The sequence below is a fragment of the Thalassospira australica genome (assembly GCF_044790785.1).
Lineage (GTDB): Bacteria > Pseudomonadota > Alphaproteobacteria > Rhodospirillales > Thalassospiraceae > Thalassospira > Thalassospira australica_A.
Genome location: NZ_CP085258.1, coordinates 4,288,429 through 4,403,771 on the forward strand (window position 1 = coordinate 4,288,429; position 115,343 = coordinate 4,403,771).

General features: G+C 53.0%; 108 protein-coding genes, 1 tRNA gene and 2 pseudogenes (2 of these 111 only partly in view). 51 read left to right on the forward strand and 60 right to left on the reverse strand.

All coding sequences use genetic code 11. The features are described from left to right. The 5 genes from LG297_RS19910 to LG297_RS19930 all read left to right on the forward strand — a co-directional run. Positions 1-376, forward strand: partial view of a BON domain-containing protein gene (locus tag LG297_RS19910; RefSeq protein WP_404423402.1) — the 3' portion only. The gene continues 281 nt to the left of window position 1, outside the view; the window shows 376 of its 657 coding nt (coding positions 282-657); its start codon lies off the left edge, out of view; its stop codon occupies positions 374-376. Positions 377-534: 158 nt separating this feature from the next. Then, positions 535-1,413, forward strand: a complete 879-nt coding sequence (locus LG297_RS19915; protein ID WP_404423404.1) for a SirB1 family protein — start codon at positions 535-537, stop codon at positions 1,411-1,413. 615 nt (positions 1,414-2,028) lie between these two features. Continuing rightward, positions 2,029-3,018, forward strand: coding sequence for an adenosine kinase (locus LG297_RS19920; RefSeq protein WP_404423406.1), 990 nt, complete (start codon positions 2,029-2,031; stop codon positions 3,016-3,018). Positions 3,019-3,442: 424 nt separating this feature from the next. Beyond that, the gene (gene typA, locus LG297_RS19925; RefSeq protein WP_404423408.1) at positions 3,443-5,263 is read left to right on the forward strand and encodes a translational GTPase TypA; all 1,821 of its coding nucleotides are present in this window, start codon (positions 3,443-3,445) and stop codon (positions 5,261-5,263) included. Between the two features lie 148 nt (positions 5,264-5,411). Continuing rightward, entirely contained in the window at positions 5,412-6,998 is a 1,587-nt protein-coding gene (locus tag LG297_RS19930) for an AmpG family muropeptide MFS transporter (protein WP_404423410.1), read from the forward strand. 103 nt (positions 6,999-7,101) lie between these two features. On the opposite strand, the gene LG297_RS19935 is transcribed toward LG297_RS19930, so the two are convergent. The 10 genes from LG297_RS19935 to LG297_RS19980 all read right to left on the reverse strand — a co-directional run bounded on the left by LG297_RS19935 (position 7,102) and on the right by LG297_RS19980 (position 16,501). Continuing rightward, complete coding sequence (locus LG297_RS19935; protein WP_404423412.1) at positions 7,102-7,566, reverse strand: PTS sugar transporter subunit IIA; 465 nt, start codon at positions 7,564-7,566, stop codon at positions 7,102-7,104. A gap of 41 nt (positions 7,567-7,607) precedes the next feature. Further along, positions 7,608-8,207 carry a ribosome hibernation-promoting factor, HPF/YfiA family gene (gene hpf / locus LG297_RS19940; RefSeq protein WP_404423414.1) on the reverse strand — a complete coding sequence of 200 codons (600 nt, stop codon included), beginning with the start codon at positions 8,205-8,207 and terminating at the stop codon, positions 7,608-7,610. Positions 8,208-8,369: 162 nt separating this feature from the next. After that, positions 8,370-9,938, reverse strand: a complete 1,569-nt coding sequence (gene rpoN / locus LG297_RS19945; RefSeq protein ID WP_404423416.1) for an RNA polymerase factor sigma-54 — start codon at positions 9,936-9,938, stop codon at positions 8,370-8,372. Between the two features lie 49 nt (positions 9,939-9,987). Then, positions 9,988-10,722: an LPS export ABC transporter ATP-binding protein gene (gene lptB / locus LG297_RS19950; protein ID WP_223305226.1), complete on the reverse strand. Its 735-nt coding sequence runs from the start codon at positions 10,720-10,722 to the stop codon at positions 9,988-9,990. 108 nt (positions 10,723-10,830) lie between these two features. Next, positions 10,831-11,694, reverse strand: coding sequence for an LptA/OstA family protein (locus LG297_RS19955; RefSeq protein WP_404423418.1), 864 nt, complete (start codon positions 11,692-11,694; stop codon positions 10,831-10,833). Next, positions 11,691-12,398: an LPS export ABC transporter periplasmic protein LptC gene (lptC, locus tag LG297_RS19960; protein WP_404423420.1), complete on the reverse strand. Its 708-nt coding sequence runs from the start codon at positions 12,396-12,398 to the stop codon at positions 11,691-11,693. The genes LG297_RS19955 and lptC overlap by 4 nt, the downstream gene beginning before the upstream one ends. A 3-nt stretch (positions 12,399-12,401) precedes the next feature. Continuing rightward, on the reverse strand, positions 12,402-13,400 hold the full coding sequence (locus LG297_RS19965; protein WP_404423422.1) for an SIS domain-containing protein: 999 nt from the start codon (positions 13,398-13,400) through the stop codon (positions 12,402-12,404). Between the two features lie 214 nt (positions 13,401-13,614). Then, positions 13,615-14,226, reverse strand: coding sequence for a ribonuclease D (locus LG297_RS19970; RefSeq protein ID WP_404423424.1), 612 nt, complete (start codon positions 14,224-14,226; stop codon positions 13,615-13,617). A gap of 100 nt (positions 14,227-14,326) precedes the next feature. Continuing rightward, on the reverse strand, positions 14,327-15,562 hold the full coding sequence (locus LG297_RS19975) for an O-antigen ligase family protein (RefSeq protein ID WP_404423426.1): 1,236 nt from the start codon (positions 15,560-15,562) through the stop codon (positions 14,327-14,329). A gap of 12 nt (positions 15,563-15,574) precedes the next feature. After that, positions 15,575-16,501, reverse strand: coding sequence for a glycosyltransferase family 2 protein (locus LG297_RS19980; protein ID WP_404426971.1), 927 nt, complete (start codon positions 16,499-16,501; stop codon positions 15,575-15,577). Positions 16,502-16,773: 272 nt separating this feature from the next. Between LG297_RS19980 and LG297_RS19985 the strand changes: the two genes are divergently transcribed. Next, entirely contained in the window at positions 16,774-18,222 is a 1,449-nt protein-coding gene (locus LG297_RS19985; protein WP_404423428.1) for a tyrosine-type recombinase/integrase, read from the forward strand. Here LG297_RS19985 and LG297_RS19990 read toward each other — a convergent pair. Both LG297_RS19990 and LG297_RS19995 read right to left on the reverse strand, forming a co-directional pair. Next, entirely contained in the window at positions 18,194-18,889 is a 696-nt protein-coding gene (locus LG297_RS19990) for a hypothetical protein (protein ID WP_404423430.1), read from the reverse strand. The genes LG297_RS19985 and LG297_RS19990 overlap by 29 nt on opposite strands. Next, positions 18,886-20,076 carry an AAA family ATPase gene (locus tag LG297_RS19995; RefSeq protein WP_404423432.1) on the reverse strand — a complete coding sequence of 397 codons (1,191 nt, stop codon included), beginning with the start codon at positions 20,074-20,076 and terminating at the stop codon, positions 18,886-18,888. The genes LG297_RS19990 and LG297_RS19995 overlap by 4 nt, the downstream gene beginning before the upstream one ends. Before the next feature lie 621 nt (positions 20,077-20,697). Between LG297_RS19995 and LG297_RS20000 the strand changes: the two genes are divergently transcribed. From LG297_RS20000 to LG297_RS20015, 4 genes are all read left to right on the forward strand, one after another. Beyond that, entirely contained in the window at positions 20,698-21,357 is a 660-nt protein-coding gene (locus LG297_RS20000) for a recombinase family protein (protein WP_404423434.1), read from the forward strand. 674 nt (positions 21,358-22,031) lie between these two features. Continuing rightward, on the forward strand, positions 22,032-22,481 hold the full coding sequence (gene rnhA, locus LG297_RS20005; protein ID WP_404423436.1) for a ribonuclease HI: 450 nt from the start codon (positions 22,032-22,034) through the stop codon (positions 22,479-22,481). A 134-nt stretch (positions 22,482-22,615) separates the two neighbouring features. Next, entirely contained in the window at positions 22,616-23,230 is a 615-nt protein-coding gene (locus LG297_RS20010) for a hypothetical protein (protein ID WP_404423438.1), read from the forward strand. 4 nt (positions 23,231-23,234) lie between these two features. After that, a complete protein-coding gene (locus LG297_RS20015; RefSeq protein ID WP_404423440.1) occupies positions 23,235-23,795 on the forward strand; it encodes a hypothetical protein in 561 nt (186 codons plus the stop codon). Positions 23,796-23,906: 111 nt separating this feature from the next. Here LG297_RS20015 and LG297_RS20020 read toward each other — a convergent pair whose 3' ends face one another. The 7 genes from LG297_RS20020 to rph form a co-directional block, all read right to left on the reverse strand. Then, positions 23,907-25,115 (reverse strand): restriction endonuclease subunit S, encoded by a 1,209-nt coding sequence (locus LG297_RS20020; RefSeq protein WP_404423442.1) that lies wholly within the window; start codon positions 25,113-25,115, stop codon positions 23,907-23,909. Next, the gene (locus tag LG297_RS20025) at positions 25,112-26,623 is read right to left on the reverse strand and encodes an N-6 DNA methylase (protein ID WP_404423444.1); all 1,512 of its coding nucleotides are present in this window, start codon (positions 26,621-26,623) and stop codon (positions 25,112-25,114) included. Before LG297_RS20025 ends, LG297_RS20020 begins: the two co-directional genes overlap by 4 nt. Continuing rightward, on the reverse strand, positions 26,623-29,967 hold the full coding sequence (locus LG297_RS20030; protein ID WP_404423446.1) for a DEAD/DEAH box helicase family protein: 3,345 nt from the start codon (positions 29,965-29,967) through the stop codon (positions 26,623-26,625). Before LG297_RS20030 ends, LG297_RS20025 begins: the two co-directional genes overlap by 1 nt. Positions 29,968-30,274: 307 nt before the next feature. Beyond that, a tRNA-Leu gene (locus LG297_RS20035) sits at positions 30,275-30,361 on the reverse strand. Positions 30,362-30,531: 170 nt separating this feature from the next. Then, the gene (gene hemW, locus LG297_RS20040; RefSeq protein ID WP_404423448.1) at positions 30,532-31,725 is read right to left on the reverse strand and encodes a radical SAM family heme chaperone HemW; all 1,194 of its coding nucleotides are present in this window, start codon (positions 31,723-31,725) and stop codon (positions 30,532-30,534) included. Between the two features lie 112 nt (positions 31,726-31,837). Continuing rightward, positions 31,838-32,434 carry an RdgB/HAM1 family non-canonical purine NTP pyrophosphatase gene (gene rdgB, locus LG297_RS20045; RefSeq protein ID WP_404423450.1) on the reverse strand — a complete coding sequence of 199 codons (597 nt, stop codon included), beginning with the start codon at positions 32,432-32,434 and terminating at the stop codon, positions 31,838-31,840. Positions 32,435-32,533: 99 nt separating this feature from the next. After that, positions 32,534-33,250, reverse strand: coding sequence for a ribonuclease PH (rph, locus tag LG297_RS20050; RefSeq protein WP_404423452.1), 717 nt, complete (start codon positions 33,248-33,250; stop codon positions 32,534-32,536). Positions 33,251-33,585: 335 nt separating this feature from the next. Here rph and hrcA point away from each other — a divergent pair, with 335 nt between their 5' ends. The 4 genes from hrcA (at position 33,586) to LG297_RS20070 (ending at position 36,740) form a co-directional block, all read left to right on the forward strand. After that, on the forward strand, positions 33,586-34,644 hold the full coding sequence (gene hrcA / locus LG297_RS20055) for a heat-inducible transcriptional repressor HrcA (RefSeq protein ID WP_404423454.1): 1,059 nt from the start codon (positions 33,586-33,588) through the stop codon (positions 34,642-34,644). 49 nt (positions 34,645-34,693) lie between these two features. Then, positions 34,694-35,344: a nucleotide exchange factor GrpE gene (grpE, locus tag LG297_RS20060; protein ID WP_404423456.1), complete on the forward strand. Its 651-nt coding sequence runs from the start codon at positions 34,694-34,696 to the stop codon at positions 35,342-35,344. Between the two features lie 148 nt (positions 35,345-35,492). Further along, on the forward strand, positions 35,493-36,236 hold the full coding sequence (locus tag LG297_RS20065; protein ID WP_404423458.1) for an NAD-dependent deacylase: 744 nt from the start codon (positions 35,493-35,495) through the stop codon (positions 36,234-36,236). Between the two features lie 36 nt (positions 36,237-36,272). After that, on the forward strand, positions 36,273-36,740 hold the full coding sequence (locus LG297_RS20070) for an SRPBCC family protein (RefSeq protein WP_404423460.1): 468 nt from the start codon (positions 36,273-36,275) through the stop codon (positions 36,738-36,740). A 32-nt stretch (positions 36,741-36,772) separates the two neighbouring features. Here LG297_RS20070 and LG297_RS20075 read toward each other — a convergent pair whose 3' ends face one another. Continuing rightward, entirely contained in the window at positions 36,773-37,468 is a 696-nt protein-coding gene (locus tag LG297_RS20075; RefSeq protein ID WP_404423462.1) for an ArsR/SmtB family transcription factor, read from the reverse strand. Positions 37,469-37,543: 75 nt separating this feature from the next. On the opposite strand from LG297_RS20075, the gene LG297_RS20080 reads away from it, so the two are divergent. The 3 genes from LG297_RS20080 to LG297_RS20090 are packed head-to-tail and all read left to right on the forward strand — an operon-like array spanning position 37,544 to position 39,187. Next, positions 37,544-38,467, forward strand: a complete 924-nt coding sequence (locus LG297_RS20080; protein ID WP_404423464.1) for a DMT family transporter — start codon at positions 37,544-37,546, stop codon at positions 38,465-38,467. A 28-nt stretch (positions 38,468-38,495) separates the two neighbouring features. Continuing rightward, on the forward strand, positions 38,496-38,825 hold the full coding sequence (locus LG297_RS20085) for an NIPSNAP family protein (protein WP_114120745.1): 330 nt from the start codon (positions 38,496-38,498) through the stop codon (positions 38,823-38,825). Beyond that, positions 38,822-39,187 carry an antibiotic biosynthesis monooxygenase family protein gene (locus tag LG297_RS20090; protein WP_404423467.1) on the forward strand — a complete coding sequence of 122 codons (366 nt, stop codon included), beginning with the start codon at positions 38,822-38,824 and terminating at the stop codon, positions 39,185-39,187. The genes LG297_RS20085 and LG297_RS20090 overlap by 4 nt, the downstream gene beginning before the upstream one ends. A 41-nt stretch (positions 39,188-39,228) precedes the next feature. Here the strand turns inward: LG297_RS20090 and LG297_RS20095 are convergent, their stop codons facing one another. After that, positions 39,229-40,173: a DMT family transporter gene (locus tag LG297_RS20095; protein ID WP_404423469.1), complete on the reverse strand. Its 945-nt coding sequence runs from the start codon at positions 40,171-40,173 to the stop codon at positions 39,229-39,231. Between the two features lie 245 nt (positions 40,174-40,418). Here LG297_RS20095 and LG297_RS20100 point away from each other — a divergent pair, with 245 nt between their 5' ends. The 9 genes and pseudogenes from LG297_RS20100 (at position 40,419) to LG297_RS20140 (ending at position 48,306) form a co-directional block, all read left to right on the forward strand. Further along, positions 40,419-41,360 carry a LysR family transcriptional regulator gene (locus LG297_RS20100; RefSeq protein WP_404423471.1) on the forward strand — a complete coding sequence of 314 codons (942 nt, stop codon included), beginning with the start codon at positions 40,419-40,421 and terminating at the stop codon, positions 41,358-41,360. 79 nt (positions 41,361-41,439) lie between these two features. Next, a complete protein-coding gene (galE, locus tag LG297_RS20105) occupies positions 41,440-42,432 on the forward strand; it encodes a UDP-glucose 4-epimerase GalE (protein WP_404423473.1) in 993 nt (330 codons plus the stop codon). 150 nt (positions 42,433-42,582) lie between these two features. Continuing rightward, positions 42,583-43,422 carry a glycosyltransferase family 2 protein gene (locus LG297_RS20110; protein WP_404423475.1) on the forward strand — a complete coding sequence of 280 codons (840 nt, stop codon included), beginning with the start codon at positions 42,583-42,585 and terminating at the stop codon, positions 43,420-43,422. A 154-nt stretch (positions 43,423-43,576) separates the two neighbouring features. Next, positions 43,577-44,101, forward strand: a complete 525-nt coding sequence (gene ppa, locus LG297_RS20115) for an inorganic diphosphatase (RefSeq protein WP_404423477.1) — start codon at positions 43,577-43,579, stop codon at positions 44,099-44,101. Between the two features lie 140 nt (positions 44,102-44,241). Then, positions 44,242-44,774 (forward strand): annotated as a pseudogene (locus LG297_RS20120) (macro domain-containing protein). Positions 44,775-44,802: 28 nt separating this feature from the next. Further along, on the forward strand, positions 44,803-45,345 hold the full coding sequence (locus tag LG297_RS20125) for a L,D-transpeptidase (protein WP_404423479.1): 543 nt from the start codon (positions 44,803-44,805) through the stop codon (positions 45,343-45,345). Between the two features lie 69 nt (positions 45,346-45,414). Beyond that, positions 45,415-46,389 carry a DUF2333 family protein gene (locus LG297_RS20130; RefSeq protein ID WP_404423481.1) on the forward strand — a complete coding sequence of 325 codons (975 nt, stop codon included), beginning with the start codon at positions 45,415-45,417 and terminating at the stop codon, positions 46,387-46,389. A gap of 164 nt (positions 46,390-46,553) precedes the next feature. Next, positions 46,554-47,123 carry a NifU family protein gene (locus LG297_RS20135; RefSeq protein WP_404423483.1) on the forward strand — a complete coding sequence of 190 codons (570 nt, stop codon included), beginning with the start codon at positions 46,554-46,556 and terminating at the stop codon, positions 47,121-47,123. A gap of 196 nt (positions 47,124-47,319) precedes the next feature. Beyond that, the gene (locus LG297_RS20140; RefSeq protein WP_404423485.1) at positions 47,320-48,306 is read left to right on the forward strand and encodes a glucosaminidase domain-containing protein; all 987 of its coding nucleotides are present in this window, start codon (positions 47,320-47,322) and stop codon (positions 48,304-48,306) included. A 78-nt stretch (positions 48,307-48,384) separates the two neighbouring features. On the opposite strand, the gene LG297_RS20145 is transcribed toward LG297_RS20140, so the two are convergent. The 4 genes from LG297_RS20145 to LG297_RS20160 form a co-directional block, all read right to left on the reverse strand. Continuing rightward, a complete protein-coding gene (locus LG297_RS20145) occupies positions 48,385-48,846 on the reverse strand; it encodes a hypothetical protein (RefSeq protein ID WP_404423487.1) in 462 nt (153 codons plus the stop codon). 114 nt (positions 48,847-48,960) lie between these two features. Beyond that, complete coding sequence (locus tag LG297_RS20150) at positions 48,961-49,410, reverse strand: hypothetical protein (protein WP_404423489.1); 450 nt, start codon at positions 49,408-49,410, stop codon at positions 48,961-48,963. Between the two features lie 113 nt (positions 49,411-49,523). Further along, positions 49,524-51,791, reverse strand: a complete 2,268-nt coding sequence (locus LG297_RS20155; RefSeq protein ID WP_404423491.1) for an NADP-dependent malic enzyme — start codon at positions 51,789-51,791, stop codon at positions 49,524-49,526. 295 nt (positions 51,792-52,086) lie between these two features. Then, on the reverse strand, positions 52,087-52,584 hold the full coding sequence (locus tag LG297_RS20160; RefSeq protein ID WP_404423493.1) for a hypothetical protein: 498 nt from the start codon (positions 52,582-52,584) through the stop codon (positions 52,087-52,089). Between the two features lie 182 nt (positions 52,585-52,766). Between LG297_RS20160 and mutS the strand changes: the two genes are divergently transcribed. The 4 genes from mutS to trpS all read left to right on the forward strand — a co-directional run bounded on the left by mutS (position 52,767) and on the right by trpS (position 61,748). Continuing rightward, complete coding sequence (gene mutS / locus LG297_RS20165) at positions 52,767-55,490, forward strand: DNA mismatch repair protein MutS (RefSeq protein ID WP_404423495.1); 2,724 nt, start codon at positions 52,767-52,769, stop codon at positions 55,488-55,490. A 211-nt stretch (positions 55,491-55,701) separates the two neighbouring features. Next, complete coding sequence (locus LG297_RS20170) at positions 55,702-58,455, forward strand: [protein-PII] uridylyltransferase (protein ID WP_404423497.1); 2,754 nt, start codon at positions 55,702-55,704, stop codon at positions 58,453-58,455. 572 nt (positions 58,456-59,027) lie between these two features. Further along, positions 59,028-60,578: a murein biosynthesis integral membrane protein MurJ gene (gene murJ, locus LG297_RS20175; RefSeq protein ID WP_404423499.1), complete on the forward strand. Its 1,551-nt coding sequence runs from the start codon at positions 59,028-59,030 to the stop codon at positions 60,576-60,578. A gap of 171 nt (positions 60,579-60,749) precedes the next feature. Next, complete coding sequence (gene trpS, locus LG297_RS20180) at positions 60,750-61,748, forward strand: tryptophan--tRNA ligase (RefSeq protein ID WP_404423501.1); 999 nt, start codon at positions 60,750-60,752, stop codon at positions 61,746-61,748. 78 nt (positions 61,749-61,826) lie between these two features. Here the strand turns inward: trpS and LG297_RS20185 are convergent, their stop codons facing one another. Beyond that, a complete protein-coding gene (locus tag LG297_RS20185; RefSeq protein WP_404423503.1) occupies positions 61,827-63,389 on the reverse strand; it encodes a hypothetical protein in 1,563 nt (520 codons plus the stop codon). Between the two features lie 173 nt (positions 63,390-63,562). Continuing rightward, positions 63,563-64,711, reverse strand: a complete 1,149-nt coding sequence (gene ribA, locus LG297_RS20190; protein ID WP_404423505.1) for a GTP cyclohydrolase II — start codon at positions 64,709-64,711, stop codon at positions 63,563-63,565. A gap of 244 nt (positions 64,712-64,955) precedes the next feature. Here ribA and LG297_RS20195 point away from each other — a divergent pair, with 244 nt between their 5' ends. Next, positions 64,956-65,645 (forward strand): response regulator transcription factor, encoded by a 690-nt coding sequence (locus LG297_RS20195; RefSeq protein ID WP_404423507.1) that lies wholly within the window; start codon positions 64,956-64,958, stop codon positions 65,643-65,645. Between the two features lie 278 nt (positions 65,646-65,923). Here LG297_RS20195 and LG297_RS20200 read toward each other — a convergent pair whose 3' ends face one another. Then, positions 65,924-66,619, reverse strand: a complete 696-nt coding sequence (locus LG297_RS20200) for a YggS family pyridoxal phosphate-dependent enzyme (RefSeq protein WP_404423509.1) — start codon at positions 66,617-66,619, stop codon at positions 65,924-65,926. Positions 66,620-66,673: 54 nt separating this feature from the next. Here LG297_RS20200 and LG297_RS20205 point away from each other — a divergent pair, with 54 nt between their 5' ends. Beyond that, complete coding sequence (locus LG297_RS20205) at positions 66,674-67,312, forward strand: thiamine phosphate synthase (protein WP_404423511.1); 639 nt, start codon at positions 66,674-66,676, stop codon at positions 67,310-67,312. A gap of 33 nt (positions 67,313-67,345) precedes the next feature. Next, positions 67,346-68,566 (forward strand): glycosyltransferase family 9 protein, encoded by a 1,221-nt coding sequence (locus LG297_RS20210; RefSeq protein WP_404423513.1) that lies wholly within the window; start codon positions 67,346-67,348, stop codon positions 68,564-68,566. Positions 68,567-68,644: 78 nt separating this feature from the next. Here LG297_RS20210 and LG297_RS20215 read toward each other — a convergent pair whose 3' ends face one another. The 4 genes and pseudogenes from LG297_RS20215 to LG297_RS20230 form a co-directional block, all read right to left on the reverse strand. Beyond that, positions 68,645-69,667 carry a porin gene (locus LG297_RS20215; protein ID WP_404423515.1) on the reverse strand — a complete coding sequence of 341 codons (1,023 nt, stop codon included), beginning with the start codon at positions 69,665-69,667 and terminating at the stop codon, positions 68,645-68,647. A 592-nt stretch (positions 69,668-70,259) separates the two neighbouring features. Further along, positions 70,260-71,294 carry a porin gene (locus LG297_RS20220; protein ID WP_404423517.1) on the reverse strand — a complete coding sequence of 345 codons (1,035 nt, stop codon included), beginning with the start codon at positions 71,292-71,294 and terminating at the stop codon, positions 70,260-70,262. Between the two features lie 366 nt (positions 71,295-71,660). Beyond that, a pseudogene (locus LG297_RS20225) lies at positions 71,661-72,271 on the reverse strand (IS630 family transposase); the annotation flags it as partial. 64 nt (positions 72,272-72,335) lie between these two features. Continuing rightward, a complete protein-coding gene (locus tag LG297_RS20230; RefSeq protein WP_404423519.1) occupies positions 72,336-73,397 on the reverse strand; it encodes a porin in 1,062 nt (353 codons plus the stop codon). Positions 73,398-73,640: 243 nt separating this feature from the next. Here LG297_RS20230 and LG297_RS20235 point away from each other — a divergent pair, with 243 nt between their 5' ends. The 4 genes from LG297_RS20235 to holA all read left to right on the forward strand — a co-directional run bounded on the left by LG297_RS20235 (position 73,641) and on the right by holA (position 76,459). Next, the gene (locus LG297_RS20235; RefSeq protein WP_404423521.1) at positions 73,641-74,204 is read left to right on the forward strand and encodes a DUF3576 domain-containing protein; all 564 of its coding nucleotides are present in this window, start codon (positions 73,641-73,643) and stop codon (positions 74,202-74,204) included. Between the two features lie 96 nt (positions 74,205-74,300). After that, on the forward strand, positions 74,301-74,909 hold the full coding sequence (locus LG297_RS20240; protein ID WP_404423523.1) for a hypothetical protein: 609 nt from the start codon (positions 74,301-74,303) through the stop codon (positions 74,907-74,909). Then, the gene (gene lptE, locus LG297_RS20245; RefSeq protein ID WP_404423525.1) at positions 74,906-75,415 is read left to right on the forward strand and encodes an LPS assembly lipoprotein LptE; all 510 of its coding nucleotides are present in this window, start codon (positions 74,906-74,908) and stop codon (positions 75,413-75,415) included. Before LG297_RS20240 ends, lptE begins: the two co-directional genes overlap by 4 nt. 12 nt (positions 75,416-75,427) lie before the next feature. Beyond that, complete coding sequence (gene holA, locus LG297_RS20250) at positions 75,428-76,459, forward strand: DNA polymerase III subunit delta (protein ID WP_404423527.1); 1,032 nt, start codon at positions 75,428-75,430, stop codon at positions 76,457-76,459. A 126-nt stretch (positions 76,460-76,585) separates the two neighbouring features. On the opposite strand, the gene LG297_RS20255 is transcribed toward holA, so the two are convergent. The 7 genes from LG297_RS20255 to LG297_RS20285 form a co-directional block, all read right to left on the reverse strand. Next, positions 76,586-77,848 (reverse strand): ParB/RepB/Spo0J family partition protein, encoded by a 1,263-nt coding sequence (locus LG297_RS20255; protein WP_404423529.1) that lies wholly within the window; start codon positions 77,846-77,848, stop codon positions 76,586-76,588. Beyond that, a complete protein-coding gene (locus LG297_RS20260; RefSeq protein WP_404426972.1) occupies positions 77,845-78,651 on the reverse strand; it encodes a ParA family protein in 807 nt (268 codons plus the stop codon). The genes LG297_RS20255 and LG297_RS20260 overlap by 4 nt, the downstream gene beginning before the upstream one ends. Positions 78,652-78,665: 14 nt before the next feature. Continuing rightward, positions 78,666-79,412: a 16S rRNA (guanine(527)-N(7))-methyltransferase RsmG gene (gene rsmG, locus LG297_RS20265; protein WP_404423531.1), complete on the reverse strand. Its 747-nt coding sequence runs from the start codon at positions 79,410-79,412 to the stop codon at positions 78,666-78,668. A gap of 287 nt (positions 79,413-79,699) precedes the next feature. Further along, on the reverse strand, positions 79,700-81,598 hold the full coding sequence (mnmG, locus tag LG297_RS20270) for a tRNA uridine-5-carboxymethylaminomethyl(34) synthesis enzyme MnmG (RefSeq protein ID WP_404423533.1): 1,899 nt from the start codon (positions 81,596-81,598) through the stop codon (positions 79,700-79,702). Between the two features lie 146 nt (positions 81,599-81,744). Beyond that, the gene (mnmE, locus tag LG297_RS20275) at positions 81,745-83,148 is read right to left on the reverse strand and encodes a tRNA uridine-5-carboxymethylaminomethyl(34) synthesis GTPase MnmE (RefSeq protein WP_404423535.1); all 1,404 of its coding nucleotides are present in this window, start codon (positions 83,146-83,148) and stop codon (positions 81,745-81,747) included. 238 nt (positions 83,149-83,386) lie between these two features. Further along, positions 83,387-83,716: a (2Fe-2S) ferredoxin domain-containing protein gene (locus LG297_RS20280; protein WP_404423537.1), complete on the reverse strand. Its 330-nt coding sequence runs from the start codon at positions 83,714-83,716 to the stop codon at positions 83,387-83,389. 5 nt (positions 83,717-83,721) lie between these two features. Continuing rightward, positions 83,722-83,970 carry a DUF6489 family protein gene (locus LG297_RS20285; RefSeq protein ID WP_404423539.1) on the reverse strand — a complete coding sequence of 83 codons (249 nt, stop codon included), beginning with the start codon at positions 83,968-83,970 and terminating at the stop codon, positions 83,722-83,724. A 288-nt stretch (positions 83,971-84,258) separates the two neighbouring features. On the opposite strand from LG297_RS20285, the gene LG297_RS20290 reads away from it, so the two are divergent. From LG297_RS20290 to LG297_RS20300, 3 genes are all read left to right on the forward strand, one after another. Then, positions 84,259-86,337: a thioredoxin domain-containing protein gene (locus LG297_RS20290; protein ID WP_404423541.1), complete on the forward strand. Its 2,079-nt coding sequence runs from the start codon at positions 84,259-84,261 to the stop codon at positions 86,335-86,337. A 99-nt stretch (positions 86,338-86,436) separates the two neighbouring features. After that, complete coding sequence (locus LG297_RS20295; protein ID WP_404423543.1) at positions 86,437-86,922, forward strand: methylated-DNA--[protein]-cysteine S-methyltransferase; 486 nt, start codon at positions 86,437-86,439, stop codon at positions 86,920-86,922. A 174-nt stretch (positions 86,923-87,096) separates the two neighbouring features. Further along, complete coding sequence (locus LG297_RS20300) at positions 87,097-88,071, forward strand: quinone oxidoreductase family protein (protein ID WP_404423545.1); 975 nt, start codon at positions 87,097-87,099, stop codon at positions 88,069-88,071. Positions 88,072-88,140: 69 nt separating this feature from the next. On the opposite strand, the gene LG297_RS20305 is transcribed toward LG297_RS20300, so the two are convergent. Next, positions 88,141-88,692, reverse strand: a complete 552-nt coding sequence (locus LG297_RS20305; protein WP_404423547.1) for an HD domain-containing protein — start codon at positions 88,690-88,692, stop codon at positions 88,141-88,143. 139 nt (positions 88,693-88,831) lie between these two features. Between LG297_RS20305 and LG297_RS20310 the strand changes: the two genes are divergently transcribed. Then, complete coding sequence (locus LG297_RS20310) at positions 88,832-89,134, forward strand: hypothetical protein (protein ID WP_404423549.1); 303 nt, start codon at positions 88,832-88,834, stop codon at positions 89,132-89,134. Positions 89,135-89,152: 18 nt separating this feature from the next. Here the strand turns inward: LG297_RS20310 and LG297_RS20315 are convergent, their stop codons facing one another. The 11 genes from LG297_RS20315 to LG297_RS20365 form a co-directional block, all read right to left on the reverse strand. Continuing rightward, positions 89,153-89,389 (reverse strand): hypothetical protein, encoded by a 237-nt coding sequence (locus LG297_RS20315; RefSeq protein WP_404423551.1) that lies wholly within the window; start codon positions 89,387-89,389, stop codon positions 89,153-89,155. 247 nt (positions 89,390-89,636) lie between these two features. Continuing rightward, positions 89,637-90,899 carry a transcription termination factor Rho gene (rho, locus tag LG297_RS20320; protein WP_404423553.1) on the reverse strand — a complete coding sequence of 421 codons (1,263 nt, stop codon included), beginning with the start codon at positions 90,897-90,899 and terminating at the stop codon, positions 89,637-89,639. A gap of 315 nt (positions 90,900-91,214) precedes the next feature. Next, on the reverse strand, positions 91,215-91,574 hold the full coding sequence (locus LG297_RS20325; RefSeq protein ID WP_404423555.1) for a helix-turn-helix domain-containing protein: 360 nt from the start codon (positions 91,572-91,574) through the stop codon (positions 91,215-91,217). Then, positions 91,571-92,218, reverse strand: a complete 648-nt coding sequence (locus LG297_RS20330; protein ID WP_404423557.1) for a Smr/MutS family protein — start codon at positions 92,216-92,218, stop codon at positions 91,571-91,573. The genes LG297_RS20325 and LG297_RS20330 overlap by 4 nt, the downstream gene beginning before the upstream one ends. Then, the gene (locus LG297_RS20335) at positions 92,196-92,468 is read right to left on the reverse strand and encodes a lactate utilization protein C (RefSeq protein ID WP_404423559.1); all 273 of its coding nucleotides are present in this window, start codon (positions 92,466-92,468) and stop codon (positions 92,196-92,198) included. The genes LG297_RS20330 and LG297_RS20335 overlap by 23 nt, the downstream gene beginning before the upstream one ends. Positions 92,469-92,718: 250 nt before the next feature. Then, on the reverse strand, positions 92,719-93,660 hold the full coding sequence (locus LG297_RS20340) for a substrate-binding periplasmic protein (RefSeq protein WP_404426973.1): 942 nt from the start codon (positions 93,658-93,660) through the stop codon (positions 92,719-92,721). A gap of 10 nt (positions 93,661-93,670) precedes the next feature. Next, positions 93,671-94,384, reverse strand: coding sequence for a DNA polymerase III subunit epsilon (gene dnaQ / locus LG297_RS20345; protein ID WP_404423561.1), 714 nt, complete (start codon positions 94,382-94,384; stop codon positions 93,671-93,673). A gap of 1 nt (position 94,385) precedes the next feature. Next, positions 94,386-94,979, reverse strand: coding sequence for a dephospho-CoA kinase (gene coaE, locus LG297_RS20350; RefSeq protein WP_404423563.1), 594 nt, complete (start codon positions 94,977-94,979; stop codon positions 94,386-94,388). Positions 94,980-95,010: 31 nt separating this feature from the next. Continuing rightward, on the reverse strand, positions 95,011-95,877 hold the full coding sequence (locus tag LG297_RS20355; RefSeq protein WP_404423565.1) for a shikimate dehydrogenase: 867 nt from the start codon (positions 95,875-95,877) through the stop codon (positions 95,011-95,013). Between the two features lie 31 nt (positions 95,878-95,908). Further along, complete coding sequence (locus LG297_RS20360) at positions 95,909-96,505, reverse strand: Maf family protein (RefSeq protein ID WP_404423567.1); 597 nt, start codon at positions 96,503-96,505, stop codon at positions 95,909-95,911. A gap of 44 nt (positions 96,506-96,549) precedes the next feature. Further along, complete coding sequence (locus LG297_RS20365) at positions 96,550-97,374, reverse strand: pyruvate, water dikinase regulatory protein (RefSeq protein ID WP_404423569.1); 825 nt, start codon at positions 97,372-97,374, stop codon at positions 96,550-96,552. A gap of 661 nt (positions 97,375-98,035) precedes the next feature. On the opposite strand from LG297_RS20365, the gene hemE reads away from it, so the two are divergent. The 3 genes from hemE to hemJ all read left to right on the forward strand — a co-directional run bounded on the left by hemE (position 98,036) and on the right by hemJ (position 100,914). Further along, positions 98,036-99,073 (forward strand): uroporphyrinogen decarboxylase, encoded by a 1,038-nt coding sequence (gene hemE / locus LG297_RS20370; RefSeq protein ID WP_404423571.1) that lies wholly within the window; start codon positions 98,036-98,038, stop codon positions 99,071-99,073. Positions 99,074-99,251: 178 nt separating this feature from the next. Next, on the forward strand, positions 99,252-100,364 hold the full coding sequence (gene hemH, locus LG297_RS20375) for a ferrochelatase (RefSeq protein WP_404423573.1): 1,113 nt from the start codon (positions 99,252-99,254) through the stop codon (positions 100,362-100,364). Positions 100,365-100,485: 121 nt separating this feature from the next. After that, entirely contained in the window at positions 100,486-100,914 is a 429-nt protein-coding gene (gene hemJ / locus LG297_RS20380) for a protoporphyrinogen oxidase HemJ (protein WP_404423575.1), read from the forward strand. Positions 100,915-101,026: 112 nt separating this feature from the next. Here hemJ and secB read toward each other — a convergent pair whose 3' ends face one another. Both secB and LG297_RS20390 read right to left on the reverse strand, forming a co-directional pair. Beyond that, positions 101,027-101,521, reverse strand: a complete 495-nt coding sequence (gene secB, locus LG297_RS20385; RefSeq protein ID WP_404423577.1) for a protein-export chaperone SecB — start codon at positions 101,519-101,521, stop codon at positions 101,027-101,029. A gap of 265 nt (positions 101,522-101,786) precedes the next feature. Beyond that, positions 101,787-102,368 (reverse strand): FxsA family protein, encoded by a 582-nt coding sequence (locus LG297_RS20390; RefSeq protein WP_404423579.1) that lies wholly within the window; start codon positions 102,366-102,368, stop codon positions 101,787-101,789. Positions 102,369-102,764: 396 nt separating this feature from the next. Here LG297_RS20390 and LG297_RS20395 point away from each other — a divergent pair, with 396 nt between their 5' ends. From LG297_RS20395 to LG297_RS20405, 3 genes are all read left to right on the forward strand, one after another. Beyond that, on the forward strand, positions 102,765-103,466 hold the full coding sequence (locus LG297_RS20395; RefSeq protein WP_404423581.1) for a Tim44/TimA family putative adaptor protein: 702 nt from the start codon (positions 102,765-102,767) through the stop codon (positions 103,464-103,466). A 221-nt stretch (positions 103,467-103,687) separates the two neighbouring features. Beyond that, complete coding sequence (locus LG297_RS20400; RefSeq protein WP_404423583.1) at positions 103,688-104,959, forward strand: murein transglycosylase A; 1,272 nt, start codon at positions 103,688-103,690, stop codon at positions 104,957-104,959. Beyond that, positions 104,959-105,324 carry a Dabb family protein gene (locus LG297_RS20405; RefSeq protein WP_404423585.1) on the forward strand — a complete coding sequence of 122 codons (366 nt, stop codon included), beginning with the start codon at positions 104,959-104,961 and terminating at the stop codon, positions 105,322-105,324. The genes LG297_RS20400 and LG297_RS20405 overlap by 1 nt, the downstream gene beginning before the upstream one ends. 266 nt (positions 105,325-105,590) lie before the next feature. On the opposite strand, the gene rlmN is transcribed toward LG297_RS20405, so the two are convergent. The 6 genes from rlmN to LG297_RS20435 form a co-directional block, all read right to left on the reverse strand. Continuing rightward, positions 105,591-106,835 (reverse strand): 23S rRNA (adenine(2503)-C(2))-methyltransferase RlmN, encoded by a 1,245-nt coding sequence (gene rlmN / locus LG297_RS20410; RefSeq protein ID WP_404423587.1) that lies wholly within the window; start codon positions 106,833-106,835, stop codon positions 105,591-105,593. 254 nt (positions 106,836-107,089) lie between these two features. Continuing rightward, positions 107,090-107,638, reverse strand: a complete 549-nt coding sequence (locus LG297_RS20415; RefSeq protein ID WP_404423589.1) for an invasion associated locus B family protein — start codon at positions 107,636-107,638, stop codon at positions 107,090-107,092. A 186-nt stretch (positions 107,639-107,824) separates the two neighbouring features. Beyond that, positions 107,825-108,310 (reverse strand): hypothetical protein, encoded by a 486-nt coding sequence (locus LG297_RS20420; protein ID WP_404423591.1) that lies wholly within the window; start codon positions 108,308-108,310, stop codon positions 107,825-107,827. 108 nt (positions 108,311-108,418) lie between these two features. Then, positions 108,419-108,916 (reverse strand): polymer-forming cytoskeletal protein, encoded by a 498-nt coding sequence (locus LG297_RS20425; RefSeq protein WP_404423593.1) that lies wholly within the window; start codon positions 108,914-108,916, stop codon positions 108,419-108,421. 316 nt (positions 108,917-109,232) lie between these two features. Beyond that, positions 109,233-109,913: an EI24 domain-containing protein gene (locus LG297_RS20430; protein ID WP_404423595.1), complete on the reverse strand. Its 681-nt coding sequence runs from the start codon at positions 109,911-109,913 to the stop codon at positions 109,233-109,235. Between the two features lie 484 nt (positions 109,914-110,397). Beyond that, positions 110,398-111,093 (reverse strand): outer membrane lipoprotein carrier protein LolA, encoded by a 696-nt coding sequence (locus LG297_RS20435; protein WP_404423597.1) that lies wholly within the window; start codon positions 111,091-111,093, stop codon positions 110,398-110,400. Positions 111,094-111,325: 232 nt separating this feature from the next. Between LG297_RS20435 and gshB the strand changes: the two genes are divergently transcribed. The 4 genes from gshB to LG297_RS20455 all read left to right on the forward strand — a co-directional run bounded on the left by gshB (position 111,326) and on the right by LG297_RS20455 (position 115,005). Next, positions 111,326-112,270: a glutathione synthase gene (gshB, locus tag LG297_RS20440; protein ID WP_404423599.1), complete on the forward strand. Its 945-nt coding sequence runs from the start codon at positions 111,326-111,328 to the stop codon at positions 112,268-112,270. Between the two features lie 256 nt (positions 112,271-112,526). Then, positions 112,527-113,984 (forward strand): alkaline phosphatase D family protein, encoded by a 1,458-nt coding sequence (locus LG297_RS20445; protein ID WP_404423601.1) that lies wholly within the window; start codon positions 112,527-112,529, stop codon positions 113,982-113,984. Between the two features lie 10 nt (positions 113,985-113,994). Beyond that, positions 113,995-114,627 (forward strand): glutathione S-transferase family protein, encoded by a 633-nt coding sequence (locus tag LG297_RS20450; protein WP_404423603.1) that lies wholly within the window; start codon positions 113,995-113,997, stop codon positions 114,625-114,627. Positions 114,628-114,744: 117 nt separating this feature from the next. Beyond that, entirely contained in the window at positions 114,745-115,005 is a 261-nt protein-coding gene (locus LG297_RS20455; RefSeq protein WP_404423605.1) for a hypothetical protein, read from the forward strand. Positions 115,006-115,030: 25 nt separating this feature from the next. Here the strand turns inward: LG297_RS20455 and LG297_RS20460 are convergent, their stop codons facing one another. Next, on the reverse strand, positions 115,031-115,343 hold the 3' portion of the coding sequence (locus tag LG297_RS20460) for a MarR family winged helix-turn-helix transcriptional regulator (RefSeq protein WP_404423607.1). 164 nt of this gene lie beyond the right edge of the window; the window shows 313 of its 477 coding nt (coding positions 165-477); its start codon lies off the right edge, out of view; the stop codon is at positions 115,031-115,033.

The window sequence follows — 115,343 nt, forward strand, 5'->3', positions numbered from 1 at the left end:
TGAAGGCGAAGTCCTGCTGGCTGGAACGGTAGACAATACCGATAGCGAACTCAAAGCAGTTGAACTGGCCTGGCAGGTCAATGGTGTCGAGCGTGTTATCAACGAAATCAATGTCGGGGCTGGCAGCAGTCTGATGGATAATGCCAGCGATCTTCTGATCACGACCCGTATCAAAACCGCCCTGATGTTTGACACGGACGTTTATGCGATTAACTACAGTATCGAAACCATCAATGGTACGGTGCATATCATGGGCATTGCGCAAAGCGAACATGAACGCAACCTTGTCATCGCCCATGCACGTGGTACCAGCTATGTCAGACGCGTCGTCAGCCATGTACGCCTGAAAGACGACCCGAAACGTCAGAGGACCTGAGCATTATTATTGATCGGGAAAAGGACATCACTGCAAATGATCGTCAATGGCTTGCCGATTACGGCAACGGTCAATATCCCGATGCAACTGCGGCCGAGGCCGCCCTGCGTTTTGCCCGCCTGAACGATCCGGCCCGCGATATCTCGGCTTATCTGCATTTGCTCGATACCATTTCTGACGATGTCAGAAACCGAATTGATGCACTTGCCGATAAATCCGGCCATCAAGACCGTAACCATCCAACGGTCGATATCATTGTCCAGGCTTTGCAGGACATCATTCCCGGGGCCTATCAATTTCAGGGTGATGCAGAAAATTACGACGATATCGCCAATGCCGATCTGATGTCGGTCATTGATCGAAAACGCGGTTTACCGGTCGCATTGGCCCTGCTTTATGTGCATGCGGCAAAGCGATGTCAGATCGCAATTACCGGCATTGATTTTCCCGGTCACTTTCTGCTGCGCCTTCAATCGGGTGGCGCGCGAAAAATGATCGATCCGTTCCATGGTGGCATCACACTAGGATCTGCCGAGTTACGTGAATTACTAAAAGCGTTTCAGGGTCTGGATGCCGAATTGCAACCTGACCATTACCGCGAAGCCTCTGATATTGCGATATTGTTACGACTTCAAAACAATATAAAAGTTCGTGCCCTTCGGCAAGGCGAACTGGCCTTGGCCGCGCGTGTTATCGATAACAGTTTGCTGATTGCGCCGGACCATGACGGACTTTGGCATCAGCTCGGCGCTCTTTACGCCCGACTGCATGAAGACGAAAAGGCACTTCATGCCTTCACGCGGTTCGTTGAACTATGCAAGGACCCGATGCATCGGGTCCGGATCAGTGCGGTTATTGAAGAATTACGGGAACGTCTGGGTCATCCGGTACCGAACCGTAAAAATGATTCGACGGATGGGCATCATCACTCTGCCAACACGACGAATACGGATGCCCCGGTGCAACTTTACCCGATCCGTTCACAGAACCCGGGACCCAAGCAGCCCCCCGAAAACCCGGACCCCAACCATTCCTGAGCTTCGCTATCGCCCCTAAGGCCTGTCGGGGCGATTGTTACGACAAAAGCACTTTTCCCAAATCAGGATCATATAAAAAATTCTATTTTCCAAAAATAGGATATTATTTGCATTCCTAAATGGATACATACCAGTTTGATTGAAACCTAACCCCTCTTGGAATCAGTGAAATCCTCAATTCAGGACTTCTTTATTAACCTTGAATGACGATTTTTGCTGTCAAAAGAGCGCAAGCAAGCTTGTGATCCATACCACTTATCGACGGTCGTCCACTTTGCACTATGACAGTCCAAAAGCCCGGTTTTCCGGGCATTACTGAATCAGGATCCCAAATCGGGTCGATCATTTTTTAGAAGCAGTTTGTAATTTCAGTTCATAAGGGTCAAAATTGTTTCCCCTCGCAACCCTCAAAACTACATTCGCAGTTTTCTGCATTCCTGACGTCCGGTTAAAAGACCGGACACGAAACGGTCGCGATGCTTGCGCCGTAATTTTCATTCTCTATACTCCCGCGCCAGACCATCTGGCCCCACCCCGGAAAAGACCGTAGCACATTTAATGTATGCCTCTTGTCTGAAGGGCCATTTCCAAAAAGAGCGCAGGAAATTCAAGTCAATGAGCAACACCAAATTCGACGTCGTCGGGATCGGCAATGCCATCGTCGACGTTCTTTCTCATTGCAAGGAAGAAGACCTTGACCGTTTGAACCTTGTAAAGAACGCCATGACCCTGATTGACGCCGATACCGCCGACAGCCTCTATACCCAGATGGGCCCGGGTATGGAAATGTCGGGCGGATCTGCCGGGAACACCATGGCGGGCATTGCAGCCCTTGGCGGCAAGGGTGCCTATATTGGCAAGGTGCGCGACGATCAGCTTGGTGAGGTTTTCCGTCACGATATCCGCGCCATCGGGGTTTCCTTTAACTCCACACCTGCCACCAGCGGTTCACCGACGGCACGTTGTCTGATCTTTGTTACCCCGGACGGGCATCGCACCATGAACACCTTCCTCGGTGCGTGCACAGAACTTGGCCCGGATGATATTGATGCCGAACTGATTGCATCGGCCAAGGTTACCTACATGGAAGGTTATCTGTGGGATCGTCCAGAAGCCAAAGAAGCCTTTATCAAGGCCGCCAAGGTCGCGCACGAAGCCGGTCGACAGGTTTCGATCAGCCTGTCTGATTCCTTCTGCGTTGATCGTCATCGCGACTCATTCCGCGAGCTGGTTCACAATCATATCGACGTGCTGTTTGCCAACGAAGACGAGATCAAATCGCTTTACGAAGTCGATACCTTTGAAGAGGCTCTTGCCGAAGTTCGCACCCATTGCAAGGTCGCAGCCCTGACCCGCAGCGAAAAAGGCTCCGTCATCGTCTCGGATAACGAAATCATCGAAGTTGATGCCGAACCGGTTGCCCATGTGGTCGATACAACTGGTGCAGGTGACCTTTTTGCATCTGGCTTTCTTTATGGCTACACCCGGGGAGATGATCTTGCGACCTGTGGTCGCCTTGGCTCGATCTGCGCTGCCGAGGTAATTTCACACATGGGCGCACGCCCGGATGCGGACCTTAAGGAACTGGTCGCGAAGACTCTTTGATCGTTGATCCGCCTGGACCAATAAAATTCACGGGACGGCAACATTTATTTGCCGTCCCGTTTCTTTTGCACCAAATCCCCGCATTCTGCGGTTTTGCAACGCACACAAAGATTGACTTTATCCAGTTAATGGCGCAAGAACCCGGCATTGCATAAAAATCAACCCCGCATGGCATGCACAAGGCTGGTCATTCGCCTCGACATTGGCTATGACAGGGCGGCTTTCGAGCCAAGCTGCAATTTGTCTTTGGGCCAGTAAACATTCAGCATGTGCAGTGCTGCGCAAATTGCGCGGGTTTGACCTTGCCGACCGGGCGACACCGGTGCTGCGGCGGCTGAATATCTACTGGCCTTGAAACTTTTACTGACCGATGCGCAAGGGAGATATCCCGGCGCGCGGCATTTTTATTCTGGAGTCCGCGCCAATGAACTTGCGCAATATAGCCATCATCGCCCACGTCGACCATGGCAAAACCACCCTTGTTGACGCGATGTTCCGTCAGTCCGGTGTTTATCGTGACAACCAGCGTGTTGATGAACGCGCCATGGACAGTAACGATCTGGAACGCGAACGCGGCATTACCATTATGGCCAAACCGACTGCCATTCAATGGGGTGACACCCGCATTAACATCGTCGATACCCCGGGCCACGCCGATTTCGGCGGTGAAGTCGAACGTATCCTGTCGATGGTTGATGGTGTTGTTCTGCTGGTTGACTCGGCCGAAGGCCCGATGCCACAGACCAAATTCGTTCTGGGTAAAGCCCTGAAACTCGGCCTGAAGCCGATCGTGATCATCAACAAGATCGACCGCCCGGACCAGCGCGCAGAAGAAGTTCTCGACGAGATATTTGATCTGTTCGTGTCGCTCGAAGCCAATGACGAACAGCTTGATTTCCCGGTTCTGTATGCCTCCGGTCGTGATGGCTGGGCTGCCGAGGCACCGGAAGGCCCGAAAGAAAACCTGACGCCGTTGATGAATCTGGTTCTGAACTATGTTCCGGCGCCGAAGGCAGAAGTTGACGCACCGTTCGCAATGATTGCCACCATGCTGCATGCTGACAACTTCCTTGGTCGTATTCTGACCGGTCGTGTCGCGCAGGGTCGTGCGAAACTCAACATGCCGGTCAAGGTTCTGCGTGGTGACGGTACGGTTGAAACCGGTCGCCTGTCCAAACTGATGGGCTTCCGCGGTCTTGATCGTGTTCCGCAGGAAGAGGCCGTTGCCGGTGACATCATCGCGATTGCCGGCCTGACAGATGCAACTGTTGCCGACACCATCTGCGCACCGGAAGTCACAAGCGCGATTTCCAGCCAGCCAATCGACCCACCGACCCTTGCCATGACCTTCTCGGTCAACAACTCGCCGCTTGCCGGTCAGGAAGGCGACAAGGTCACTTCGCGCATGATCCGTGCACGTCTGGAACGCGAAGTCGAAGGCAACATTGCTATTCAGCTGTCGGAAACCGCTGACAAGGATGCCTTCGAAGTTGCTGGCCGTGGTGAACTTCAGTTGGGTGTTCTGATCGAAACCATGCGCCGCGAAGGCTATGAACTGTCGATCTCGCGTCCGCGCGTTCTGATCAAGGAAATCGACGGCGTCATGTCCGAACCGTTCGAAGAAGTCCAGGTTGACGTTGACGAAGAATTCGCCGGTTCCGTTGTGGAAAAGATGAGCCTGCGCAAAGCCGAAATGACCGACATGCGGTCTTCTGGTGGCGGCAAAACCCGTATTCTATTCCTCGCACCGTCGCGTGGCCTGATCGGTTATCATGGCGAGTTCCTGACCGATACCCGTGGTACCGGCGTCATGAACCGCGTCTTCCATTCCTATGGCCCGGTCAAGGGTGCGATTGCCGGTCGTCGTAACGGCGTTCTGATCTCCAACGATCAGGGCGATGCGGTTGCCTACGCCCTTTGGGGCCTCGAAGATCGCGGCGCAATGTTCATCAATCCGGGTGATCGTGTCTATGAAGGCATGATCATCGGCGAACATAACCGTAACAACGATCTTGAGGTCAACATCCTCAAGGGCAAAAAACTGACCAACGTTCGTGCATCGGGTAAGGATGACGCCATCACCCTGACCCCGCCGCGCCGTATGTCGCTTGAAGAAGCACTGGCCTATATCCAGAATGACGAACTGGTAGAAGTAACGCCGAAAAGCATCCGCATTCGCAAGCTGCACCTTGATCCAAACGTGCGCAAACGCGAAAGCCGCAAATCGGAATCCGAAACCGTTTAAACGGTTTCGAGCCGGATCTGAAAGGCCGACCCCACACGGGTCGGCCTTTTTTGGTTTCAGGGCCTTAATCGTGCATTATTTCGTTTCGGCATTCTTTAACCTGTTTCCCCTACCTTCGGGCACGGTCGCATTCAATCGGGGAAAATCCATGCACAACACCGCTACCGCCGTGCGCAGTTGGGGTGAATCATTTCGTGCCTTTATCCATCCACGCGTAATCACCATGCTGTTTATGGGTTTATCGGCCGGGATTCCGATCTTGCTGATCTTTTCCACCCTGTCGATCTGGTTGCGTGAGGCCGGTGTGGAGAGGTCAACCGTGACCTATTTCAGTTGGGCAGCCCTCGGATATTCTTTCAAATTTGTCTGGGCACCGCTGATTGACCGGTTGCCCTTCCCGGTTTTACATGGCGTGCTTGGCCGCCGCAGAAGCTGGCTGATCATCGCCCAATGCGGCATCATCGGTGCAATCCTGTGGATGGGCTTTACCGATCCCGCCCAAAACCTGACCATGATGGCCTTTGCTGCCGTTGCGCTTGGCTTTGCTTCAGCCACCCAGGATATCGTAATTGATGCCTATCGTATTGAAGCCGCCGATCCCGACCTGCAGGCGATGATGAGTTCGTCCTATATCAGTGGCTATCGCATCGGAATGATTGTTGCCGGTGCAGGTGCATTGACGATTGCCGGTCTGTTCGAGGCCGAAGGCACGTATGAACCGCTGGCCTGGACGATTGCCTATGGTTGTATGGCACTGGCGATGGGAATTGGCGTGATTACCACCCTGATCATCCGGGAGCCGGTTGTAAACCGTATCGACAGCAAATATTTTCATAAAACGTCGGATTACGGTCGTTTCCTTTTGATGTTTGCGCTAACCGTGATCGCCTTCATTATCGCCAATATCTATACCAGCACCCTGACCGATCCATTGAGAACCGGCCTGACCGAAGGCGGCATGATTGGTGAACTTGCGGCCTTCATTGCCGGGACCATCAAACTGGCAATTTCGGTTGCCGCGGCAATTCTTGTTGCATGGCTGACAACCCGCGTTGGGGTTACGCCAACCGGTATGGTGCAGGAAACCTATATCGCCCCGGTGAAGGATTTCATTGATCGTTATGGCAAGGCCGCCATCGTCGTACTGGCCCTGATTGGTGTCTATCGTATTGCCGATATCGTCATGGGGGTCATGGCCAATGTTTTCTATACCGATCTCGGCTTTTCCAAAGAAGAAATTGCGGCGGTTTCCAAGACATTTGGTCTATTCATGACCATTGCGGGCAGTTTCTTGGGCGGACTTTTGTCAGTTCGCTATGGCGTGGTGCGCATCCTGTTTCTCGGTGCGCTTCTGTCGGCCATCACCAATATTCTTTTTGCCGTCATGGCTCATCTGGGGCCGAATACGGTAATGTTTGCTGGCGTGATTATGGCTGACAACCTTTCGGGCGGCCTGGCAACAGCAGCCTTCATCGCCTACCTGTCGGGCCTGACCAATATTTCCTTTACCGCCATGCAATATGCGATTTTCAGTTCGATCATGACGCTGTTTCCCAAAATCCTGGCCGGATTCTCGGGTACAGCGGTCGATGCCGTTGGTTATAGCTGGTTCTTTATCGGCACCGCTCTGATCGGTATCCCGGTCCTGTATCTGGTGGCCCTGGCCGGTCGAATGACGACATTGAACGCTGCCGAAAAGGCCGGTACCAAGGCCACCGAAAACGACGAAGGCTGAGTTCCGCCTTTCTTCAGGCAAAAGAAAACCGGACGCCGTGTTAACGGCATCCGGTTTTTTTATATTTGCTGCTTGCCGGACTTGTACCCGGTCAATTGCGCGTTCAGGCGGCCTGTTCGGCCTCATCCTGGGTCAGCAATGCATAGATCGCATCGGCTGAACCGGCACCGCGCAACTTGTCGCACATGCCCTGATTACGCAACAGGCGGGAAATCCGCGCCAGTGCTTTCAGATGATCGGCACCGGCTTCTTCCGGCGCGATCAGCATGCAGAACAAATCGACAGGATGTTCGTCCACGGCATCGAACTCGATCGGGTTCTGGGCACGCGCAAAGATCATGTGCAACCGGTCAAGATCAGCCAGCTTGCCATGCGGAATCGCGACACCACCACCTACGCCGGTGCTGCCAAGTTTCTCGCGATCAAGCAGAACGGAAAAAATCTCGCCTGCTTCACGCCCGGTGACAATGGCAGCCTTTTCGGCAAGTTCCTCAAGGACAGCCTTTTTAGCACCGGACCGCAAGGCCGGAATTACCCCCGAAGGGGAAAGAATCGATGATATGTCCATTTTTCGCGTTGCGTTGTTTGGCTCGGAAGAATCTGTATCCGTCACGCTGCACCAGCCTCCTTATCAGATGGGTCCAGCCATCCGATATTGCCGTCAGCACGACGATACACAACATTCAATCCGCCATGTTTGCCATTCCGGAACATAAGCGCCGGAATGTCCCCCAAGTCGAGCCGCATGACAGCCTCTCCGACAGAGAGCGTATCAATGCGATCCGGTGTTTCAGCGACGATCACCGGCTCAAAGCCGTTGACATGTTCGTCATCTGAATGGTCTTCGTCTTCCTGTGCGATCACATAATGTGTCGCATCAATTCTTGCCTGCTCATACTGATCACGGTTGGTATTGTGGTGATCGCGCAATCGCCGCTTGTAACGTCGCAATTGCTTGGCAACACGATCACAGGCGGAATCGAAGGCAGGATACACTTCATTCGCCGATGCCTTCGCCTGAACCAACATGCCCTTGCCGACATGGACCGATATCTGCGTGATATAGAGATGCGCCTGTTTGGTGATGGTCACCGTGGCCTCGATCGCATGATCGAAATATTTCTCTACCGCAGGGTCCAACGTCTCGACGACGTGTTGACGGAGTGCGTTACCAACGTCGAGTTGCTTACCAATAACCGTAATTTGCATGGATCGCCTATCCCCAGTTGAGTGACTTCCCAGTACATATGGACCTTCAGTGCCCCTCAATCAGGAGGCCGCACCATATTCCCTCGTTAATGCCAAGTCAACATTTGGGTATTATTACTTTAACTACAATACCTTACGGTATATTTTGCAGTGTTTGACCGGCTAGGAAACACGCGACTTTTTTTCGCGCCGTCGCTGAACCGACGAGGGAATTCTCATCGCTTCCCTGTATTTTGCCACTGTTCGGCGGGCAATGTCGATCCCTTCCTTTTGAAGCAGCTCGACAAGTTTGTCATCGGACAAAATCTTTTTCGGATCTTCCCCGTCTATCAATGACTTGATGCGATGTCGTACAGATTCCGAAGAATGCGAATCCCCTCCGACAGCCGAAGAAATTGCCGTCGTGAAAAAGTATTTCAGTTCAAAAACACCACGCGGTGTCGCCATGAACTTGCCATTTGTCACGCGCGACACCGTACTTTCATGCATGCCGATGGCTTCGGCAATGTCACGCAGAATAAGCGGACGCAAATGCGATACGCCGTGATTGAAGAATCCGTCCTGCTGACGCACAATCTCGCTTGCGACCTTCATGATCGTTGTCGCGCGTTGATGCAGGGCCTTCACCAGCCAATTGGCCGTTTGCAATCTCTCGCTCAGAAAGCTGCGCTCCTCGCGATTGCGCAAGCCTTTCCCAATCTGAATGGCGTAATCCTCGTTCACAAGAACACGCGGCAATGCCTCGCTGTTCAGCTCCAAATGCCAATTGCCGTTTCCAGCCGCACGCATCAGAACATCGGGGATTACCGGCGTTGCAGGTTCTCCGTCAGCCGTACGGCCCGGACGCGGGTCAAGGGTGCGGATTTCGGCAATCATGTCCGAAAGGTCGTCGGCATCGACCCCGCAAACCCGGCGCAGGCGATCAAATTCACGCCGAGCAAGCAGATCCAGATTGGCAAGCAAAGCTGCCATTGCCGGATCGAACCGGTTGCGTTCACGCAGTTGCAGTTCAAGACATTCAGCAAGATTGCGGGCAAAAATGCCAACCGGCTCGAATCCCTGCATCGCTGCAAGCACGCGCAGCACATCACCCATATCGCATTCAAGCGCTTCGGCGACTTCCTCCAGCGGCCCTGCCACATAGCCGCTTTCATCAAGCATATCGATCAGATAACTGCCGATCATACGTGAAACGGTATCAGCAAAAGCAATGTTGAGCTGGTCATCAAGCGACTGTCGCAGGGTCGGCTGATCGGCAAGGGTCTGTTCAAGTCCCGGCAAATCCTCGCCGCTGCCACGACCGGCTGCTCCACCGCTGTAGGGTGACGAATAATCATGATTCCCGGCAACAGGGCCACCATCGGAACTGATTTCACCTTCACCGTTGTAAAGGGCGTCCGGTGTACAATCGAGCGGACCGGAATCGCCGGTACTCATAGTTTCGCTGGATGTCAGACGGTCGGTACCGAAACGGTCCTCGCGGTCCAAAAAATCGTCGTTTGTGCGGGAATCGATCCCCTGATCACCATTGCCGATGGCACCATCCCCGGGTTCGGCAAAGGTCTGGCCGGGATCGGCACGCTCCAGCAGCGGATTTTCCAGAAGCTCGCTGTCAATGAAATTGGAAAGTTCGATGTTGTTAAATTGCAGCAGTTTGATCGCCTGCTGCAACTGAGGCGTCATGACAAGAGACTGGGACTGACGAAGATCAAGCCGCGCCTTCAGGGCCATTATGAACTACCCCGTGTCAATCCGAACCCCCTAAAAACCAGGTGCATGATCAAAGGCTGAAACGATCACCCAGATAAACCCTTCTGACATCGTCATTCCTGACGATTTCATCGGGACCACCTTCCATCAAAACCCGACCGTCATGCAAGATATATGCCCGGTCAATGATGTCCAGAGTCTCGCGCACATTGTGGTCGGTAATCAAGACCCCAATGCCACGATCTTTCAGATGACGTACAAGATCGCGAATATCACCGACTGCAATCGGGTCGATACCGGCCAGCGGTTCGTCGAGCAGAACGAAATTCGGGTGTGCTGCAAGGGCACGTGCAATCTCGCAACGCCGGCGTTCCCCGCCCGACAGGGCAAGGGCCGGTGTCCGACGCAAATGCTCAATGGCAAATTCAGCCAGAAGATCTTCAAGGTTCTGTTCACGTTTGATCCGGTCGTCTTCGACAACCTCAAGCACGGCCATGATGTTCTGTTCGACGGTCATGCCGCGGAAAATAGAGGCTTCTTGGGGCAAATAGCCGATTCCCATACGTGCCCGCTGATACATCGGCATCATTGTGATATCGCGCCCATCAAGCGAAATATTACCCCGATCCGGGGAAATCAGGCCGGTAATGATATAGAAACTTGTGGTCTTCCCCGCCCCGTTCGGCCCCAGAAGGCCGACAGCCTCACCGCGCTGTACCGACATCGATACGTCTTTAAGCACCGGGCGTTTCTTGAAACTTTTGCCAAGATTGTGCGCCACTAACCCCTTGTTGGCTGTTACCAGTCGCGGACCAGTACCGGAAGACTCATTACTGCCACTGCCTGTCTTGTGTGCATGTGTACCGTCGGATTTTCCGCTTTTGCGCGACCAGAACAAATTCCCGACCCTTCGTCAGTTGCCATTCCCGGATTGACCCGGGCTGTTTTCTTCGTCTTTTTCCGGCACAAGCAGGCCGCGAACGCGGCTTTTGCCATCGCCATTTTCGTTGGCGGTCAATCGGCTGACACCTGTATTCAGATCAACAACAGCACGATCCCCATTCAACTGGTTTTCGCCGCGGGTGATCTTAACCGATCCGACAAGGGTTGCGATACCCGTTTTCGCATCGTAAACACCTTGATTGCCAACCACAAAATCCGTCGGCGTGCGGATGGTCACATTCCCATCGCCGTCAATGCGGCTGAGTTCATTTTCACCATTATCGCCAGCCTCAAACCGTGCAGTCAAAATGTCGGCGCGAAGGGTACGATCCTCGGCAACAGCCACCGCGTCACCGCGCGCCACTGCCATACGCTCGGTTTCCCAGTATTCCAGGCTTTCCTCGGCCGTCAGTGTCTCGGTCGGGGTTTTGTACTGCAAATTATCCCCCGTCAGGACGACCACAGCATCGTCAATATCATAGACAGCCTGATCACCTGTTGCGACGTCGGTCTCCGATGACAGTTTGACATTACCAGTCGCGATAATACGGTAAATCTCGCTTTGACCGTCACGATCACGATAAAGCGCACGCAACTCGTCGGCATCAACACGCGAATTGCCGCGTTTGGCAACCGCATTCCCCCGAGCAATCAGAACCTGCTCGTTGCGACGCCATTCGATGCCGTTATCAGACTCGACTTCAAGCCCGCCACCACCACTCTGGGCAAGCCCAAGCGGATCGGCATGAACCGGCACAAACGGGGCCAGCACCATGCCACCCAGTATTGTTGCGGCCATATAACGGCGCATCGCAAAACGCGCAATTGCGATCATGATTTCCCTTTCAACGCACTATCGAAGACCACCAGACGGGCATTGCCCAAAAAGCGGATTACCGCCCCCTTGTCTTCAAGCTCGAACCCGGTATCCGATTTGATCGTTCCAAACGGTCCCTGCCCGTCAACAGGCTCGTTGCCTTTGGCGCTTCCGTTATTTAATGCAATCTCGGCCTGCTCGGTATGAATTTCGAACCCCTGATCGTGATACATATTAACGGTTCCGACCAGATCGAGGAGCTCATCGCTTTCGGTGTAGAATCCTTCATCCGCGGTCAGTGCAATCCAGGAGCCATCCTCAAGCGTGATATCGGCTTGCGGTGCATCAAGACGCACATGTGCGAGACGGTCTTCGTTTTCGGGTTGCTCGACGGCTTCATTGGCCGTCACCGTGAAGGGCTGCCGGTTACTGTCCACGCCAAAAAAGCGTGGATTGCTCATGGTGACATTTTCCATCAGATCATCGGGCGTGGTTGAAAAGCCGAGGCGAAAACCGCTTTCCTGGACCTTTTCGATCTGCGGCCACAACACAACAAGCGCGATCAGCGTTGCCGCAATCAGCGGCAGAACCAACTTGAGCATATTGACGATTGTGCGGCGGAACGGATTGATCCGCACATCGCGCCGTCCGGACGGCAGGCGATCGTTCATGCGCGCCGTGCGCGCTGCCCGTTCGACCTCTGCCTTCCGATCCTCGCTCATGGATTACGCAACCCCCAAACGCAGAAGGTCATGGATATGAACAAGTCCTACCGGCTTACCGATATCGTCGACAACAAACAGGGCGGTGATGCTGCGATCATTCATAACGGCAAGTGCCTCAACCGCCAAAAGATCAGCCTTGGTAGCCTTGGGATTGCGCGTCATCACGTCGGCAACACGCATCGCCACCAGATTATCCGCCATATGTCGGCGCAAATCACCATCGGTCACAATACCGGTCATCTTGCCATCATTATCAAGCACACCGACACAGCCAAACGATTTGCCGGTCATGATCACCAATGCTTCTGACATCAAGGCCTCTTCGCCGACCAACGGAATATCGGCAACACCATGCATGACGTCGCTTACATGCAGCAACCGCTGCCCCAGCTTCCCGCCGGGATGGAAGGTCCGGAAATCATCAGCGCTAAAGCCGCGGCGTTCCATCAGCGTCACGGCAAGTGCATCGGCAAAGGCCAGCATCGCTGTGGTTGATGTCGTCGGTGCCTGCTTGTTGGGGCATGCTTCCGGACTGTTGGGCAGGATCAGCGGATAGTCGGATTGCACCGCCAATGAGCTTTCCGGGCGGCGGGTCATCCCGATCAGCGGGACATTGAAGCGTCTGGTATAGGCAATGATGTCAGACAGTTCCGGTGTTTCGCCGGAATTCGACAGGGCAAGCACCGCATCGTTCTTGCCAATCATGCCCAGATCACCGTGGCTGGCCTCAGCTGGATGAACAAAAAAGGACGGTGTCCCGGTCGAGGCAAAGGTCGCGGCAATTTTCTTGGCGATATGGCCACTTTTGCCCATACCAGTCACAACCAGACGACCGGTCAGGCTTTCGATCAGATCAATCGCCTTGCAAAAATCGCCATTCAGCGATTCAGAGAGATCACGCAGCGCATCCGCCTCAATCGCTAGAACCCGGCGGGCGACCTCAATATCTTTTTCAGATGCCGGTTCGGGTGTATTTTGCAGTTTCGGGGTTACTGTCATCGGTTTCTTTTTCATTTCCCCGCAAAAACATTCCAAAATGTTCACAGGAAAGAGATGGGCGGGAACATCTGCTCTGGCAAGCCGCAAAAGCCAATATGTACCTACGCTTCAACATGGTCAATTCCCATACCCCAAGCCGGTTGATACAGGATTAACATCACAGGCCTGCAACGTAAAAATTTGACGGACAAAATCGACCGGCAAAGGGACGGGTTTAGTGCGCGAAAATATCCGTCTCTTCCCAGCCCGACAGATCCAGCGTCGCCCGTGTCGGCAGGAACTCAAAGCAGGCCTGCGCCAGTTCGGTGCGGCCTTCCCGCGCCAAACGACGATCAAGCTCTTCCTTGGCCTTGTGCAGATACAGCACATCGGATGCGGCATAGGCGATCTGTTCGTCTGAAAGATCAGCCGAACCCCAGTCAGAACTTTGCTGCTGCTTGTCCAGATTAACGCCAACCAGTTCACGCACCAGATCCTTCAGTCCGTGACGGTCAGTATAGGTACGCACCAGTTTCGATGCGATCTTGGTGCAATAGACCGGCGCGCACCGCACACCAAGATATTTGTCCATCACCGCAATATCGAAGCGCCCAAAGTGAAACAGCTTCAGAACCGACGGATCAGCCAGAAGCTTCTTAAGGTTGGGCGCCTCGTAATTTTCCCCGTCGAACTTCACCAGATGGGCATCACCATCGCCAGCCGAGAGCTGAACAACGCACAGACGATCTCGGTGCGGATTAAGGCCCATGGTTTCACTGTCAATGGCAACGATTTTGCCAAGATCAAGCCCGCCGGGCAAATCTCCGTGATGGAGGAAATTGGTCATCGCAATTCTCCGGAATGCTGGTTTGGCCCTGTCTTAACACAGCATTCCCGGGGTCGCGATGCAAAAAGCCCTAAATCCAGAAGAAAACAGGGCTTTTTCATCAAGCAGATTTCGATCCAAAAAACCGAATCGCGGCAACCCCACTTGCGATCGACGTCCAAGCCAATATAGCAGGCCAGTTCGAAAACAGACTTTGTGTTACAGAGAACGGGAACAAGGACATAACAAGAACACCAAGATACAAGCCGCCCAGCAAGCGGCTTTCTCGTGGCCCAAATAAAGTTTGAAGCCCCATCCAATAAAGAACCGTCATGAAAATAGTAAATGGCACGGTCCCGATCAGCCCGGTATCAGACAACCATTCAACATAGAAATTATGAGGATGAGGATGGCACGGTACGTTTGTCAAAGCAGCTGCTGTATAATCCTTACAAACCAACGGATAGTTTCCCATACCGCTCCCTGTTAGCGGATTTTCGGAAAAGAATCGCAACCCCAGCAAAACAAGCTGACCATATATTGAGTCGGTATAATCCGAGACAACATTCGCCAATGCTTCCACTCGCCCCCAAATACGGTCACTCGTAACAAGTAACAGGGCTAATGCAGATCCACCAAGAATTGCTAATCCCGCAGCAATTTTGCGCGCTGTGCCGCCTGCAAGAAACAAGCTGAAAAGCGCCAACACAATTGCAAGCAAAGTCAGCACGCTTGCCGCTCGCTCGCCACTGAGAAACACAACGAACAAGAGCAGTGGCGACAAGCAACATCCAACAACGAAGAGTTTCCTGGACATCTTGTTGGTATAGAGCATGAAGGCCATCGCCAGTGCGGCAAGCCCAAGCTTGGAGAGATACATGCCAATATTCGGGCGATCTAACGGACCGGTCAGACGACCACTCATCGCTTGACCGGTCAATAACGAGGCTCCTGTGAAAAACTGATAAATAGCATCAAGAGCAGCGATGCCAAGCGTAATGAAAAGAACTATTACGAACTGCTTGATAGTACGCGCATCGGTCAGAACCCACCGGGTCACCGCAGCATAAAAGACAACAAATCGCAGCCAGCTTAGCGAACGTTCGAAACTTTTGCCCACATGTTCTGCAAAGGGTGAAACCACTACATTCATTAGGGCGAAGAGGAGCAAAAGGATAAAAATGTCCTTTTCACGGACCCATGACCAATCTTTTGCCATGGCCGAACGTGCTAAAAAAATCAGGGCGATTAAAACGACCGCGATATCAGCCACCGCCCTCGTAAATAAAAGAAATACAGGCACGCAACACAGCAAAAAACTGGTAACAATATGCAGCCTTTTATCAAGCGAATTCATTGCCTTACTAACTCACTTCTCTTCAATGCGACGAATTTTCGACAATTTCTGAAAAATATTCCTATAGGACATCAGATATTCCGGATCGGGATCCACAAGACCAAGTTTTCCAATTATGTAACGCGTCAAAATCGGAATTGCCGCGAAAGGCGCTCCGTCCCTCCGTGCCTTTTTAATGGCAGATATGCATTTCTGATAAAGCTTTAAACGTACGCCCGAAGGCAATTCCGGATGCTCCAACAAGAAGTTCAAGTGTACCAGAAACCGATCATGGTTCAGTTGCAATGTGTTTTGCGAAATGTGACTACCCATATCAGGGACCATCGTTACGATCATGTCAGCCTCGACAACAGACCGCGCTTTTAATGCCAACCGCAACGCTAACGATTCATCCTGAACAAAAACCGCCTCGTCACACCCTCCGGCCTTATGAAATAACTCACGCGTTACCAGCCAGGTCATCCGCACCATCCCGCGTCCCAGTATTCGTGCAAGAGGATCGTTATGGATGGTGAAATTGAAATTTTCGCCAATTGGCTCGGCCACGACCTCTTCAATCGGTGCGGCCGTCTTTCTGCCACGTCCATGCACCATATCCGCCCCATACCTTTTCGCGAGTGACAGCATGGTTTCAATCGCGTTCGGCGCAAGAATCTCATCGCAGTCAAACAGCGCCAGATATGTGCCCTGTGCTTTCTGAACACCCTGATTGAGCCGAATGGATGGGCCCGCATTGACCTTGTTACCAATCACACGAACAAAGTCATGCGCTGCGGCAAATTCGTTTAGGATTTCCAACGAATTGTCGGTTGACACATCGTCGATAAAAACAACCTCGAAGGAAATGTTGCCAGTTTGAGCCAAAAGGGAAGCAAAGAAATAAGGAAGAGCTGCAGCCTTGTTATAAACCGGTAGAACGAAACTGACGTCGGGTTGCATGATATCCAAGGCTCTATTTTCTGAGGTGATTTCCGCTTGTAACCAGTAACTCAGGTTACAGAAAGACAAAGTGCCGTAAAATGCAATCCAAAACGACAATACCCCAGTACACTGTCGGGTGTACTGGGGTATGGTGCCCAGGAGAAGACCGTCTACGCATTGCACCATGTAAGTGTTGATTTGCAAGGATTCTAGAGTTTCCAAGGGCTTGACAGCTCGAATCAGGTAGTACATTTCGGTAGTACAGAGCATCAATACCTGAGTATCGACGAATGGGCAAACCCGTTAAGCGACCCGGCAAAAACAACTACGAAATTCAATATCCGCTTCCCCAGAAACTCCGCCAAGTCATGCGCACATCTGCCATATATCGCAGTTTGGGCACAGCAGACCTATCCACCGCTAAAAAGCTCTATCCCGTGCGTCTGGCAGAAGTTCAAGCAGAGGTCACCCGCCTACTTGCAAAGCACTTCCCAGACGATCAGAACGTTCTGCAAGAGCTTCAAGAGCTTATTGCCGCTTACAAAAACGCGGACGACCACGCGGAGCCCGACAACTTTTCCGAAAAAGACATTTTGCTGGACTTGGTTTCCGAATGGGGCACCAAACAGCGCCTTAAGCGTATTGAAGCCTTCAAAGCATCACCTCAGCACAAGGCTGGGGAACCCATCCCAGTCGCGATTCGGCAAGCCGCCAACGAAATACAGGTTCAGGCAGAGAACTTTGCCAACGATGCGTTAAACCCACGCACCAAAATTGACACGATCACCGAAAGCTGGCGCAAAGCAAATGGCCCGAAGCTTTCCGTGAGTACCAGAGATGAATACGAACGGGCTATAAAGCGCTTCTCCGATTGGTGTGCTCGGCAGCAGATCGAGTACTACGATCAAATCACCCGCAGAAAAGTCCGTGAGTTTGTTGAAGAAACCTATCATGGCAAGATGGGGAAGACCGCCAATCTGGCTCTTAGCGGGCTCCGTGGCGTTTGGAAGCACGCTATGACGGGTGGCTTTGTCGAGGAAAAGAGTAGTGTTTGGGATGACCACGAATACCCAGACCACATCCGTATCGGAACGGGTGAAGTAAAGGCGGAGGCCGACGAAGAAGCACCGTTCTCGTTCGAAGACATTGAAACGCTCCTAACCAAGCTCGACCCACCGCTATTCGCTGATGTTCTTCGCCTCTCACTTGTAACTGGGGGCCGGAGTGCCGAAATCACGGCTCTCGAATGGAAGCACATTACAAAAGAAGAGGATGGCTATTGGGTCAGTTTGCCTGGCACAAAAACCAAAAGCGCTCGGCGTCGTGTTCCTATCCCACAAGCATTCGCGCCCCTGATGGAGCGCTTAACAAACGAACAAATTGGCCGTTGGGTATTCCCGTTTTATCCAAAGCTTGTCTTCGATACTGACAAAAAGCGCCACAGCTACATCAACAAAGAATTCAATAGGAAACGTCGAAACCTGAATATGCCAAACGGAAAGCGACAGGGGTTACATTCGGCGCGTCGCACCTATATTGAACTCCTTGAAGGCGCAGACGTTGCTGTCGGAACAATTAAGTTGTTGGTTGGCCACAAAAGGCATGACATTACCATTGGACGCTACACAAAAGGACAATACGTTGACTTGCGAGGCGCCATTGAAAAACTCAAATATCCAGAAACAGTCACTTACATGATAAATAGTCGAACTAAATGTTCTTCCACACTTCTTCCCTAGCACGACCCATAATTGAACTCACTTTTTCTGCAGTAGAATTAGGGTCATCTTTCCAATTCAGCATGCATTCTAACACTTCATCAAAAACACTATCGACCTCAGCGTTTTTTCGTTCCTCGATTTCACTAATCACGATCAAACGGCATTCATCTATTAAATTTTTTGCCGCGGCTGCCGCGGGAGCCTGGTGCTTAATCGAATACACCCAACCCTTATCTATCTGAATATTTTCAAAATAATCATCATAGCATGGGTGCAACCAGTGATACTGCCCGCATTGAGTTGGCGGTATTGAATTTTCATCAATGTCCGCTAACAGCATATCCTTAGTTTTTTTTTGAATATTGCATGAGTTACAGGAAATTGAGAGATTAAATGGAGAAACAATGAATCTTTTATACTTTTCTTTTGATTTATCGAGAAAATGTTCAACATGTTCAGATGCATTGGTACGCGGGTCAACGACAGGAATTCTTCGGCAATAAACACATCTTTCTTCTGATGCTTGTCGTAAAGCGACTCTCAGTTCATCTTTTAGAGGTTTTGCCGCCTCTGCGTACCAATTCACGCTACCGTCCAAAAGACCACTAACAACATCCTTGTGCTTTTCGTCTTCCAGAATTTCCTGTGCAAAACTTACATCAAGCTTTCCAGAGCCAAAACTCATTGTTTTAACTCCTCGCGTGCATTCATCAACGTCTGGTATGGAAGGTAAAGCGCATCCTCCTCGTGAAAAGTAACATGCAGATTTGCCAGCCTGTCGGCCTTCTCCATGAACTCTTCCGGTTTAGACGTCCTCACTACGTAAGCATCTAGGCACTCCTGAAATACTAACAAAAAAGCCCTTGATCGCGGCGAATCAACACCGAACTGTTCTTTGAGAATTGCTCCAGGCGTGTTGCCGTACATTTCTGAAGGACGCCACTCGCCATCCGATTTCATATCTAGGACATGAGTATATGAGTTCCTGGAACCCGATATTATCAACGGAGAATGAGTGGCCACAATCAGCTTACTATTTTCTGAATATTTGGATATCAATTTCCACATCCGAGCAACTATCTCCAATTGCCATTCAGGATGGAGAGAGTTTTCTGGCTCATCATAGAGAACAATACAATCGCCGCGGACCGAGAACGCTAGCGACAGCATACTAATAATTGACGACCTTTCTCCTGAACTTAGATTTCTGAATCCTATTTTTTTTCCGCGCTTGGAAACGTAGAAATCAGATAATCTTGCAAGACCTTTACGAAATAAATCCAGCCAGTCTAACGAATCAGCTTGTCTTAAATGCATATCTAGAAGATGCATTCTTATACTTCCAAATCTCTCCTCGAATTGATGTACGGATTCTTTGAATGCGACCTTGAATTCAATAACAGGGTCCAATCCGATATAATTGAAGAAATCTGCAACTTCCGGAACTTCATATTCTTGAGACTCATTCATGTCATGAATATAAAACATAAGTCTCTGAAATGGAGCTAACTCGGTAAAGTTTGTTTTATTTCTCTGTTTACCGAAGTATGCATAATCTCTAATTTTATCATTCTCTTTGTAATCAAAATATTCATATTCAGAAATATAATTACTATAATCAGATGACGATTTACTATATTTTCGAAACATATCTTGCGGAAATTTATCGGACACTGAGCCGGACAAGCAAATTAATCTATTATACTCTTTATCCCCATTCTTTATTTTTTCGAGAATAGAGCTCGAAATATGAGATAGAAATCTCGATTTTCCACAACCGTTGGGACCAGTTACTATATAAACACCACTTTCATTTGGCATTTTTTCGTATAGTTCATTGAAGTCCGAGTCATTAAAGAAGAAAAAGAACACGAAAATACCTCACTTTGCGGCCTTTAAAAATCATTGCCGAATACCATTTAAATTGAATATTTCACTTATAGCAACAATCAAAAATTGCCTGATTCAATCAGAGATCTCGGAATAATTGTTGGCACAAACTCTTTACGTAATGATGCATCCAACCTTTCCAATCCCCCCCCCCCCATCCCGGCCCCCTTTCACTTCTCCAGATTGACTTTACTGCCCCCAAAACTCCGAATTTAAGCAATTCGTCCTAATACCAAAACCTTTGTAACACTCACAACGAACGTTGACATTTGTAACGATGCATCTTAACAAGCGGAGTCATATTCACCGTGGGCACCAAAACATGCACTTCAGCTATCGCAAACTCTGCCTATTGGCACTAGCTATCGCTGGCGTTCTCGCCTTTGTCACAGGCAAATACATGGCACCTAGCGGCTATCAGATTGGGCCAATAATCTCCTCCAACACAGTTATCCAGCAGCGAGACAGTGACGCTTCTTTGCGGATATGCGTCATATCTCCAGTCCAAGGAACGAAAGTGGAAGGTGTGCCTGACGCGCTCTTTTCAAATGCCTATAAGTGCGGACCTTGGTCACAGTGATCTGTATTTGAGACTCAAAAATCATGCAGCGTTACGTCATCTATAAGCGCGTTAGTACGGTTGATCAGGGCAAGAGCGGCCTGGGTCTGGAAGCCCAGTCACGCGACATCGCCATTTACCTGGTCACCTACAGCCCAGAGCCATTCGAGGTAGTGGGTGAATATGTTGATGTGCTGTCTGGCAAGAATGACGACCGCCCAGAACTCATCAAGGCGATTGACCAGGCAAAGCGAGATAAGGCCACTTTGTTGGTGGCGAAGCTGGACCGCTTAAGCCGCAAGGTCTCCTTTATTTCCCACCTGATAGATGACCCTAAGCTGGCCTTGCGTGTCGCTTCCATGCCCCATGCGGACAAGTTCCAACTCCACATTTATGCAGCACTCGCTGAACAAGAACGCGAATTCATATCCCAGCGCACGAAAGCCGCCCTGCGACAAGCAAAGGAGCGCGGGCAGAAGCTGGGCGGACTACGGGACAAGACAATGAAGCGTAATATCGCAATCCAGGAACAGGCTCAGAAACGCGCCAGCAATCTGGAAAACATCGTTGTCCCGTTGCGTGATCGCGGCGACAGTCTGAGAGATATCGCCGCAGCACTGAATAAGGCCGGTATCAAGACCGCACGCGGGGCAGAGTGGCAAGCCCCCCAGGTGAAGCGGGTGCTCGATAGGTTGGCATCCTAGGAAGCTGTTTTGCGGACTCTGGGAAGTCATTGGGTCTCTGATGGCTGGGGTTGTAGCCAAACACCCTCAAGGACTCTCCAGCCGCCCAAAACCCCCTCTATAATTACACCGCACCCTTGGATAAATCAGCCGAACCAACTTCCCTGCGCATCTTCCGATTGGCTCGCGTGAGTGTGGGGTTGGGGTGTCAACCTGGCTACAAACATCACCTACAACACCCACTAAAAACCTGATGGTTTCTGCGGGTTTGGGAATTACACCGCACCCTTGGATAAGTCGATGATATTCAATTCCCTTAATCAGTTCATTTTATGTGTTTCACCCTTAAGCACATACGAACACTTAAATTGACTGAGTGTCTGAGATAGCGACCGAGGTCGAGGATGTGATGCGCGCTTGATCATCCTCCCTCGGGCGCTTGCATCCCTGCCCCCCTCATCACCATAACCGACATCTTTCAGCCGTTTGTGCGTAGGGGTGTATCTGTCTTTTTGGGGCGTCGGCTTGCAACCAGCGTCACCTCAATGCAAACCCATACAGCCCTTAACACTACTCGATCACATCACCCCAAGAACCGCAGAAAACCTCTAGCAATCGATTACAACGCACCCTTGGCAAGGGCAGCCGCCCTTTGTGCTGCTTGCCATTTCATCAACACCTTGGAGAACGACTAAGTGACCAATGAAAATCATCCTGTCACGATTCATACCGGTGCAGCATGTCGGGGAAACCCCGGGCCTGGTGGCTGGTCCGCAATCCTTCGCAAAGGGGCACGAGAGAAAATCTTCACCGGCTTTGAAAGCATCACCACAAACCAACGCATGGAACTCACCGCCGCGATCTCTGGCCTAAAGGCCCTAAAGAGACCAACGCACGTTGTGATTATCACGGACAGCAAATCCCTGGCCGATGGCATCACCCAATGGATTGAAACCTGGCAAAGGAACGATTGGCAGAATTCATCGGGTAATCCAGTCGCCAATACGGACCTTTGGAAGAACTTGCTGGTACTCAACCAAACCCATCAAACCATCTGGGAATGGGTTTCCGCCCGCAGCGGTGACACAGAAAACAACCGCGCCGACCAACATGCACGTCAAGCTCTTCTGAAAAACATTCGCTAACCGCGCCTTACCGTTCAGCCCCCCAAGCACCCCCAGCATCCAAACAACCGCAACAGCACTCAAATAGGCTTCAACCGAACTTGGTTAGAAGCCTTTTGTCGTTTGGGCATCCATACACATAGGAAACAACCATCATGAACCACACTTACCAAGAAGCCCTTAGCAAAGCCGCACACGACCTCATGGCCATGACCAAAGACTGTCAGTGCGGAGAACTTACAGCCTACGAATTTGTCACGTCTGCCGACTTCTATAATGTCGAAGATGACAAGGAACTCTTGCACGCTAAGGCTAAGTTGTTCTCAATGATGGTGTGGAGCGAGATCACCGCAGGCGTAGTGCTTGACCTCTACGAAGACGTGGACAGCACTGAAGCAACTGCCGACGAGCTGCGCTTTGAACTTGCATGCGCATTGGACGCCCTTCGCTCCTTCAATAGTCCGGTAATGCCCAGCGCTTTGCTACCATACCTGCTTGAGGAGGAGGATGAAGAGTTCTTCGAAGAGGTCTTGAAGGGCATTTACCCTGCCGGAATGAAACAACAGGAAATGGACAAGCTAAAGCAATACGCAGAAGAATATTGCGAGGCCAACAAACTCTCCTTCGAAATGCTTCAGGGCATAATCAGGTCTGTTCGTTCTTTCATCGAAGACAACCCGTCCTTTATCACGTTCTCACATGTCATGGCCATGGAACACATCCGAAACTGGCATGAAATGCGTCTGGAGTTCGGGGAAAACCTGAGCTAAGCGATTGGAGTATTTCCGCAAGGTTACCGATCTTGAAACCGGGAACGTCTACAAGATCAGTATTGGCGAACATCGTACCTTTACCGAGACCGCCGCTCACTTCCAGGTCGCCCGGTCATCCCTGATCAAAGTCCTGCTTGAACTTGGTATATGCCAGAAAGAGTATGATGCCGTTATCAGGGAATACCGCCACCGCCTTCATCCAGATGCTGCGAAGAAGGGCCTTGGATACCGTCTTATGGGCCCCAAAGGCCCGTTTGACGTTCTATCCCCAACCGCCATCGAATGGATTGGGGAAGAACTCCAAGACCTTCTTAAAACCACCAGCATCAGCCCTGAGACAAGGCACGCACTCAGCAAACTCCAGCTATATGATGCCCAATACCGTGAGCGGATGAACTTGGAAGGGAGGGTTCGTTGGCTGTTCTATCATTTTCCTGACCTCAATCGGACTGAGGTTGCCAAAGCCCTATGCGTTAGCAGGGCAATTGTTCAGCGTTACATCAAGATACAGCAAGACCAATTACGGAGAGCCCACCAAGCAAAGGCACAAGCACTGTCGTAAGGAAAAATCATAAGCAGGGTATCGATCAGGGTACCCTGCAGTTCAGAACCAAACCTACCTTGCTGATCTGTAGCTATTACAGTCGGTGTAAACTGAAGAAATTATCAAACGTCAAAGTTCCCCCCGAAATGCACGCTGGGATAAACTAGCCAGCATTTCCTCTGCCTTAAGCAGGGCATTTTCAGTTTTGCTGTGCATTTGACGAAGCATTCCAAGGCTTCTCGTGAATTCTCGCTGAACCTCAATTGGTGGCATAGGCACCTCCAACTCTTTGATGATGCCAAGATTGAGGCCCGCCATGATTGCCCCTTTATTCTGGGAACGAATCTGAGAGAGCAGTGCCGGGTGGCGATGTATCGCGTTTGATATGAATTCTGGTTCAGCTTTATCCAGATCAAGAGAAATAGTGGCTAAGTGCTTTGTCGTAATCGCCGTTGGAATATCTTTTGGGACGACTGAAGAACGCCCTGTTGTACCCATAATCGTAATAATCACATCACCAGGAAAGACCTGATAACGCTTCAACTTTAGATATTTTTCTTCTGTGATGAAACGCCGTTCATCCCATGCAAACCGATTTTTGACAGCGTTATCAATTCCCAGGACAGCAATACCGTCATCAACAAATTCAGAATGCTTGAGGTCACTACCAAACGGCCCTGTACGCATCGCTCCTTTTTTGGATAAAGCGAGGTCACGAATTGGCTTCTTTTCCCAACGGGCATAGCCGTTAGCATTGGGACCAACACTATGAACAAAGAGACTTTTGATTTGCCTTTCTTGCAGCTCCAATGCATCGCACTGCTTCCGGTGTATTGCATCCGCCTTGTCCAAGATCGCGGCTATGCGACGCTGTTCTTCGATAGGCGGCAGAGTAATTAACTGATCAGCTACATCCTTTGGATAAAGGTGAATACCCTTCACGATCTTCTTGAGTTTGAAACGGGTCTGAGACGATTGAAACCAATGCCATAAATATCTTTGATTAAGGTCCTCAGATTTACTGCGCGCTATCAGCCACTCGCCAGTCGCTAATGAGCCTTCAACTGAGCGCTCAGCTAAGTATTGTTTACTGCCAACATAGTCAGCATTGTGAGCAGCGTTTAGAACGAGAATATCGTCAGTTCGCAAACACTTCGCTTTGTGCCTTTGGGCAAACTGATCATCGACGAAAGATTCAAATTCACCAGAGAATTGGCCTCGGGCGTTAACATCTTTGATCTTGAGGACAGGAAAGCCTGATACTCTCTGATCTGCTTTGGCAGGTGTTTTTCCATTGAAAACATCCGCTATATCACCGACCCGGCGCGTAACAGTCACCCCAACATCTCCTCGAGTTCGGAGATATCCTTGGCAATGTCATCGTGCAGGTTTTGCATCTGCTTCAGGATAACTTTAGGAGACTCATAGGCCTCTTCTTCATATGTCGTTTCTTTATAGCGGCTGAGAGACAGGTCGTACTTGTTCGCCTTAATCTCTTTGGCTGACACAAAGAAAGCCTTTCCAGACTTGTCTGTATCCTTTTTGGGGTCGCGTTCTTGCCAGCGCTTTAACACATCCGGCAGATCGTTAGTGTCGATCTTCGTGCGTTTATCGTCCAGCGAGAAGCCATCCGCCTCGACATCGTAAAAGAAAACGTTTTCCGTGCCCCCGCCTTTGGTGAAGAGCAGGATAGCGGTCGATACACCTGCATACGGCTTGAATACACCTGACGGCAGCGAGATAACTGCCTCAAGCTGGTTTTCCTCGATCAATAGCTTTCGCAGCGCCTGGTGCGCCTTTGACGAACCAAAGAGAACCCCATCGGGCACAACCGTTGCCGACTGGCCACCAAGCTTCAGCATCTTCAAAATCAGAACGATGAACAGAAGCTCTGTCTTTTTCGTTTTAACGTTAGACACCAGACTTGGATGCACGTCTTCAAAATCCAAGCTGCCCTTAAACGGCGGGTTTGCAAGTATGATATCAAGGCTGTCGCTGGCATGCCCCGGATAGTTTTCTGGGAAGCTGTTTGCCAGCGTATCCTGATAATGAACATCCGGGGAATCAACCCCGTGCAACAACAGGTTCATCGCCGCGATGCGCAACATCGTCGAATCAAAATCAAAGCCGTGGAACATGCCTTTACTGATGTGATCACGATACGGCTCCAGCAGATCACCAGAATAGGTTTTCTGACCCGTTTCTTCATCCACCCAAACGCCTTCGGGCGACGTATATTTCTGCTGCAAATATTCAGCAACGCTCACCAGAAAGCCAGCGGTCCCGCAGGCCGGGTCACCCACGGTCATGTCTGGCTTCGGATCAAGCAATTCGACCATCAGCCGGATGATATGGCGGGGCGTTCTGAACTGACCATTGATGCCTGCTGTGGTCAGCTTGCTGAGAAGGTATTCATACAGATCACCCTTGGTATCGGCGTCGCCCAAAGGCAAATCATCGATCATCTCCACCGCCGAGACCAGAAGGCTCGGCTTCTGAATCATCAGTTGGGCATCTTTCATGTATTCGCCGAAAGCAGCCCCGTCGCCGGATACCTTCTTGAAGTGCGGAAAGACCTTGTCGCGGACCAAGGGCAGCATTTCAGCCGCACCCAAGTTGCGATATTGCGACCAACGCAGCTCTTGCTCATCCGGCCCAAAAAGCGGCTTAAAGTCCTTGCCTGACAATCCCGCCTTTCTCTCATTCTTCGTCTCTGTCATATCCAGAAGACGCGAGAACATCAGGAAAGTGATCTGCTCGATCACAGTCAGCGGATTGGCGATACCGCCCGTCCAGAACTCGGTCCAGAGGGTATCAACCCGGTTACGCAACGCGCCGGTCAGCATTATGGTTTGGCCTCATTGGTGGTTTTCTCGAAGCGATCAGTATTGAAGCTTCGAATGATCGTCAACAGGTCATCCTGCAGGTCGGAATCAGGGAAAACACCGTAAATCCCGTCCTGATCGATCTTGGTGAAGGGGGCATCAACCAGACGCTCAAGCTCAATACCACCAGTTTGAGCGATAAGGCTTTGAAGCAGGCGCAAGAAATGCGTTTGTTTGGCTGTCAGCGATGGGTGGCGTGTGACGAATTCCCGGAAACGGCCCCGAACCGCTTCTTCGTCCATCCCCACGATATTGCGCAAGATATCATCTAGGTGTTCGGCAAGGTCTGGATAGAATTCCCGCAACAGGTTCAGGTCAACATCGGGGTTCTCTGTCAGCACCAAGGACGTGAGTGCATCCAAATCATCCTGACTGACCGGTTCACCGCGCCTGATTTTGGCCAGTATCGGGTTCTTATCAAACAGGTCACGCAGGGCTGCTTCCACACGTTTACGGTATGCTGCCAAGTCAATCGAAACGATACCTGACTTTCGATGCCCGTATTCAATCTCTGCAGCATCTTCTTCGATATCAACCACTGGAATGGTGATTTCCGGACCGCGACCGCCGCCTTCAACATATTGCATAATGCTGCGGAGCTCGTGACGCACCCTTTCAAGGGACGCGAAGTCAACATTCGCCCAAAAGGCGGCTGATCTCACTTCTTTGATCGTCTCTGCCTTTGCCTTTACCTGATTGAGGTTGGGACGAAGCCTATTGACCGCATTAAGAAGATCACCTTTGAGGTCCTCGAATTGCCCAGACTGTTTAAACAGCGCAAGCTGCAACTGAGTTATCAGCAAGTCAAATGCATAGGCATCGCTGTGCCAACGAATATTAATCCATTGGGTAAGCGGACTAATTTCGTTTTTGAGCAGCGTGACTGTCGCGGGTGTGAATTCTTCAATCACGCCAACAGCCCGGACAGTTTGGATTTCAAGCCACTTTTCTTTGACCGAAATACTGTCATCCGGCAGGGAAGCCACATCCAGGGAAATCAGGTTAGTAACGGTGTTGAAGGTCTCTAGATCAAGTGCTTGCAAGGCCGTTGCAGCAAGGTCGAGACGGGCATTAAAGACACGTTGCATAAGTGAAGTCGGCGGGCTTGGTTCGGCCTCGGGCTTATTTTGTTCAAAGAACTCAAAGTTCGACCAGTGATCGAAAATCCGAAAGACTGCTTTGTCACGACCAGGGCCAAACAAACCAGGGCAGAGGCGTGTGCCACGTCCAATCATTTGCCAGAACTTAACCTTGGATTTCACCGGCTTTGCAAAGACAAGATTGACGATCTCAGGCACATCAATACCAGTATCAAGCATGTCGACTGATATCGCGATGGTTAGATCATCGTTGGTTCCCTGCCCCTTAAAATCATCAATCAACTGTTCCGCACGCGGGTCGTGGTTATCGATGATCTGACAAAACTTGCCGCCATATTGCGGATACATCTCATCAAACAGCTTTTGCAATACGACCGCGTGCTTGTGGCTGCGCGCAAAGATGATGGATTTACCTGGAAGCTGCCCACTCGCCTCCTTGATGCCGTTCTCCATCAAATTACGGATAATCCGCCGATTGGTATCCTTGTTGAAAATCTGCTTATCAATCTGCTCAGCTTCGTGATTGAGCTGCTCCGGGTCTTTACCATCCTCTTCAAGCTGCCGCTTCTGTTCCTCGCTAAGGTTCTCGTATTTAATCCCCTCGCGCAGGAACTTGGTGGTGTGACTATAGACCTCATAAGGTACCAGGAAGCCATCCTTGACCCCGTCCTCGATTGAATAGAACGCTGTAGGGTCCTGGTTACTGCATTCGAACAAGCCATATGTGTTGCGAGAAATGAACTCGACCGGCGTCGCTGTGAGCCCGACCTGCAGACTGTCAAAGTACCGGAACAGATCGCGATAGCGGTTATAGATACTGCGGTGGCTTTCATCGGCAATGATCAGGTCAAAGAACCCGGTATCAAAAGCCTGGAAAACAGACATCATCGACGGATAGGTAGAAACGAAAATACGGCTTTTATTGTCATTCACCGTGTGCCGCGAAACAACCGTAAGCGGTTCGCTCATATGGTCGTTAAAGGCGTTTTTGGCCTGCTTAACCAACTCGCGCCGATCACACAGGAACAGCACACGTTTCGCCCAATTCGCCCGAACAAGAAGCTCTGTCAGCGAAATGGCGACGCGGGTTTTCCCGGTCCCTGTGGCCTGAACAATAAGGGCCTTTCGCCGGTTGTTCGAGAACGCCTCACACACACGCTTGATCGTCTCAACCTGATAAATGCGCCCCGCGATTTCAGATTTCGGCGCAACGCTGTTAAGGGCCTTTTTATTGACCCTCTGGAACGTTACCAGGTTTTGCAGGCTGCGCTTTGAATAGAACCCGAACAGCCTCCGTGGCGGGTAATTCTGGGCGTCATCCCATATCCATGTGTTGTAGCCGTTCGTGTAGAAGATGACCGGGCGCTGCCCATGTTTCTTTTCAAGGCCATCTGCATACAGTTGCGCTTGCTTACGCCCACGCTCTTCGGACTGTGCTGTGCGCTTGGCTTCGATCACGGCCAATGGCTTACCGTTATCATCCCACAAGACATAATCGGCATATCCGATGCCCGAGTCAGTCGGTTGATATCCAACTTCTTCCTCAAGTGTTACGTCGTCAGGCTTGTTTACATCCCAACCAACCTCGGCAAGCGCAACGTCAATCAGTCTTTTTCGAGTTGTGGCTTCGTTAAACGATAGCGCGTCGGCAACCTGCTGCCCCTTTGCCTGCTTCTCCGGTGTTACAGTTTCAGCGGCATAGGTGGCTTTGACCTTGGCAAGCTGATCAAGCGCCGTATCAAGTTGCTTCTCAAGTTTGTCTTTGGCGGCTTCAAGCTCAGCTTCCCTGCCTTCATTTGGTGAAGGCTTCTGAAACTCTGCGATATCGGACGGAGTAGCGGTCAAACAGCGGACAGCGAACCAAGCCGACACCGCATATGCCTCTTCGAGTATCCAAAGGGCAGTCTTGATCTCGACACTTCCGCCATGAGCAGCACGGTTGCCCTCTTTGCGGATTGCATGAAATTTGGTGCGGATGACCTCGGGGACGGCCGCGGCGAATGCAGGAGCGTTCAACAGCTTGAAGAATTCGGTATCTTCCGGCTTCTCAAGGCGAAGCTCCCAATAGACCGCTTTGGTCAGCTGTTCCCCAAGATTGCGGAGCTTCACCAGTGCACTAGAAGGGTCTGAATAGGCGTACTGCTCTGCAAACCCGCCATGGTCTGCCAGAATAGGCCGCTCGTTTCGGAGCATTTCAAAGTTCACCGATTCCAGCGATCAATCCCCCGCACTATCTGACGTTTCACATCAGTCTTTTTTCACAACTTCCCAACGTTAGCAGCGCGTTGAAGTCAAAGAAAGACGAAATAGCCGCGTTTTCACATTTGCGAGAATCGAATGAGCGCAGCACCAACAGCCTGCGATCTTAGGGACCGAGCACTGGGTATTTGCGAAACAGTCATTGAATTTTTTTGGGGGGAGTTTTGAGGGGCTGCTGAGGTAGTACAACCCGGTAGTACAAAGACAATAGCCCTGCAAGCTAAGTCTTTGAAAACATTAACTTGCAGGGCTATGGTGCCCAGGAGAAGACTCGAACTTCCACGACCTTGCGGCCACTGGCACCTGAAGCCAGCGCGTCTACCAATTCCGCCACCTGGGCATAGGGGCTTGTGGTATTCGTCCCGGTTTTGTCGGCCGGAACGGGGCGCAATATACGCTGCCAAACTCCAGTGTCAATAACCTTTTTGACGGTTTTGCGAAACGGATCGGCGAAAGCCGGTTACAGCACCAAAACAGAGGGAAATTCTTGAAATTCCGCGCGATCCGGCATCACACCGAATTGCCGAACAAGTATCCCAAGACCCCGTTCAAGCGGTTCCGGCCCTGATCGGTGGTGCGCAGGCCGGTCTGATCGCAAATCAGATCGCCCGACGCCAAAAGGGTTTCAAGTCGTTCCGAATCCAGTGCATCGCGTGGCCCCTTGCCAATGATCCGTTCGAACCGGGCGGTTGGAATCGTTTCATTGAGGCGCAAGCCCATCATCACCATTTCGATCAACCGTTCATCGGCCACCAAAGCGGTTTCTTCCTGCGTGCCATGGCCCTGCTTTTCCACCCGGTCCAGCCAGATTTCCGGCGCACGATGACGGCGTACCGCCATCGGCTTTGTGCTACCATCAGGCTGGATAACCGCTTCGCGGCCATGTGCCCCCGGCCCAATACCAAGATAATCACCATAGCGCCAGTATACCAGATTATGGCGACTCTCCTGCCCCGGGCGAGCATGGTTGGAAACCTCGTAACAGCCATAACCAGCAGCGCTGGTTTCTTCCTGGGTGATTTCATAAAGATCGGTCGCAAGGTCTTCGTCGGGCACAACGAGATCACCGCGCTGATGCAAGGTATAGAACTGCGTGCCCGGCTCGATCGTCAGCTGATAAAGCGAAATATGACCGCGCGCGATATCAAGTGCCTCGCGCAGTTCCCGACGCCAAGCTTTCGGATCATGTTCAGGCCGGGCATAAATCAGATCGAACGAAAACCGGTCAAACACATTGGCCGCAACATCAAGGGCCCGCATGGCTTCCGCCGCATTATGGACACGACCCAAAAATTTGAGGTCTCGATCATTCAGCGCCTGAATACCAATCGATACCCGGTTGATGCCATTGGCAGCAAAGGCCGAAAACCGGTTGATTTCAACCGTTCCCGGATTGGCTTCCAGCGTGATTTCGATGTCATCGGTTACCGGCCAGAAAGCTTTGATATCGGCAATCAATGCACCTGCCGTTTCCGGCTCCATCAACGACGGTGTGCCACCACCGAAAAACACCGATCCGACAGTGCGACCCGGATGGCGTGCCGCCCCCACCGCCAGTTCGGCTCGAAGAGCTGCCCGCCAACGCACATGATCAACCTTGTCCGCAACGTGACTGTTGAAATCGCAATAGGGACATTTCGACAGGCAAAACGGCCAATGAATATAGATACCAAACGGGACGGCTTCTGCGTTTGCTTGGGACACGCGGTTCTCGATCTTCGACTGCGGAAAAGACGCATAAAGTAACACGCACCGACAATGGTTACATCAGCGATGCGTGCATAGGTTCGATGCAGGCAGCTTGACCGCTAAATTCTTACTCGAAACAAGCCCTGACCAACTGGCGAAATGCATCAGCCCGGTGGCTCATTTCATGTTTCTTTGTCGGGTCCATTTCGCCAAATGTCTGATCATAACCCTTCGGCTGGAAAATCGGATCATAGCCAAAACCATGTTCCCCGCGTTTCGGCCAGACAATTTCGCCGTCGACCCGACCTTCGAAATTCTCGACATGCCCGTCCGGCCAAGCAAGCGACAACGCACAGATAAAGGCCGCCCGGCGATCTGGATGGCTGCCGATGCCGTTCTGAACCTTTTCCATTGCCATGTCGAAATCCTTGTCCGGACCGGCCCAGCGCGCCGAATAAATACCCGGTGCCCCGTCAAGGGCTGAAACAGCCATGCCGCTATCATCCGACAGGGCTGGCAAGTTGGAGACTCTGGTTGCGGCAAGCGATTTTAACTGTGCGTTGCCGATGAAGCTGTTTTCGGTCTCTTCGGGTTCGGGAAGGTTCAAATCACCGGCTGAAATCACTTCGATCCCGAACGGATCGAGCAATTCGGCAATTTCCTTGATCTTGCCTTTGTTGTGGCTGGCGATAACGAGTTTTTTTTCCGTAAAGCGACGGGCCATGATGCTGCCTGAGATAAGTCGGGTCGAGAAGACGGGGACGAGTGGGTAACGCAAAAACAAATATCGGACGGCCATATCCCTTCCCGTCCGATGAAATTCTTAAACGCCAATCGCTGCACGCTGTTTGGCAAACAGTTCCTTGCAGCCTTTTTCCGCCAGTTCAAACATCTTGTCATAAGCAGAACGATCAAACGGCACATCTTCTGCCGTCGCCTGAACCTCAACAATACCGCCATTGCCTGCCAGAACAAAGTTCGCATCGGCACCGGCATTACTGTCTTCGGCATAATCAAGATCAAGAACCGCTTCACCCTGATAAATACCACAGGAAATGGCCGCAACCGGCTGGGTCAACGGGATTTCCTTGATCAGGCCAAGACGGCGCACACCCTGAAATGCGATATGGGCGGCAATATAGGCCCCTGTGATCGATGCAGTACGCGTCCCACCGTCGGCCTGAATGACGTCGCAATCAAGGCGCATCTGCATTTCGCCCATGCCCTTGAGGTCGGCGACCGCACGGATCGAACGGCCAATCAAGCGCTGGATTTCCTGGGTCCGGCCCGACTGACCGCCCCGAGCGGCTTCGCGCTGCATGCGGCTGTCGGTTGCGCGCGGCAGCATGCCGTATTCGGCTGTGATCCAGCCCTTACCGGAATTGCGCATCCAGCCAGGTACCTTATCCTCGACCGTCGCGGTACAAATCACATGGGTATCGCCAAATTTGATCAGGCAGGAGCCCTCGGCATATTTGGAAACACCAGTTTCAATGGAAACATCGCGAAGCTGATCGAAATTACGGCCGGAAGGACGCATGGGGTCTGAACCTCTTTGTTCTGGATCGAATCTGCCTTGATGGCTGGTCGACGATAACTGAAATTGCGGCCAAAGCTACTGAGCATCGCCGCAAAGGTCCAGCAGTTTCCCGGAAAATAACGGCAAAACCCGGCAGGATCATCTCTCGCCTGTGATCGAAAAAAACGTGATCAAATCCGATTCGCGACGAATTCAACGGGATACCGAAACCAGATTCCTGATCTGCGCCCAATTTCGGCATCTGTCGGCAGCAACCCCAATCCGCCAGCTTCATTGACGCCTGCCCCCCGCCTCACTAAATTCCACGCAGCGCATTTGGATTTATCGGATTAGGCATGACGCAGTTCGACGACACATTACTGGGCGATATGAATGCACGATCCCGCGAGGTATTTCGCCAGATCGTCGATGCCTATGTCGAAACCGGTGAACCGATCGGATCGCGGTCGATTGCACGCCGCATGTCGGAAAATCTTTCGGCAGCCACCATCCGCAATGTGATGTCCGATCTTGAGGAAATGGGTCTTCTGGTTGCCCCCCATATTTCGGCCGGTCGTTTACCCAGCGAAAAAGGCCTGCGTCTTTTCGTCAATGCCCTGATGGAAGTCGGCGATCTGCCAAATGCCGAACGCGATCAATTGACCAAAAATTGTGAACAGGCGGGCTATTCGCTTGATCAGATGCTGGGCGAAGCCACAAGCATGCTATCAGGCCTGTCACGATGTGCCGGCCTTGTCGTTGCACCGAAAACCGACGGCATCCGTTTAAAGCAGATTGAATTTGTTGCTCTATCACCTGGCAAGGTTCTTGCGGTTCTGGTATCGCAGACCGGCAATGTTGAAAATCGTATCCTTGATGTTCCGCCCGATTTGCCGACCTCGGCATTGACAGAGGCGTCGAACTATCTAAATACCCGGTTGGCCGGAAAGACACTTGATGACGCCCGGCAATTGATGAGTCTCGAACGCGACCGCATCAAACAGGAACTTGACGAATTGTCGGCAGGTCTGATTGATGCCGGGCTTGCGACATGGGCCGGCGGGGTCAAGGGTTCGTCCCTGATCGTCAAGGGCCAGTCGCAATTGCTTGAAAATATCGACACGATCGAACAGCTCGAAACTGTGAGACGGTTGTTTAACGTGCTCGAAGCACGCGATCAGATGATTGAATTGCTTGATGTCACCACGATTGCCCAAGGTGTGCAGATTTTCATCGGGTCCGAGAATAAATTGTTCGGCGGATCGGGGCTTTCGATGGTGATTTCGCCCTATCAGAATGCCGAAGGCAGCATTGTGGGCGCAATCGGGGTTGTCGGACCGACCCGGATCAATTATGCCCGGATCATTCCGCTGGTCGATTACACCGCCAAGCTGGTCGGGCGACTGATTGGATAAACGTTGGCGCTGCGTGTCAGGCCACACAAATTGAAGGTACAGGTTAGCCATGTCGGAAACCGCAAAGAACAACCCGGAAGATCTGCACGATGCTGCTCCCGCAGACGAAGCTGTCGTCAAAGATGTCGCAGCAGAGGCGACAGATGCCGAAGCAGAAGGCGGCGAAGCTGCGAATGCTGATCCCGTTGCCGCACTCGAAGCAGAAGTTGCCGAATTGAAAGACCGCCTGCTGCGTGCTGCCGCCGAGGTGGAAAACACCCGTCGCCGCGCCAAAAAAGACGTCGAAGACGCCAGCAACTATGCCGTCACAAAATTCGCCCGTGATCTTCTTGATGTTGGCGACAACCTTCGCCGTGCTCTTGAAGCCGCAGGCAACGATGCCAATGCCGATCCGGCAATGAAGACCCTGATTGACGGTGTCGAAATGACCGAAAAGTCCCTGCTCAAGGCGTTCGAGCAGAATGGCATCGAAAAGCTGGAGCCGCTCGGTGAAAAGCTTGATCCCAACCAGCATCAGGCCGTGTTTGAAATGCCAAACCCTGCCTATCCCGATGGCCATGTCGCCCAGGTGATGCAGGCGGGTTATGTGCTCAAAGGGCGCCTTCTGCGTCCGGCAATGGTCGGGGTTACCAAAAACCCGGCTGGTCAGGAAGCTGCAAAAAGCGATGAACCGGGCAGCAACGTCGATACATCCGCCTGATCGGCTGACGGATTAAAAATCAGAATACAAACCGGTTTTAGCGGATCGGGTTTTACAAATGGCCCTGCCACAGATGTGACGGGGCCGTTTTATTTTGTGCGGTCTGGCGCTAGGCTGAACCAATTGCAACATTGCAAATGGAAACACTATGCCGCTTCGCTCCGACATTATTGATATCCTGCGCGCTGATGCTGCCCCGATTGTCATTCTGACCGGGGCCGGGATATCAAAGGAAAGCGGCCTGCATACCTTTCGCGATCCCGATGGCATCTGGGCACGGTATGACATTTCCGAAGTCGCAACACCCGAGGCGTTCATCAATAATCCCGATCTGGTGCATCATTTCTATAATGACCGGCGCGCCAGCTTGCTTGATCCGGCCGTTCAACCCAATACGGCTCATTTGGCTCTTGCCCGGCTCGAAGCAGAATGGCCGGGCGATGTGCTTCTGGTAACCCAGAATATTGACGATCTGCATGATCGGGCAGGTTCAAAAAACCTGATCCATATGCATGGCGAGTTACTGAAAATCCGCTGCAATCATTGTGATCTTTTGACCAACTGGTCCGAGCCGCTTGATCAGGGCATCCCCTGTCCGTCATGCACTAAGCCGGGCGGGCTGCGCCCGCATGTTGTCTGGTTCGGGGAAATGCCGCTGGAAATGGAACGCATTTATACGGCCTTGGCTAATTGTGGCCTGTTCATCTCGATCGGGACATCAGGCAATGTTTATCCTGCAGCCGGTTTTGTGCAGATGGCCCGCGAGGAAGCGGGTGCCGAAACCGTAGAGCTCAATCTGGAGCCAAGCAACGGTGCGACATCGTTTGAATACAGCCACTATGGTGCTGCGAGTGAAATCGTTCCATCATTTGTCTCATCACTGATCGGCTGATAAATTACCTTCCTCAATCATAAGAGGAGCGCCGCCATGAATTTTAAACCGAAAACACATGAACTGAGCCTGACCCGCCTGCTTGATGCTCCGCGCGAAAAACTTTTCCGCTGCTGGACGGATGCCGAATTGCTCAAACAATGGTTTGTCCCCAACCCTTGGACCATTGCCCGGGCTGAATTGGACGTTCGCCCCGGTGGATCAACCCTGATTGTCATGAAAAACCCCGAAGGCGATGAATTCCCCAATCCGGGTATCTATCTTGAAATCGTTGAAAATGAAAAGATCGTCCTGACCGACGCCTATACAAGTGCGTGGGTCCCGTCGGCAAAGCCATTCATGACCGCGATCATCACCTTTACCGATGAAGGCGATAAAACCCGTTACACCGCAATCGCCCGTCATTGGTCAGAAGAAGACCGAAAGGCGCACAAGGAAATGGGCTTTCATGAAGGCTGGGGCATTTGTGCCGACCAGCTTGAAAAACTCGCCCAAAGCCTTTGAAGCAAGGTTCCGGGATCATCTCACCTGATTCCTCATGCCCCGGGGACCCGACCGTCACAAAGCGTGTGGAACTGCTTTTCGCCTTCCGGGCTGAAACGGACCACACGCGAGTCCCGGCTGCGTTGCGCCCAACCCAGTTCATAAAACCGGTTCAATAATGCCGCCCCGAACGCCCCGGCCAGATGTGATTGCCGTGCGCTCCAATCCAGACATTCCCGGCATAGCGGTCGGCGCGTGTTACGCAACGCCATAAGATCAATACCAAATCCGGTAGCAAAATCCACCCCTGCATCGGTCAGTATCACACCGTTATGATCGCTTGCAATCAGCGCACGGTTTTCAAGTGCCGCAAAAAGGGCGACTCCCATTTCGCCAGCCAGATGATCGTAACAGACTCGCGCCTTGCGCAATTCCGGGTCCTTAGGGCCGGTTCGCACCCGGTTATGGCCAACCCGGCTGGCAATCCCCATCAGGACTTCCAGTACCTCGACAATATCAGGGCCTGAAAGCGTAAAGTAACGATGCCGCCCCTGCTTGCGCGGGGTAACGATCTGGCCGGCTTCAAGCTTTGACAGATGCGAGCTTGCCGTTTGCGGCGTCACACCAGCTTCTTGTGCAAGTTCGGCCGCGGTCAGGGCGCGGCCACTCATCAGGGCGGTCAACATGTTCGCGCGCGCCGGATCGCCAAGCAATGCAGCCACACGGGCAATATCGGGTCCTTCTTTCATAGTTCGATGTTAATCGAAGCATCGACCACCAGCAATCGGTTATCTGTTCGGAATTGTCCCTGCCCGGAGATCCGAATGACACCGTCCAAAATATCGCTACCCCTTGAAATCGGTTTGCTGGCTGTGCTCGCCCTGCTTTGGGGGTCGTCGTATCTGTTTATCAAAATCGCGCTGACCGATATCCCACCAATTACCCTGATCGCAATCAGGGTAGGCATCGCATCACTGTTTCTTTTTGCCGTCATGTTCTGGCGTGGCGAACGTTTTCCACGTGATGGCAAGATTATCTGCATGTTGCTGATACAGTCGGTTTTCAACAGCCTCGGTGCATGGACCGTCCTTGCCTGGGGACAGCAACATGTCGAAAGCGGCCTTGCCAGTGTGCTGAATTCGACGTCACCGGTCTTTGTATTCCTGATCACGGCCCTTCTGACACGGCATGAACGGATTGACCGGTTTCGTCTTGCCGGTGCGTGTCTTGGCATTGCGGGCGTGGTGCTGATTGTCGGCCCCGGTGCACTTACCGGGCTTGGGCAACATCTCGGCGGGCAACTCGCTATTATTACCGGGGCGATCCTTTATGCCGGGGCTGCGATCTATGGCAAACGCTTTAACACCCTGCCAGCGACGGTGACCGCCGCAGCAACCATGATCTGGGCCAGCATCTTTCTGATCCCGGCAAGTCTGGTACTGGATCAGCCTTGGACCATGACACCGTCAACACCCGCCATTCTGGCAACACTGGCCCTGTCGGTCTTTTGCACAGCAATTGCCTTGCTGATCTATTTCCGGCTGTTACGCACGCTCGGATCAATGGGGGTTGCCAGCCAAAGCTATCTGCGTGCCGGGATCGGCGTCTTGCTGGGCGTTCTTTTGCTTGGTGAAAGCATAAGCCCGCCGGTTACTGGCGGTATCCTCTGCACGCTCGTCGGCGTCGCCATCATCAATCTGCCGCCCACCTTCTGGCAAGGATCCACATCACCCTCTTCGAAATCGTGAAACAATCAACCATCCAGGGAAATTGAAAATGATCACCTGTTTCATCCGCTACGAAATCGATCCTTACAAAAAGGATGCCTTTGTCGAATATTCTCGCAACTGGGGCGAGGCAATCCCGCGTTGCGGAGCCGATCTGGTCGGCTATTTCACCCCGCATGAAGGATCGATCTCGACCGCTTATGCTGTCTATCATTTGCCCGATCTGGCATCTTATGAAGCTTATCGTACACGCCTGTCGCAAGACCCACTGGGTCGCGAAAACTATCAGTTCGCCCAACGCGAAAAGTTCATCCTGCGCGAAGAGCGCCAGTTCTTCAAAATCGCTTCCACCCCGCATGCGGAGCTGATCAAGCCATGATTGCCGTTATTTTCGAAGTTCTGCCCCACCAACAGCACCGCGACGAATATTTCTTGATCGCCGGAGACCTCCGTCCGATCCTTGAAACCATCGACGGGTTCATTTCGATTGAACGGTTTGAAAGCCTGACCGAACCGGGAAAGGTTCTGTCCCTATCCTTCTGGCGCGACGAAGAGGCCGTCATGGCCTGGCGCAATGTCGGCGAGCACCGCATTGCCCAAGACAAAGGTCGCAACCGGATTTTCGATGATTATAGACTGCGCGTCGCTCATGTCATGCGCGATTACGGAATGCATGAACGTGCGCAAACACCAGACGATTCTCGCAAATTGCATGACGATACATCTTCAGGAATCAACTGAGGAAATTGCGCATACCCGCATTGGACATAACCGAGTGTGCACTAAACCTTTGCCGTGGCGACCTTGCTGTCATCATCGTCATTGTTACACCCCGTGGGGGCAACAGGTACCGCTTTTGCGCCACCTTTATAGTCAAGCAACGCAACCGCCAGCACAACAATCCCTGCCCCGATAAAAATGACCGGCACGGGAAGCATGTCAAAGAAGATCAGATCCATCGCCACCGAAAATGGCAAGGCCGTATAAGCCGCCGGTGAAATGACACTGGCATCGGCTACACGGACAGCGCGCAGGACCATATAATTGGTCAGCATGGCAAAAAAACCTGCCCCGGCGGAATAAAGCCAATCGGCAAGGGCGGCTGGTTGCCACATGATGACCGCGACCGGCACCCAGATGACAATGGCAACGATCTGTGGCCAGAACAGCATCGAAAAATTCGTCTCTGTCCGAGTCATCACTTTGGCAAAAAGCGTCTGGGCGGAAAAACAGAATGCCCCGATCAGAGCGGCGGCAACACCCAGCGGCACGCCAAACCCGTCCATCTTCGGCACACACATCACCCAGACACCGACAAGGCCAAGCAGGGTGGCAATCACTTTGCGCGCTGTCAGCTTTTCACCCAGAATCACAACCGCCAGCATCACGGTCAGTAATGCTTCGATGAACAGATAGGCGTTAACCTCGGCAATGCTCATCTGTCGCAGGGCAAAAAACACAAAAAACAGCGATCCATACCACAACACCCCACGCGCCAGATGGGCATAAGGCCGTTTGGTCCGGATCGACCGGGTGCCTATAAACATCAGGATGATCAGGAATATAGCCACTGTGGTTACTGCACGCATGGCAAGGATTTGTGCGGTTGGCACATCATGGGATACCAGCTTGGCACAGACATCGACAAAAACGCCCGATGCCATCGCAGCTGTCATCCATAAAACGCCGCGAAAGTTACCGCTGAGGCGCAAAAGCGTCCCGGTCATCACCTTTGATCCTGATCACTGAAGTAAAAGGGGGGTTTCCGACAACGGGGAGACTGCTGCGGGGTGGCGCAAGGAGACTATCTATTGCATAGCCGGAAACCCTTTTCATTCATCAGTGTGCCCGCAAAAATTGAAAAATACGAATGAGGACTTTTCAGCGATTGATGAGAATTTTTTGCTCCAAACCACTGTCAGGCCTGCTACACAGGAACGAACTACAAAACCCTGTCCCACGGAAATGTTCGATGCGCCGCAAACTGCCCCCATTACGTGCGCTTGTCGCCTTTGAAGCCACCGCCCGCCATCAAAGTGTCAAGGCCGCAGCCGAAGAACTGCATGTCACACAAAGCGCGATAAGTCATCAGCTCCGCCAGCTCGAAGAATGCCTCGGCGTCGTGCTGTTTGTCCGCAAGGGACGCGGTTTAAGCCTAACAAAATCGGCAATACAGCTGCTACCCCGCCTGACCGAAGCACTCGACGGTATCGCCGACATCACCGGTGAGGTCGGCCCGGACAAGGGCAAGGCAATCCGGATCGGTGCGCTGGCAACCCCTGCCCTGACGGTTTTGCTGAACGAGCTTGGCGGTCTGCAGGCCCGCATGCCCTCCGACATCCCTGTCCAGTTTCGCAAAATCGAATTTGATGATGATCTCGATCCGCTTGAAATCGATATCGCGCTTCAGATCGCCCCAAAAGATTTACCGGGTCTCGATGGCTGGGTCACAGAACTTCTGACACCCGAAATTTACAATGCCTTTGCTGCGCCTGAATGGCTAGAAAAGCGCGGGCTCGACCCCTGCAATATCGATGTCGGATCATTGGGGCCACGCGATATCCTGCTAATCGACAGCGATAGCGAACAATTTTCCCAGATTGCCAACTGGTTTGATCAGGCAACTTTCTCGCTCGATGATTGCTGGACCTTCAGCCACCATATCTGGGCACTCGAAGCCGCTCGTGCCGGGCAGGGCATTGTTGCCAGCACCGATGTGATCGCCCGCAACTTTGTGGATCGTGGTGAATTGGTCCTGCTTAATTTCCCGGATTTCGTATCGCACTGGTGGTATCGCCTGCTGATCCGTCCAGCCCGCGAAAAGGACCCGGCCGTAACCGCCGCCGCCGACTGGATTCGCACATTGATCAACCCGGAAACTGCGTCGCTAAAACGCAAAATGCTTAAGAGATAATCTATAGCGTTCCCTTATTTGTGTCCCGGTGCTACCTAAACAACAATGCGCCGGGATATTGAACAGAACATCGGATTCTATGGAAAAAATACTGGTAACGGGCGGAGCCGGGTATATCGGCTCCCATATTTGCCTGAAATTGCAAGAAAGCGGTTACCAACCCATCGTTTTTGACAACCTGTCAAACGGTCATCGTGACGCGCTCGCCGACGATATTCCCTTCGTTCTGGCTGATATTCGCGACCGGACCGCTCTCGATGATACTTTCAAAAGATTCCGGCCTACTGCAGTTATTCATATGGCCGCCCTGATCGAGGCCGGCCTGTCGATGCAGGAACCGGCCAGCTTTTACGACGTAAATACCGTCGGCTCTCTTAATCTGCTTGAAGCAATGCGACATCATGAATGTCGGCAGATCGTTTTTTCGTCAACCGCAGCCGTATATGGCAATGCCAGTCAGGACATGCTTGACGAGACCCTGCCGGTCCGGCCTGAAAATCCATATGGTCGCTCAAAGGCGATGATCGAAACCGTGCTCGCAGACTTTTGCGCAATATATGGTTTCCGCGCCATTGCACTTCGTTATTTCAATGCGGCCGGCGCGGACCCAGCAGGCCGTGCCGGAGAAAGACATGATCCTGAAACACATCTTATCCCGCTTGCTCTCTCGGCCGCTGCCGGACAACGAGACGGTCTGAAAATATTCGGCAGTGATTATGACACACCCGACGGAACCTGCATTCGTGACTACATCCATGTTGATGATCTGGCAGCAGCACATATCAGGGCTCTTGATCATCTGATCAGTCAGACGAATTCCTTTTTTGATATCGTGAATATAGGTACCGGCAAAGGTTGTTCCGTACGTGACATATTGTTGTTTTGCCAAGAAGTTACCGGTAGCGAATTTCCAATATCTAACACGACACGCCGTCCCGGTGATCCGGCAAAACTGGTTGCCAACCCGGCAAAGGCGAAATCATTGTTGAACTGGGTGCCAAGGTATATAGGCCCCCGCGAAATGATTTCTCATGCATGGACTTATTATTGTGACAACTCCGAAAAGGTGTGAATGAACACAAATTGGTAACGTGTTCATGTGATATACGATTTTCTGCATTACAACTTTTTTATAATTGACCAGACAGAGCAAAAATTGGCTCCTGCATCAAGAACCACCGGGGACACTGGTTCTATGCATTAATGTAATTGGGGGAATTACGTGCTTAAGGTTTCTGTGATCGTTTCGACCTATAACTGGCCCGAAGCGCTTGAAATGGTTTTGCAGTCGCTGATCGACCAGAAAGACAGCAATTTTGAGGTGATCGTGGCGGATGATGGGTCTGGTCCTGAAACAGCGACAACCATTGCCCGTATGCAGCTAAAATCTCCGGTACCAATCAAACATTTCTGGCAGGAAGACATTGGCTATCGCCTTTCTCGAGTCCGCAACGGCGCCATCAACCTCGCAGAGGGCGATATTATCGTCTTCACCGATGGCGATTGCTGCCTCATGCCTGATTTCGTGTCAAGCCACCGCAAAGCAGCCGAACCGGGGTGTTTTGTCACAGGTAAACGCGTTTTTCTCAAGCGTCGATTCACCCAATTGGTTATGAAAAAGCGCCTTGCATTTCATAAGTGGCCTCGCACCCTCTTGTTCATGCTGGGCCTTGCAGCGCAATGCAATCGCCCGTTCCAGTTCGTGCCTGTCCCACAAAAAGACAAGAGTCTTTGGTCTCATCAGAGCTGCTGGAAGAAAGCACAAGGCTGCAACATAGCCGCCTTTCGCCATGATATTCTGGCAATCGGCGGTTTTGATGAAGCCTATGAAGGACATGGGTTGGAAGATTCCGATTTTGTACTGCGCATGATCCGATCCGGTATTAAACGGAAATCTGTCGAATACAGCTCCCCCGTACTTCACCTTTATCACAGACGGTCGATCGGGCAACGCCATGCGAACAAGTCCAATAACAGTACATATTTTGCTGAACTTGAAGCGGATATTCACCGGTTCCAGCCAAGAAAAAGTGCGCTCATCCCGCTTGCGGCCTCTGCATAAAACGAACGACCCGATACCGGCTATTGGAACGGCGCAGATTTCGCGATAAAAGAGCCGCATAATTTATCGCACCTTCGGCCATGTCGAGTGTTTATGCGTTGTCGCAACCCTGGAAACGGGGCACCTTATCAAAGAACGAAAGGGATTTTCCCACATGGATCTCAGCAAGATTGCCGTTGGCAAAGATGTTCCTTGGGACGTTAATGTCGTCATCGAAATCCCGCAGGGCGGACCGATCAAGTACGAAGTCGACAAGGACTCCGGTGCTGTATTCGTTGACCGTTTCCTGCATACTTCGATGTATTACCCGGTCAATTACGGCTTCATCCCGAATACACTTGGCCTTGACGGTGATCCGGTCGATGCCATGGTCATGTTCCGCGAGCCTGTCGTCGCCGGTTCCGTCATCCGAGCGCGCCCGATCGGTGTTCTGATGATGGAAGACGAAGCCGGTCAGGATGAAAAACTCATCTGCGTGCCCCACGACAAGATCGATCCGTACTATACCGATATCAAATCCCACGAAGATCTGCCGCAAATCCTGCGCGACCAGATCCAGCATTTCTTCGAGCGTTACAAAGACCTCGAAAAAGGCAAATGGGTAAAAGTCACCGGTTGGGAAGGCGCTGAAAAGGCTGCCAAACTAATCGAAGATGGTGTGACCCGTCTCGGCAAATAAGCCATTCGACATAACCTGACTTTATTCGCGCCCTGTCGCCCGGTTTGATCCGGCGGCAGGGCCTTGTTTTTTGACAAATCGGCAAAAAATGCACATAATTCTAGTTGGTTGGGGAACCAGATCGACAATGAGGCCAATCCGTGTCTGTAGCCGCCAACAATCACACATATTCTGCGCTACTCGATCCGATCACGATTATTGAGGCCGACATCACCACACTGGATGTTAACGCCATCGCCAATGCCACCAAAGAGGCACTTTTACCCAATGGCGGAGTATGTGGTGCCATTCATGCCGCAGCCGGACCCGGACTGATGCGTACCTGCAAATCTCTGGCACCCTGCCCGACGGACGAGGGCAGCCTCGCTCCGTTCCGCATACGCCATGTGATCCATCGGGTCTGGAATGGCGGCGATCACGGTGAGCCGGAATTGCTGGCATCCTGCTATCGTAATTCGGTCGCCCTTGCTCAAAACATAGCCTGAAATCCATCGCCTTTCCGGCCATTTCCACCGGCATTTTCGGCTATCCTGAAGATCGGGCCACAGAAATTGCTGTATCAACTTTGCGTGCACTCATTGCGACCGATTCCGCATTGCCACAAATTTACCTTTGTTGTTTTTCAACCTCTTCGCGTGGCTTCCTGAAAAAGGCTTTAGCAACAGCATGTTAGAAATCTGAAACCCCAGAGAACGAAATCAATGCACAGTAATCTGCAAATCAGCACCCCGTCCAAACCTGTCGAGATGGTTGTCTCGGCGAACGGCATGCTCCGTTTTGAAGATCGGGAATTTCGCTGTGCACTTGGCAAAAACGGCGTGGTTTCTGCTAATGCCAAGACCGAAGGCGACGGAAAAACACCGACGGGAATCTGGCGGTTGCGTTATGTCATGTATCGTGCTGATCGCCGAACAAGCCCTCATACAGATCTGCCAGTCACCACGATTTCCTTTTCCGATGGTTGGTGTGACGATCCCGCCCATCCCGATTATAACCGCCCCGTAAGGCTCCCGTTTGAAGCCAGCCATGAGAAACTGTTCCGCGAAGACGGGCTCTACAACATCATCATCGTGCTCAATCATAATGACGACCCGCCTGTGCCCGGCAAGGGATCGGCGATTTTCATGCATATTGCCCGACCGGATTATAGCGGAACCGAGGGATGCGTTGCCCTTGCCGAACACGATCTTGAAACCGTTTTGTCCATGTGCACGACCGAAAGCTATATACGGATCGATCCGTAAAATCATGGACTTGCCGTTGCGGCAATGACACCCTAGTTTCATGCGGTACGCCATTGACCGGGACGGATCATGATAGAAGACGATTATCTCTATAAAAAAAACGGCATTTCCGGATTCGGATCTCGCACCAGGCGTGCTTTAGGGTCGAGTAAATTCTGGCTTGTCAGCCTTGCCGTCATTGTATTCGTTGCTGTCATTTATTATCCGGCCGGCATGGTTGTCGTGCACAAAATCGACGACAATCCCGATTTCACCGGCAATTATCAGGGTGGCAGTCATTCGGTCAGCACCGCCGCCGCCCTGATTGATCGCGAAGTCAATCAGAACCGCTGGACCGCGAACGATCCCTTCTTTCTGCCAAGTGCCGCGCTCGACAATATGCCAAACTTCCAGACCGGTATTGTCTATGCCCTGTCGCGTTTTGCCATCGAATTGTCCGATCAGATCGGCCGTACTCGCGGCACAAGCCAGGTTGACCCGGATCTCGACGATGCTGCCGGCCTTCTGAAATTCCGGGGCGATAAATGGGTTTTCGATCCCAGTATATCGCTGTTGCCCGGCGTAAGCTCCGAACAGCAATATCGCCAAGCCATCGCCGCCCTTAACCGGTATAATCAGCGTCTTGCCGATGGTCAGGCCGTATTTGAACGTCGTGCCGACAATCTTCAGGAAACGCTGAACCGTTTTGCCAATGACCTTGGGTCCGCTTCGGCCTTGATTGACGATAAGGTCGAAGATCCGTCGCTGTTTGATCGCACGGCAGATGACATATTCTATGCCACCAAAGGCCGTCTTTATGCTTACAGCCTGATCCTGCGTGACCTGGGCACCGATTTCGAACAAGTGATCAATGAACGTCAAGTCGCACCGGCATGGGCAGAAATGGTTGGCTCGCTTCAGGCCGCCGCCGCCCTTGATCCGCTGGTGGTTGTGAACGGTTCTGCTGATGGGATTGTTTTCCCCAATCATCTGGCAGGACTTGGTTTTTACCTGCTGCGTGCCCGCACCCAGATGCGCGAAATCAGCTCGATCCTGCAGCGCTAGGGCATCTTTGCCGAACCCGGCAAGTGTGCGACGAATACCTGAGTTGCGCACTCAGACTTGATCTTTTCCTGTTTTTGCCCCATTTAGGGCCTAACCAGATGAAATAGGGAACGCCGCGCGGGCAGCCTTCTGCCCCGGCACCCAGAGTGAGAGGACAAGCCGAAATGTTCATTCAGACAGAACCAACCCCGAATCCGGCAACGCTGAAATTTCTGCCGGGCGAAGATGTCATGGGCCGTCAGGGCACGGCCAACTTCACCGTAACCGATGCGGATGTAAAATCGCCGCTGGCACGCAAGCTGTTTGAGGTTGAAGGCATCACCGGGGTGTTCTTGGGCGGTGATTTCATCACCATTACCAAGGATGACGCCCGCGACTGGCAAACCCTGAAGCCGCAAATCCTTGGTGGCATCATGGAGCATTACACCTCCGGCCAGCCGGTTCTGGACCAGAATTCCGGTGCAGCCACCGGTGCCAGCACCGCATCAGATGGCGACGACGAACTGGTCAGCCAGATCAAGGAACTGCTTGATACCCGTGTGCGTCCGGCTGTGGCTCAGGATGGCGGCGATATTGTCTTCCACAAATTCGAAGACGGCGTTGTTTTTCTGGAAATGCACGGCGCATGCTCCGGCTGCCCAAGCAGCACCGCAACCCTTAAAATGGGCATCGAAAACATGCTGCGTTACTACGTGCCTGAAGTTCAGGCTGTCGAACCGGTCATGGCTGACTGATTTCCCGATTCGCAAAATTTTTTACCGCCCGGCGCGCACAAAACGCGATGCCGGGCGTTGTCATTGCGCGCCCAACGCAAACGTGGTTAAGGGAAACTTAACCTTTGTGATATTGCAGGTTGCGATCAACCCCGCAGACGGGCATAGATAACGGCTCTTTTGGAACCGACAGTTTTACTGATCGCGGAGAAACAATATGAATAGCGCAAAAGAAGGCAGTTACCGTAAAATTGCGCTTGCTTCAGTGTTTGGAGCAGTAGGTTTACTGTATGTTGGTATTATTGGCGGATGGGATATTTCCCCGAAACCCAAAGGTATGAGCTTTGACGAAGTGGCAGCAACAACTATTGCGCCGGAAAAAAAGAACGTCAAGCCGCTCTACCGCCGCGATCCGGAAGTGATCGCGCTTAACCAGTATTATCAAAGCATCGGTTACAGCCTGTCGGGTGTACAGGAAATTCCACGCGTCTATATCAAACGCGTCCCGAAAGGCCTGCGGGATCTGGCATCGGTTGACGAACGCAAACAGATTTTCCTGCGTATCATGTTGCCTCTTTCTCTGCGTGTGAACGAGGAAATCATGGCACGTCGCGAACGCCTGATGGCCATCCAGAGCAAGAAATATTCCGGTGACCCGATCAGCTCGGCTGAAAAAGAATGGGTCGACCAGATGCTCAAGCGCTATCGCGTAACCGACGGCGGTGTAACCGCACTGCTGGAACGCATTGATATCATTCCGCCATCGCTGATGCTTGCACAGTCAGCGGAAGAAAGCGGCTGGGGTACCTCCCGGTTCGTGCGAAAGGGCAATGCCCTGTTCGGTCAGTGGGCTTGGGATGAAGAAGGCATCGTTCCCGAGGACCGCGCCGAAGGCAAAACCCACGTGATCAAATCGTTCAACAGCCTGATCGATAGTGTTCGTGCCTATGCACGCAACATCAACTCGCACCCGGCCTATGCCGAATTGCGGGCCGAGCGCGCCAAGCTGCGCGAAGGTGGTGAAGTAGTGCTTGGTTGGGATCTCGCGGATACGCTAACCAAATATTCTGAGCGCGGTGCAGAATATGTTGACTCGCTGCATGCCATCATGCGCGTAAACGGTCTGGAGGCATTTGACGGAATCGGATTTGCATCCGGTGACATCCCGCCACCGCCAAATGTTCTGGCTTTGCTGTCAGACTGATTGCACAGACTATAATATGAAAGAAGGGACCGCGCATGAGCCGGTCCCTTTTTATGTTTGCCGAAGGATATTGCGGATTTAAGGCCTGTAAATCCAGCCCTTCTCCGATTTAACCAGCCGGATTTCGCTTTCGACAATCCGCCGGTCACCGGCTTTAAATTCGCCTTCCTTCAAGGCCAGCATCTTGGTCTTCACAAGGTCAATTGCTTCGCTGACCGTATCGCCAACCGTATCCAGGTCACCGGCGGATTTGCCCTTTTCTGTCACATCGTCAGCAAAATCGGCGACCGAACGATCAAATACCAGATCGTAACGCACCATCACCGTCGTTTCTTCATCCCCATCCATGATGGCATTGGTCTTGGTCACATTTTCAACATGACCGACCTTGGCATAGGGATCATCACGAAAACGTTCGATGACGGCTGTGGTAATCTCGTCCGCGTTGGGACCCTCGACCGTACTGTCTTCACACGCGGCCAAAGACGTTATCGCCGGGATAAACAGAATAAATGCAAAAAAACGACTGATGCGATGCATCGATAAGTTCCTTATACCTGAATAAGTGCCTGAATACTGTTTATGGCACCAACCAGTGGCAGTCCGATGTGGCAGAAATCGGGCCGACAAACCGCCGGTTCAGGTACCCTGTCTTCAGGGCTGCCCCACCCATTTGCCTTTTATTCTAACGAAATCGACATCGTGAGCTACGTCAAAGCGTTGGCCTTTTTCAAATTCACCATAAAGGCCGGTTAAACCGGTCAGTTCGACGGTACCCAAAATACCAAGATGATCGCGAAAACGTGTCCGTTCAGCATCCGAAACCGATCCCGGATCAGCCAGAATGCGGATAGCGTCGGCAAAACCCATATCAAACACCAGTTCGTATTGTACCGACACCCGCGCACGATTGTCACCCGTCCGATCCGCACCCGAAATCACGATATTTTCCAGATGCGATACCAGCCCCATCAGGGTTTCGTCATGCAGTTCGTGCAAACTAGCCGCAACCGTTGCGTCGTCCGGCCCCGGATCGCTGTCGCAAGCTGTCAGCATCAGAAGAACTGCACATAGCCCAACGCACCATTTGCGTGAAAATTCCAAAACCACGTTCCCGCCATTATCGGTTGTTTTTCATTATATAACGGCGTCTTAACGTAAGATGGCGGAATTTGCATCTGCAATTCCGCCATTTCCACAAAATCGTCCTGGCCGTTTTAACCGTGTTCGGCTTCATGTGCGGCCAGTGCCGCCAGATTAACAAGGTCGTTAACCGTGCTGCCCATCTGGGTAATCTGTGCCGGTTTTTCCAGACCGATCATCACCGGACCTACAACCGTACCTCCGCCCAGCTTGTCGAGAAGCTTGGAAGCCGTGGTCGCCGCATGAAGCGCCGGCATCACCAGAACATTGGCCGGGCCGGAAAGGCGGCAGAACGGATAGAGTTTTAGCAATTCGGTATCGAGCGCAACATCGACAGCGATATCGCCATCGAATTCGAAATCGACATTGCTGCGCTCAAGGATGCCAACCGCTTCGCGGATACGGTCGGTATCGGTACTCCACGGGTTGCCAAACGTCGAATGCGATACCATTGCCACACGCGGCTCGTGACCAAGCTGGCGGGCTTTCTCCGCCGCCTGGATCGCGATCTCGGCAAGCTGCTCGGCATCGGGCATGTTGTGAACGCGCGTATCGGCAATAAACACCGTCCGGCCTTTGGCAATTGCGATCGAAAGACCCATCGGAATTTCGCCCGGTTTGGCATCGATCACCGAACTGATATCGGTAAAGCTGCGATGAAAGTTTCGCGTCAGGCCGGTAATCAGGCCATCGGCGTCACCCTTTGCCACCATGACGGCGGCAAAGACGTTACGCTTCTGGTTGACCATGCGCTGGCAATCACGCCACAGGAAGCCCTTGCGCTGCAGGCGGCCATACAGGAACTCGGCATATTCCTTGTTCTTGTGCGAAAGGGCGGCATTGCTGATTTCGACACCCTCAAGGCTTTCGATACCGAGCGACTTGGCCGATTCCGCGATCCGGTCCTCGCGCCCGATCAGGATCGGGGTACCATAACCGGAATTACGATAGGCCACAGCCGCACGAATAACGGTTTCCTCTTCGCCCTCGGCAAAGGCGATGCGTTTCGGATGGGCCCGCACATAATCGGAAATCAGTTGTAGATGGGCTGCCGTCGGATCAAGGCGACCGCGCAGCTGATTTTCATATTCCGCCATATCAATGATCGGACGACGCGCCACACCGCTATCCATTGCGGCCTGTGCCACGGCTTTGGGCACCGCAATGATCAGGCGCGGGTCGAACGGTGCCGGAATGATATATTCGGGACCATATTGCAGACGACGACCGGAATAAGCTGCAGCAACCTCGTCAGGCACATCTTCACGCGCCAGTGACGCCACCGCATGGGCTGCGGCAATCTTCATTTCCTCGTTGATCGTAGATGCCTGAACGTCAAGCGCCCCGCGGAAGATATAAGGGAAGCCAAGCACGTTATTTATCTGGTTGGCATAGTCCGAACGACCGGTCGCACAAATCGCATCATCGCGGATCGCGGCAACGTCTTCCGGGCTGATTTCCGGGTCCGGGTTTGCCATCGCAAAGATGATCGGCTGTTTGGCCATGCTTTTGACCATGGCCGCGGTAACCGCGCCCTTGACAGACAAGCCAAAGAACGCATCCGCCCCGTCCATCGCTTCTTCCAGCGTACGGGCATCTGTTTCGGCGGCGTGGGCCGACTTCCACTGGTTCATGCCGTCTTCACGGCCTTTATAAATCACCCCGCGCGAATCGCACATAATGACGTTATCGGGCGTCACACCCATGCTTTTGACCAGCTCGCAACACGCAATGGCCGCCGCACCAGCCCCGTTGATCACGAGCTTGATGTCTTTAAGCTCACGCCCCGTCAGGTCGCAGGCATTGATCAGGCCGGATGCGGCAATAATCGCCGTACCGTGCTGGTCGTCATGGAAGACCGGAATATCCATCAGTTCGCGCAGGCGTTGCTCGATGATGAAGCATTCCGGGGCCTTAATGTCTTCAAGGTTGATCCCGCCAAAGGATGCACCAAGGAAGCGCACGCAATTAACGAACTCGTCAACATCCTCGGTTGACACTTCAAGGTCCAGCCCGTCAACATCGGCAAAACGCTTGAACAGGACCGCCTTGCCTTCCATCACCGGCTTGGATGCCAGCGCACCCAGATTGCCAAGCCCCAGAACGGCCGTACCGTTCGAGATCACGGCGACGATATTGCCCTTGGACGTATAGTCATAGGCCGTCGCCGGATTCTTGGCGATTTCGAGGCACGGCACCGCCACACCAGGTGAATAGGCAAGTGAAAGATCTCGCTGTGTGGTCAGCGGCTTCGACGGGGTGATTTCGATTTTTCCGGGGCGGCCACTTGAATGAAACAGCAGCGCTTCACGGTCACGAACCTTGATTTCTGAATCTGACATATATTTTCACTGACGCTTGCATGGTGGGTTGGAAAGCGGTGAGAACCTGTAAACTTTAACCCGGCAATCAGGTGTGGAGCCGTCATGCCGGACCGCCCAATAAATCAGGCTTCGCGCCCCGGGTCAAAGGCGACGTTAACGGCAACCGCAAAATTACGTAGCGTTTTCCGTATGTTGCAGTGCATCATATGCCAACGGGATATAAGAAAGGCGATCATTTCTGATCGCCTTTAACGTTTTACCAAACCATATCAGTCATACCGAAAAACGCGAATACACACGCATAATCAATGGATTATCCCTGATGTAGATGAATATTTTCCGCCCCGTGCTTTTTCAGGATCGCGGTCGCCTTGGCTTCTGCATCGTCCTTGTCGGGATCAATCCGCACCCAGAGGATCACCGACCCGGCATTGACCGCACGGGCGAAATCTTCGGTATGCGGGGTGGATGTCACTTCCTCGATAAATTCGCGAAGCGCCACGGCGCCAACCCCGGCACCAACCGCAATCGCAACCGGCGCGGTTGCCGCCCCGCCAAACAGTGCAATCGCCCCCGATGCCACCAATGGCACCTCGTATTTAGCTTCACCGACCAGTGCGGTCAGCACATCGGACCAGGACCGACCATCCGATCCGGCAACATCAATCGATTCATGGGAACTTAAAACCGACAGATCCGTTCGCGAAAACCCGCTGTCGCGCAGCTCCCGGACCGCAGCATCAAAGCCGTCTTTTGTATCGAATAATCCAACCAGTTCCGGTGCCTGACGGGTCGCTTGGTCTGCTGCCATCTTCGTATCTCCTTGGTCACTGGTCAAAGCACTGCAAATCGGCGATGATCGCACTTCATTGCCGCTATCTATCCTAACATATTTTGTAGAAATTCAGGCATTGCAATGGCATAGGTCAAAAACAATTGCCAAGCCGTTTCATTCCCTCGTCAATGCCTTCAGGGTTTGCTATCACACTCGTCATGAACAATATTGCCGATCCTTCCGATACCCAGACCGCCACACTTTCGTTCGATACCGAAGGTGCGACCCCGATGATGATGCAGTTCCTTGAAATCAAGGAACAGTATCAGGACTGCCTTCTGTTTTACCGGATGGGCGACTTTTACGAGTTGTTCTTCGACGATGCCGTGAAGGCGGCCGAAGCGCTCGATATCGCACTGACAAAACGCGGCAAGCACCAAGGTAACGAAATTCCCATGGCCGGTGTTCCGGTCCACAGTCACGAAACCTATTTGCAGCGTCTGATCCGCAAAGGTTTCCGTGTGGCCGTTTGCGAACAGATGGAAGACCCTGCCGAAGCCAAAAAACGCGGTGCCAAATCCGTTGTCAAACGCAGTGTCGTTCGTCTGATCACGCCTGGTACCCTTACCGAAGACAGTCTTCTGGATGCGCGGCGCCATAACTATTTGGCCGCCGTATCCGAGGTCCGCGGTAAAGTCGGTCTGGCGTGGCTTGATATGTCGACCGGCGATTTTTACGTTCAACCCTGTGATATGGGGGGGCTACCGGCTGCGTTGGCACGTCTTGACGCGGGTGAGCTTCTGATATCGGACAAACTTCTGAACCGTTCGGAAATGTTCGATATCTATGCGGAATACAAAAACATCATTACCCCGCAGCCCGCATCACGCTTTGATGCCGAAAATGCCCAGTTGCGCCTGAAGAAACTTTATGAAGTCGCCGCACTTGATGCATTCGGCGGCTTTGAAGTTGCCGAACTTTCCGCTGCCGGTGCCCTGATTGATTATGTCGACCTGACCCAGAAGGGCCAGATGCCGCGCCTTGCCCCGCCGCAACGCATGGCTGCGGGTGCCGCAATGGAAATCGATGCCGCCACCCGCCGGTCACTGGAATTGACCCAGACCCAATCAGGTGAACGCAAGGGATCGCTTTTATCGGTCATCGACCGTACCCGCACTGGCGCCGGTGCACGCTTGCTGGCTGCCCGCCTGTCCGCACCTCTGACCGATGCCAGCACGATCAATAAACGCCTTGATCTGGTCTCCTATTTCCATGATCGCGATGCCCTGCGGTCCGATTTGCGTGCAGCCCTTGGCGAATGCCCGGATATCGAACGTGCATTGTCACGCCTTTCGGTTGGCCGTGGCGGCCCGCGTGATCTGGCAGCGATGCGTGATGGTCTGGCTTGCGCCTTTGCGATTGGCAACCTTTTGCACAAACCCGATGGCGGTAATGACGGCCTGACCGCGCAACCCGCCGCCCTTGTCGATCATCTGACCGATATGGGCCATCACGGCGATCTGGTTGATTTGCTGCGCAGGTCGCTTAGCGAAAACCTGCCGCTGCTGGCACGTGACGGCGGCTTTATCGCGGGTGGCTATCACCCACCGCTTGATGAACTGCGTATGCTTTCAAGCGAAAGCAAAAAGCTGATCGCCAATCTTCAAGCCCGCTATACCGAACAAACGGCCATCACCAGCCTTAAGGTCAAGCACAACAACGTCCTTGGCTACTTCATCGAAGTACCAGCCAAGCAGGCCGACCGGATGATGGAAATCGATGAATTTATTCATCGCCAGACCATGGCTAATGCGGTCCGTTTTACCACGGTCGAACTGTCCGAACTCGAAAGCAAGGTTTCCAAGGCCGGAGATCAGGCGCTTGCGCTTGAACTCGAACTGTTTGACACACTGGTCGCAAGTGTCCTTGAACATGCCGATGCCATTGCCCGCTGCGCACAGGCGCTGGCCGGGCTTGATGTGTCGGCCGCCTTGGCCGAACTGGCGCGTGATCAGGGATGTATCCGCCCGACCATTGATGACAGCCTTGCCTTTGATATCCGTGGCGGTCGCCATCCGGTGGTGGAAGCCGCCCTGCGCGAAAATGGCGACAGTCCATTTGTCGCCAATGACTGCCGCCTTGAAGGCGAACAAAGCCTTTGGCTGATTACTGGTCCGAACATGGCCGGTAAATCGACCTTCCTGCGCCAGAATGCCCTGATTGCGGTTCTGGCGCAGATCGGTGCCTTTGTCCCCGCGGAAACGGCGCATATCGGTGTGATTGACCGGCTGTTTTCGCGTGTCGGCGCGGCGGATGATCTGGCGCGTGGCCGGTCGACCTTCATGGTCGAAATGGTCGAAACCGCCGCAATCCTTAATCAGGCATCGGATCGTTCACTGGTGATCCTTGATGAAATCGGGCGCGGCACGGCAACATTTGATGGCCTTTCAATTGCCTGGGCGGTTGTTGAAAACCTGCATGAAGTCAATAAATGTCGTGGCCTTTTCGCAACCCACTATCATGAACTCACAGCCCTTGCCGCCAAGCTCGCCCATCTGTCCTGCCACACCATGCTAATCAAGGAATGGCAGGGCGAAGTCATCTTCCTGCACGAAGTCGGCGCGGGCAGTGCCGACCGATCTTATGGCATTCACGTCGCTCAATTAGCGGGCCTGCCAAAACCAGTGATCAAAAGGGCCGAACAGGTGCTTAAGACCCTTGAAAAGGGCGAACAGGGCGGTGCGGTTTCCAAACTGGCTGATGACCTGCCGCTGTTTGCCGCCGCCATCGAGCAGGTCAAACAGGAAGAAAAGAGCAAAACCCCGGCATTGTCGCCGGAACAAAAGGCCCTTCTGGATGCGGTCGGTGAAATCGATCCCGATAACATGACCCCGCGCGAGGCCCTTGATGCACTGTATCGTCTGCGTGCCATGCGCGATTGATTTCGCATCTGTCGCGAAAAATATCGGCCAACGCATTAAAAACAGGCACTTTGCCCTTATATCAGGCAGATGCCTGTTTGCTTTTTGATGTTAAACTCCGGCGATCTGCCAAAGACTGGCACCGGAAACACGGCATGCCATATGCATTGGGACGAACCCAAAAGGGTAAACAGTCCGTTCATGCCAGACCCGACCGAGGAAACCGCTTCAAGTGACGTATAGAATCAAGAAACAGCGCGAAATCATCGACCGCCGCAAAATCTTTGCCGAGCTTGAAGCCATCGCTGCCAATGCAGATCTGACATCCTTTAAACAGCGCGCGGAAATCCTCAAACGTCTCAAAGCCGTTCTGGAAGATGGCCGCAAGGTCATCCGTGCCCGATTCGAAGAAACCAATTCCGGGCAGGACGCGGTCTTTTCCAACAGTTTCCTGATTGATCAGATTGTCCGTCTGATCCATGATTTTGCTCTGAAATTCGTCTATCCGCTGCATAATCCAACCAATGAACAACGCATGGCCGTTGTCGCGGTTGGTGGTTACGGTCGTGGGGATATGGCCCCGCAATCGGATGTCGATATCCTGTTCCTGTTTCCCTACAAACAGACCGCGCATGGTGAACAGGTTGTCGAATACATTCTTTATATGCTGTGGGATCTGGGGCTTAAGGTCGGACATGCCACCCGTTCAATCGACGATTGCCTGCGCATGGGCAAACAGGACATCACCATTCGTACCAACCTTCTTGAAAGCCGCTTCGTCTGGGCGGACGAGGAAGTCTATAAAACCTTCCGCACCCGTTTCATGGAAGAACTGGTCAAGGGCACGGGTCTTGAGTTTATCGAAGGCAAACTGAACGAACGTGATGAACGCCATATCCGTATGGGTGATTCACGCTATGTCGTTGAACCCAATGTCAAGGACGGCAAGGGTGGCCTTCGTGATCTTCACACCCTGTTCTGGATCGGAAAATATCTTTACCGCGTCAACAATCCGCTTGAACTGGTCGACCTCAAGGTCCTGACCCGCAAGGAAGCACAAGGGTTTCTCAAGGCGCAAAATTTCCTGTGGTCGGTGCGCTGCTGGCTGCATTACCTGACCGGACGCGAAGAAGACCGCCTGACATTTGATATGCAGCGCGATATTGCCGAAAAACTCGGCTATACCGATCATGCCGGGGCATCGGGCGTCGAACGTTTTATGAAACACTATTATCTGATGGTGAAACATGTCGGCAACCTGACTCGCATCTTCTGTGCTGCGCTCGAAGAACGCCATCAACGCAAACCGCTGATCCGCTTCCCGGCACGCTTTTTCGGCAGCAAGGAAATCGACGGTTTCCAGTTGCGCAATGATCGCCTGACAGTCGACAGCCTCGACGTTCTGCAAAATGACCCGATCCAGATTTTGCGTCTGTTCCTTGTCGCCCATCAGAACGGGGTCGGCATTCACCCCGAAACGCTGCGCTGGGTAACGCAAAGTCTGAAACTGGTTGATCACAAGCTGCAAAAGGACCCCGCCGCAAACGAGGTTTTCCTTGAAATCCTCACCCATCGCGACACCCCGGATATCCCCCTTCGCAAAATGAACGAAGCCGGATTGTTGGGCCGTTTCATCCCCGATTTCGGCCGTGTCGTTGCCCAGATGCAATATGACATGTACCACACCTATACCGTGGATGAGCATACCATCCGCGCGATCGGTATCCTGAACCAGATCGAACGTGGCGAGCTGGCCGAAGAAGCCCCGGTTGCCACCCGCATCATGGAAAAGGTGATTTCGCGCCGCGTGCTTTATGTCGCGGTATTACTCCATGATATAGCCAAAGGCCGGGGCGGTGATCATTCCGAACTCGGTGCCGAAGTCGCCGAAAAGCTTTGCCCGCGTCTTGGCCTGTCACCGGCCGATACCGAAACTGTCGCTTGGCTGGTTAAGGCCCATCTGTGGATGAGCCTAACCGCATTCAAACGTGACCTGAATGACCCGACGACGATTCGCGCCTTTGCCGATCTGGTCCAGTCACAGGAAAGACTGCGTTTGCTGCTGTGTCTGACGGTCGCCGATATTCGCGCTGTTGGCCCGAATGTCTGGAACGGCTGGAAAGCGACCCTTCTGCGCGAACTGTTCTATGCCACCGATGATCTGCTTTCGGGCGGCCTGAATGCCGACAGTCGTGATTCGCGTGTCGCCCGTGCCCAGCAGAAATTGCGCGACGCCCTTGCCACATCCGGCTCCAACTGGCCAGAACAGGATGTCGAGGACTTCATTGATCGCGGTTATCCGTCCTATTGGCTCAGCTTCGATACCGAAACTCATGTACGTCATGCCCATCTGACCCGCGATGCCAAGGCAAGCGGGGCGGACATCACGGTCGATATGCGCATCGAAACCGATATAGACGCCACTGAAATCACCGTTCACACCACCGACCATCCCGGCCTGTTTTCACAAATTGCAGGTGCAATGGCCTTATGTGGTGCCAATGTGGTCGATGCGAAAATCCTGACTCTTGCCGATGGCATGGCGCTTGATACCTTTTTCATTCAGGACACCAACGGTGAAGCATTCACCGACAAGGCCAAACTGGAAAAACTGCGTGATACGCTCGAAAAGGTGATTTCTGGCCGCATACGTCCGAGTCAGGAAATCGAACGCCGCCAGATCAAGGATAACAAACACCGCACTGCAGTCTTCAAGGTTGAACCGAACGTCATCATCGACAACAAGGCCAGCCGCACCCACACGGTGATCGAAATCACCGCGCGCGACCGGCAAGGCCTGCTTTACGACGTCACCCGCACCTTGCGCGACCTATCGCTGCAAATCGCCTCGGCGCGTATTTCGACCTTTGGCGAACGTGCGGTTGACGTTTTCTATGTCAAGGATGTGTTTGGCCTCAAGATCGACAGCCGCACCAAGTTCCTGCAGGTCAAGGAAACCCTGACCCGGACGCTGGAAAATAGTTGATTCAGAACACATTGAATTAAGAGGTCCGGACCCTGGAAACACAAAATCCCCGCCCCTGCGATCGGCAAAAGCCAAATCGCCCCGGCGGGGATCAGTGTTCAGTGGCGCAAGCGCCACGATCAAATTCTGAATTCTGGCATCGGAAGTGTGAACGGACGAGGGCTGGTCGGTCCGGAAACCTGATGTTATGACCTGTTGTCCCTTAACATCATATTCCTCGGATTGCAGCAGGTTGAGGTGGACCGCCTTTATCCCCTCGTCCGGTCATAATGGCGAGGCTCGCGTCCCAACGAATCCTCAGCGAGTGCTAATCTATGAGTACTGTGACATATTTTCTGTGACGGCTGTCACAACCATCTGAATTTTTTACAAAAACGCATCCCATTTCACAAAAGTTCAACACAGTCCCCCGTTTTTGTTCGGAAATCTCGGTTTTGGCCGCCGCCGTTCCGCCGTCATTACGAGTTATTCACCTTCGGCTGGCAGATTTCATACATACTGGGCCGGGTATTATGTATCCCGATCCGTGAAAACATATTCTGGTTCATAACCTTATTCGGATTTGATCGCGAATGTCGCTTGTACGTTCCATCGCCACGGTCAGTGGTTTTACCCTGCTTTCGCGTCTTCTGGGCTTTGCCCGTGACATTATGATTGCCGGGATGCTCGGTGCGGGCGGCATGGCCGATGCCTTTTTCGTCGCGTTCAAATTCCCCAACCTGTTCCGGCGCCTGTTTGGCGAAGGTGCATTCAGTGCAGCCTTTGTACCGTTGCTTGCAGGTGACATCGAGAAACGCGGTCTTGATGTCGCACGCGAATTTGCCGCACGCGCCATGTCGATGCTTGTCCTGATTACCGGTTTTCTGGTTGCGATTATTGAAATCGCCATGCCTTGGGCGATGCATATCTTTGCACCGGGCTTTGCCGAAGACCCTGAAAAATTCGCCCTTGCCGTCGAATTGTCGCGCATCACATTTCCCTATCTCGCCTTTATTTCGGCTGTTGCCCTGATGTCGGGTGTGCTCAACACCCTGCACCGCTATGCCGCGGCAGCCGGTGCGCCGATTATCCTTAATATCTGTCTGATCGGTGCTCTTCTTGGCCTGACATCGATGACCGAAACTCCGGCCCATGCCTTGGCATGGGGGGTTGCGATTGCCGGTGTCGCACAGTTCATCTGCCTGGTGATTGCGTGCAAACGCGCCGGTTTTGCCATCAAATGGCAACTGCCCAAAATCGATGGCCGGGTAAAGTTGCTGGGCAAACGCATGATCCCGGGCATGATCGGTGCAGGCGTCTATCAGTTGAACCTGTTGATCGATACCATGCTGGCATCCCTTGTTTCGGATGGCGCCGTATCCTGGCTGTACTATGCCGACCGCGTCCATCAATTACCGCTTGGCGTCATAGGCATCGCAATTGGCACGGCCCTGCTGCCGACACTGTCGCGCCAGCTTCAGGGAGCAGATCCCAAAACCGCAATGTATAGCCAGAATCGCGGCATCGAAATCGCGCTGCTGCTGACCCTGCCCTCTGCCGTTGCACTTGGCGTGATGGGCATTCCAATCATCAATGTCCTGTTTGAACGTGGTGCCTTTGGCACCAGTGAAACAATCATGACCGGCATGGCACTGACCATTTTTGCCTTTGGCCTGCCCGCATCGGTTCTGGTCAAGGTTCTCGCACCAGGATTCTTTGCGCGCGAGGATACCAAAACACCGATCCGCATCGGTATTTCAGCAATGGTGATCAACATCGTTCTGATCATCGCCCTGATGCCCGCCTTCGGCCATCTTGGCATTGCGGCAGCCACCTCGACCTCGGTCTGGATCAATGCAGGCGCGCTGGGCTGGATTCTTCACAAACGTGGTGATCTGGCCTTTGATGACCGGCTTAAACGCCGGGTACCCCGCATATTATTTTCATCGGTTCTGATGGGGCTTGCCCTGTGGTTTGCCATCGACTGGCTGTGGCAAAACGATGCCCTGTCAATTACGCGCGTCATCACCATGGCCGGGCTGGTCGGTGGCGGGTTGCTGATTTACGCCATCACGGCACAACTTTCGGGCGCGACCAGTTTCTCGGAACTGAAAGCAACACTGAAACGCGGCAACACTGCCTGAAGAAGACTATTTCACCTTATTTCCATCATTTGCGGACAAGCCGCTTGACCAAATCCGGTCCGGCGGCTTAACTCCCGCCCGAAGATTTGCAGGCTCGTCCGCCGGCGGGTGTCCAAAACCTGGCGGAGCAGCAGGTCACTCAACACATTTTTGGAAATGGACGACATCGTTATGGAACGTGTTTTTTCGGGTGCTCAGCCCACCGGCAACCTTCATCTTGGCAACTATCTTGGCGCAATCCGCAACTGGGTCGCGCTGCAGAAAGACTTCGAATGCATCTTCTGCGTCGTTGATCTGCATGCCATTACCGTCTGGCAAGAGCCCAATGAACTGCGTTCCAACATTCGCGAACTCGCTGCCAGCATGATCGCGTCCGGTATTGATCCGGAAAAACATGTCCTGTTCAACCAAAGCCAGGTGTCGGCCCATGCCGAACTGGCCTGGATTTTCAACTGTGTCGCGCGCATCGGCTGGCTCAACCGCATGACCCAGTTCAAGGAAAAGGCTGGCAAGAACCGTGAAAACGCATCGCTTGGTCTTTATGCCTATCCGAGCCTGATGGCCGCCGACATTCTGGCCTACAAGGCGACCCATGTGCCGGTCGGCGAAGACCAGAAACAGCATCTTGAACTAACCCGCGACATCGCGATCAAGTTCAATAATGATTTTGGCATCGAATTTTTCCCGCAGCCCGATCCGCTGATCCTGGGTCCGGCAACGCGTGTGATGTCGCTACGTGACGGTTCGAAAAAGATGTCGAAATCCGATGCATCGGATATGTCGCGCATCAACATGACCGACGATGCCGATACGCTGGCCAAGAAAATCCGCAAGGCCAAAACCGATCCGGAACCGCTGCCAAGCGAGGCCATCGGTCTTGAAGGACGCCCCGAAGCCAAGAACCTGATCACCATCTATGCCGCCCTGACCGACAAAACAGTCGCGGACGTTTTGGCAGAACATGGCGGGACCCAGTTCTCGGGCTTCAAACAGGCCCTGACCGATGTCGTTGTCGAAAAACTGGCACCAATCACCGAAGAAATGGCACGTCTCAAGGCCGACAATGCCTATATCGACGCAGTGCTGGCAAAGGGTGCAGAACGTGCGGACGCCATTGCCCAACCGATCCTGCGCGAGGTCAAGGAAATCGTCGGTTTCCTAAACCGCTAAGGCTTCGCGACCAGATCAAAACAAAACCCGGCGATCATCCGATTGCCGGGTTTCATGATTTGGGCTTGATAGCAGTGGTCAGATCGAATTGCCTTCCGGCTGACGATTTTGCTGCATAGCCTGATATTTCTTCAACCCGTCCATCATAGTCTGACTGAACCAGACGCCGACCGGTGCATCGCTATGGCTTTCGGCCTGTTTCATCAGGGGATGGACGGTTTCGGCTTCATCAGCACTGTCATTGCGCGCAACCTCGCGGGTCCTGATGGCACCATCGTTTCGGCTGTCCTGATTACCCGCAGCGGATTTATCCTGTGCCACCGCATTGGCTGATGCGACAGCATCATGTGCCATCATCTGTGCCCGGTCATGACCAAGGGCCGCATTAAAACGCGCAGCCATTTCCGCTGCACTCAGCGGGGCTTGCTGTCCCTGCCGACCTTGCGGCTGTGCCGATTGATCCATGCCCGGATTCTGTGCTGCCGGTTTTGCCGTATTATCCTGATTGAGTTTGGCATATTTAGCGTCACGCGCGGCAATCTCCGGGGACACAGCAAATTGCGAAGGTCCGCGGCTCAGACGGCCCGAATTCTGCGCACGCGACCAGACCGTATCACCATTATCGCTGTTAAAGGATGCCCGCTGGATCGTTGGCTGATGCCCGTTGCGGCCGGTTTCTGCTGCACGCATGGTCATGTTCGATGCGATATCGGTCTGCCCCGCGCGCGCTATCGCCACGGCCAGTTCGGCCGGATCTGTATCCTGTGCATTGATATTTGTTCCGGCAACATCATCACCCGCCTGCGCCAAAAGGCGTTCTGCGGCCTGCATTGCGGTATCGTTATCTGCGCCCGAGCTGGTCGGTTGCACGGACGCTGGTTGCGTAACGGATTGCGCATTGGCCGCGATTACGCCGCTATTGGTCGCGTTGGCAACCGGATCAGCTGCGGGGTTGGTTCCCCAGGGAATTACCAGACCGGCAGCATTATAGGTCGTCGTGCTCAGGCCACTCGCGGCAGACGGCTCCGTCGCCCCCGGCTGCCCGTTCATCGCCAGCGTTTCAACGCCGGTCACCGGGGCAACATCGGTAATCATTGCCTGCTCTGCCGGATCGACCGGTATGCCGGTAACACCTGCCATCGACGTATCGCCAACCGTCCAGGGGAGGACAAGATCGCTGTCGATGTTGCTTCCGGCACCCGCATCAGACGCATCGGCCATGACCGGCTGATCCGCCGGGGCCTCGTCATTTTCAAACATTGCCATGATGTGCGAGCCGGTATCATTCCCGGTCGTCACATCCACAACCGCGTCAATCGCCGCCCCGGCCAGACCGAAAATACCACCAAACAACCCGCCGCCAACAACCCGCGCACCATTGCCCAGCTCGTCGCCGGTGATGCTACGGTAAATCATGCCCACGCCGGGAATATGCTGCAAAGGATTGATCACATCGAGGAAGTCGGTGAATTCAAAGCCATCATCGCCGAACACATATTCGGAAAAGCTGCGGCCTTCCTGTTCACCATCGACAAACTGCGCGGCCGTGTTCGATCCGCCTGCCTTGCTGCCAGCCGCTCCGCTTGCGATGCTCGCCCCGTTACCGGGCGATAATTGCCGCCAATCTGCACCAATCGACATATCTGTCCTCCTCTTGCCGGTTAATTTGCAAAAGGAGTGCCAGTTTTGATATCCGATAATGTACTGATTTTAAAGGGTTTTACATAAGTAATACTTGACGCAAAACTGCCTGTCGGAATCTTCTGCCGGGTAGCATCAGGAAGTCATAGTAATGCTCTTCCGTTCTGCACGGATTAAAACAGGTGGCCGGCCCGGTCCTTTTTTGTCTGAAGATAAAATTCGTTATGACCGTTGGACGGAAATTTGTGCGGCACCCGCTCGGCCACCGTAACGCCCCAGCTTTCAAGCCCTGTAAGCTTTTCGGGGTTGTTGGTCAGAAGCCGAACGGTTTCGAACCCCATCTGGCGCAGCATTTCAGCTGCCGGGCGATACACCCGTTCATCGGCATCAAAGCCAAGTTCTTCATTGGCGTCAAGCGTATCAAACCCGCGATCCTGAAGCGCATAGGCCCTCAACTTGTTGACAAGCCCGATGCCGCGTCCCTCCTGGCGCAGATAAAGGATAATCCCGCCTTGCCCGCTTTTGGCGATTTCGGCAATCGCCCCGCGCAGTTGCGGCCCGCAATCGCAGCGCAACGACCCGATCAGATCGCCGGTAAAGCATTCCGAATGCAGCCGGATCAAAACCGGTTGATCCTTTACCGGTTGATCAATCACAATCGCCAGATGTTCCTGCCCGCCATCTTCGGGGCGAAACGCAATCACCGTAGCATTTTCGGCATTTTCCAGCGGCACGCGCGCTTCGCTGACCTGGCGCAGGGTTGCGGCCGATGCATCTTCGTATCCGTTGATGCTATCCGATTGCAGCACCAGAAGGTTCTGGGTCTTTGCGAGCGTTTCAAGCTGCTCTGGCGCGACTGGTGCAGTCACAACAGCTGGTAACAACCTTGCCAGCTTTGCGAGCCGTATGGCGGCATTTTCGGCCATACTGACCGGACGCCAGGCACCGGCAGGCATGGTTTCAAGGTCCAGCAACGGATTGGCGATTTCTGCCAGTGTCTGCGCATTGACGCCGGACTTTTTCGCACTGACAAAGGCAATAAAGTGATCGTTCTTGCAGGTCTGACCTAACGATCTGGCGCGCACGCGCGGCAAAACAATTGCCGTGTTGCCGCTTTTGCCCGCAATCTCGTCAAGTCGCGCCAGCCCGTGATCGGAAAGCGGCTCGGCGGCAATCACCGCGACAGAATGCACAATTCCGTTTGCCTGCCCCCGCACCAAAACAATCTCGCCGCGCCGCAAATCTGCGACAGCACGCGATACGGTCACAAGATCAGTCGCGGAAATATAGGCTTGTGATGGTGCAGCAGCGGATTGGGTCATTGCAGTCTTTGTTTGTTCAGGGTCTGTCACAGGCGATCACAACATCGCGATCCGGTCGGTATGGGGCTGGATAAGTTGCACGTCAATGGGCTAAAGCGAAAACAGTTTGTTCTTGAAAACGCAGTATGAGACTCTGATCCTAAGGGTCTGGAAGACTTATGATACAAAAAGAACAGGTTCCCGCACGATATGGACTTCAAATATAGGTGGGATTTGTTGGGCAGCAAGCAGCAAGGGATGGCGAATGTCGACAGGTAAACAGGTTCTGGTGGTTGAGGATGACGCAGCGCTTAGCCAGTCTCTGACCGAACAGCTCCGCCTTCACGAGGAATTCGAATGCGTTGTTGCCAATAGCGGCCAAAGCGCGCTCGAAATAGCCAAGGAAAATTATTACGACATTATCCTTCTTGATGTCGGCCTGCCAGACATGGATGGTCGCGATGTCTGCAAATTGATGCGCCGCGCCGGGGTCAAATCCCCCATTATCATGTTGACCGGGGCCGACAGCGATTCCGACACCATTCTCGGCCTCGAATCCGGGGCAAATGATTATGTAACCAAGCCGTTCCGCCTGAACGTGCTGCTGGCACGCATTCGCGCTCATATCCGCCAGCACGAACAAAGCGAGGACGCGGTTTTCGTTATCGGTCCTTATAGTTTCCAGCCCAGTGCCAAGATTCTGATCGAGACCACGACCGAGAAAAAGGTCCGCCTGACGGAAAAGGAAACCTCGATCCTGAAATTCCTGTTCCGGGCGGGAGACAAACCGGTTACGCGCGAAACCCTGCTCGACGAGGTCTGGGGCTATAATGCCGGGGTAACCACCCATACGTTGGAAACCCACGTCTATCGTCTGCGCCAGAAAATCGAAAAGGACCCGTCAAACGCAACGATCCTGGTAACCGAACCAGGTGGTTATAAACTGGTTCCGTAAGTTTCGGCATCTGCCAATTGGCAGAAGACCGCGTTATGTGCAAAATCCCGCCGGGGCTCGAAACTGCCTGGCGGGATTTTTTTGGTTTTTTTCGTCACAAAACGGTTCCGACTGCGTCCTATACTTCTGGCCAAGTTATCCACAATTTTTATCAAATTCACGACATTGACCAAAAATCACCTCTGAACAGGCCAAAAATCGCGTAAACATCATCGTATTTACAATAAAACAGGCAAAAATCGCTTTTCAGGCACCTTTAAAGGATGCCATTTGACAATTTAATACCCGCGAGAGCCAAAAATTGCCGTCCCGACCCGAATATGCGTTGCGCCAAGGCGGATTGCGGCTTCGTAATCGCCGCTCATACCCATACTGCGCACCGGCAAATTATGGCGATCAGCAATCTTTCCCAGCAGGGCAAAATGCGGTGCGGGTTCCTCATCAACCGGCGGAATGCACATCAGCCCCCTGATCGGCAATTTCAAACGTTCAACACAATCGATAATAAACTCGTCGGCATCCGCCGGTGCGATTCCGGCCTTCTGTGGTTCTTCACCGATATTGATCTGAATATAAAGATCGGGGCATTCGCCGGTATTGCCGCGATGTTTTGCAAGCGCATTGGCAAGCTTCGGCCGGTCGACAGTTTCAATCACGTCAAACAGGTCAACGGCATCTTTCAGTTTGTTGGTCTGAAGCGGCCCGATCAGATGCAGCTCAATATCGGGAAACTCATCCCGCAGCCTTGGCCATTTCCCGGCGGCTTCCTGCACCCGGTTCTCGCCAAACACGCGTCGCCCTTCGATCAGGGCGTTGCGCACATGCCCGGCATCGTGGTTTTTGCTGACGCAAATCAGGGTTACATCGCTGCTTTCCCGACCGACCGCAGCACAGGCCGTATCGATATTTTGCTGAATTTCGGCAAGATTGGCCGCGATATCGGAATTGCCGGATGACAGAGTGTGATCGCTCATGGATGATGGCCCAAATCGGAAAGGAATCGGTTGAACAGAATCGGGATAGTATCAATGGATGCCACACTGGCAAAGCAGGCACGCCAACTCAATTTGCGTAATGGCGGCCCGAATTGCCAGATCCCGCCGATCGTGCTGATGACTGACGACAAACGCCTGCCCGATCCGGTCCCGGCCATCATCGGTCTTCCCCCCAAAAGCATGGTGATTTTCCGCCATTACGGCCTTGCCCGCGCGGACCGCGCCAAACTCGCCTATCGGGTCCGGCGCATCTGCCGCCAATACGGCCATCTTTTCCTAATTGCCAATGACTTGGCGCTGGCACAGCATCTTGATGCCGATGGCATTCACCTCCCGGAATACCGCATCCACAAAACCCCACAGATATATCGGCAGGTACGGGATGGCATGCTGATCACCTCGGCCTGTCACAAACTGCAAACCCTGCGCAGGCTTGCGCTGCTGCCATCCGGCGACTCACCCGATGCAGCCCTGATTTCGCCAGTCTTCCAGACCCGAAGTCACCCCGGCCAGCCGGGTATGGATTTTACAGCCTTTCTGCAACAAGCCGCCTTTTGTCAAAGCCTTGGCATCGTCCCGATTGCCCTTGGCGGCATAAAACCCGACAATGTCACGATGTTAAGGGGATCGGGCGTTGCATCTTTGGCCGGGATCGGGTTCTCTGCCACATAATACCAAGTAAAAGGTGACCGGAGATCGCCGACAATGCCTGCACATCACCATCCCGCCCGCAAAAAATTTACCCGGTTTGCATCAAAACAGCCGTTCCGGTTCGGCCTGCCCAATGTCAGTGCCGAACTCACGCAGGCATCGGACAACAGCCCGGCCTATCTGACCCGCACGACATCGCTTTTGCGCCAACAGGTTCTGGCCAACGAACCCTCGGTAAAAATTATCTCCGATGACGTTCATCCTGATGTGCTAGCGCGCGATGCCTGGGCCGAGACCGATTTTGATCGCAAACGGGTGTTGTTTCTGATCCCGGACGATGCGATTGGCGATTGTGTCGGTATGGTTTTGTTTTTGCGCGCCTTTGCGATGAAATATCCCGGTGCAAAAATTGCCGTGCTTAATAGCGGTAGCGCATCCGACATTTTTGCAACCATTCCCGATATTGTGGTCTTTCAGCTTTTCATCTCCGCCAAACGCCTCAAGACATTCGACTATATGATCGATTTTAGCGAGATGGAGGGCTGGAAAGATATCGCGACCATGCCAGTTAACCCTGAAGAAGCGCTTTGCGAAGCTTTCGACATTCCCCCCATTCCGCTCACGGTAGAGCGTACGCCGAAACGGGTGCCGGGCATGAAAATCGGTATTCTACCGATGGCATCTTCGCCGCTTCGCACTCTGCCACCCGAACTGGTGCGAGAAATGGCTGAAATCCTTGCAAAAGCAGACTTTGAAACCACCCTGATCCTCAACGCCTATCAGGGGGTTATGAAAAAATACAAGGATACCATCGGGCCATTTAACAACCCGAATATCCGGATCGTCGACGGCTTCAAAACCATCGGCAATCTTGTGTCTTTCATCCGCGACCAAGATTACGTCGTGCTGGCCGACAGCGGCCCGGCTCATATAACCAAGCTGTTCCAAACCCCGGGAATAGGTGTTTACAGCTCGGCCTCCGCAACCGTCTTGCAGGGCCGCCACCACAACCTTCACCCGTGGCAAAGCAGCTATAAGGGCAATTTCTGCGCAGCCCCGTGTGGGCTTGCCAAATTACGTGCAACCGCCTCCGGCAGAATCGGCTGCATGGGCAGTCTTGGCCTACCGATGTCCAAATTGGTCAATTTGCCGGTCAACTCGGACAAGGCGCTGGCAGAACGGCTTGTCACCGAAAGCCCGGTGCCCTGTGTGGCCGATCTTATACACCAGAAAGAGCATTTTTTCGCTTTTCTACGCAAGGATCTCGGCATCTGATCAAAGCCAGCCTGCGATACGGCACCCATAAAAAAGAGGGGATGAAAACTCATCCCCTCCCCGAACAATTCCGAAGAATTAGAAGGTCAGTGCCAGACCGGTGACAGCACCGTAACCGTCATTGTCTTCCGCGCCGTCAACTTCGTCATCGAACCAGAAGATCGAGGATTTCCAGGCAACGCCGGCACCAAGGGTGTAGGCAAGGCCCAGATCAACCGTGCTGATTTCACCGGTGCCGTCACCACGGTCACCATTACCATATTCGGCATAGCCATAGGTCAGGGATACCGCAGCAGCATCCATTTCATAGGCAACACCGACATCGAACTGATCGGTATCGTCCGGATCGCTATCGCCCTGGCTGTAACCGTAATCGTCATCCGTGTGGGAATAGGAACCGCCGACGGTGAAGTTGCCAAAGCCCACATTAAGGCCGCCACCAAACAGGTTGCCTTCGCCCCAGTTTTCACCAATAGCCGAAACGCCAAAGGCAATACCGTTCAGATCGGTGTTATATTCCAAAGCACCGGAAGCGATGTTGTCACCCGCACCAGACGTATCACCGCGATCGGTATCGCCATTGTGATGGCTGTCATCGGCAAAAGAAACACCCGCGCGGAATCCACCAAGACTTGGCGTATAATAGGTCACACGGTTCTGGTCACCATTCGGAACAGTGGTGTCGACCAGATAGGCATCGACCCAGTTGCTCAGATCGCCATCGTTGACACCAACCGGGCCGACGGCAGGTGCAACGAGCTGCATCGAATCGGCGACACTGTCATTCTTGCCCATTTCAATGCGGCCGAAGCCGCCATTGACGTACAGATACTGCTCATCGATCTGGTCGCCTGAGGTTTCGCCCTCAAGCTCGACAACCGCACCGACTTCGATGCCGTTATCAAGGGTGGTAGCACCCTTGAAGTGGATTTCGGTATCGGACTGGAAAGCATTGTTGCGATCGCCGACTTCCTGGTCAGCGAAACCAGCCCACTGTTCCATATAACCGCCAACCGACAGTTTGATTTTTTCAGAAGCCTGTGCCTGGCCTGCGAAAGCAACAGCGACGAGTGCGCTGGAAGCAATCAGAATCTTTTTCATCTTTACCCTCTCGGATTAATGCTGAACCGGACATGGAAACATCGCCACGCCCGAACTCTCCTTGGGGATAAAACAAATTAAATGACCGCTGGTCAATTATAATGAAAAGAGGCATCTCAATTCTTTGCCACCCGTGGCATATCTGTCACAGGTGACGACCCGGACATTCCGGTCCGCCATGGAGAATGCCAGCTATGACGAAAAGAATTGAAATACAGATTGAAATTCCCCTGGTCGCACATTATATGACCATTAGTCATTTAATTTCCACGCTGGAAGCAACAAGCACAGGAAAGGTCGCCTCAGGCGACTAGATGACATACCCCTCGCGCAGGCATACCCTCACCCTCATGCCTGCGCGAACTCCCTTCCCGCTTCTCAAGACAAAAACGCTACGGTCTTTCTCGTCAAAATATACAGGGAAAGACATGCCCGGCCGCGCTCAGCAGACGGCACCGTGTAGCTTTGACATCCGGCAACCTTGCATAAAAAATCCCGTTCAGCGCTTCACAGCACAACGGGAGTTGCAAAAGACAAAAAGAAGGGGGCGGAAAACCGCCCCCTTCAAATCGTACCAATAATCAGGAACGGATTAGAAGGTCAGAGCCAGACCGGTAACAGCACCATAGCCATCATTATCAAAGTCGCTATTGTCGTTGCTATCATCGAACCAGAAGACGGAAGTTTTCCAAGCTACGCCTGCACCGAGAGTGTAGGCAAGGCCGAGGTCAACCGTGCTGATTTCGCCGCTTGACGAAGCACCGGCATCGGTCTGGTCATCGTCACGGTTACCATATTCGGAGTAGGCATAGCTGAGCGAGATGGAAGCTGCATCCATCGCGTAAGCAACACCAATATCAAAAGTATCGGTATCAGCGCCGGGAGTGTCACGCTCAGTCAGACCGAAATCGTCTTCAATGTGGCCCCAAGAACCGCCAACGGTGAAGTTACCAAAGCCGACATTGGCACCAAGACCATACCAGTTGCCTTCACCCTGGTTTTCACCAACGCCCGAAAGACCAAGTGACCAACCATCAAAATCGGCGTTATATTCAAGACCTGCCGAAATGACATTGTCGCCTTCGGTCGCGGTGTCGTCATTGTTGGAGGTATCGTCGTCGGCATAGGAAACGCCAGCACGGAAACCGCCAAGAACCGGGGTATAATAGGTTACACGTTTGTGATCGCCGGTCGACGGAACGGTATCCGGAAGATAGGCCTGAACCCAGTTGGTCAGATCGCCATCGTTAACACCAACCGGGCCAACGGACGGTGCAGTGATCCCCATATCGTCGGCAGCGCCGTCTTCTTTACCAAGCTTGACCTGACCAAAACCACCATTAATGTACAGATACTGTTCATCAACCTGATCGCTAGCAGAAGATTCACCTTCGAGCTCGACAACGGCACCAACTTCAATGCCGTTATCAAGGGTGGTCGAACCTTTGAAATGGATTTCGGTGTCGGACTGGAACGCGTTTACGCTCTCGCCGGAGTCCTGATCGGCAACGCCCATCCACTGTTCCATATAACCGCCAACCGATAATTTGATCGGTTCAGACGCCTGTGCCGAACCGGCGAAGGCGACAGCGACGAGCGCGCTGGAAGCAACAAGAATCTTTTTCATCTTACCCTCTTGATGATTGTATCGGATCAGCAACACCACGAACCAGACTGTGGCCTCCCGATCCCTGAGCAAGAGTAAAACGGATATAATGACTTAAGGTCAATTATAATAAATGACCACCTATCATTTAGGTGTGTATATGTGATAATTAAGTCACATTTTTGGCCTTTTTTTTGCCATTTTTACTGACCGTGCGTACCTTTAATATGATACTCCTTATTATAATAATTTCCTGCAGAAACCAGTTCACATTAAAATGACTATTGTTCATAAATATTCCAGATAAGAATTCGGAAGAAGAAAGCCCCATCCGAACTTGAAAACATAATTTCTTTAGAAATGTCAGGCCTGAAAGGCTAGAGCGTTTCATGTTTTCACGGAAACATACCCGGCATTCCTGAAGTAAGCGGCACATTTATCTGGCAGAAGGTTCCTGCAATTTGACCAACCTGCCGCCAAGTCTCTTAGAGGTTTCGTTTCTGGACGCATCTCATCTAGTGTTTAACCTTCGAGGAGACTTGCTCGATTGGGTTCAGGTCAGGGCTATAAGGTGGCAGAAACCATAAACGGGCGCCTGCTACCTTTATGCTGTTACGCACGGCGCGGGATTTGTGGCTGCCGAGATTGTCCATGACCACGATATCGCCGGGATGGAGAACCCGAAACAGTTGCTGCTGAACATAGGCCAGGAAACTTGCACCATTGATCGGACCGTCAAACACACAAGGGGCTGTCAATTGATCATGGCGCAGGGCGGCAATGAAGGTCATCATTCGCCAATGCTCATGTGGCGCATAGCCGACCAGTTGTTATCCTTTTGGGGCTCCAGCCCCGGGGATCGGAGCCATGCTGGTTTTGATCCAGGTCTCATCAATCAAAACCAGCCGTTCCCGATCAATTCAGGACTTCCGGCGACGAAGCTGGTAGGAAACGCTGGTGCGCGCCTGCTCAAATGCAAACAGTGTCCAAGAAAAAGAAAAAAAAGGGAGCGATTTCTCGCTCCCTTCAATTCGACAAATCTACAACCGAACTGGTTGAAGATTAGAATGCCAAATGAAGACCGGTAACAGCACCGTAGCCTTCGTTATCAGCCTGATCTTCCATCTCGCTTTCGAACCAGAAGACCGAAGATTTCCAGTTAACGCCAGCACCCAAAGCATAGGTCAGACCGACATGAACATGGTCAAGTTCGTTCGAACCGCCAGTGTCAAGATCGGTTTCCGAGTGGAAGTAACCAAGCGAAACGGTTGCGGCATCCATGGCATAAGCTACGCCAAGGTCGTAACCACTCTGTTCGCCGATACCGATATCATCGCTATCGTCATCCGAATCGCCACCGAGTGCTTCATAGGTGCCGCCGAGTTCTTCATCAGCCTGACCATAGGAACCGCCAACGGTAAAGTTGCCGAAGCCAACCTGAACACCGGTATGCCACCACTGACCTTCGGAAGACTGGTCGTCTTCACCAACAGCAGAAACCTTAAGCGAAATCGCATCGAAATCACCGATGTATTCAACACCGGCCGAAACGCGCGAGTTGCTGGTGGTCGCAGTGTCATTGTTTTCCGAGGTCATGTCGTCGGTGTAGGAAAGACCTGCACGGAAACCGCCAAGAACCGGGGTGTAATAGGTCAGTTTCTTGGCATCGTTCGAGCCATAGATGTAGTTGGCAGCACCCTGACCGGTAATGTCGACCCAGTTACCAAGGTCACCATCCTGTACGTTGACCGGACCGGTCGACGGAGCAAGAGTTGCCATGTCAGCTGCGGCACCATCTTCTGCGCCGAGTTTAACCTGACCGAAACCGCCGCTGACATAGAGCCACTGCTCATCAATCATCGAGCCAGAGTTACCACCTTCAGCTTCGAGTTCGACAACTGCACCAACTTCGATGCCATTATCAAGGGTGGTCGACCCCTTGAAGTGGACTTCAGAGTCAGACTGAAACGCATTGCGGTCCGCATATTCGTCTTCCTGAGACGCAATACCAGCCCACTGTTCCATATAACCGCCAACCGACAGTTTAATTGGTTCGGAAGCCGAAGCCTGACCAGCGAAAGCAACAGCGACGAGCGCGCTGGAAGCAACAAGAATCTTTTTCATCTTTTCCCTCAACGTCTTTGAAAACGCGGTTTTCCGCGTAACAAATTTTTGAACGGGTTTTCCCGTTCGGTTCAACGCGATGGAGCCAGCATTTTCTGCCTCCGTCAACACATGTGTGATCAAAATGCGACATTCGTGCCGAGAAGTTGTATTTTTATCACACATGTTTTTGTTTGCCCGTTGTTGCGGGAACTATATAGTGCGAACAAGATCAAAGACGCCGACATGTTAAAGGATATGACCGTGGGACTGCCTTTCGTCAAAATTTGCACCGTTACTGCATTAAGCGCCTTTGTCGCAGCCTGCGCGGGAACCCAGTCGGATTACGACAGTTATCCCGGATCTGCGCCCGGCGACCAGAGAGTACTTGGCCGCTCCCAAACGATTGCCGACCAAAAGAAGGAAGGCACCCTGTTTGGTCCGGACGGTTTCAATTTTCTGGGTGATGACAGTAACAAACAGCAAGGCGGCGGTACCGGCATTGGCGTCAACAGCTTCCTGTGGCGCGCGTCGCTTGATACGCTTTCATTCATGCCGCTCAATTCGGCCGATCCATTTGGCGGTGTGATTATTACCGACTGGTACAGCCCGCCGGAAACTCCGAACGAACGCTTCAAGATCACCGGTTATATCCTAGGCACTGCGCTTCGGTCCGATGCCATCAAGGTTTCCGTTTTCCGCCAGGTCCGTGTTGGATCGGATCAGTGGGCCGATGCCGTGGTTGAACCCGGTACTGTCACCGCCATGGAAGATTCGATCCTGACCCGTGCGCGTCAGTTGCGCATTGATAGCGCTGTCGCACAATAGGTACCGTTAATCGACATGCCCGGTATCGAGGACACACCTTTATATGTGTCACAATATTACAACCCCCATTCGCTCGCCCGTGAATGGGGGTTTGTCTTGGCAGAGCTGCGCCCCGCACTCACCTTGCAAAAGGGCGATCTACGCCCCGGTCGTCTTGCAATAGCGCGGGAAATACAGGCGCTTCTCCCCGCAATAAATAACGGGCCGAAGCCAGCTATCATCCTCCCGTCCCATGCCGGCTCGGTTTCAACCGATCTCATCGACAATGATCTGGCATTGGTTCGTCAGCAGGTCGGCAGCGATATCCTTTGCCTGACCCTCCTGTCCGATGTCCCGCTAGATCGTCCGCTACATATCAACCAAAACAGCCTGATCGGTCATTGGCGCTGGCTGCGTCAGGTCTGGTCACAGCTGGCTTCGGATAAAAGCAGCCCGGCCATACTGACACCTGAACTCTCCGCCTTTGCAAACAGCGCCGTAGCCGATAAAATTGCCACAGGGCACTTCAACACTGCCATTGCGGCCCTGCGCCAGCAGTTCAACACCCTGCGAGGCTCTGAAGACACATTGCAACCCCCCGGTGCCAGGCTTTCTTTTATCCAAAACCTAACTCTGTTTTGCCCTTTTATCGGAACGGAACTATTGTACCGTCTTGGTCACGCGCCGCTTGGCGCAAACCGTCACGCCAAAGACTGCGAGGAATGACATTGCGCGCCCTGATTTCGATTTTTGCCCTCCTGGCCCTGACCAGCCTTACTGCATGCGGCTTCCAGCCGCTTTATGCCGAAGACAACGGTGGCGACAGTACCGCCGCCGATATGGCGCAGGTCAAGATATCGATGATGGAAAACCGCATCGGCCAGCTGACACACAACGTTCTGATCGAAACACTGACGCCGAGGGGACAAACATCCAGCCCCGAATATACCCTAGATATCAACCTTGACGAAACAACCAGAAGGCTCGGTTACACTAAAGACAATGAAGCCACCATTGCAGACTACATCTTGACAGCTAATTACCGGCTTTCTCGTATCTCTGATTCCAAAATCCTCCGAACCGGTTCTCTCCGCGCCCGTACAACCTTCAACCTTGTAGATTCGGACTTTGCTTCTCTCGAAGCCGAATCGGCCGCCAGATCCGATGCCGCCCGCAACCTCGCCCGACAACTGGCCAATCAGGTAGCCATTGGCCTCCGCAGCGGACTTTAGGACCGACTTATCATGAAGCTCAAGGCAGCACAGGTCGAAAATTTCCTTCGCGCTCCCGATGCCAAGGCACAACTCGTTCTGATCTATGGCGAGGATGAGGGACTGGTGCGTGAACGCGCTGTCAAACTCGCCAAAACCGTGGTCGAGGATCTCAAGGATCCGTTCCGCGTAATCGAGCTTGGTACCATCCAGCTCAAGGAAGATGCCAGCCGGCTCCGGGATGAAGCCGCCGCAATCAGTTTCGGCGGCGGGCGCCGAGTCATCCGTATCCGCGACATTGGCGAGGCACAGGCCCCCGTTATTGCCGATTTCCTTGCCGATCCGGCCGGTGATGCCCTGATCGTGATCGAAGCAGGCAGCCTTTCGTCCAAATCCAAGCTGCGCCAGACGGTTGAAAAGGCAGGCAATGGCATGGCCTTGCCCTGCTATGCCGATAGCGGTCGTGATATCGAAGCCCTGATCACTTCCGTGATGGAAGATCATAAACTGCGCATAGATCGTGATGCCATCCGCTATCTGGTCGGCAATCTCGGTTCCGATCGCATGGTTTCACGCAACGAGCTTGAAAAGCTTGCCCTCTATGCGCTGAAAGAAGGCAAAGTGACTCTGGCCGACGCCATGGCCTGTGTCGGCGATAGTTCCGCCCGCCATTATGACGATGTCGTGCAGGCCGTGTCGCAGGGCAATGTGGGCAATCTCGATGCCGCCCTGACCCGCCTCGTGGAGGAAGGCCTCAACCCGGTCGGCGCTCTTCGCATGATGATCGGCTACTTTCAGAAACTGCATCTGGTCAAAGGCCAGATGGCCCAGGGCACCAATACCGAACAGGCGATGAAATCGCTGCGCCCGCCACTGTTTTTCAAGGCCGCCGATCTGTTTCGTGCCAACCTGCACAATTGGGCGCTCGAAAATCTGCAACGCGCCCTGCAAATCCTGCTTGAGGCCGAAAAAGACTGCAAAAGCGGCCTCGCCATCCCCGAAACCATCGCACACCGCGCCATGATTAAGGTAGCCGTCGCCCGCCAGAAACAGGGGCGGCGCTAACCAACGCTGTTCCACACATGAAAACGGCCCAGGCTCATCGAGTCGCATAGGGCCGTTTGTCATTTAAGGTTTTTGCGAGAAAGCCTACTCATTCGTAGTTGTTCTTCGCGGCAGCGTTAGCTTTCTTCAGCTTCCTCGCCTTTGCGGCTTTCTTTCCTGCAGTCCCGCAAGACGCTCGTTCTGCAGAATATCAGCATCCGACAATGTCTCGAGCACCTCTTCACCAACCTCTTCCTGCTCGATCGGCATATCTCCTTCCGGTGCAAACATGCCATCAGCATCCTCGTCGGAGGCAAACGCGATATCGGTGGCATCGGCAATCGATTCGAGCTCGTCGGTCAGGCGATCCTCATCGCTGTCGTTGCCGCTCTCATCATCATCGATAAACATCGAATCGAATTCATTGTCGCCCCCGTCACCACCTTGCGAAACAAGCGGATCGTCATCATCGGAGTTTTGCGCCACTTCGCCCAACCGCCCCTGGCTCAACCGCTTCAGGATATCGTCAAGCTGCTCCAGTGTTTCATATCGGACAGAGATTTTACCCCCCGCTCCGTCGAAATCGATATTGACCGCTAACCCCAACATATTGCTAAGGTCATGCTCCAGAGCTACTGTATCTGGGTCTTTTTCGCTCAAACGACCTGACGAAGGCTTCTTCTGCCGCGCAGTTTTGCCGCCGTCGCTTTTCACCAGTTTTTCGGTCTGGCGAACATTCAGCCCCTTCTTGACGATCTGGGTCGCCAGCTCGACCGCGTTATCTGCTCCCAAAAGCGCACGGGCATGGCCAGGGCTGAGAACCCGGTCCGACAGCATCTGCTTGATCGGCGATGGCAGAGTCAACAAACGCAGACTGTTAGCAATATGGCTGCGACTTTTGCCAAGCGCCTGGGCCAATGCCTCCTGCGTATGAGAAAAATCGCTCATCAGGCGGCTGTAACCCTCGGATTCCTCAAGCGGTGACAGATCCTGCCGCTGCAGGTTTTCAATCAGGGCAATCTCGGCAGTTTCCCGGTCGTCAAAATCACGCACCAGAACCGGCACTTCATGCAACTGCGCACGCTGAGCCGCACGCCAGCGACGTTCACCAGCAATGATTTCATATGTGGTTTCGCCAGTTGACGATAAACGCACCAGAATCGGCTGAATGATGCCCTTCTGACGGATCGACGCTGCCAGATCATCAATCGCCTCGTCGTCAAAATTGCTGCGTGGCTGGAATGGCGATGGTTTCAGATCGGTGATCGAAATCAGCTGCGTGGTACCGCCCGGGCCGGGATGCGCGGCGGTATCGTTACCCACGGCAACCGCTGCACCGACATCCTCGTCATCCTCGCCCAGCAAGGCCGAAAGCCCCCTTCCCAATCCGCGTTTCTTTGCCTCACTCATGCCTTCACCCCTTCGCGTTTCAGGACTTCGCTTGCCAGATTAAGGTATGCCCGCGATCCCGGACATTTCATGTCATAAACCAACACCGGCGTGCCGTGGCTCGGTGCCTCGGACACACGCACATTACGCGGGATCACCGTGCGGTAAACGACATCGCCGAAATAATCTCGCACATCGTTGGCGACCTGTGCGGACAGATTATTGCGTTTGTCATACATCGTTAAAACAATGCCTTGGATTTCAAGCGACGGATTGAACGCCTTTTTCACCCGCTTGATGGTACGCACCAGATGGCTGATCCCTTCAAGTGCAAAAAACTCGCACTGCAACGGCACCAGAACCGCATCGCTTGCCACAAGCGCATTCAGCGTCAGCAACCCCAGCGACGGTGGGCAATCGATTAGAACGTAATCGACATCATGCGGCAAGCGACCCAGCGATTCTTTAAGCTGCATCTCGCGACGGTCGAAATCGACCAGTTCGATCTCGGCCCCCGACAAATCCATGCCCGACGGCACGATGCTAAGCCGCGGAATGGCGGTCGGTTTACGCGCTTCTTCCAGCGTATTGCCATTGATCAGCACATCGTAGGAACTGATCTGACGTTCGGACGGACGCAGCCCCAAACCAGTGCTGGCATTGCCCTGCGGGTCAAGATCGACGATTAGAACCCGCTGGTTCACAGCTGCAAGTGCAGTCGCCAGATTGATCGTGGTCGTGGTCTTTCCGACCCCGCCCTTCTGGTTGGCAACAGCAATGATCCTTGGTCGATGTCCGGCCTCGGAAGATACTGAAAGCGGCATATCAATAACGTCGGTCACCGGTCAACTCCTTGCAAAATCATCACCACGCCTTCCGGGTCAACCAGGCTGGCATGGGTGGTTACAGTGAATGTCCAACCGGCCGCACGTGCTTCGGCCAGCTCATCCTCGAAGGCACGTCCCTTCAGCAATACATAATGTCCGCCCGGTTTCAGATGTCGTTGGCCGAGCTCCAGAAGCTTGGGCAGTGGCGCAAACGCACGGGCCGTAATTACACCGGCCTCACGTGGTGCGGCCACTTCGATCCGCTCCCTAGCAATTTTCGTCTGGCCCAAGACACCGCAAACCCTTGCCGCTTCCAGCAAAAATACGGTTTTCTTGGTGTTTGATTCCATCAAGACAACGTCATTTGCGCCCAGAACCGACAAAACGATCCCCGGAAAACCTGCGCCGGAGCCGAAATCGACGATCTTCCCGCTACTAGCCACATCTTTCAGATACGGCCAGAGCTGCGCGGAATCCTGCAAATGACGTGCCCAGACGTCTTCCGCTGTACTGGCACCAACGATATTAATCTTCGGCTGCCATTTGACAACGAGATCGGCATACAGGCCAAGACGGTCCAATGTTTCACGTGAAACATTCAAATCGGTCTCAAACCATGTTTTTACGGGTTCTGAAATGCATTGCATGTTCGAGTTATAATCCGCGTTAACAAATCGCACCAGACTTGATTTTTTAAACAAACATGTTTCACCGCGTTGAAATCGATAAATTTCACAAAAAACATGAAAATGTTTCACGTGAAACATTCCTTACGCAGGTTGGAGGCGATTGGAATAAGAGGTGGCTTCAATGTTTCACGTGAAACATAGCTGTTAGTTAAGCTCCAGCCTATTCAACATAAATAGTTACTCCCATGTAAGCGGAAGCGCAGGTTCAATTATCCCGTGATGAGGTCTTCAAGAAGGCTATCTGAACTCCTCTTGCCTTCGCGGGAATGACACCCGAAGGCAAGAAAAGCAGCGCACTCTTATAATAGAGTTCGCTGCCTGTGTTCTCGTTGCAGTCCGATGCGGATCAAGCCCGATCAGGCGCTGCGTGCAATCTTGTGCTTATGGCTTTTAATATGACCAAGCAAGGCGGTCACAGCAGCCGGGGTTACGCCCGGAATGCGCGATGCGGCGCCAATGGTTTCCGGCTGAATTTCTTTTAGCTTCAACCGGATCTCTGCGGAAAGGCTCCCGACACTATCAAAGTCAAGATCGCGCGGCAGGCGCAATTCTTCGTCCCGGCGGAAGGCAGCGACGTCAGCGGACTGGCGATCCAGATAGCCTTTATATTGCGCATCAATCGAGACCTGTTCGCGAATCTCCGGAGTGATATCGGCAAGCTGTGGCCAGACGTCGATCAGGATATCAAAATCAATATCTGGATACGCAAGAAGGTCATAGGCAGAACGGCGCACACCATCCTGATTGATCCGGATACCAAGTTTGGACAAGCCATTCGGGGTTTCGGTGAGATAGGAAACCGTACGCTTGGCAAGATCAAGCGCTTGTTTTTTATCGTCCCAAACCTGCTGTCTATGCGAGCCAACGCAGCCAATTTCAAGACCGCGGTCGGTCAAACGCTGATCGGCGTTGTCGGCCCTCAACATCAACCGATACTCGGCGCGCGAGGTAAACATACGATAAGGCTCTCTCGTGCCCAACGTCACCAAATCGTCGATCATCACACCGATATAGGCGTCAGCTCGATCAAGAACAAATTCGCGTTCGACAGCCTCCGCTGTGCTGCCCGCAACAAGGGCCGCATTAACACCGGCAACAAGTCCCTGCCCCGCGGCTTCTTCGTATCCGGTCGTGCCGTTGATCTGCCCGGCAAAGAACAGCGCACCAACTTTCTTGGTTTCCAGTGTATGACGCAATTCTCGCGGATCGACGAAATCATATTCCACCGCGTAACCGGGACGGAAAATCTCGACCTTTTCAAGCCCCGGAATAGTCGCCAGCATGGCAAGCTGTACTTCTTCGGGAAGTGAGGTTGAAATGCCGTTCGGATAAACCGTCGGATCGTCGAGTCCTTCCGGCTCCAGGAAAATCTGATGCTGATTCTTTTCCGCGAAACGCACGACCTTGTCTTCGATGGACGGACAATAACGCGGGCCGCTGCTGGTGATCTGACCGCTATACATCGGCGCGCGATGCAGATTCGCCCGGATGATTTCGTGCGTTGCCTCTGTCGTCCAGGTCATATGACACGGAACTTGCGGCACGGTAATTTCGTGGCTTAGAAAGGAAAAAGGCTCCGGCGGATTATCGCCTGGCTGCTCCTGTAAGCTGGCCCAGTCAATTGTCCGGCCATCAAGTCGTGCTGGCGTTCCGGTTTTCAAACGGCCCAAACGGAAACCGAATTTTTCAAGCGTTTCGGAAAGTCCCATCGCCGGAGCATCGCCGATTCGGCCCGCCGGAGTGGTTTTTTCTCCAATGTGAATAAGACCGCGCAGGAATGTTCCAGTTGTCAGAACCACCGCACCGGCATCATATTCGCGCCCGTCTTCGGTAATTATACCGGTCACGCGGCTGTCACCGCCCTCGGCAATTTTAAGGTCGTGAACCGCGCCCTCGATGATTGTCAGGTTTTCCTGATTGGCCAGAATATCCTGCACCGCTTCGCGATACAGCTTGCGATCAGCCTGCGCGCGTGGGCCACGCACAGCCGGTCCCTTGGAGCGGTTCAGCATTCGGAACTGGATACCGGCCCGGTCAATCGCACGCCCCATCACACCATCAAGCGCGTCGACTTCACGGACCATATGCCCCTTGCCTAGCCCGCCAATCGCCGGGTTGCATGACATTTCGCCAATGCGGTCGGCCCGGTGCGTGACCATCGCGGTTTTCGCACCCATGCGCGCTGCGGCAGCGGCGGCCTCGCACCCGGCATGACCGCCGCCAACAACAATCACATCAAAACGGTTATTCGACATCAAATGCCTCGTTGAATTCATTGATCGCGCGAAGACCATGGCATCGGGTCAAAGCAACACAGCTTGCACGTCTTGTTCAGGTCTTAATTCACAATCACGCTTCATCGGCAGGACCAATGTTTCACGTGAAACAATTTCTGATAATCTTATTTGCCGATACAGAAATCGCCGAAGATAATATCAAGCAAGTCTTCCACATCGACGCGTCCGGTGATCTTGCCGATTTCACGCACGGCGAGGCGAACATCCTCGGCCGCCAGCTCGGCAATGTCGGTCTGCAATCCGCGATCCAGATGATCACTGGCACGTTCAAGTGCCTGGCGGTGCCGCAGCCGTGTCAGGGGCACCGGTCCCGCAAAATCGAGCCCCTCTTTTACGCGAGTCTCCAGCAGTTGCAAGAGGCTTTCCACCCCCTGCCCGGTCATGGCCGATATGGGCAAAACGGGGAGCTCAAGCGGATCACCGCCTGCCGATTGCCCGGACCATGTTGCCGGAATGTCGCCCGCATACGCCCCATCGACCTTATTCACCAGCAGGATCGTATTACCATCAATTAGGCGCGCGGCCTCGGCATCGATGCCCGGCCAGTCGCCCCGATCCACCACGACAAGGCGCAGATCGGCATCCTCGGCCCGGTCGGTTGCACGCCGCACCCCTTCTGTTTCGATCACATCGCCACTTTCGCGAAGGCCCGCGGTATCCACCATGGTGACCGGAAAACCGCCAAGGTCGAGATGAACCTCGATCATATCGCGCGTGGTTCCTGCGATCTCGGACACAATCGCGGCCTCCCGCCGGGCCAGCCGGTTCAGCAGACTCGATTTCCCGGCATTGGGCGCCCCCAGAATGACGATCTGGAACCCTTCGCGCAGCCGTTCGCCGCGTCGGTTATCGGCCAGATGCTTGGTCATTTCGCCGTAAACTGATACCAGATCGCCGCGCACGACAGGCACAATGCCGCCCGGCAAATCCTCGTCGGGGAAATCGATATCGGCCTCGATATAGGCCAGTGCCTTCATCAAACGCGAACGCCAGTCTTCGTAAAGCGCTCCTAGCTCGCCCGCCATCTGGCGCACCGCCTGCTTGCGTTGAGCAGCAGTTTCGGCATCAATCAGATCAGCAATACCCTCGGCCGCAGTCAGGTCCATTTTCCCATTTTCAAAGGCACGTCTGGTATATTCGCCCGGTTCCGCAATGCGCAAGCCCGGCTGTACGGCCAGACAATCCAGAACTCCATCAATTACCGCCCGACCGCCGTGAGTATGAAGTTCGACGACGTCCTCGCCAGTGAAGCTGGCGGGAGCAGCAAAATAAATAGCCACCGCATCGTCAAGTCGCTCGCCCGTTCTCGGGTCGCGGATCGGTGCATAGATCGCATGGCGCGGCTTTGGCAAGCTGTCACGCCCCAGAAGCGCACAGAGCGTCGCCCCGGCCATCGGCCCGGACAAACGGATCACCGCGACCCCGGCCCGCCCTGCGCCGCTTGACAGGGCGAAAATCGTTTCTGTATGGGCGCTCGGGGTTACCTTGTGGGTCGCGTTACTCGTCATCCGTCTCCTGCCTAATCCGTCCGCCGTCCAAAGGAAAATGTTGCTGGCTGTCCATATTGTTCACCGGCCAGCACAGGTCAACATATAGCTGCAATTGCAAACAGGGCTTTAAGGCGGGGGAAGAAGATAACAAATGCCTTAACGACTTTTACGCCTTACCCGTGATGCCCACGAGGCGAGAATCACGGTTCAAGCTTGCTGACCACGCAAAAGTACCCGGCTTCCCAGTTGGCCCGACCTACTGATCCATCCCGAGCTGCAGACGCTCAACCACCTGCCCGCCGACAAGATGGTCATTGAGGATGGCATCAACATCTTCCGTTGTCTCGTAACGATACCAGGTTCCTTCGGGATAGATCACCATCACCGGACCCAGTTCGCAACGATCAAGGCATCCTGCGGTATTGATGCGAGTCGTCGGCAGGCCAAGTTCCTTGGCGCGGATTTTCATGTAATTGCGAAGCTTCGTCGCCCCTTTAGAATTGCAGCATCCGCGTTCATGCCCAGAAGGACGTTCATTCTGGCACACGAAAACATGCGCCTGATAAAAATGTGTTTCGGTACTCAAGCTGATCAGTCCTTGGTGGTATCGCCTGAGGCATTAAACTGGCTCCAGAAAGCTTTCTGAAGCTGGTCCCAGTTCTGCATACCCTGCGGCAGCCAGGTATTGAGCATGGTTTCGGGGTCCATTGCCGCAAGATTGGCTTTCATCCGGTCCTCGATATCCTTCATCAAAGCCTGCTGCATGGGCTGCACATCGGGCAGTCCGAAAAAGGTGCGCAGTTCTTCCGGCGTGCAATCGATATCCACGGAAACTTTCATCGCCCTGATCTCCTCGGTTTTATCTTCTGATTTTTATGCCGTCCATTATGGACGCCCTTGCGAAGTTCTCAATCACTATCGCCTCCCGGGCGCTTCCAATCGGTTAAAAGCCGATAAAATCTTGCAGATTTTTCCAATCCCATCCGTTTGCCCCCCTTGCCTTTCCATTCAGGGGCTTTACCCTTACATCAACAAAAGACGACAGATGGGTACGCCGCCTATTTCCCGCAACCCGACAAAGCCCGCGACCATCAGACCGGTTTCAGACGGGTGACAGGACACGATGCCATGAAACTCGCGCATAACAATCTCGGTTCGGAAACCAGCCCCTATCTTTTGCAACACCGCGACAACCCGGTGCATTGGCAACCTTGGAGCACCGAGGTCTTGGCTGCCGCCAAAGCTGCCAACAAGCCGGTCCTGCTGTCGATCGGCTATGCGGCATGTCACTGGTGCCATGTCATGGCCCATGAAAGTTTCGAGGATGACAGCATCGCAGCCCTGATGAACGAGCTGTTTGTGAATATCAAGCTCGACCGCGAAGAACGCCCCGATCTGGACAGTGTTTATCAGAATGCGTTGGCACTTCTGGGCCAACAGGGCGGATGGCCATTGACCATGTTCCTGACCCCGGATGGCGATCCGTTCTGGGGCGGGACCTATTTCCCCAAAGAAGCGCGCTATGGCCGACCGGGATTTGGCGATGTGTTGAAATCGGTCGCCGAAATTTATGCCGGTCAGCCCGAGAATATCCGCCACAACGTCACCCAGATTGGACAGGCCTTGCAGCAGATGAACAGCGGTGCCACCGGTTCTGTCCCGTCGCTTGCGATGATTGATCAGTGCGGGCATGGCTGTTTGCAGATCATGGACGAGCAAAATGGCGGCACCAATGGCGCGCCGAAATTCCCGCAGCCGAGCCTGCTTGCGCTGTTGTGGCGCACAGGAATGCGGACCGGAGCTGACGCGCTTAAACGTATTGTCCGCCACAGCCTTGATCGCATGTGTCAGGGCGGAATTTATGATCATGTCGGAGGCGGTTTCGCCCGCTATGCAGTCGATGACCAGTGGCTGGTGCCGCATTTCGAAAAGATGCTGTATGACAATGCCCAGCTGATCGACCTTCTGTGCGATGTCTGGCGCGATAGCGGCCCTGACGGTAAAGACGGCCAAAACCCGCTTTACGCAACCCGGATTGCCGAGACCGTCGACTGGATACTACGCGACATGCGCATCCCTGGCGGCGCCTTTGCCGCCAGCCTCGATGCCGACAGCGAGGGCGTCGAAGGCAAGTTCTATGTCTGGGACGAGGCCGAAATTGACGAAATTCTCGGTGACGATGCTGCACTGTTCAAACATATGTATGACGTCAGCCCCACCGGGAACTGGGAACATAAAAACATCCTGAACCGTACGAAATCCGGGCTGGAACTGTCCGATCCGGAAACCGAAAAGAAGCTTGCCGATATGCGGTCCAAGCTTCTGGCCGTGCGTAACAAGCGCGTTTGGCCAGGTTGGGATGACAAGGCACTGACCGACTGGAACGCAATGACGATTGCAGCCTTGGCCGAGGCCGCGATGGTGTTCAAACGCGCCGAATGGCTCGATTACGCCAAGCTTGCCTATAATTTCGTGATCAACAGCCTGATGACAGGTGAAAAGGGCCATGGCCACAGGCGTTTCCTGCACAGCTATCGCAACGGCAAGGCACAGCATGCCGGCATGCTCGAAGATTATGCCCATATGATCCGGGCAGCGCTTCGGCTTTATGAGTGCTTTGGCGAAGACACCTATTTACGCGAAGCCACCGAATGGTGCGAAACGGTCGAAAACCTGTTTGCCGATGCCAAGGGCGGCTATTTCCAGTCAGCATCGGATGCCACGGATCTGGTGGTGCGCCAAAAACCCTATATGGATAATGCGGTTCCGGCCGGAAATGCGGTGATGGCGCAAAATCTGGCCCGTCTTTATGCCCTGACCGGCGATACCAAATATCGCGACCGGGCAGAAATCACCATTGCCACCTTTGCCGGGCGGATGGATGACCAATTCCCCAATATGCCGGGCCTGCTTCTGGCGGCTGAAATGTTGCAAAATCCGGTACAGATCGTGCTGGTCGCCAAGAGTCGCAGCCAGGTTTACATGGAAATGCGCCGCGCGATCTTTGCCACCTGCCTTCCCAACCGGGCGATCACGATTCTGGCCGATACCGATGCCCTGCCCGACCTGCATCCGGCCAAGGGTAAAACCGCGATCAAGGGCCGCGAAACCGCCTATGTCTGTCAGGGGCCGGTCTGTTCCGCACCGGTGACCAATGCCGAGGACCTTGCCAAACTGCTTGCCGATCTGCCGAACAAGGCGGCATAAGAAAGACAGCAATTCAGTGCGTCCCCATCCAAAATGTTTCACGTGAAACATTGGTCATGGTCGCCCAGTATTCCCGCCGCAGCATACAGGATTTCGGCCATGCCCCAGATTTCGATGAACAGCCCGATCGGGGCGATTACGGTTTTCGAATTTGACGATCAGATCGTCGCGGTCGATTGGGGCTTTGTCGAGGATATGGAAGCAAGCCCGGTTCTGGACGAGGCCAAGGCGCAGCTTAACGCCTATTTCGATGGCAAGCTTGATGCCTTTGATCTGCCGCTTGCCCCCGATGGCACGGATTTCCACAAGGCCGTGTGGGAGGCGATGTGCAAAATCCCGCTGGGCAAAACCGCGACCTATAAGGATCTGGCGATGGCAGTCGGTGCTCCAACAGCCTATCAGGCGGTTGGCACGGCCTGCGGGTTGAACCCGATTCCGATCATCATTCCATGTCACCGGGTTCTGGCAAGTGGCGGCAAACCGGGCGGTTATTCCGGCGATGGCGGGCTTGAAACAAAACGCGCGCTTTTGAAAATCGAAGGTGTCGATCTGGTTATCCCAAGCGATCAGGGTAACCTGTTCTGAACAAACAGCCGTTAGCCAATTTTGGCTGGCATTCCATCAGGTGAAATACCGTCTTTTAACATCCGTCGGAACGGGCAAAACCAAACCTGCCGGATAGCAAAATGCCGTTTTCTGACATAGACTTGGTTCATTGATCAGACAAGCGTCAAAATGGCGCATTAACGGGAGGTCTCCATGACCAAAGCTTTCCGATTTTATGAAACCGGCGGCAGCGATGTGCTGCGTTTTGAAGATGTCGAGGTTGGTGCACCGGGTGCCGGTGAAGTTCGACTGCGGCAGGAAGCCATCGGCCTGAACTATATCGATATCTATTTCCGTTCCGGGGTTTATCCCGCCCCGTCCCTGCCATCGGGCCTTGGACTTGAAGGTTCGGGCGTGATCGAGGCCGTTGGTGACGGTGTGACTGACCTTGCAGTTGGGGATCGGGTTGCCTATGCCGCACAGCCGCTTGGCGCCTATGCCGAGGCACGTGTAATGCCGGCCAAAGGTCTGGTTAAAATCCCCGACGGGATCAGCTTTGATCTGGCAGCTGCTGCAATGTTGCAGGGCATGACTGCACAATATCTGCTGCGCAGAACCTATCACGTCAAAAAAGGCGATACGATCCTGATCCATGCGGCTGCAGGCGGGGTTGGCCAGATTGTCTGCCAGTGGGCCAAACATCTGGGTGCCACCGTGATCGGCACCGTCGGATCGAAAGAAAAGGCAGAGATCGCCAAATCCAAGGGATGTGATTATCCGATCCTCTATAGGGAGGAAAAGGTATCCGAGCGTGTCAAAGAGATCACTAACGGCCAAGGCGTTGAAGTTGTTTATGATTCCGTCGGAAAGGATACCTTTGACGATTCGCTCGATTGCCTGAAACGGCTTGGTATGATGGTCAGTTTCGGCCAGTCATCAGGCGCTATCCCCCCCGTCCCGCTTAAAGCACTCGCACCCGGAGCCTATTTTCTGACCCGGCCGAGCGTCTTCCAGTATACCGCCACCCGAGAAGAGCTTCTGGCAACCGCGAACGAGCTGTTTGATGTGCTGAAATCCGGTGTGGTGAAAATCGATATCGGTGCGGCCTATGCCCTTGTGGACGCCAAACAGGCCCATGACGATCTTGAAGGCCGCAAAACCACCGGCTCGGTGATTTTGAAGCCGTAAGCCAGAATACCATTGAAAAACATGGATTCCAGCCGTCGCAAGAATGACCGTTAACAGCCAGAGGCAGGGTTAAACCCCTGCCTCTTCTTCTTCGGTGTGCCAAGCGCGGACGTCACGCGCGATGGCATCGAAACGGTCTGACAGACCGAGGCTAGCAATGCGGCAGGGTGCAATCACCGCCTCTGCCCAATCGACATAGCGCAGGATCTGTTCCCGGTCCCAGCCAATCGGCGTATCGGTCAGCATCGCGCCGACATTGGCGACCTTGTCCGCCAAGCGAACCAGTTTTGCACCGTCGCTGAGATGCAGGGCGGTTTCGATCTGACGGGCTTTGCGATCATCGCGTGGCAGGGCCTTGTCGTCGCTGACCTCAAGCACGATATCCGCGATCATCTCATTGAAACAGGAGGCAATTTCATCGCGAGTCGCGCCACAATCCTCAATCACGTCATGCAGAACGGCAGCACAGAGCACATATTCATCCGTGTCCGGTTCGCATTCGACGATCAGGCGTGAAACCTCGATCGGGTGATTGATATAGGGTTCATGGGCCGGGCCCTTGCGGCGCTGGTCGCGATGCGCGCGGGCGGCAAAATCAACGGATTTCAGTAAAAGCTGCATCAGCCTTTGGCATGTAGTGAACACGAAGGTCAAGGGTCACATGTGAACGCGGCCACTGCAAGCATTGATGGCTATCGACATCAAAAATCTGCGCCCCACATAGAAGACAGACGCACTTACAAGCAGGAGACAGATTGACATGTCCGGGGAAATGCACCTGAAACTGACATTGCAAAATACCGGTTCCACCCCCCTGCATCTGACCAGTCTGGCACCGCAAAGCGGCTGGCAATCCGCCCCGCCCCACCATCTTGCACCCGAAAGTACCAGCATTTGCGACATCGCTGCAGCGGGCGAGCTTGCGATCACGCTGCGATACGGCACCCATCATATCGGACTGCATCTTGATCACGGGGCGCTGCATGTCGATCCTGGCGATGCGACGGTCAGCCGACAGAAGCTTGACGGGCATTCTGCCGAGGTGACGCTGTCGATGGTGTAAGACGGTTTGCCAGTTTAACTAACTGCACAGTTCGCACATTCCATCAAGCAGTAGCTTGCCGCCGATTGCACCGGGCACAGCGCCGAAAACCGCATCGATCCCGCGAAAAAAGCGCCGATAGGTTCGAACGGCAATGCAGGTGGAAAACAGCGCGACATAGGTTCCGTAGATTACCAGTGCCGAACATGACACCAGGAATTCGATTTCCATCAGGGCCGGATGTACGAGGCCAGAAACATCGATACCGTCACCCACATAAGAGCAGCCTTCGGATTCGTCAGCACAACCAGAAATCCGGTGCGATAGGCAGAAAGGCCAAAGCCCTGGCGAAGCCAGCTGCCCCAAATTTTGGGCCGTACCGGTACCAGTCGAATTTTTAAAGCAGGATCGAAGCGATTTAAGTGCGAGATACAGTAAGTAACTACCACCACAGCGGGTAGGTACAGTTCAAGCGAAGTCGATCACACCCCGGAAAAGTCCAAGATGCCATCAAATGGCGTGATCAGCCATTCATTGAATCGAAGAAATCGTCGTTGTTCTTGGTGGTTTTGAGCTTGCCGAGCAGGAACTCCATCGCGTCCTGCGGCCCCATCGGGTTGAGGATACGGCGCAGAACCCACATTTTCGACAGAACAGCCTTGTCTACCAACAGTTCTTCCTTACGCGTACCCGATTTAAGGATATCAATAGCCGGGAAAATACGTTTGTCGGACAGTTTGCGATCCAGAATAAGCTCGGAGTTACCGGTCCCTTTGAATTCTTCAAAGATGACCTCGTCCATACGCGAGCCAGTATCGATCAGGGCGGTTGCGATGATGGTCAGTGAGCCGCCTTCTTCAATGTTACGTGCCGCACCGAAGAAACGTTTCGGGCGTTGCAGCGCATTGGCATCGACACCACCGGTCAGGACCTTGCCGGAGCTTGGAACGACGGTATTATAAGCACGGGCAAGACGGGTGATCGAGTCCAGCAGGATGACGACATCATGCTTGTGTTCAACCAAGCGTTTGGCCTTTTCCAGAACCATTTCAGTGACCTGGACGTGACGCTGTGCCGGTTCGTCGAAGGTCGAGCTGATAACCTCGCCCTTTACCGAGCGGTCCATGTCGGTCACTTCTTCAGGGCGTTCGTCGATCAGAAGAACGATCAGATAGGCTTCCGGATGGTTTTCCTCAATCGCGTGCGCAATGTTCTGCAGCATCACGGTTTTACCGGTGCGCGGCGGCGCGACGATCAGGGCACGCTGACCTTTACCCAAGGGCGAAACAAGTTCGATCACCCGGTTGGTGGTGTCCTTGTTGCCTTCCCGGTCAAACTCGCGCTCCATCTTGAGCGGCTGATCGGGATAAAGCGGGGTCAGGTTATCAAAATTGATGCGATGACGAACTTTTTCCGGCGCATCAAAGTTGACCTTATCGACCTTGAGCAACGCGAAATAACGTTCGCCCTCTTTCGGTGAACGTATCTGGCCTTCAACCGTGTCGCCTGTGCGCAGACCGAAGCGTCGCACCTGACTTGGCGAGACATAGATATCGTCCGGACCGGCGAGATAGTTTGCCTCGGGACTGCGCAGAAAGCCAAAGCCGTCCGGCAGTACCTCCAACACTCCCTCGCCAAAAATTGCGTGGTCGTTCTCGGCCAACTGTTTGAGAATAGCAAACATCAGCTCCTGTTTGCGGAGCGTGCTGGCATTTTCGATTTCGAGTTCCTCGGACAGGGCAAGAAGCTCCGTCGGGGATTTCTTTTTGAGTTCCTGAAGATGCATATGTGCGTTTAATGATCTTGTGATTGCCGGGAAGGGCGATGATTGAAAGGAGAGGAGGTTTAGAGAGGAATGCGGCTGACGGTCAGGCAGAACAACGGGGCTTGCGGACCGGTCAAAACCTAATAGTTGTGAAGCAGGCAGGACTGTTTCATGTTTCAGGATCGAAACATGCGAAAGTGATACAGCCGAACGCAATAATAGTCAAACCGTGTTTCGCCAAAAGAGAAGAATTTAACCGACAAAGTTGCTTAAACAGCACAATTCCACAGATTTTAGTTAGCAACTTGCAGTTATGTCACGAAAATGACTTAGCAGTTACGACATTTTTTCCCGCATAATTTCAAGCATGCGGACAAGCTGATCGTTGCTTAAGCCGGCGATGCGTTCGGACAAAAGATTGGCAAGTTCGGTAGCTTCTGGTTCGAGCCCCGCCGTATCGACCGTGATTTTCGGATGCGATAACTGGGCTAGGCGTTTGATTTCATCGACTTCGTCCCAGACCAGATTGAAATAACCGCAAATCTGCTGCACCAGACCGGGGCTTGGCCGACCGCGATGGCCGTGTTCAAGGGCAGATAGATAGGCCGGTGAAAGCTGCAAGGCGTTGGCCATGTCCGTCAGGGTGACATTGTGCCGCGCCCGTAATTCGCGAATACGATTACCAAAAGGTGTCACGGGCGTCTCCGTTTCAGCAAAACATAAAAAGCGCCCGATCCGCCGTGCTGGATACGGGCTTCGCTGATGGCGAGAATACGGGTGCGAAGCCTTGGCGCGCTTAGCCATTGCGGGGTGCGTTGGCGCAAAAGACCGGTGCGGCCATATTCATCAGCACGCGATCCTTTGCCCGTAATCACCAGAACACACCGTTTTCCAGCCCGCCAGCTATCTTCGATAAAAGCATTCAGTGCATGGTGGGCGACATCCTGGGTCATGCCGTGCAGATCGATACGGCCATCAATTGACATCTGGCCTTTCTGGAATTTTTTGGCCGTCGACTTATCAATATTGTCGGTGACACCGGGTTCAAGCTCGGCCAAGGCGCGGTTTTTGATCTGCGGCCCGCGGTCAGCGTTGCGTGCGGAGGGCAGGTTACGTGCAGCACGGACTTCTTCAGCCTTGTTGATTTCGCCCTGCAGATCATCAGGAAGCGGCATGGCCGTGTCGCTTTTGGGATGGTCGTCGTCAAGTTCAAACACGACGTCGTTGCCCTTGCGCTGTTTGGAACGCAGGGGCTTGACATCACGCGTGAAAATTTCCCAAAGGGCCTTTTCTTCGTCGCTGACGGAGCGCCGTCTTTTATGGGTTTTCTTTTGTGTCATCCACCAGAACGATATGCAAACGGCGCGGTCCGTGCGCGCCTAGCTGTATCGTCTGTTCGATATCGCCTGTTCGCGACGGGCCTGTCACCCAAAGGAATGTTCGCGGCATATTGCCGCTTCCTTCCCGTTCGCGCAACCTCGCCCATACTTCTTCATAAGTTCCGACGATGTCGCTGGCTTTTAAAACGGCAATATGGGTCTCGGGAAGCATATTGAGCGTATAAGGCGTATCGGCCCCGCTTCGCAACATCAGGCTTCTTCAAGAAGCTTTGTGGTCGAAAAGCGGAGCATATCGACCAGACAAGTGATAACCAGGCCAACGCGTGGTTTGCCATCGCGGGAGTTTGACGACGTCATGACGGATCCCCTCTCTGGTCCCTGTCTATGCGACTATGCGGATCCCATGTCGCAGCGAAGCCTTGCAATTGGTAATACCAATTTTAAAGGGTCGGGTCCAGAACTTGATGATTGCACCAAATGCGGATGTTCACTAACCCGGATCAGTCTTCGCGGCCGAAAAGATCAATGCAGGCAATACCGTTATTATCGAGATTCAGCATCGCACGCAGAAAGGCGCTATCGGTATTGGTCGACAGGCTATGTTTTTCACGCAAGGCAATGAATTGGCCACTTTCTTTATTCTTATCGAGTGAATTTTGCAGATTCACGATATCTTCTGTCAGGGCGGCCTTGCTGATGGCGATGTAAAGGAAACAACTGCGATAGGGCAAAACCCCGTCAATATCGCGTTGCTGCGCGCTTGGATCGACGATGTCGCGATAATGGCGTAGGACCGAGCCGCCAATCGCGATTAGATCGACACGTTCGGCTTGAAGCATCGGCAACAGCAAATTTTCGCGCGGGATCAGGACCAGTTGCTGCGCGCCGCGCTGACGCAAATAGGCTTCGCGCGCTGACCCCAGCAAAACCCCAATCCGCGCCGACGTCAGAATGTCGCTAAATGCCATATTTTGCCATTTGGCATCGGCGTAACCATACAGGTTCCAGATCGTCCGGCTGACCGGACCGACCCATTTGAAGCTATCTTCGCGGTCAGCCGTCCGGGTTGTCGGATAAATCACATGCCGGTCCCCTTGAGCGGCCTGTTCGATGACCCGTTTCCAAGGAGCTTGCTGCGCCACGATATAAGGCAGCCCGGCATCTTCGAACAGTGCGATAACAAGCTCGTCGAAATAACCAAGTTCCGGACGAACCGATTCCGATCCGTCCCCGGATTGGTGAATGGTATAGGGCAGCGTTTTGTTCAGGTGAATACGCGAAGCACCACCGGATTCCTGCGCCCTTCCTCCCCCGGTATCGAACAGGACCATGCCCGACAGCACGATCAGGACAATAACGCATTGGGATAAGGAAACCACGATCTTTTGGCGGAAAATGCGGAAGGTAAAAAGTCTGGATGTAACGGCATATCGGAAAAACATGCCGGTCACATCATGCCTCTTCGTATTTGAACCAAAAAGCGTTTGGAATATTTTTTTCGATATAGGCGCGGTGGGCAGCGAGTTCCTCGTCGCTGATAATACATGGCCGCGGTTCGAGGCGGTTTTCCTTTGGACCTAGCTTGCGCGGGGCATCCCTATCAACCTTTTTTTGTCTATCCTTTGCATTGGAATCAAGCAAAAGTCCGTGCTGCCGGCCACCTAGCAGTTCAAGGTAGACCAAGGCTAAGAGATCGGAATCGAGCAACGCTCCGTGCAGGGTACGGTTCGAGTTATCAATCTTGAAACGACGGCACAGCGCATCAAGGCTAACCGGGGAGCCTGGAAACTTTTTGCGCGCCATCTGCACGGTGTCAATCGCGCGGTTCATGTCAATTTTAGGTTTGCTCAGCCATTCAAGTTCTGCGTTCAGGAATTTCATATCGAACGCAGCGTTATGAATCACAAGATGCGAATCATCACCAATAAATTCGAGAAAATCATCGACAATTTCGGCAAAAACCGGCTGGTCTTTGAGGAAATCATCACCAAGACCATGAACGTCAAATGCCTCTTTGGGCATCGGGCGTTGCGGATTGATATATTGGTGATACTGTCGCCCGGTCGGCATGTGATTAAAAAGCTCGATACAACCAATTTCTACAAGGCGGTGGTCTGCATAGGGATCAAGGCCGGTGGTTTCCGTATCGAGAACAATTTCACGCATGTCAGATCCGATTTTCCAGTTGGTCAATGATAGTTCGTATCGTATCGAAAGTTACCGCCCGACCCAAGCCGGTCGGAATGACAAAATCGGCTTTGCGGCGTTTTTCTCGATCTGGCATCTGTTTGGCAAGAATGGCGGAAAATTTGGCTTTCGTCATCCCTGATCGAGCCATAACACGTTGGCGTTGAATGAATCCAGGGGCGGATACTACCGCAACATAATTGCAGCGTTTTTCACCCGCTGTCTCAAACAGAAGTGGGATGTCGAGTACAACCACTGATCTTCCTGCCAATCGATGACGTTTGAGAAAGCGGTTTTCTTGAGCCTGGACCAGAGGATGCAGAATCGCTTCAAGGCGCTTCATGGCGACCGGATCGGTAAAGACCTTTGGCCCCAGAACCTGCCGGTCGATTTTGCCGTCTTTGAGTACATCGGGGAAAGCCGCAGTGACCGGATCAAATCCCGCACCGCCCGGCTCCATCAATTGATGGACCGTGGCATCGGCATCATGAACCGGCACACCGAGATATCGAAACATTCCCGCCGCGGTCGATTTACCCATGCCGATGGACCCGGTCAGTCCCAAAATTACCATATTAAATAGTGTCCATTGATCTTGATTATGATTAATCCGGCGAGAGGACGAATTCGCGAAGTTCCGGCGTGACTTCCGGATCAATGCCAAACCAGCGATGAAAGCCTGGCCGTGCCTGATGCAACAACATACCTAAGCCATCGACTACCGGATTGCCGCGGTTTTTGGCCTGTACCAGCAGATTGGTCATCAGTGGCGCATAAACGATATCGGTGATAAGGGCGGTTTTTGGCAAACCTTCAAGATCGATTTCAAGCTTCGGCTGCCCGACCATACCAAGGCTTGTGGTATTGACTACAAGCGACGCATCGGACAAATCCGCCGGATCAATCGGCCAGTCTATAACCTTGATACGCGGATCGTTAATTTCTGCCATCAGATCATCGGCGCGTTTGCGGGTGCGGTTGGCAATGCGGATTTCAGGGCTGCCTTCATCCAGCAAAGCCACCAGAACAGCCCGCGATGCGCCGCCTGCGCCTAGCACCACCGCAGGACCAGATGCAAAATGGATATCCGGGGCTTCCTGGCGCAGGTTTTCGATAAAACCGAACCCATCGGTATTATCGCCCAACATTCTGCCATCCTTGGCAAAAGTCACGGTATTCACCGCCCCGATGCGACGCGCACGATCAGACAGTTCGTCACATTCGGGCATCGCCATTTCCTTTTGCGGAATGGTGACATTGACTCCGGAAAAACCAAGATTCCGCAAGGATTTCAGGGCATCCTGAAAATTCTTCGGCTCGACCGGAAGCGGCATATAGGATCCGTCGATCCCGTATTTTGCCAGCCAGTAACCATGCAGTCGTGGTGATTTGGAATGAGATACCGGCCAGCCCATTACACCGGCAAGGCGCGACGTACCCGACAGAGTTCGATAAGGAGTTCGCGGAGTCATAATGAAGAATTTCCTGCCTGAATGTCGTTTATTATGCGTTGAGAATACCGTGATCGCGCAAGAAGCCAATCAACGGCAAAAGCGGCAGGCCAAGAACGGTGAAATAATCGCCGCGGACTTCAGTAAAGAGCTGCGCCCCGATGCCCTCAAGCTGATAACCGCCAACACAGTTGTAAATCTCGTCTCCGACAGTATCGAGATAGTTTTCGAGCCATTCATCGGTGAAGTTGCGAACGGTCAGATGGGCGGTATCAATGGTTCCCCAAATGCGGGAGCCTTCCTTGTAAATAACGGCTGCCGAAACCAGTTGATGGGTTTTACCACGTAACGCGCGCAGCTGGGCGCGTGTATTATCGCGGTCGCGTGGCTTGTCAAACCAAATCCCGTTGCATTCCAGCATCTGATCAGCAGCAATCACGATGCCATCTGGTTGTTGGCGATACATGCGCAAAGCCTTCATTTCCGCCAGCGTTTCGGCAGCTTCGGCGGCACTGGCACCTTCAGCCTTCATTGATTGCTTGTAACCATCTTCGTCAATCATCGACGCGATTGCTTCGCACGCGACACCAGCATTTTTCAGCATGGAATAGCGAGCTTTGCTGCTAGACGCCAGAATCAGTCTGGTCATGTATCGGTATCCTGTAATTATCTGATGTATTTGAATTAATGGAATTAATGACCGCGCCGATCATACATGGTTGCCAGAATGATGGCCGCAGTTTCTTCGATTGAGCGCCGGGTGACATTGATAATCTTCCAGCGGCGATCCGTAAAATAACGGCGTGCCTGATGGACTTCGTTTCGCACAGCAACCGGATCAACATAGTCTCCACCCTCTCCACGTTCGATCTGGCGCAGGCGGTTTTTGCGGATCGATACCAGTTGATCGACATCCTTGATCAGGCCAACCACCAACGGATTTTTCAGCTTGTCGAGTTCCGGAGGCAATGGACAACCGGGTACAAACGGTACATTGGCCGTTTTGATACCGCGATTGGCCAGATAGACGGAGGTTGGTGTCTTGGATGTGCGCGATACTCCGACAATCACCACATCGGCTTCTTCAAGATCCCAGGTTGATTGCCCATCATCATGTGAAAGTGTGTAATCAATGGCTTCAATCCGGTTGAAATAGTCCTCGTCCATTTTATGAAGTGCGCCGGTACGGCCGCGCGATTGCTGCCCCAGATAGCCAGCCATCATGGTGATCGTGTTATCAAGCACATGGCTGTGCGGAACTTGCAGACGCCGACAGCCTTCTTCGAGCTTGCGACGAATATCCATATCGAAAACCGTATAAAGCACGATCCCGGGATTGCGTTCAATATCTGCCAGTACACGGGCAAGCTGCGCGTCGGTTCGGATCAGAGACCATACATGTTCATGGGCCCGAACATCGGGAAACTGTGCGATGCAGGCACGTGCGACCCCGTCAACGGTTTCACCGGTAGAATCAGATACCAGATGGAGGTGAAAAATATTTTCGTCTTCAGTCATCGCAGTTCCGCAATCTTCCAGCGTTTCACATCAATCAACGAAACCAGGTGTTCAATATTTCGATCATCTGCCATCTGTCAGGGCACTGCAATCCCAACCATAAATTAAACCAGCGGAGTCGCGCCTGTGGATAATTGTGGATACCGGGGGCGACTCCGGCCAAATTTTTTCCACAGATTTTATCCTGCACGTCATACAAAATTTCTCAAAGCATCCATCCCGCAGGGGATAAGCGGAAAATTTTTCCCTAATAACAGGGATAAAAGGGAAAAAACCAGTTTAATCCCCGTTATCCCCAATATTCAAAAACGGTTTTTCCCAAGCTTACATTTGGGAGTCGTTCGGAGTCGTCCCCAGTTTTCCCCAAGACCATTTGAGATGAGTCATTTTTCCCGAGTCGCAATGTGGATAAACTGTGCATCAAATTTGATCCCCGTTATCCACAGGGAACCACTAACAAACAACATCCTTTTTAATTAAAGAAGGTTTTGTTAGAGACACGGTGGAAAAACGGCTTGGAAAGGCTTCAGGACACAATTCACGAGTCAGGAACCGGAAACCGGACATAAGCGTCAGGCAGTCGTGTCTGACAAAAAGGATCGGGACTATCATATCCGGAGCCACCTGAATGGCGGTTCCGGGCAGTCAAACAGGAAACGTCATGCCCAAACCAACCAAGACCTTTTTGCGCGCCCTTGCCGGTGAAACATTGCCGGTACCCCCGATCTGGCTGATGCGCCAAGCCGGTCGCTATCTTCCGGAATATCGTGCAACACGGTCCGAAGCCGGTTCGTTTCTCGATCTTTGCTATAATCCTGATCTTGCCTGCGAAGTTACATTGCAACCGCTCAGACGCTATGACTTTGATGCGGCCATTCTGTTCTCCGACATCCTCGTTATACCACAGGCACTTGGACAGCATTTGGCCTTCAAACAGGGCGAAGGTCCACAGCTTGAGCCCATTCGCGATGCTTTGGGACTTGGCATTCTGAATGTTGATCGCATTCATGACACGCTGGGTCCAATTTACGAGACGGTAGCAAAACTTTCGACAGCTATTCCGTCTCATACTTCGCTGATTGGTTTTGCTGGCGCACCATGGACGGTTGCCACCTATATGGTGGAAGGCAAGGGTAGCAAGGATTTCGCCAATATCAGGCGGTTTGCCTATGGTGATCCGAACGGATTTTCACGTCTGATCGACATTCTGGTCGAGGCCACTACGCAATATCTGCTCAAACAAGCGGAAGCAGGAGCAGAATGCATCCAGCTTTTTGAAACTTGGGGCGGAGTATTGTCGGAAAACGGGTTTAAACGCTGGGTGATCGAACCGACTAAAAAGATTGTCGCAAATCTCAAGGCGATACATCCGGATTTGCCGGTGATTGGCTTTCCAAGGGGAGCTGGCCTGCATCTGATCGACTTCAAGCAACAAACCGGTGTAGATGCGATTGGGCTTGACAGTGGAGTCCCTTTAAAGTGGGTTGCGGAAAATCGTCAATCGTTGGGTCCGGTACAGGGCAATCTTGATCCGATGTATCTGATTACCGGCGGGAATGAAATGATCAATGAAACCCGCCGTATCCTCGATATGTTGCGTGACGGTCCGTTCATCTTCAACCTTGGACATGGCATTACGCCGGAAACATCACCGGAAAATGTCGGCAAGCTGGTCGATTTCATTCGAAATTATCGATGATAATTGAAATCGATCAAATCGATTGAAAAATTCAATGCGTAAAATGGTTTAAAGCCGTTGCGCTTCGATCTTGGTTAGCCATTATAGTCGGCAGGATCAAAAGAAGTGGGACGGGTTTATCCAGACAAGACTTCCGGGATGAACCGGACAGTTTAAAAACGCCATGAAGGATATGCCGATGTCCGAACCAAAGCGTAAAAAGCGCGCGATCATTCTTTTCAATCTGGGTGGGCCTGATGGGCCTGATGCGGTTAAGCCGTTTCTTTTCAATCTGTTTAATGATCCGGCGATTATCAGCCTGCCCAACCCGTTCCGGTATTTTCTGGCAAAGCTTATTTCATCTCGCCGTGCCCCGATTGCGCGTGAGATTTACGATCATATCGGTGGAAAATCGCCGTTGCTGGAACTGACGCAGGATCAGGCGAATGCGCTTAAAACAGCTCTTAACGGGCTTGATGATGGATATGAAAACCGCTGTTTCATTGCCATGCGTTACTGGAAGCCGTTTGCCGATGACAGCGCAGCTGCGGTCAAGGCATGGGGTGCCGATCAACAGATTTTGCTGCCGCTTTATCCGCAATTTTCAACCACCACCAGCGGATCATCGGTCAAGGATTGGAAACGGGCCTGCCACAAGGTTGGCCTTACGGCACCGATAAAAACCGCGTGCTGCTATCCGACCAATCCGGGCTTTATTGATGCATCGGCCGAAATGGTTAAGGCCGGATATGAAAATGCCTTGAAAAAGGCCGCTGATCTTGGCGTTGGCAAGCCGCGGCTGCTGTTTTCTGCACATGGCGTGCCCAAGGCAGTGATTACCAAACGTGGTGATCCCTATCAGTCGCAGATTGAAAAATCGGCGCGAGCCGTCGTCGACAAGATGGCGATTGCTGATCTGGACTGGCTGGTTTGCTATCAAAGCCGGGTGGGTCCGATGGAATGGATCGGCCCGTCGACCGAAGATGAAATTGAGCGTGCCGGAAAAGATGGCGTGCCATTGGTGATTGTACCGATTGCCTTTGTTACCGAGCATTCCGAAACGCTGGTCGAGCTTGACATTGAATATCGCGAGATTGCCGACGAATTGAAAATACCGGTTTACGAACGGGTTCGTACGGTTTGTTCGCATCCGCGGTTTATCAGTGGCTTGGTTGAGGTTGTTAATGAAACCCAGCAGGAACTTGATCAGAACGGACCTGATGATTACGCGGTGGAAACGCGTGGCTGGTGGTGCCCGGATGAACATAGTTGTGCGGTGGCCAAACAGCCGATGGGTGCAGGTCGGACCTGATCACAATAATCGATTGTGATGATCCTGATTTGCGTTTGGGATTTCCGCATGCCATTCAAACGGTTATCCTGTTTGAAATTGTCAGATATCGATGATTCCGGATCGACCAGAAGAGAGAGACATGGACACCTATAGCGTCGTCAAATCCCTGCATGTCATCAGTATCATTGCCTGGATGGCAGGACTTTTGTATCTGCCGCGGCTTTTTGTTTATCACTGCGAAGTGGCACCGGGTTCGGAAGCCAGCGAGAAGTTTAAGATCATGGAACGCCGTTTGCTGCGTGCGATCATGAATCCGGCAATGATTGCAGCCTGGATTTTCGGGGGGTACCTGATCCATGCCAGCGGCGCGATGACCGAAGGCTGGTTCCACGTAAAGCTTTTGTGTGTTGTGATCATGACCGGCATCCACATGATGCTGGCACGCTGCCGTCGCCAGTTTGAAGCGGACAATAATACAAAACCTCAAAAATTTTACCGTATTATCAACGAAGTACCGGCGGTTTTAATGGTGATCATCGTCTTTATGGTGATCGCACGACCGTTCTGATCCAGAATGATCCAAGCTTGATCGTTAATATCATTTCGGTATTAAAATAAAAAGGCCGCCAAACCGGCGGCCTTTGTTTTGTTATCGTACTAAAATGACTCAAAGCAGGAAATCAGGCGTTACCCGCAGGCTGGCCATCCATCTGTTTGGCGAATTTCTTTCGGAAAAGATCAGCAAAATCAATCTGCTGCATCATCAACGGCGGGAAGCCACCATCAGCTGTCAGATCGGAGATGATTTTGCGAACATACGGAAACAACATGCGCGGGACTTCGATCAGAAGAACCGGCAGGCGATGTTCGTCAGCCACATTGAGTGTTACAACGGCACCATACTGAAGTTCGGCAATGAAGGCGACCTTATCGGCAACGTCGGCCTTGACGTTGATCTTGACGGTGACTTCGTGAAGTTTCTGGTCTTGGGTCGTGCGCGCTTCGACATCGACATCGATGTTGATTTTCGGTTGCTGCTGCAGGGCTACGCTTTCCGGTGCATTCGGATTTTCAAAGGAGAGATCCTTGATGTACTGGGTATGGATCGTGATCGGATTGCCGGCAGGCTTCTGTTCTTTGCCGCCCTGTGCTGCACCGGTGGTGTTCTCGGCCATTAAAGTCTTACTCCCTAAAACTCGGTCCTGATCAGAAGCAAGCCGTTCGGAATTTCTTCTGAAACTGGCTGATATGCTTGTTTCTGACGCCGCAACCCTGCGGCAGGTCTTCTCATGGCCTAGCATGTCTGCCGGGCACGGGCAAGAAAATCGCCGTGCGATTTGGCCGGAAATGTGCAGCTTTGTGCGGTTTTCAAACAAAAACAGTAGCCGGCAATGCCAAGGTCCTGTTTTGTATATTTTCCAAAGGTGTAGCGGTCAGAAATCAGGGATTCTTGGGCGGAAAATTACGGATATTGTCATCGTTGTCGGGGTTATCGGATGTATTTTTGGCTGCATCGTTTTTATCGTCGGTCGGGCTGACATTTTCGAAATCGCCGTCAATGATCGGTCCGCTGCCCGCATGGCCACCCGGCCGCTGCCTGCTGCGATCCCCCGATGGTTTGGTATTGCTATAGGTCCGACGTGAAAAACTGGTGCGAATGTTGCCAGAGCGGACCAGTTTCATAATCACTCCGGCCCCGATGGCCCTGCGTAGCGGCGGAACGAGCAACAAAAAACCCATGGTATCGGTGACAAAACCAGGTGTCAGCAGAAGCACACCGGCAATCAGAATGCAGATGCCGTCAAACATTTCACCGATCGGCATTTCGCCATGATCCATCTGTGCCTGAGCGCGGGCCAGAGTTTGCAAACCTTGGGCACGCATCAGGGACGTGCCGATGATTGCGGTAAGGATGACAATCCCGATGGTCGGCCACAGGCCAATCAGTTCGCCTGCCTGAATGAAGACAGCGATTTCGATGATCGGCATGGCCACGAAGATGACCAGAAAATAAAAGCCCATTTTTGCTCCGCTTGGCTTTGCATTGAACCGGTCCGTAAATCCGGCATGATCCGGTTTTGCGAAACCGGTATGATGCAAACATACTTTGACAGGATCGGTCCGCAAAGCGCAGTATTGCATAAATATGTTGGATTTCAGGTATTTCGCTTTAATCTAACCTGAAATACGCTTGGAATTTGGCGGCAAACTATCGGTATAACTGGACGAAAATACGGCAGCTTGCCACCGTGTTCGCGACGATATTATGATTGTTCAAACGCAAAGGGTGAAACCGATCACATTTTTTACGCGATCGGGAGTTGCCCTTGCATTCGCTTCAGTCCATACCATTTCACGAACACGGCAGTTTTGCTGTTTTTGGCGTTTTTCGAAACCTTACAGATCAAGAGTCCGGGCTTGCAGTATTTCGACATCATTCTTTTCGCATTGATCGCTGTTTTTCTGGTGCTGCGCCTGCGCGGTGTTTTGGGCCGTCGCAATGGCGAGGAAAAACAGGGTCCTACGGATGTCTTTGGTCGCCGCACCCATCAAGACGGCAATGGCAAAGATGCCGTTAACAGTGCCCCGCAGCCGACAGACAATGTTTATCGTTTACCTGATAACGATAAGGGAACTGTGGCGGCAGACAGCAGCACATTCGGAGTTTTACAGAAGATTCAGAAAGCCGATCCCGACTTTACCCAGCAGGATTTCCTGAATGGGGCGCGGATGGCATTCGAAATGATCGTCGAATATTTTGCCAAAGGCGACAAGGATGGTCTGAAGCCGCTTCTGTCAAACGATGTTTACAAAAACTTTGCCGCTGCGATTGACGCCCGGGCTGAAAAGGGCGAGCGCGAGGAAACCACTCTGGTCGGTATCAAGAGTGCAGCCATCCACGATGCCAGCCTTGAGGGCCGGACGGCCTATATCACGATCAAATTCGTGTCCGAGGAAGTATCCGTCATCCGCAATAATGATGGTGATGTGGTTTCGGGTGATCCCAATCAGGTTATCGAGGCCGAAGACCTTTGGACCTTCGCACGCAATATCGAAAGTCGCGATCCGAACTGGCAGCTGGTTGCGACCGAAACCCCAGAAGAAGAAACCGCAGAGTAATCTGCGGCTCTTTTTCGGAACAGACAAGACAAAGGCGGTCCTGCTGTGGGATCGCCTTTTTTATTGACGTATTTTTCTGCGTAGATGACTTCGGACGGTTTGCAATTATCGGCTTGTTAAGCTTGTTTTTGGACAATCGCGCCAGATAACCGAAACGGGCAAGTATTGGTCAAACCGACTTGCCGGTTCTGATCCGGATTTTGCAGATAGCGGGTTTTACCTTGAAAAGACGTCTGGCTTTGTCGCGCCTTCTTTCAATTGTTGCGGTTCTTATCGGGGCGGCCGGCGCCCTTGTCTGGCTGTTCTCGACCGATATTACCAGTCTTTTAGGATTGGGTGAGGTACCGGAAACACCGACCGATATGCTAACCCTTGAGCCGACAGAATTCAGTCGGCTTGATGGATGGCAGTCGGACGACATGCGTGGCAGCTTGAAAGCGTTTCAGCGGTCCTGTGCGGCGATGATCCGGCGCGATGATAAACGCGATATCGGACCCGATCCGCGCATGGGAGCGGTCGGTGACTGGCGCGGATTATGCGAAACCGCACTGGCACTTGAACCCGATATTATCCGCAAGGAAGACGTACGCGCCTTTTTCCAAAGCGGATTCAAACCCTATCTGGTTGGCAACAATAATGATCCCGAAGGTTTGTTTACCGGTTATTTCGAACCGGAACTGCGTGGCAATCTGACGCGCGAAGGACCGTTTCAGACGGCGATTTACCTGAAACCCGAGGATATGGTTTCCATCGATCTTGGTGCGTTTCGCGAGGATTTGAAGGGCACGACATTGGTCGGACGGATTGAGGGCAAAAGCGTCAAACCCTATTACGACCGGGAGGCGATTGAAAATGGTGCGCTTGCCGGGCGTGACCTTGAACTGGTTTGGGTTGATGACGCAGTTGATGCATTTTTCCTGCAAATTCAGGGATCTGGCCGGGTTGTGTTGCCCGATGGCAGTGTGTTGCGCATCGGCTATGCCGCGACTAACGGGCACCCGTATTTTGCCATCGGGCGGGAATTGATCGAACGGGGTGAATTGACGCGCGAAACGGTATCGCTGCAAACCATTCGGCAATGGTTGTCCGACCATCCCGATCAGGCCGATGATGTAATGAATACCAACGCCTCGTTTGTGTTTTTCACACCGCTTCAGACCGATCCGGAAGACCCGGATGCCGGACCGCTTGGCTCGCAGGGTGTGCCGTTGGAGCCAGGCCGCTCATTGGCAGTTGATCGCAGGTTCCATGCGATGGGGGTTCCGATCTGGCTTGAAACCGATGATGCGATGAATTCCGATGCGAGATTTCATCATCTGATGGTTGCGCAGGATACGGGCGGTGCCATTCGTGGCCCGGTACGTGGGGATATCTTCTTTGGTCCGGGCGCGGATGCCGCCCTGCATGCCGGTCACATGAACCGCAAGGGACGTAAATTTGTTTTGCTGCCAGCATCTGTTGATCCGGCCAAATTGGCGGAGGCTAAACCCTGATGTTGCGTCACATCGTCCTGTTGCAGATCGGAGACGGTGTTTCGGCATCGCAGATCACCGCCCTGCTTGATGAATTATCGCAAGTTGCCCTTGAAACGTCGGGAATTCTGGCCTTTGCCGCAGGTCCAAAAACACCAGGAAGCGGACTTAGTCAGGGATTTACCCATGCATTGACCATTGATTTCGTCGATGGAGCGGCCCGTGATGCGTATCTTTCCGGTCTGGACAAGGACGGGGTAGGTCGCCGTATTTCGGAAATGACGGTCGGTGGACTGGGCGGAGTCCTGGCAATCAATTTTGATATTTCGGACATGAAAACACCCGACGACTTGCCGCCGAAAAAGCTTCGGGCGAAGTGGATATAATTATAAATCAGAAATAAATGACTAACTTTATTTTTATAAAACCTGTTTTGCCGAGCGTTAATAAAAGTGGATAGTTTTCCACCAAAAACGTTAATCAGCAATCCAGCCATCACCAGAACAGCAGCGAGTATCTTCGTCGGGACGAATTGTTCGCCAAGAACAATTGCAGATGTCGCGGTGCGGCTCGACTTTTTCATCAAGCAGAAACGGGCAGGTACATCTGCCCGTTTATAGTTCCAGAAGTCTACCGTGTCTTGCGCATGTGGTTACTGTGCGGCAACCACATTGGTGTTTTCATCGCCCGAAGCATTGCTACAGCTGCCGACACGCGATTTGCGCTGGCGCTGGCTTTCGGATTTCAACTGGCCACAGGCGGCCAGAATATCGCGGCCACGCGGCCAGCGGATCGGTGCTTCGTAACCGAACTCCAGCAGGGTATGAGCGAATTTCTTGATATCGTTGGTCGGCGTGCATTCATAATCCGACCCCGGCCATTTGTTGAACGGGATCAGGTTGAATTTGCAATGAACGCCTTTGACCAGCTTTGCCAGCGCACGCGCATGTTCCGGTTTGTCATTCACGCCTTTGAGCATCACATATTCCATTGTGATCGGGCGGGCATTCGACATGCCGGGATAATGACGGCAGGCATCCATCAGTTCCTTAAGCGGGTATTTCTTGTTGATTGGCATGATTTCGTTGCGCAAATCATCATCGGGCGCATGCAATGAAATTGCCAGACCAACACCTAGTTCCTCGCCACAGCGAACGATTTCCGGAACCACACCCGAGGTCGACAGCGTGATACGGCGACGAGAGATTGAAATACCTTCGCCATCCATGGCGATTTTCAGGGCTTCTCGAACGTTTTCATAGTTAAACAGCGGCTCGCCCATGCCCATCATCACGATGTTTGACAGTCGACGGATGCCATTTGCCGGGGTTGGCCATTCGCCGTAGCTGTCACGGGCAACCATGAACTGGCTGACGATTTCACCTGGCGTTAGGTTACGAACCAGAAGCTGGGTACCGGTATGGCAGAACTTACAGGTTAGCGTACAGCCGACCTGCGAAGAAATACAGACAGCCCCGCGATCTTCGTTGCGATCCGGGATATAAACCGTCTCTGCTTCGTTGCCGTCATGGAATTTCATCAGCCATTTATGGGTATCGTCCGAGCTTTTCTGATCGGCTGTCAGAACCGGGCGGCCGATATAGAAATCCTGCGACAGGCGATCACGCAGCTTTTTGGAAATGTTGGTCATATCCTCGATGTCTTTGACACCGCGGTTATAGATCCAGTTCCACATCTGTTTGACGCGAAACTTGCTTTCGCCCATTTCGCCAAGCAGTTCGGTCAGCTGGTTGCGCGAAAGACCCACGAGATCACGACGTCCGTCGGCAGCCTGCCCGTTGGTGGCGCGCGTTACGAAGTCGGTTAGCGTCGGGCCGGACGGGTTGGCGTCGGCTGCGGCGTTTTTGATCGCGTTTTCGGTCAGGACGTCGGTCATCCCGGGCTCTCTCTTTGGTTCTGGTGGTTTTGTCTGGTGCTCTTGTGCGTTTTTGGCGCTTTGGCTGTTTTGTGCCGGGGCGGACTATAACAGATTTTCCCGACAATGCTTACAGCGCATAAACCATGGCCCCGCGTATAGCGGGGCCGCGCCGATTTACAAACGATAAAATTCACATTGCTGCTATTTGCCGGACGCGATACAGGATCGCAACGGCGAAAAACCGCAGGAATTTTTATCTGATCCGCATTCGATCAACTGACCGGTTTCGCATCGCAAGCCTTTGAAATCGCGGTATAGGCTGCGGTGAACCCGGAAAGCGAGTAAGTATCGGTGGTTTTCGTGCCCCGCGATGAATTGCCGACGACAACCATATTGCTGCCAGCCTTCATGGCGCTGACCAGTTTGCGATCTTCTTCGCCATTTACCGCCCAGGCAGAATCCTCGTAGGTGAACAGCTTAAAGCTTTTGGAATCGATTCGAAGATCAACATCACTATCCTTTTCATAGGTATAGCCGGTGATGAAGCTGACTTCGTTGAACAGTTTAAGTGCCGGGCGGTGCGTGACCATGACATAGATCTTGCCGCGCTGGGTATAGTCTCCCTTAGCCGAAGTCGGCTGACTTCCGATATAGCAGACTTTTTTGCCTTTTTCGGAATAGCTATAGGCTTCCCATTTTCCATATACATCAATCAGTTGCGGCGCATTTTGCGCAATCGCAGCCTGAGAGACCAAAGCGACAAGGGCGGCGGCAGCTGCTGCCAGCGAATTTCTGACAAGACGATGGGCGTGTTTTTTCATGGGCTCGCGTATCGTGTCTAGAAGTTTCGGAACGAAGACTTAAACCCGCCCGATGTGGCGGATTTATGAGGAACTTTTCCCTGATGGTGCCGGGAAAAGGTAAATATTCGACCAAGGAAATCCGTTAGATACCGAAATTTGAAAAAACATCAGCGATCAGTTCTGATGCAAATGGCTTTCGGTCGTCTAACCCCTGGCAGATCGCGCCATGACCACCTGATCAAGGCAGTCCTGGATCGAAATTTTGTCGGCACTTTTGCGCATTCGGGCCAGCATATGGGTCATTTTTGGCGTATCACCTTCTGTCTCCGGGAAGAAAAAGGCATCAAACGAACATTCATCGGAACGATATTGCCAGACTCGTGCCGGGCCTTCGCCACGGGTCATTTCCGGCGCGCCGATTTTTTCTTCGACGGCAGCTTCGGAAAGGCCCATCAGGGTCTCGGCCTTGATCGGTTTGAAAGGTACGGGCGGAATTGCCACCGTCATGCGCGGTCCTGTCGCGGTCGCGGGCTTGGCAGACTTTGCCGTGACGGTACTGGTGGCAGCAGACCCGGCTTTTTTCGGGATATCCTGTGTCACGCGCGGCGATTTGGCAGATGAGGTCGCTTTGCCGTAATTCTGGTTGGTGCTGCCGGGCGGAACGGCATTGCCGCCGCATGCAACAAACAAGGTTGCTATCACTATCATCGCGCAGAGAGCCCCGGCGGGGTGCATTGCACTTCGCCGGGGTTGGTTCGAACTCGTCTGGAGGGGTGAGCGGTTTATGCCGGTCACGGATCAGAGATCGTCGCTTTTGCGCGGAATGGTTATGGCAGCCGAATGACCGGAACGGCTGGTGCCGTCGTCACTGCCTTCAACATATTCCAGCGAGCCCTTGATACGGGCGCCATTTTCGATTTGAAGTGCACCATAAGTGATTTTGCCGTTGATATCGGCCGACCCGATGACGATGACGCGGCGTGCCGTCAAATCGCCTTCGAAGGTGCCGCTGATTTCGGCTTCGTCAACCTGTGCGGTGCCGACAAAGGTGCCACCCTGGGATACTTCGAGACGCGAGCATTCCTTGATCTGGGCTTCGACATGACCTTCGACGACCAGAACGTCGCACGAACCGATTTCACCAGCCAGACGGATATCACGGCCAACTGTCAGCTTCTTGCCTTCGCCGTGGTTTGCAGTCGCACTCGGGCGGCCAGCACTGCCGCGGGTCGGAATTTCAAGCGGGCGCTTCGGGATTTCCGGTCGGAAGTTGGTGGAATGCGGTTTGCTGGACATTTTCGGTTCTTCCTTTATGCGCGGCTGGCTGAACAGCTGCGGCTCGCTACGTTTTTCTGTTTTTGTGGCGGTATTGTTTTCAGTCTTCGCATTGTCACCCGGAGCCGGTTTGGCCGGGGAGGAAGCTGCGCTGTCGGAAAGACCGCCGGAATTCAATCTGGAAGAAGATGTATCTGACGAAGCCGGGCTGCTGTCGACTGTTTTGTTGGCTTTTTTCTTTCCGAACATGGTGATGACCAAATCCTTGTCTTGCAGTTTCGTTTCGGGTTTCCGCCATTTTTCCGGTTGGCCAAGGTCTGACCTCGTCGGGATGGCGTCAGGCGGCAGTCCGGTTGTCGAACGCGCCCAGACGGACGGAGTAATGCACCATAAAGGCAGTCGCGATGATCGGTGCCACAAGGTTGACCAGCGGCACGGTCATCAGGAATGTCAGGCCGACCCCAGCAAACCACAGTTTCGTCTGGCGGCTTTTGCGAATGGCATTTACCGTGCGCACATCATAACGACGTGCAGCCACCAGTTCAAAATATTCGCGCGAGAGCAGATAACCGTTCATCGCATAAAATGCGATGACATAAACCGGCCCGGCCAAAAGAAGCGGCAGGATCAGGATGTTAAGCGCCAAAGCGGTCAGTGCGAATTTAAGACCGCTGATCAGGGCCTCGGTTATCGGCTGCGGGCGGGTTTCGGGCAGGGTCGGATAATATTTGTCTTCGACCGCATCGGCGATCTGATCAAGCAGCAGGCTCGAAATCAGAACCGTGGTTGCCGGGAACAGCAGCAGCACCAGAAGCGCGAGACCCACGCCAAGCAGCCAGTCGGCCGCCGTTTCCATCCAGCCGCCATCGGCAAAGAAGGTGATCGAACTCAACCCGAATCCGATCAGCATCCAAAGCCCGACAATGATGGCCAGTGCCCCGGCAACGCCGATCAGGACGACCTTGCGAAAACGCGGGTCGGAAAACTGGGAAACCGATTTCAGAAAATCATTGATCATTGGCGGCTTTCATCCTGCTGGCATTCTCATGATCAGGCACAAAGGGAATCATGCCAGACATTACTAGGCAATCAAAATTAACAGGCAGTGAAATCGATCAGAAATTTTGGAAGATTTTCACCCCGAAGCGTCGGATATCTTATGCTTTGGGCAGAAAAAAGGCGTCCGGCCAGGGGGGGAGAACCGGACGCCAGCGCTCCGATGATCTGGAGCGTGAGGAAAGGTAGGGGAGACCTGTTCCTCACACTTGGCTCCCACTCGAATCTCGGGAACCTTGTGACAGCCTTTTATATAGGAAGCTCGCGGTCCCTCTGCCATAGATCCGGGTCGCATATCGGCTATAAATTTCACGCATGGCGGTGAAATTTTTCACCCTGAATGGTCGTTGCGAAACCACAATATTTGCAACGGGTTGAATCAGAATGCTTAACCGCCCTGTCAGGCGATTTTAACATTATCGTGAGGTCGATTGGAAAAAGTGCAATCAGCCGCGCTGATTGGGCCAGATGCGCTCGAATTTAAACAATTCCGGGTTCAGCGAGATGCCTTCTTCGGTGTTGAACAGGGTCACTGTCGTCTCGATCCCGGCGGGATCGGTGACAATCCATTGACGCAGCTGCATCGGGTTTTCCTGGAACACAAGCGTGACACTGCCTGCACCCGGATCGGATTTGCGCACCATTTCGACCCGCATGGTTTCGGCGGTGCGTTTGAAATCGACAACATTGACCTCGCGTGTCAGCGATACATCCTTTGCCAGAATGATTCCGGCCGGGGTTTCGTCGATATCGAAATAGGTCGGGGCGTTGATTTCCTTGTCATAATAGATGAAATCGGACCCGGTCGAGACCAGCAGAATCTGGGCAGGCGGATTATATTCAAACCGCATCTTACCCGGTCGTTGCATGAAAAGCTCGCCCTCGGCAGCCCCGCCATCCGACGAAATCTGGACGAAATCGGCTTTCAGTGTGGTGATGTCTTCGAGATAATTTTCGATCTTGTCGATGGTTGCCTGATCAATCGCGCCCGATTGTGCAAGTACGTTTACCGGGGTCAGGCTGATTGAAACCGGTGCGGCAATCGCAAAGGCAGTCGCAAAGACGGATGCCGCCGTCATGGTGCGGAAGCGTGCGCCCATCTGTTTGATGCGGAATTTGCCGAATTTGCTGAAGAAAGCCATGTGACAGCCTGTTTATCCGTTTAAGAAATTCTGTGATCGCGATTGCGAAACCGGAATGGCGAATGATAAAAATTCAGCCAAATTGTAACCAACCACAATATGTACAACATATCGCATCATTTGGCCGGGAAGGCCAGCCGGGTCAAGTCACGCCCGCAAATGATCACAATTGGCCGGGTTTGGCCGCATTTGCAGCAGTGACCGGCTTTCCGGCAACAGGAGAAAGCGTTTCATGAGTCCTATCGTCGCCATTCAGATGGATCCGATTGCATCGATCGATATCAAGGGGGATTCAACCTTTGTCATGGGGCTTGAAGCCCAGTCACGCGGTTATGATCTTTTGCATTATCATCCCGATGATATGTTTTATGACCGTGGTCTGATCAAGGCTGAAGTCCGCCCCATGACCCTTCGCTACGAAAAGGGCAATCATTACGATCTGGGTGATGCAAAGATCATCGACCTTGCGAAGGAAACCGATGTGATCCTGATGCGTCAGGATCCGCCGTTTGACATGAATTACATCACGGCGACCCATCTGTTAGAAGCGGTTCACCCGGAAACTTTCGTGGTCAACCATCCGGGTCATGTGCGCAATGCGCCGGAAAAAATTTTCGTTACCGAGTTTCCCGATCTGATGCCACCAACCCTGATTACCCGTTCAGCTGCGCGCATTCGCGATTTCCGCGAGGAATTCAAGGATATCATCGTCAAGCCGCTGTTTGGCAATGGTGGGGCCGGTGTATTTCATCTGAAACCGGGAGATGAGAACCTTAATTCGTTGTTAGAACTGTTTGCCGTGCAGTCGCGAGAACCCCTGATGGTGCAGGCCTATTTGCCGGATGTGCGCAAAGGCGACAAACGTATCATTCTGGTGGATGGAAAGCCGGTCGGTGCGATCAACCGTGTCCCGGCCGAGGGCGAGGCACGGTCGAACATGCATGTTGGCGGTGTGGCGGAAAAATCCATGCTGACCCCGCGCGAGCTTGAGATTTGCGAACGCATCGGGCCGGAACTTAAAAGGCGCGATCTGATCTTTGTCGGGATCGATGTGATCGGTGATTATATGACAGAAATCAATGTCACCTCGCCGACCGGACTTCAGGAAGTGAACCGGTTTGACGGATCGAAACTGGAATCCCTGATCTGGGATGCGATTGAAACCCGCCTCTCCTGACCGGATTTCACGCCGGCGCGATTTTCGGGGCAAGCGGTTTAACCACTTGCCCCGTTTTTATGCTTCTTCCTGTCTTGGCCAGAACGGATTTCCGGAAAAGATGGCCGTGAAATGGCCGGATTTTGTCGGCAATTCCGCACCAATTTGCTGCGCATAAGGGTGATGTGACCGAATTCATGCTGGCAGGCTGGAACCAAATGGCTGTTTCTGCGTATGATTTTGGGGATCAGTCATCAACAGGGCGGGATCCGATTTTATGACGGATAAGCAAAACAGCGCGATTTCAATAAACGGCACCTTTGGCCCGTTCCTGTTTGCGCGTGGCAGCGGCGATAAAACGGCCCGGCTGGCCGCCCTTGTGGTGACGCAGGAAGGGGACGATCCGGCTGAGTTTCGCATCATGGATCAGGATATTGTAACCCCGGCAAAACTCGCGACCCGGTTTGGGCGCGACTACTGGCGTTATGATTTCGAGCTGCCGGTCGCATCGGATGCGCGTTACAGTTTCGATGCCGAAACATATCATGTGAGTACCGATTTGACCCATGACCTTCGGATCGGGTTTGTTTCGTGCAACGGACAGGAAGACGGCGATCTGGACCGGCCTTTGGCGGATCGCAACGCGCTTTGGATTGATCTTGGTCAAGAGCATGAGAAACGGCCCTTTTCGCTGCTTTTGCATGGCGGGGATCAGATTTATGCCGATGGGGTCTGGCAATGCCATCCCGATATTGTCGCGTGGCAAAAGGCGCAAAAACGCCAGAAACTGGCGACAGATTTTACGCCAGATATGCATGACGGCGTTCTGAAATTCTATCTTGAACATTATCTTGAAATTTATGGACAGCCGCAGATCAGCCATATGCTGGCGCGCGTGCCGTCTTTAATGATGTGGGATGATCACGATATTTTCGATGGTTGGGGCAGTCACAAGAAATGGTTCCATGACAGTTTGGTTGCCAAGGGCATTTTTTACTGCGCGCGCGAGGCATTCTGTTTGATGCAGCTTTGCACGGCACCTGACGATCTGGTTGGCAAGATTATTGATCGCAGTGGGGAAAGCCTTGGCTGGCGGACGGATTTTCCCGGATTTTCGGTGATTGCGCCCGACCTGCGGTCGCAACGGACCCCGCATGCGATCATGGGCGAACATGGCTGGCGGGACATGATTGCGACACTCGATACTGTTCCGGAACATCATCGTATTTTGTTGATGTCGAGTGTGCCGGTTATCGGCCCGCGCCTGTCGCTGGTCGAGGCGATTTTGCACCTGATGCCCAGTGCTCAGAAATACGAGGATGATTTGCGCGATCAGTGGCAAAGCCGCTGGCACCGCAAGGAATGGTGCCGTTTTCTGGAAGTTCTTGAAGAAGTTGCCAATGATCGCAATCACGATATCACCCTGCTGTCGGGGGAAATTCATGTGGCGACGCGCGGAACATTTGAAACGTTCGGTAAGACGATCCATCAGCTGGTGGCATCGGGCATTTCACATACGGCCCCGCCGGTGGCATTCGCAAGGGCTCTTGGCCTATTGGCGTGGATTGGCGACAATCCCCTGCCCGGTCGCCCAACCAAGCTTAAACCCCTTCCGGGGCGGTTTGGTACCTATTGCGCGGCGCGAAATTACCTGACACTAGACCGTGAAGGCCAAAACTGGTGCGCCAACTGGCATCTGGAAAATATCGGCTGGACGCCGGATTTAAAAATTTAGGGAGGATCGCATGGCGCCCACCATGCAACTTTATTACGCACCGACTTCGCCCTTTTCACGCAAGGTACGGATCATTGCACGTGAATTGAGCCTTGAGGGCAAGATCGTCGAAATCATGATTGATCCCTGGACCGATGCGGTGTTACGTGAACGCAACCCACTGGCCAAGGTGCCGACACTGGTGCTTGAAAACGGGATGGCGGTGTTCGAGTCTGCGGTGATTTGCGATTACCTTGATGAAGTTGCCCGTGCGAATGGCCATGAGACCGGCATCATTCCACAGGAAGGCCCGGAACGGCTTAATGCCCTGCAATGGCAGGGTTTGGCCGATGGCATGATGGCCGCGACCGGACGACTTTTTGCCGATAGCAAGCGGCCGGAAAGTGAACGTTCCGATTTCGTAATGGAACGGCAGCACGCTGCGGTTCAAAGCAGTATCGATGCCATCGAGGGCGGTATCAGCAGTCTTGCGGCAGACCGGCCCGATATCGGCACCTTGTCGGTTGCAGCCGCCCTTGAATATGTCGATTTTCGTTGGACAGACGGGCGTTTTGTCATTTCGGATGATCTGCGTCACTGGATGGCGGCACTTTCGGATCGCCCATCCATGGTCGCCACGAGGTATCATCTTTTGCCGGTTTGACAGATCTGACCTGCATGAATGCAATATTGTCCGTGCAGGCTATACTGGCTATAGCGTGGCGGGGCTGCCAATTGTGCTATGATGTCGGGCGGCAATTTTTCACATAAAGCGGGTTCCATGACCGAAATTACCAAATCCATGCGTGAACGGGCCTGGGCCAGAGCCGGGAAAATACAGGGTGAGGATTCCGCCGAAGTGCGCAAGCACCGTGCGAGTGGTATCACGATGAAAAAGGAAAGCTTTGGCAAGTTTCGTAATTTCGGTTGGACCGTGGTCGATGGCGTTGCCGTTCCATGCCGCAAGGAATTTCTGCCGCCGCGCGATGAAAACGCGGATGTTGGCGAAAATCCTGAAGATAAGGCAGCGTCCGAAGATTAAGCTGTGGTTTGGGTACTTTACCGGATTAACCAGTCTGTTCCCGTGACAGGCTGACCAGATCGGCCAGAAGCTGTGACGAATTCGGCCCGGAAACCATGCTTTCAAGTTCAGCCTGGGTTTTTTGCCAGATCGGAAAGGCGCGCACCAGAAGCGCCATGCCTAGATCGGTCAGGGTCAGAAGGCGACCGCGTTTGTCCTTCGGGTCGGGCTGAATATTAACCAGCCCGCGTCGTTCCAACGGTTTGAGATTGGCCGTCAGTGTCGTTCGATCCATTGCCAACAAATTGGCGACATCCTGCATATGCGGCGGATCGGGTCGGTTAAGCGACATCAGCAGG

Excerpts from the sequence above, each read along its gene's own strand:
- LG297_RS19920 (WP_404423406.1), top strand. The coding sequence starts at position 2,029 with ATGAGCAACACCAAATTCGACGTCGTCGGGATCGGCAATGCCATCGTC.
- typA (WP_404423408.1), top strand. The coding sequence starts at position 3,443 with ATGAACTTGCGCAATATAGCCATCATCGCCCACGTCGACCATGGCAAA.
- LG297_RS19930 (WP_404423410.1), top strand. The coding sequence starts at position 5,412 with ATGCACAACACCGCTACCGCCGTGCGCAGTTGGGGTGAATCATTTCGT.
- LG297_RS19935 (WP_404423412.1), bottom strand. The coding sequence starts at position 7,566 with ATGGACATATCATCGATTCTTTCCCCTTCGGGGGTAATTCCGGCCTTG.
- hpf (WP_404423414.1), bottom strand. The coding sequence starts at position 8,207 with ATGCAAATTACGGTTATTGGTAAGCAACTCGACGTTGGTAACGCACTC.
- rpoN (WP_404423416.1), bottom strand. The coding sequence starts at position 9,938 with ATGGCCCTGAAGGCGCGGCTTGATCTTCGTCAGTCCCAGTCTCTTGTC.
- LG297_RS19955 (WP_404423418.1), bottom strand. The coding sequence starts at position 11,694 with ATGATCGCAATTGCGCGTTTTGCGATGCGCCGTTATATGGCCGCAACA.
- lptC (WP_404423420.1), bottom strand. The coding sequence starts at position 12,398 with ATGAGCGAGGATCGGAAGGCAGAGGTCGAACGGGCAGCGCGCACGGCG.
- LG297_RS19965 (WP_404423422.1), bottom strand. The coding sequence starts at position 13,400 with ATGACAGTAACCCCGAAACTGCAAAATACACCCGAACCGGCATCTGAA.
- LG297_RS19970 (WP_404423424.1), bottom strand. The coding sequence starts at position 14,226 with ATGACCAATTTCCTCCATCACGGAGATTTGCCCGGCGGGCTTGATCTT.
- LG297_RS19975 (WP_404423426.1), bottom strand. The coding sequence starts at position 15,562 with ATGAATTCGCTTGATAAAAGGCTGCATATTGTTACCAGTTTTTTGCTG.
- LG297_RS19980 (WP_404426971.1), bottom strand. The coding sequence starts at position 16,501 with ATGCAACCCGACGTCAGTTTCGTTCTACCGGTTTATAACAAGGCTGCA.
- LG297_RS19985 (WP_404423428.1), top strand. The coding sequence starts at position 16,774 with ATGGGCAAACCCGTTAAGCGACCCGGCAAAAACAACTACGAAATTCAA.
- LG297_RS19990 (WP_404423430.1), bottom strand. The coding sequence starts at position 18,889 with ATGAGTTTTGGCTCTGGAAAGCTTGATGTAAGTTTTGCACAGGAAATT.
- LG297_RS20000 (WP_404423434.1), top strand. The coding sequence starts at position 20,698 with ATGCAGCGTTACGTCATCTATAAGCGCGTTAGTACGGTTGATCAGGGC.
- LG297_RS20010 (WP_404423438.1), top strand. The coding sequence starts at position 22,616 with ATGAACCACACTTACCAAGAAGCCCTTAGCAAAGCCGCACACGACCTC.
- LG297_RS20025 (WP_404423444.1), bottom strand. The coding sequence starts at position 26,623 with ATGCTGACCGGCGCGTTGCGTAACCGGGTTGATACCCTCTGGACCGAG.
- rdgB (WP_404423450.1), bottom strand. The coding sequence starts at position 32,434 with ATGGCCCGTCGCTTTACGGAAAAAAAACTCGTTATCGCCAGCCACAAC.
- rph (WP_404423452.1), bottom strand. The coding sequence starts at position 33,250 with ATGCGTCCTTCCGGCCGTAATTTCGATCAGCTTCGCGATGTTTCCATT.
- hrcA (WP_404423454.1), top strand. The coding sequence starts at position 33,586 with ATGACGCAGTTCGACGACACATTACTGGGCGATATGAATGCACGATCC.
- grpE (WP_404423456.1), top strand. The coding sequence starts at position 34,694 with ATGTCGGAAACCGCAAAGAACAACCCGGAAGATCTGCACGATGCTGCT.
- LG297_RS20065 (WP_404423458.1), top strand. The coding sequence starts at position 35,493 with ATGCCGCTTCGCTCCGACATTATTGATATCCTGCGCGCTGATGCTGCC.
- LG297_RS20070 (WP_404423460.1), top strand. The coding sequence starts at position 36,273 with ATGAATTTTAAACCGAAAACACATGAACTGAGCCTGACCCGCCTGCTT.
- LG297_RS20075 (WP_404423462.1), bottom strand. The coding sequence starts at position 37,468 with ATGAAAGAAGGACCCGATATTGCCCGTGTGGCTGCATTGCTTGGCGAT.
- LG297_RS20080 (WP_404423464.1), top strand. The coding sequence starts at position 37,544 with ATGACACCGTCCAAAATATCGCTACCCCTTGAAATCGGTTTGCTGGCT.
- LG297_RS20085 (WP_114120745.1), top strand. The coding sequence starts at position 38,496 with ATGATCACCTGTTTCATCCGCTACGAAATCGATCCTTACAAAAAGGAT.
- LG297_RS20090 (WP_404423467.1), top strand. The coding sequence starts at position 38,822 with ATGATTGCCGTTATTTTCGAAGTTCTGCCCCACCAACAGCACCGCGAC.
- LG297_RS20095 (WP_404423469.1), bottom strand. The coding sequence starts at position 40,173 with ATGACCGGGACGCTTTTGCGCCTCAGCGGTAACTTTCGCGGCGTTTTA.
- LG297_RS20100 (WP_404423471.1), top strand. The coding sequence starts at position 40,419 with ATGCGCCGCAAACTGCCCCCATTACGTGCGCTTGTCGCCTTTGAAGCC.
- galE (WP_404423473.1), top strand. The coding sequence starts at position 41,440 with ATGGAAAAAATACTGGTAACGGGCGGAGCCGGGTATATCGGCTCCCAT.
- ppa (WP_404423477.1), top strand. The coding sequence starts at position 43,577 with ATGGATCTCAGCAAGATTGCCGTTGGCAAAGATGTTCCTTGGGACGTT.
- LG297_RS20125 (WP_404423479.1), top strand. The coding sequence starts at position 44,803 with ATGCACAGTAATCTGCAAATCAGCACCCCGTCCAAACCTGTCGAGATG.
- LG297_RS20130 (WP_404423481.1), top strand. The coding sequence starts at position 45,415 with ATGATAGAAGACGATTATCTCTATAAAAAAAACGGCATTTCCGGATTC.
- LG297_RS20135 (WP_404423483.1), top strand. The coding sequence starts at position 46,554 with ATGTTCATTCAGACAGAACCAACCCCGAATCCGGCAACGCTGAAATTT.
- LG297_RS20140 (WP_404423485.1), top strand. The coding sequence starts at position 47,320 with ATGAATAGCGCAAAAGAAGGCAGTTACCGTAAAATTGCGCTTGCTTCA.
- LG297_RS20145 (WP_404423487.1), bottom strand. The coding sequence starts at position 48,846 with ATGCATCGCATCAGTCGTTTTTTTGCATTTATTCTGTTTATCCCGGCG.
- LG297_RS20155 (WP_404423491.1), bottom strand. The coding sequence starts at position 51,791 with ATGTCAGATTCAGAAATCAAGGTTCGTGACCGTGAAGCGCTGCTGTTT.
- LG297_RS20160 (WP_404423493.1), bottom strand. The coding sequence starts at position 52,584 with ATGGCAGCAGACCAAGCGACCCGTCAGGCACCGGAACTGGTTGGATTA.
- mutS (WP_404423495.1), top strand. The coding sequence starts at position 52,767 with ATGAACAATATTGCCGATCCTTCCGATACCCAGACCGCCACACTTTCG.
- murJ (WP_404423499.1), top strand. The coding sequence starts at position 59,028 with ATGTCGCTTGTACGTTCCATCGCCACGGTCAGTGGTTTTACCCTGCTT.
- trpS (WP_404423501.1), top strand. The coding sequence starts at position 60,750 with ATGGAACGTGTTTTTTCGGGTGCTCAGCCCACCGGCAACCTTCATCTT.
- LG297_RS20185 (WP_404423503.1), bottom strand. The coding sequence starts at position 63,389 with ATGTCGATTGGTGCAGATTGGCGGCAATTATCGCCCGGTAACGGGGCG.
- ribA (WP_404423505.1), bottom strand. The coding sequence starts at position 64,711 with ATGACCCAATCCGCTGCTGCACCATCACAAGCCTATATTTCCGCGACT.
- LG297_RS20195 (WP_404423507.1), top strand. The coding sequence starts at position 64,956 with ATGTCGACAGGTAAACAGGTTCTGGTGGTTGAGGATGACGCAGCGCTT.
- LG297_RS20200 (WP_404423509.1), bottom strand. The coding sequence starts at position 66,619 with ATGAGCGATCACACTCTGTCATCCGGCAATTCCGATATCGCGGCCAAT.
- LG297_RS20205 (WP_404423511.1), top strand. The coding sequence starts at position 66,674 with ATGGATGCCACACTGGCAAAGCAGGCACGCCAACTCAATTTGCGTAAT.
- LG297_RS20210 (WP_404423513.1), top strand. The coding sequence starts at position 67,346 with ATGCCTGCACATCACCATCCCGCCCGCAAAAAATTTACCCGGTTTGCA.
- LG297_RS20215 (WP_404423515.1), bottom strand. The coding sequence starts at position 69,667 with ATGAAAAAGATTCTGATTGCTTCCAGCGCACTCGTCGCTGTTGCTTTC.
- LG297_RS20220 (WP_404423517.1), bottom strand. The coding sequence starts at position 71,294 with ATGAAAAAGATTCTTGTTGCTTCCAGCGCGCTCGTCGCTGTCGCCTTC.
- LG297_RS20230 (WP_404423519.1), bottom strand. The coding sequence starts at position 73,397 with ATGAAAAAGATTCTTGTTGCTTCCAGCGCGCTCGTCGCTGTTGCTTTC.
- lptE (WP_404423525.1), top strand. The coding sequence starts at position 74,906 with ATGACATTGCGCGCCCTGATTTCGATTTTTGCCCTCCTGGCCCTGACC.
- holA (WP_404423527.1), top strand. The coding sequence starts at position 75,428 with ATGAAGCTCAAGGCAGCACAGGTCGAAAATTTCCTTCGCGCTCCCGAT.
- LG297_RS20255 (WP_404423529.1), bottom strand. The coding sequence starts at position 77,848 with ATGAGTGAGGCAAAGAAACGCGGATTGGGAAGGGGGCTTTCGGCCTTG.
- LG297_RS20260 (WP_404426972.1), bottom strand. The coding sequence starts at position 78,651 with ATGCCGCTTTCAGTATCTTCCGAGGCCGGACATCGACCAAGGATCATT.
- mnmG (WP_404423533.1), bottom strand. The coding sequence starts at position 81,598 with ATGTCGAATAACCGTTTTGATGTGATTGTTGTTGGCGGCGGTCATGCC.
- mnmE (WP_404423535.1), bottom strand. The coding sequence starts at position 83,148 with ATGACGAGTAACGCGACCCACAAGGTAACCCCGAGCGCCCATACAGAA.
- LG297_RS20285 (WP_404423539.1), bottom strand. The coding sequence starts at position 83,970 with ATGAAAGTTTCCGTGGATATCGATTGCACGCCGGAAGAACTGCGCACC.
- LG297_RS20290 (WP_404423541.1), top strand. The coding sequence starts at position 84,259 with ATGAAACTCGCGCATAACAATCTCGGTTCGGAAACCAGCCCCTATCTT.
- LG297_RS20295 (WP_404423543.1), top strand. The coding sequence starts at position 86,437 with ATGCCCCAGATTTCGATGAACAGCCCGATCGGGGCGATTACGGTTTTC.
- LG297_RS20300 (WP_404423545.1), top strand. The coding sequence starts at position 87,097 with ATGACCAAAGCTTTCCGATTTTATGAAACCGGCGGCAGCGATGTGCTG.
- LG297_RS20305 (WP_404423547.1), bottom strand. The coding sequence starts at position 88,692 with ATGCAGCTTTTACTGAAATCCGTTGATTTTGCCGCCCGCGCGCATCGC.
- LG297_RS20310 (WP_404423549.1), top strand. The coding sequence starts at position 88,832 with ATGTCCGGGGAAATGCACCTGAAACTGACATTGCAAAATACCGGTTCC.
- rho (WP_404423553.1), bottom strand. The coding sequence starts at position 90,899 with ATGCATCTTCAGGAACTCAAAAAGAAATCCCCGACGGAGCTTCTTGCC.
- LG297_RS20330 (WP_404423557.1), bottom strand. The coding sequence starts at position 92,218 with ATGACACAAAAGAAAACCCATAAAAGACGGCGCTCCGTCAGCGACGAA.
- LG297_RS20335 (WP_404423559.1), bottom strand. The coding sequence starts at position 92,468 with ATGTTGCGAAGCGGGGCCGATACGCCTTATACGCTCAATATGCTTCCC.
- LG297_RS20340 (WP_404426973.1), bottom strand. The coding sequence starts at position 93,660 with ATGTTTTTCCGATATGCCGTTACATCCAGACTTTTTACCTTCCGCATT.
- dnaQ (WP_404423561.1), bottom strand. The coding sequence starts at position 94,384 with ATGCGTGAAATTGTTCTCGATACGGAAACCACCGGCCTTGATCCCTAT.
- coaE (WP_404423563.1), bottom strand. The coding sequence starts at position 94,979 with ATGGTAATTTTGGGACTGACCGGGTCCATCGGCATGGGTAAATCGACC.
- LG297_RS20355 (WP_404423565.1), bottom strand. The coding sequence starts at position 95,877 with ATGACTCCGCGAACTCCTTATCGAACTCTGTCGGGTACGTCGCGCCTT.
- LG297_RS20360 (WP_404423567.1), bottom strand. The coding sequence starts at position 96,505 with ATGACCAGACTGATTCTGGCGTCTAGCAGCAAAGCTCGCTATTCCATG.
- LG297_RS20365 (WP_404423569.1), bottom strand. The coding sequence starts at position 97,374 with ATGACTGAAGACGAAAATATTTTTCACCTCCATCTGGTATCTGATTCT.
- hemE (WP_404423571.1), top strand. The coding sequence starts at position 98,036 with ATGCCCAAACCAACCAAGACCTTTTTGCGCGCCCTTGCCGGTGAAACA.
- hemH (WP_404423573.1), top strand. The coding sequence starts at position 99,252 with ATGTCCGAACCAAAGCGTAAAAAGCGCGCGATCATTCTTTTCAATCTG.
- hemJ (WP_404423575.1), top strand. The coding sequence starts at position 100,486 with ATGGACACCTATAGCGTCGTCAAATCCCTGCATGTCATCAGTATCATT.
- secB (WP_404423577.1), bottom strand. The coding sequence starts at position 101,521 with ATGGCCGAGAACACCACCGGTGCAGCACAGGGCGGCAAAGAACAGAAG.
- LG297_RS20390 (WP_404423579.1), bottom strand. The coding sequence starts at position 102,368 with ATGGGCTTTTATTTTCTGGTCATCTTCGTGGCCATGCCGATCATCGAA.
- LG297_RS20405 (WP_404423585.1), top strand. The coding sequence starts at position 104,959 with ATGTTGCGTCACATCGTCCTGTTGCAGATCGGAGACGGTGTTTCGGCA.
- rlmN (WP_404423587.1), bottom strand. The coding sequence starts at position 106,835 with ATGACCGACGTCCTGACCGAAAACGCGATCAAAAACGCCGCAGCCGAC.
- LG297_RS20415 (WP_404423589.1), bottom strand. The coding sequence starts at position 107,638 with ATGAAAAAACACGCCCATCGTCTTGTCAGAAATTCGCTGGCAGCAGCT.
- LG297_RS20425 (WP_404423593.1), bottom strand. The coding sequence starts at position 108,916 with ATGTCCAGCAAACCGCATTCCACCAACTTCCGACCGGAAATCCCGAAG.
- LG297_RS20430 (WP_404423595.1), bottom strand. The coding sequence starts at position 109,913 with ATGATCAATGATTTTCTGAAATCGGTTTCCCAGTTTTCCGACCCGCGT.
- LG297_RS20435 (WP_404423597.1), bottom strand. The coding sequence starts at position 111,093 with ATGGCTTTCTTCAGCAAATTCGGCAAATTCCGCATCAAACAGATGGGC.
- gshB (WP_404423599.1), top strand. The coding sequence starts at position 111,326 with ATGAGTCCTATCGTCGCCATTCAGATGGATCCGATTGCATCGATCGAT.
- LG297_RS20445 (WP_404423601.1), top strand. The coding sequence starts at position 112,527 with ATGACGGATAAGCAAAACAGCGCGATTTCAATAAACGGCACCTTTGGC.
- LG297_RS20450 (WP_404423603.1), top strand. The coding sequence starts at position 113,995 with ATGGCGCCCACCATGCAACTTTATTACGCACCGACTTCGCCCTTTTCA.
- LG297_RS20455 (WP_404423605.1), top strand. The coding sequence starts at position 114,745 with ATGACCGAAATTACCAAATCCATGCGTGAACGGGCCTGGGCCAGAGCC.